Raw genomic sequence first — 112358 nt, forward strand, 5'->3', positions numbered from 1 at the left:
CGTCGCCGCCGTCGTCCGGGCCCTGAGCGGCTACTTCGACTCCGAACTGAAGGAACGCAAGGCCCAGGACCTGCTCAGCACCCTGGAACTTCCGGTCAGCCGTGTCCTGGCCGACATGGAGCTCGCCGGCATCGCGGTGGACATGGCCCGGATGGACGAGCAGCTCTCGGACCTGGCGAAGGTGATTGAGAACGCGCAGGAGCTGGCGTTCGCGGCGATCGGCCACGAGGTCAACCTGGGATCCCCGAAACAGCTCCAGACCGTGCTGTTCGACGAGCTGCAGCTGCCGAAGACCAAGAAAATCAAGTCGGGCTACACCACCGACGCCGCCTCACTCAAGAACCTGCTGGAAAAGACGGGGCACGAATTCCTGGTCCAGCTGATGGCGCACCGCGAATCATCGAAGCTGCGCCAGATGATCGAGTCCTTGAAGAAATCCGTCGCCGACGACGGCCGGATCCACACCACCTACGCGCAAAACGTCGCCGCGACCGGCCGGATCTCATCCAACAACCCGAACCTGCAGAACATCCCCATCCGCAGCGAGGAAGGCCGCCGTGTCCGCGGTATCTTCGTCGTCAGCGAAGGCTACGAATGCCTGCTGTCCGCCGACTACTCGCAGATCGAGATGCGCATCATGGCGCACCTCTCCGGCGACGCAGGGCTGATCCAGGCCTACCGGGACGGCGAGGACCTGCACCGGTTTGTCGGCTCCAACATCTTCCACGTGCCCACCGACCAGGTGACCAGCGCCATGCGCTCGAAGGTCAAGGCCATGTCCTACGGGCTGGCCTACGGGCTGACCTCCTTCGGTCTGTCCAAACAGCTGGAAATTTCCGTTGACGAAGCCCGGACGCTCATGAAGGACTACTTCGACCGGTTCGGCGCGGTCCGCGACTACCTCCGCGGGGTCGTGGACCAGGCCCGGATCGACGGCTACACCGCCACGATCGAAGGCCGCCGCCGGTACCTCCCTGACCTCACCAGCACGGACCGCCAGTTGCGCGAAAACGCGGAGCGGATCGCTTTGAACTCGCCGATCCAGGGGTCCGCGGCCGACATCATCAAACGGGCCATGCTCGGCGTGGCAGGCGCCCTGGCCGAGCAGGGCCTGAAATCACGCATGCTGTTGCAGGTCCACGACGAACTCGTCCTCGAGGTCGCCAAGGGCGAACGCGCCGCCGTCGAAAAGCTGGTGACGGACCAGATGGGTGCTGCGGCGCAGCTTTCGGTCCCGCTGGACGTCCAGATCGGCGTGGGCACCAGCTGGTTCGAGGCCGGACACTAGGCCGGGCCCTGGCCGCCCCCGGAGCGGGCCGGGCCCTGGCCCGGCCGGGCGGGGCCTTGGCCCGGAGAACTTTCGGCTGACGGTGGCGGCCGGGGCAACGGTTGGCTAGGCTCGGATTCGTGGAAAAACCAAGAGTGGACTATGAAATCCGCCGCTTCAGCCCGGCAGCGAAGGACGAACCCGACTACCCGCAGACGGTAGCCTGGATGCGCGCCGTCGCCTTTGGCTTCCACGATGCCCGCCGGAGCCAGACACGCGTGGACAAAGGCATCGAGATGCAGCGCGCGGACCGCCGGGTGCTGACCGGGGCCTACCAGACCGGTCCCGTCGCGGACCACGCGCTCGGCGCCGAGGTTCCGGTCGCGACCTTCGGCACCTTCGACAAGACGCTGAACATCGGCTTCGGCCGGCTGCTGGAGACCCGGCTGGTGACCGCCGTCACCGTCCGCACGTCGCACCGCCGCCGCGGGCTGCTGCGCCGCATGATGTCCGAGGAGCTGGGGCTGGCCCGGCAGCAGGGACTGGCAATGGCAGCGCTGACGGCCTCCGAGGCGTCCATCTACGGACGCTTCGGCTACGGTGTGGCCACTTCCGAACAGTCGCTCAAGGTTGACACCGGTGCCCGGTTTGTCCTGAACCACACCCCGGTCGGCACCGTCGAGGTGGCGGATCCGAAGGTCCTGCTGGAACTTGCCCCGCAGGTCTTCGACCGCCTGCACCGGCTCACGCCGGGATCCATCGGCCGGCACGAGTTCTACCGCCAGTACGCCTCGGGCTCGATCAGCCGCGACGACGACGGCGAAGACCCCAAGGTCAAGGTCGCGCTGCACTACGGCCCCGACGGCGCGGTGGACGGCTACGTCTGCTACAAATTCGGCGGCTGGTCCAGCACCCCCTACACCATGGAGGTGCTGGACCTGGTCGCGGCAACCCGCCCGGCCTACCTGGAATTGTGGCAATTCCTCGGCGCCATTGACCTCGTGGAACGCGTCAGCTGGGAGGAAGCACCCGTGGACGATCCGCTGCCATGGGCGCTGGAGGATCCCCGCTGCGTCGAAGCGTCGGACGGCAGGGACATGCTCTGGCTGCGGATCCTGGACGTCCGGAAGGCATTGACGGCCCGCCACTATCCGGCGGACGGCCGGCTGGTGCTGCAGGTGGCCGACCCGCTCGCCCTGACGGACGGGACCTTCGCCGTGGACGTGAGCGGCGGCGCCGCCACCGTGTCAGACGCAGCCGGCGCCGACGCCGACCTGGAACTCGACGTCTCCGCGCTGTCCTCGATCTATCTCGGGGGAGTGCACCCGGTCACCCTGGCGGCCGCCGGCCGGATCGTCGAAAATACCCCCGGCGCAGCGCTCCGGGCCGCCGCGATGTTCGCCGTCGAACGTCCGGCCCACTGCCTCACCCACTTCTAGCGGGCACCGCCCGACGCCGGTGCCCGCCGCGCCGGCGTGTGCGCGCTTTGACCCGCGTTGACGACTACGACTAGACTAAACGGGCGTGTATTACGTGCGCGCAACCAAATCCACAAAATCAGGATGACCCGGCGGATCATGATCGGTCCGCCGTGCTCTTGTTCCGTGTCGCCGACGCGGGCGGGGCGGTTTGCCTGACCGACTAACTATCCACAACGGAGCCCCTACTACATGACCATCACCTCCACCGAGAAGCCCGGTACCCCCGTAGTCGCGATTAACGACATCGGTACCGCTGAGGACTTCCTCGCAGCAGTTGACGCGACGATCAAGTACTTCAACGACGGAGATCTCGTCGAAGGAACCGTCGTCAAGGTCGACCGCGACGAAGTCCTGCTCGACATCGGTTACAAGACCGAAGGTGTCATCCCCTCCCGCGAGCTTTCCATCAAGCACGATGTTGACCCCGGAGACGTCGTCTCCGTCGGTGATCAGGTCGAAGCCCTGGTGCTCACCAAGGAAGACAAAGAAGGCCGCCTGATCCTCTCCAAGAAGCGCGCTCAGTACGAGCGTGCCTGGGGCGACATCGAGAAGGTCAAGGAAGAAGACGGCGTCGTCACCGGCACCGTCATCGAGGTTGTCAAGGGTGGTCTTATCCTCGACATCGGCCTGCGCGGCTTCCTGCCCGCATCCCTCGTCGAGATGCGCCGTGTGCGCGATCTTGCTCCGTACATCGGTCAGCAGATCGAAGCCAAGATCATCGAGCTGGACAAGAACCGCAACAACGTTGTGCTGTCCCGCCGTGCCTGGCTCGAGCAGACCCAGTCCGAGGTCCGCTCCACGTTCCTCAACAAGCTGGAAAAGGGCCAGGTCCGTCCCGGCGTCGTTTCCTCCATCGTCAACTTCGGTGCGTTCGTGGACCTGGGCGGCGTAGACGGCCTGGTCCACGTTTCCGAGCTGTCCTGGAAGCACATCGACCACCCGTCCGAGGTTGTCGAAGTTGGCCAGGAAGTCACCGTCGAGGTTCTCGAAGTCGACCTGGACCGCGAGCGTGTTTCCCTCTCGCTCAAGGCAACGCAGGAAGATCCGTGGCAGACCTTCGCCCGCACCCACGCCCTCGGCCAGGTTGTTCCGGGTAAGGTCACCAAGCTGGTTCCGTTCGGTGCGTTCGTCCGCGTCGAAGACGGCATCGAAGGCCTGGTCCACATCTCCGAGCTCGCCGTGCGCCACGTGGAGCTGGCCGAGCAGGTTGTCTCCGTGGGCGACGAGCTGTTCGTCAAGGTCATCGACATCGACCTCGAACGCCGCCGCATCTCGCTGTCCCTGAAGCAGGCCAACGAGGGCGTCGACGCCGACAGCACCGAATTCGATCCGGCTCTCTACGGCATGGCCGCCGAGTACGACGAAGAAGGCAACTACAAGTACCCCGAGGGCTTCGATCCGGAGTCCAACGAGTGGCTTGAAGGCTACGAGACGCAGCGCGCCGCCTGGGAGCAGCAGTACGCTGACGCCCAGACCCGCTGGGAAGCCCACAAGAAGCAGGTTGTCCAGCACGCTGCCGATGACGCTGCCGCTGCAACGTCCGGTGACAGCGACTCCGGCACCACCAGCTACTCCTCCGAGCCGGCTGCAGCCGAGTCCAACACCGGTGGCGGCACGCTCGCTTCCGACGAGGCCCTTGCAGCTCTGCGCGAGAAGCTGACCGGCAACTAATTGCCACCGGCCCGGGTTGCTCCGGGCCAGCCACAGCGGGTCCCTGCCACGTGCAGGGGCCCGCTGTGGTTTAAGGGTGGTTTTGGGGGTGTTCAGGGGTGTTCTGGGGTTGGTGAGGGGGACATGCCCAGTCCTACTTCACAGGACCGGACATGCCCATCCCTAGGTCACAGGACCGGACATGCCCAGTCCTAGGTCACAGGACCGGACACGCCCAGTGCGTGGACCGCCGGCAACGGGACATGTCCAGTCCTGGGCGCCAGGAGTGGACATAGCGGGTTGATGTCCATTGGCACGGGCCGGCGCGGGACATGTCCTGCTCGCGACGTCAGGAAGGTGAACCCAGAATCCTCTCCGTGGCTGCGTCCGGAAGCCCGTCGTAGTACTTGTCCAGGACGTGCTGGAAGATTGTCCCGTCGTCTGCCGCCCGAAGAAACAAGGTCGACGACGAGTGCAGTTTGCGTGCGTCGATGCTGCCGAGGATCTGTTCCGCGCTCCGAGCCTCAACATCGAGGACAGTCCGGGTGCAGTCGAGGAGCCGCGGGCCCAGCACCGGGTGCTCCAGATACGCCTTCGCCTCCGCGAGGGAAGAAATGGCGTATTTGCGCGAGGTCGGGCTCATTCCGAGGCCGGCGATTTGCGGAAAGACGAACCACATCCAGTGGCCCCTCTTGGATCCGCTTCGGAGCTCCGAAAGTGCCTGCTGGTAGGTCCCCGCAGACGCCTGGGCTTGGGTGAAACGGGACAGCTCGAAAGGGTCCGCCACGTTAGTGTTCCTGTCTTCGCTCATGTGGTCTCTCTCGCTTCTGTGGTCACGCGTCCGACGTTGCTCCCATCCAATCACTGGCGCAGCCGCCGTGACAGCCTGCGGAGCCGGCCGGCACACCCGTCTCCTTCGCGGGAAGGGGAGAACGAGGAGAAGAGAACCCTCATGTTCCGGCCTAGGCGTGCTTGTTTTATCGGGAGCCGACGTCCACACTGTGTAGGTCCCGGCATGCACACCTGTCACGCGCGCCACATCGCTCGGCCGCGTTGGCCGCTACGAAAGGATTTCGATGGCTTCACTTTCTGGAGAGACCGGCGAGGCGGGTGCAGGCGGGGCGCTCGGTCCTTGGCCGCGGGGAATCGGCGCCATCACCTTGTTCGTCGAGGACCTGGCTGCCAGCAAACGCTTCTACCAGGAGGTCTTTGGCCTGGCTGTGGCCTTCGAGGACGATGCGTCGACGGTGTTCAAATTCGACAACACCATCATCAATCTGCTGAAGACGGAAGCGGCGCCGGAGCTGATTAGCCCCGCGCCGGTCGCATCTCCGGAGGCTGGCGCCCGAGTGCAGTTCTCCATTGAAGTGGACGACGTCGACGCCATGTGTGCAGAGCTCGCATCCCGCGGCGTCGAGCTGCTGAACGGACCCATGGATCGACCGTGGGGGATCCGCACCGCGAGCTTCCGCGATCCGGGCGGCCACATCTGGGAGATCGGCCACTAAACCCGGAAGGAACCGCACGCCGGGGACTCCTGGAATTCCTCGAGTTGAGCGCAGAGGTTCATTGCCTGGCGTGGGCAGAGGGCATGTCCCGCGGGCGGCCGACGCACGAGCGAGCATGTCCATCCGTGGGCGTGAGGGTGGAGCATGTCCCGCGGGCGGCCGACGCAGGACGGAGCATGTCCATGCGTGCGCTCAAGCGGTGGGCACAATGGCACCATGTCCATCCGTCGGTGTGAGGGTGGAGCATGTCCCGCGGGCGGCCCGACGCAGGACGGAGCATGTCCATCCGTGCCCTCAAGCGGTGGGCACAATGGCAGCATGTCCAGCCGTCGGCGCGAGGGCGGAGCATGTCCCGCGGGCGGGGCGGCAGGGCGTGCCCCGCGGCTACCCGAGCCTGATGCGCGCAGTGACGTGCTGGCCGTCCGCTGCGAGCTCGGCGCCCGCCGAGCGGAGCAGTGCCTGCGCGGCGGCGTTGCCTGCGGTGGTCTCCGCCTGCAGCAGGTCGGCGCCGGCCGCGGCGGCCTTGGCCTTGACCAGCCGCAGTGCCTCCAGGCCGATGCCGCGTTCGCGGAAGCCCCGCCCCAGCCAGATCCCCGTCTCGAGCGTGCCGCCACCCAGCGAAGCGGACCCGGCAGCGGACAGCGAAGCTGACCCGGCACCGGAGCCGGCAGCTGACCCGGCACCGGACCCGGGAGCGGAAACGCGCTGCAGCCGGACGGAACCTGCCGGTTCGCCGTCGGCGGTGATCGCCCAGGTCTTCTGCCGGGCCGGGCCGTCCAGCCCGGCCGCGGCGGCGCAGTGGTAGTCGCGGAACCAGCCGATCCGTTCGGTGTTCCAGCCCTCGGCGGTGCCCAGCGGCGGGGCAACTTCGTCGGCATCGGCGTCGTGCAACGCCACCGACAGGAGCCGCTCCAATACCGGCTCCGTGACGTCAACCAGTGCCACCACCGGCGCCGGCTCAGTTGATGGGGACATCGATCCACTCCGTTTCTCCGGGCACCAGGGAGGCGCTTCCGGCCGAGAGCGCGGCGAGGCGCTCGGCCGCCTGCACCAGCCCTGCCGGTTCGTCCGGCAAAGCGAGCCGGAGAACCGTCATTTGCGCATCATAGCTGGGACCGGCCATCACATAGCCCGCGGCCCGCAGGTCGTTCTCCAGGCGGCCGGCAACGGCATGCGGCACCGGCACGGCGCAGATCCGCAGTCGCTGCCGCCGCACAAGTGGCGCCGAATCCAAGGCGGAGGACACGGATTCCGAATAGGCCCGGACCAGGCCGCCGGCGCCGAGCAGGATCCCGCCGAAGTAGCGGACCACGACGGCGGCGACGTCGCTGAGGTCGGTGACACCGGGCGCCGTCTCACGCCGAAGAAGGGCCTCCAGCATCGGGATCCCAGCCGTGCCGGATGGTTCGCCGTCATCGTTGGAGCGCTGCACCCCGCGGTCCGGCCCGAGCACGAAGGCCGAGCAATGGTGTCGGGCATCGTGGAACTCCCGGCGCAGCCCGCTGACCAGCGAACGGGCGCTGTCCTCGTCGGGGGTGCGCTGCAGCACCGTGATGAAGCGGGACCGCTTGATCTCCAACTCGTGCCGGAACCCGCCGCCGGCAGCCATGCTGGTGTAGACGGTGGCCCGGCTCTCGGGAGAATCCGCGTCGTCAGGCACCGCTTCAGTTTAGTCTGGTGGGGTGCTGAAGATCGGTTTGACGGGCGGGATCGCCTCAGGGAAGTCAGTAGTGGCCTCGCGGCTGCGCGAGCTCGGCGCCGTCGTGGTCGACGCCGATGCCCTCGCCCGCGAAGTGGTGGAACCGGGCACTCCCGGACTGGGCCGCGTGGTGCAGGCCTTCAGTTCCGCGATCCTGGCCCCTGATGGAAGCCTTGACCGGGCCCGGCTGGGTGCCGTCGTCTTCGGCAACCCCGAACGCCTCGCCGTGCTCAACGGCATCGTTCATCCCCTCGTCCGGGAACGTGCCGCCGCCCTCGCCGCCGCGGCCCCCCGCGGTGCCGTCCTGGTCCAGGACATTCCGCTCCTCGTCGAAACCGGCCAGGGTGCCGGCTTTCACCTGGTCCTGGTGGTGGACGCCCCGGACGATGTCAGGATCCGCCGGATGGTCGAGCACCGGAAGATGACCGTCGAGGACGCCCGCGCCCGGATGGCTGCCCAGGCCAGCCGAGAGGACCGGCTGGCGGCCGCCGACGTCGTGCTGGACAACTCCGGCAGCAAGGACGAACTGGGCGACGCCGTGGAGCGGCTCTGGCGGGACCGGCTGGCGCCGTTCGCGGAAAATCTGGTCAAGGGCAGGATGGCGGCCCGCAGCGGCGGTCCCGTGCTGAGCGCCGCCGACCCCGCGTGGCCGGCCCAGGCGTCGCGGCTGTCGGCCCGGCTGCTGGCCGCGGCTCCCCAGGACATCCTCGCGGTGGACCACATCGGTTCCACGGCCGTCCCGGGGCTGGACGCCAAGGACGTGCTGGATCTGCAGCTCACGGTCCGGGACCTGGCGACGGCGGACCGGCTGGACCCGTTGCTCGCGGCGGCGGGGTTTCCGCGGTGGCCCGGGATCGGCACGGATAACCCGAAACCGGCGCATCCCGATCCTGCCGATTGGGACAAACGCGTCCACGCCAGCGCTGACCCGGGCCGGCCGGCAAACCTGCACCTCCGGGCCGCAGGGTCCCCGGGCTGGCGGTACGCGCTGTGCTTCCGTGACTGGCTCCGCGCCGACGCTGCCGCCCGCGCGGACTACCTGGCCGAAAAGCAGCGCGCCGCCCGCCGGCACGGCGTGGACAAGTCCACTGCGGCGTACGCGGCGGACAAGGAGGACTGGTTCACGCAGTACGCCGCCCCGCGGATGGACGAGTGGGCCGCGCGTACCGGCTGGCGCCCGCCGTCGTACGCAGCCGGGGCCGAGGGTCCAGCCCAAAGCTGAATCCGGGCCGGCTGTCCGGGCGCGGCGGTAGATTAGTTACATGAGCCTTGCCCAGGAAATCAATCGTGTCGTGGCGCCCTTCGAGGTCATCAGCGAGTTCAAGCCGGCCGGTGACCAGCCCGCCGCGATCGCCGAACTGACCGAACGGATCCAGAACGGTGAAAAGGACGTGGTCCTGCTGGGCGCCACCGGTACCGGCAAGAGCGCGACGACGGCGTGGCTGATCGAACAGGTCCAGCGGCCCACCCTGGTCATGGTGCAGAACAAGACCCTCGCCGCCCAGCTGGCCAACGAATTCCGTGAGCTGCTGCCCAACAACGCGGTCGAGTACTTCGTGTCCTACTACGACTACTACCAGCCGGAAGCGTATGTGGCGCAGACGGACACCTTCATCGAAAAGGATTCGTCCATCAACGAGGAGGTGGAGCGGCTCCGGCACTCCGCCACCAATGCGTTGCTCACCCGGCGCGACGTCATCGTGGTGGCGACGGTGTCGTGCATCTACGGCCTCGGCACCCCGGAAGAGTACATTTCCGGCATGGTGACGCTCCGCAAGGGCGCGCAGATGAACCGCGACGACCTGCTCCGGAAGTTCGTCTCCATGCAATATGCCCGCAACGACATGGACTTCCACCGCGGGACGTTCCGGGTCCGCGGCGACACGGTGGAAATCATCCCGATGTATGAGGAACTCGCCATCCGGATCGAGTTCTTCGGCGATGAGATCGAGAACGTGCAGACCCTGCACCCGCTGACCGGCCAGGTGCTCCGTGAGGAAGAGGAGATGTACGTCTTCCCCGCCTCGCACTACGTGGCCGGGCCGGAGCGGATGGCGCGGGCCATCAAACGGATCGAGGACGAACTCGCCGAGCGCCTGCAGGTGCTGGAAAGCCAGAACAAACTTGTCGAAGCACAGCGGCTCCGGATGCGCACCACCTACGACCTGGAAATGATGCAGCAGATGGGATTCTGCAACGGCATCGAGAACTACTCCTCCCACATCGACGGCCGGGCCCGCGGCACCGCCCCGCACTGCCTGCTGGACTACTTCCCGGACGATTTCCTGCTCGTCATCGACGAATCCCACGTCACCGTGCCGCAGATCGGTGCGATGTACGAAGGCGACATGTCCCGGAAACGGAACCTTGTCGACTTCGGCTTCCGGCTGCCCTCCGCGATGGACAACCGCCCGCTCAAGTGGGACGAATTCCTCGAACGCGTCGGCCAGACCGTCTACCTGTCCGCCACCCCCGGCAAATACGAGCTCGGCAAGTCCGACGGCTTCGTGCAGCAGATTATCCGGCCCACCGGGCTGATCGACCCCGAGGTGGTGGTCAAACCGACCAAGGGCCAGATCGATGACCTGCTCGACGAAATCAGGACCCGTACCGCGAAGGACGAACGCGTCCTGGTCACCACCCTCACCAAGCGGATGGCGGAGGACCTCACCGACTACCTGCTGGGCCATGGGGTCAAGGTCGAGTACCTGCACTCCGACGTCGACACGCTCCGCCGGGTGGAGTTGCTCCGGGAACTCCGGATGGGCGTCTTCGACGTCCTCGTGGGCATCAACCTGCTCCGGGAGGGCCTGGACCTGCCGGAAGTATCCCTGGTGAGCATCCTGGACGCGGACAAGGAAGGCTTCCTCCGCTCGTCCACCTCGCTGATCCAGACCATTGGCCGTGCCGCCCGCAACGTGTCCGGGCAGGTCCACATGTACGCGGACCGGATCACCGACTCGATGGCCCAGGCCATCGACGAGACCAACCGGCGCCGGGCCATCCAGGTGGCCTACAACAAGGAAAAGGGCATTGACCCGCAGCCGCTGCGGAAAAAGATCGCCGATATCACCGACCAGCTGGCCAAGGAGGACGCGGACACCCGCGAACTCCTGGCGACGGCCGGAAAGGTCCGCGGCAAGGCCAAGGGTGGCGCCAAGGTCCGCGCCGACGGACTCGCGGCCGCCCCGGCCGAGGACCTCGTGGCACTGATCGAGCAAATGACCGAGCAGATGCACGCCGCGGCCGCGGAGCTGCAGTTCGAACTGGCCGCCAGAATCCGCGACGAGGTGGGCGATCTGAAGAAGGAGCTGCGCCAGATGCAGGCGGCCGGGCACGCCTAGGGTAAAGTGGGCGCCACGTAGGGGAGTATCCTAGGCGCTACGATCGTCAACACGCACGGCATCGATGCCGGGCCGGGCGTAGCGGGCAACTTAGCCGGAGAGACTTACACCGCTGAGTTGTACCCTGCGAAAGGTATGTTCGTGCCCGAACTTCCCGTCTGGTTTGAGATCGGCTCCTTCGTCGTTCTCGGCATCATCCTGGCCATCGACCTGCTGCTGGTCGTGAAACGGCCGCACGAGCCCTCCATGAAGGAAGCAGGCCTCTGGGTCTCCTTCTACATCGCCCTGGCCCTGGTGTTCGCCGGCGCGATGTTCCTGTTTGCCGGCGCCGAGCACGGCGGCCAGTTCGTCGCCGGCTGGGTCACGGAATACAGCCTCAGCATCGACAACCTGTTTGTCTTCATCATCATCATGGCCCGCTTCTCGGTACCCCGGAAGTACCAGCAGGAAGTCCTCATGGTGGGCATCATCATTGCCCTGTTCCTGCGCGGCATCTTCATCATGCTCGGCGCGATCGTGATCGAACAGTTCAGCTGGGTCTTCTACATCTTCGGTGCCTTCCTGCTGTGGACGGCGTGGAAGCAGGCCCGGGATGAAGGCGAGGAGGAAGAGGACACGGAAAACCCGCTGATCGCCCGGATCCGCAAGATACTGCCGCTCTCGGACAAGTTCGACGGCGGCAAGCTGCGCACCGAGGTCGACGGCAAGAAGGTCTTCACCCCGATGCTGGTCGTCTTCGTGACCATCGGCCTGACCGACCTGCTCTTCGCCGTGGATTCCATCCCGGCCATCTTCGGCCTGACCCAGAGCGCCTTCATCGTCTTCACCGCCAACATCTTCGCGCTGATGGGCCTCCGCCAGCTGTACTTCCTGCTCGGCGGGCTGATGAACCGGCTCATCTACCTCAAGCACGCACTGTCCGTAATCCTCGCCTTCATCGGCGTCAAACTCGTGCTGCATGCCATGCACGTCAACGAACTGCCCTTCATCAACGGCGGACAGCACATTGACTGGGCTCCGGAGATCCCCACCTACGTCTCGCTCGCGGTGATCGTGGGAACCATCATCGTCGCCGTCGTGGCCAGCCTGCTCAGCCCCAAGGCCGCCGCGGCAAAGCTGGATGCGAGGCTGGAGGAAGACGCCCGCAAGAGCCTCAGCGACGCCGAGTAGTACCGCCCCGGGTGCCGGATGCACGGCACGCGGCCTGCCCCGGGACGCACGCCCGGCCGCCCGGGCAGCGGCTAAGCTCGGAGCGTGAAAGTCTCTGAGGCCGCCACCGCGGCCGGTCCGGCGCTGCAGGCGCAGCGGGTGCAGCGCCGGACCGTAGTTGTGCTCAGCGCCGCCCAACTCCTGAGCGGGGTCGGGAATGGTGCCAGCTTGTCCGTCGGCTCATTGCTGGCTGTCGAGCTCTCCGGCTCCAACGCCTGGGCAGGCTCTGTCACCACCACCATGACCCTGGCCGCAGCGCTGACCGCGCTGCCCCTCGCCGGACTTGCCGGCCGGCAAGGGCGCAGGGCGGCACTGGTCACCGGCCTGCTGTCGGCCATGTCGGGGGCCCTGCTGGTGATCCTGGCGACCGTTACCGGCGCCTTTGCCGTGCTGCTGCTGGGCGCCGCCCTGCTGGGCCTGGGAACGGCCGCCAATCTGCAGGCCCGCTTCGCCGCCGTCGACCTCGCCCAGCCGGAACACCGCGGCCGGTCCCTGGCAATTGTGGTGTGGGCGGTGACTGTCGGCGCCGTCGCCGGACCCAACCTGATCCAGCCCGGCGCGCTGGTGGGGCAGGCGCTTGGCCTTCCGCCGGTCTCGGGTCCGTTCGTCTTCTCGACGGCGGGACTTGCCCTCGCCGCGCTGCTGCTCTTCGTCGGATTACGCCCGGACCCGTTGCTGCTCGCCGTCAGGCTCCGCGGCAGCGCCGCTGCTGAACCGGCGAAGGGGACCACGGGTACCCGCGGAAGGCGCGCCCTTCGGGCCGGGCTTCGGGCCATCCGGTCCTCGCCGCGCGCTGGGCTGGCGCTGCTCGCCGTCGTCGCGGCACACGGCTGCATGGCAGCGGTCATGTCGATGACACCGCTGCACCTGCAGCTGCTGACCGAAGGTCCGCTGGCCGGGCATTCCGCGGACCACGCCCATGCCGCCGGGACGGACGTCTTTGTGCTGATTGGCTTCACCATCTCGCTGCACATCGCCGGCATGTACGCGCTCTCACCTGTGATGGGCTGGCTTACGGACCGGGTAGGCCGCCTGCCGGTCATCGTCCTGGGGCACGGGCTGATTCTGCTCGCCGCAGTTGTCGCCGGCTTCGGCCAGGCGCAGCCGGCGCTGGTCACCGCGGGACTGGTGCTGCTGGGTCTTGGCTGGTCGGCGGCAACCATCGCCGGCTCCACGCTGCTCGCCGAGAGTGTCGGAACCGGGGACCGGGTGCTCGTGCAGGGCGTGTCGGACACCCTGATGGGCGTTGCCGGTGCCCTGGGATCCGGCGTCGCCGGTTTACTGCTGAGCGGGATCGGTTACCTCGGGCTGAACCTGGTGGCAGGTGTAGTGGCCGCCGGGGTCCTGGGAGTGGTCATCCCGGCGGCAGCACGCGTGGGCCGAGGCCGGACCGCGGGAACCTGACCGTAGAAGCCCCGGCGAGGGTCCCCGGGAACTCCCGGCCGGGGTCCCAATCGGAACTTCCGGCCGGGAGCTCGCCGCAGGGAAAGCTCAGCCCTGGTCCGCGCGGGTCATGCCCAGCAGCCGGGTGAAGATGGCTTCGCCGTCGTCCGCGATGCCGTCGTGGTGGAAATCGTCCGTTTCCCACACCTGCAGGCCCTGAACGGCCGCGGCGGTCTCCAGCGACAGGTCGCGGTCCACGTAGATGTCGTCCGTGTAGACCGCCGCCGCCACCGGCACCGTGTTGCGGGCCAGCTGTTCAGCGTCGTACAGCGGCCGCCAGTCCTGCTTCTCCGCGAGCAGTTGCGCCACAGTCCGCAGCGGCTGCAGGGCCGGATCCTGCTCAAAGTACCAGGGGTAGACCATCTCGCCGGTCAGCAGCGGGTCCGCGGCGGCGGGCCGGAACTCCGGGAAATCCTGCAGCACGCGCAGCGCGGCCCAATCGGTGGCCTCGCCCTGGCCGTAAATTGACTCATGCAAAAGCGCGTACAGCGGGTTCGAGGCGCGCGAGACCTGGCTGCGGACCTGCTCCAGGAAGCCGTCTAACAGCCGGTCGCCCTCTGGGGTGCCGACAAAAGCATCTTCGAGCAGGTGGTGCAAGCCGTGCACGCGGGTGTTCCCACCGAGGAAGTTGCCCACCATCTGGAAGCGCTCCACGGTCAGCGGGCTGCCGTCCGGCAGGACCTCCTCCACCTCGCGCAGGTGCCGGGAAATCCTGGTCACCAGCTCACGGTCCTGCGGATACCAGCCGAAGTACTCAGCGTTGCGCGCCGCCACCCGGCGGAAGGTCGCCCGGTAGACCCGGTCTGCCGGGCCGGCCAGAGGCGCCAGGCCGCCGGTGATCAGGGCGGCCCGCAGTCCTTCCGGAGCGAAGGACAGGTAGGTCAGGGCGCAGAAGCCGCCGTAGCTTTGGCCATAGATGGTCCAGGGGGCTGCACCCAGGCTGCGCCGGATCGCCTCAGCGTCCGCCACGATGGAGTCCGCCCTGAAATGCTCCAGGTAGGCCGCCTGGTCACGGTCGCTGCCGCGCAGGGGCAGCGTCTTCCGGTCGACGGGGGAGGAGAGCCCGGTGCCCCGTTGGTCCAGCATCAGGATCCTGAAGTCACGCCCGGCGGCTTTGCTCCAGCCGCCCAGCCCCGGAAACCGGTTCCCCCGGCCGCCGGGGCCGCCCTGCAGGTACAGCAGCCACGGCAATTCCGCGGCGGCCTCCTCGGCGTGGTCCGCCGAAACGTACTCGCGGGCGAAGACGGTGATCGTCTCGCCGTCACCGCCAAAGTGGTCCAGCGGTACCTCGAAGTAGTGTTCCACCGTGCGCATGCCGCGGTAGGCGTGGCGGGCCTTGATGACGTGCGGGACAACGCCCGCCGGGAGCTCCGGTAGCACGGCGTGCGTTCCGCTGTCCGTGGCCAGGGACGCGGCGGCCACCTCAGCCACGGGCGCCGGCCGTTTGGGCGCTGCCGAACGCCGTCAGGGCTTCGCCGGTAAGCCGGAAGGTGGACCAGCCGTCCATCGGACCGGCCCCGAGGTTCTTGTAGAAGGCGATCGAGGGCTCGTTCCAGTCGAGCACGCTCCATTCCACCCGTGCGTAGCCGCGCTCGACGGCGGTGGCGGCCAGGTGCTGCAGCAGCGCCTTGCCGTGGCCGGCGCCGCGGGCCTCAGGCAGAACGTAGAGATCCTCGAGGTAGATCCCGTGCACGCCTTCCCAGGTGGAGTAGTTCAGGAACCAGAGCGCGAAGCCCTGCACGTCGCCGGCTTCATTTTCCGCGATCGTCGCGTATACCCGTGGATCCGCGCCGAACAGCACCTCGGTGAGAAGCTCGGGAGTATTGCGGACAGCGTCCGGCTCCTTCTCGTAGCTGGCCAGATCGTGGATCATCCGCAGGATAGCGGGGACGTCGTGGGCGGTGGCGGGGCGGATTAGACTCATGAGGCGAGTTTACTAGCGGCTAGAGCCGGTTCACGTCGGTCAGCCGCACCACGGCGGTTCCGCTGGCGTCCGAGGCCGCCAGATCCACCTCCGCCGAAATGCCCCAGTCGTGGTTGCCCGCCGGGTCGTCGAAAATCTGCCGGACCTTCCACACGCCGGGCTCCTCCGTGATGATCAGCAGGCCGGGTCCGCGTGCGTCCGGGCCGGTCCCGATGTCCGCATGCTCCTCGAAGTAATCGTCCAGCGCGTCCTCCCAGCGCTCCGCGTCCCAGCCCGAGCCGCCGTCGAGCTCGCCGAGCGCGGTGGCAGCCTCGTCGGCGAACAGTTCCACCCGGCGGAACATCTCGTTGCGGACCATCACCCGGAACGCCCGGACATTCGAGGTCAACGACGGCGGCGGGGGCGGCGGCGCATCGTGCGGGGTCGGGGCCGCGCCGGAAGTCAATTCCTCCCATTCGTCGAGCAGACTGGAATCGACCTGCCGGACCAGCTCGCCCAGCCAGGCGATCAGGTCCTCCAGGTCCTCCCGGAGCGCGTCCTGCGGAACCGTCTGCCGGAGGGCCTTGAAGCCGTCGGCCAGGTAGCGCAGCACGATGCCCTCGGACCGGGCCAGGCCGTAGAACTGGACGAATTCGCCAAAGTTCATGGCCCGTTCGTACATGTCGCGGACGATCGATTTCGGTGCCAGCTCGAAGTCCCCGATCCAGGGGGCTGCCTTGCGGTACACGTCGAAGGCTTCGCCCAGGATCTCCGCAAGCGGCTGCGGATAGCTCACCTCGTCGAGCAACACCATCCGCTGGTCGTAGTCGATGCCGTCGGCCTTCATGGCGGCAATCGCCTCGCCACGGGCCTTCTTTTGCTGCGCCGACAGGATCTGCCGGGGCTTCTCCAGCGTTGACTCGATCACCGACACCACGTCCAGGGCGTACGACGGCGATTCCGGATCCAGCAACTCCAGGGCGGCCAGGGCGAACGGGGAGAGCGGCTGGTTCAGGGCGAAGTTGGCCTGCAGGTGCACAGTCAGCCGGACACTGCGTCCGTCCGGGCCCTGTTCCTCCGGCGGGATCCGCTCCACCACCCCGGCGGCCAGCAGCTCCCGGTAGATGCCCAGCGCCCGCTTCATCAGCCGCAGCTGCACGGCACGCGGCTCATGGTTCTCGGTCAGCAGCCGGCGGGCCGCCTGGAACGGGTCGCCGGGCCGTTCCATCAGGTTCATCAGCATGGCGTGCGTGACGGTGAAGCTGGAGGTCAGGGGGTCCGGCACGGAGTCCACCAGCCGCTGGTAGGTGGGTTCACCCCAGGACACAAACCCCTCCGGCGGCTTCTTTTTGACCACCTGGCGCAGCTTCTTCTGGTCGTCGCCGAATTTCGCCGTGGCCTTGGCCATCGCCTTGACATTCTCGATTACGTGCTCGGGCGCCTGGACCACCACGGTCCCCGCCGTGTCATACCCCGCCCGCCCGGCGCGCCCGGCGATCTGGTGGAACTCGCGGGAGTTCAGCAGCCGGGTGCGGACGCCGTCGTACTTGCTGAGAGCTGTCAGCAGGACGGTGCGGATGGGGACATTGATGCCCACCCCCAGGGTGTCCGTACCGCAGATGACCTTGAGCAACCCCGCCTGGGCCAGCTGTTCAACCAGGCGGCGGTACTTCGGCAGCATCCCGGCATGGTGCACGCCGATGCCGTGCCGGACCAGCCGGTTCAGGGTCTTCCCGAAACCGGCGGCAAAACGGAACCCGGCGATCAGCTCGGCAATCTTGTCCTTTTCCTCGCGGGAGCAGACATTGATGCTCATCAGGTTCTGGGCCCGGTCGATTGCCTCCAACTGGCTGAAGTGCACCACATAGACCGGCACCTGCCGGGTGGCGAGGAGTTCCTCGAGCGTCTCGTGGACCGGCGTCTGCTGATAGTAGAAGTGCAGCGGGATGGGACGCTCGGCGGAACTGACGGTCGTCGTCGGGCGTCCGGTCAGGTCGGTGATGCCGGCCTCGAAGCGGCTCACATCGCCCAGCGTCGCGGACATCAGGAGGAACTGCGCCTGCGGCAATTCCAGGAGCGGCACCTGCCACGCCCAGCCGCGCTGCGGGTCCGAATAGAAGTGGAATTCGTCCATGATCACGGCGCCAAGCTCCGCGTCCGGGCCTTCACGCAACGCGATGTTGGCCAGGATTTCGGCGGTGCAACAGATGATCGGAGCGTCCTGGTTCACCCCGGAATCACCGGTGATCATTCCGACGTTATCGGCCCCGAAGATCTCGCACAGCGCGAAGAATTTCTCTGAGACGAGGGCCTTGATCGGCGCGGTGTAATAGCTGCGTGCGCCACGCGCCATCGCCTGAAAATGCGCAGCGATCGCCACGAGCGACTTTCCGGAACCGGTGGGGGTTGCCAGGATGACGTTGGCCCCCGAAGCGAGTTCCATGACGGCCTCGTCCTGCGCCGCGTAGAGCGCCAGCCCCCGGGCCTCCGTCCATTCCACGAACCGGGTGTACAGCTCATCCGGTTCCAACCCGCCCTCGCCGGGGATTCGGGCGGCCGGGGCGGGGAGCTGATCAACGAGTTTCATCGCCTCCAGCTTAGTCGCCGGCGCGGGCCCCCGGGCGCGGGCCCCCGGGCGCGGGTCCCGGCGCGGACGGCGAGGCACCCATGCCGCAGAAATGCTTGTTGTTTCAACTAAACGGGTGTATGTTGATTGTAGCTTCAACTAATAAGCCTTTCTCCAGCAGAAAGAATCTGATGAATCACCTCCTGGCCCGCCTCTTTGGAAAGAAGAACCCCATGACGAACATCACCATCATCGGTAACGGCAACATGGCCCGTGGCATTGCCACCCGCGCACTGGCCGCCGGCCGGACCGTGGAAATCCTCGGTCAGGACGCAGCCAAGGCCCACGCCCTGGCCGGCGAGCTCGGCGCCGGCACCACGTCCGGCACCACGGCCACCGCGCCGCAGGGCGACATTGTGGTCCTGGCCGTCCCCTTCGACGCCGCCAAGTCCGTGGTCACCAGCTATGGCGCGGCCCTTGCCGGCAAAACCATCGTCGACATCACCAACCCCGTGAACTTCGAAACCTTCGACTCGCTCGTGGTCGCCCCCGGGACCTCCGCCGCCGAGGAAATCGCCCAGCTCGCCCCCGCCGGCACCCCCGTGGTGAAGGCCTTCAACACCACCTTCGCCGGCACCCTGGTTGCGGGCGAATCCGGCGGCCAGCCGCTGGACGTCTTCATTGCCGGGGACGACGCCGCGGCGACGAAGGCGGTCAGTGACTTCACCGCCGACGCCGGGCTGCGCCCCCTGGTGGTCGGGCCGCTCAAGCGCTCCCGGGAGCTCGAAGGCTTCCAGTTCGTCCTGATGACCCTGCAGGCGAACCCCGAGTTTGCCGACTTCAGCTGGGACACCGGACTCAAGGTCACCAAGTAGATGTCCCAGACCTACGATGCCCCGGCCGTAGCCACGGCGGGATCGGCCGATCCACAAGCCCCGCTGGTGGTGCTGCTGCACGGCCGGGGATCCCACGAGCGGGAGATCCTCGGCCTCGCCGACAGGCTGCCTGCCGGCGCCGCCTACGCCGCGGTCCGGGCCCCGATTGCAGAGGGCGGCGGCTACGCCTGGTTCGCCAACCGCGGCGTCGGCCGTCCCGTTGCGGATTCGCTGGCCGGGACCATGGGGTGGTTCCGGACCTGGCTGGACTCGGCGGCGCCCACCGGCCGCCCGGTCCTGCTGGTCGGCTTCAGCGGCGGTGCGGCCTTCGCCGGCGGGCTGTTGCTCTCCGATCCGCAGCGCTACGCCGGCGCGGCGATCCTGTACGGCACCCTGCCGTTCGACGCCGGCGTTCCCGTCACGCCTGGGCTGCTGGCCGGCGTGCCGGTCTTCGTTGCCCACGGTGAGCAGGACCGGGTCATTCCGGCGGAGTTGCTGCAACGCACGTGGGAGTACCTGCTCACGGAGTCGGCGGCTTCCGCCACGGGCCGCCGTGATCCTGGCGGCCATGGCATCACCGGCCCCACGCTCGCAGCCCTTGGCGGCTGGATCCAGGAGCGGCTGGCCGAATCCGGCCCGCTGCCGCGCACCTAGCCACCTCCGGGCGCCGCCCGGGTTACGCTTCCGGTGTCGGGCCAGGGGTGAAGCGGAGGACAGCGTGGAATGGGATCCAGCCAAGTACGAAGAGTTCGGAAGCTACCGGGACAGGCCGTTTTTTGACCTGACCGCCCGGGTCCGTGCCGACGCGCCCGGCCATGTCGTGGACCTCGGCTGCGGCCCCGGAAACCTGACCGCCACGCTGGCAGCCCGCTGGCCCGGGGCCGCGGTGGAAGGACTTGATTCCTCTGCAGAGATGCTGTCCCGGACCGGGCAGCTGGCCGCTGCGGCCGGAAACCTCTCGTTTCGCCAGGCGGACATTGCCGCCTGGACGCCGCCGCCGGCTACCGACGTGGTGGTCACCAACGCCGCGCTGCAGTGGGTGCCCGGGCATCAACAGCTGCTGCGCGGCTGGCTGGAGGAGCTGCGCCCGGGCGCCTGGTTCGCCCTGCAGGTTCCCGGCAACTTCATGGCCCCCTCGCACGTCCTGATGCGATCCCTGGCCGCGTCGGGCGAATGGTCGGACCGGCTGGACGGAGTGCTGCGCCACGACGACGCCGTCGCCGAACCTGCCGAGTACCTCGAGCTGATGCTCGATGCCGGGTGCGACGCCGACGCGTGGGAGACCACCTACCAGCAGATCCTGCCCGGAACGGACCCGGTCCTTGAGTGGGTCCGGGGCACCGGGCTCCGGCCGGTCCTCGCCGCGTTGCCGCAGGAGGAGGCCCGAAGGTTCGAGGCGGAATATGCGCGCCAGCTGAACGAGGCCTATCCGCCGGGTCCACACGGGACGGTCTTCCCGTTCCGCCGGATCTTTGCCGTGGCCCGCAAGCGGGCCTAAGCCCCCGGCACCTGCCGGGCCCGCACCGCACTAGAGCTTTTGACGGATGTGACAGGCCATGTGACACAAAGCGGTGTGTGATGGGGGTTAGAATGTCAACGCGGCCGGGGGGCGCCGCCATCCGGTCCGGACCCGAGCCCCGCATTGGCGATGGAGGTTCGGTGCTACTCAGCCTGATGCGGCGCCAACTCGCGGGCCACCGGGGGAGTGTGCTGGCCATCATCGGCCTGCAGGTCGTGCAAACCGCGGCGAACCTGCTGCTGCCCACGCTGAACGCCGCGATCATCGACGACGGCATCGTCGCGGGGAACACGCCCCTGATCCTGCGCCTGGGCGGCTGGATGGCGGCGGTGGCGGTCCTCCAGGCCGGCGCTGCCATCGCCGCCGGCTACCTCGGCGCCGTGGTTGCCATGCAGGTAGGCCGGGAGATACGCGAGGAACTGTTCGCCAAGGTGCAGCAGTTCTCCTCGCAGGAAGTCGGTTTCTTCGGCGCCGCCAGCCTCGTCACCCGGGCAACCAACGACGTCACGCAGATCCAAAACCTCACAGTCCTCGCCTTCACCATGCTCGTGGCAGCGCCGGCCAGCTTCCTCGGCGGTATTGCCCTCGCGGTGCACCAGGACGTCGCACTGTCCGGGATCGTCGTCGCGGTGGTCCCGGTGCTCGCCGGCCTCATGCTGCTGATCGTGCGCCGGCTGATACCGCTGTACCGGCACGGCCAGGAACTGATCGACCGGACCGGGACCCTGCTCCGGGAGCAAATCATCGGAGCCCACGTCATCCGCGGTTTCGTGCGGCAGGGCCATGAGATCGCCCGCTTCGCCGCCGTCAACAAGGACCTGACGAAGAACAACCTGGACTCGGCGCTGCTGCTGGCGAGGATGAACCCGGCCATCATGGTGGTGGTGAACCTCGCCTCGGTAGTCGTTGTCTGGTTCGGCGGCCACCGGATCCAGGCCGGACAGATGCGCCTGGGCGCGCTCACTGCATTCATCGCCTACATCCTGCAAATCCTGATCGCCATCATGATGGCGATGTACGTTTCCACGGCCGCCCCCCGCGCCGCAGCCTGCGCCGAGCGGATTCGGGCCGTCCTCGACGTCGAGCCGGCCGTCGGTGACGGCGCTGCCGCCGAGGGCGACGTGCGGGACGGGACGGTGGAGTTCCGCAACGTGGCCTTCGCGTATCCCGGCGCCGAGGCTCCGGTGCTCTCCGGGGTCACCTTTACTGCCAGCCCGGGCACTACGACGGCGATCATCGGCGCCACCGGGAGCGGCAAGACCACGCTGCTGAACCTGCTCCCGCGGCTCCTTGATCCGACGGCGGGCAGCATCAGCGTCGGAGGCCGCGACGTCCGCTCCCTGCCGCTGGCAGCGCTCCGCGGACTGATGGCCGTGGTGCCGCAGCACTCGCACCTCTTTTCCGGGACGGTAGCCGAAAACCTGCGGATCGGGGGAGCAGCCGCGGGGGAGACGGACATGTGGCGCGCGCTCGACGCCGCGCAGGCGGGGGACTTCGTCCGGAGCCTGCCGGGCGGGCTCGACGCTCCGGTCAGCCAGGGCGGGACCAACTTCTCCGGCGGCCAGCGGCAGCGACTCTGCATCGCACGCGCACTGCTGCGGCCGGCGCAGATCCATATTTTCGACGACAGTTTCTCCGCCCTCGACTACGGCACCGACCAGCGCCTTCGCGCCGCCCTGGAGCCGCTGCTCAGGGCTGCCACGGTGTTGGTCGTCGCCGAACGCATCTCTACCATCAGGGACGCCGCACGGATTCTGGTGCTGGAGGAAGGCCGGCTGGTCGCGCAGGGCACGCACCAGGAACTGCTGGCCTCTTCGCCGGCCTACCGGGAGATCGCCGCCTCGCAACTTGTCCTCGAGGAGTCCCCGTGAAGGCCTCCATCGCGGCGCAGGCGAAAGTTTCCGGCAGACGGCACACCGCCGTGCGCCTGCTGGGGCTGCTGCGGCCGGTCCGGCTCCGGATGGCCGGCGCCGTGGCCGCGACCTGCGGCTTCGCGGCGCTGAACGTGGCGGCCCCCAAGTACCTCGGCGATGCCACCGACGTCGTGGTGGCCGGCGTGGTCAACGGTGCTTTCGACGAGTGGAGGGTCGGCCGCCTGCTCCTCGCGGTCACGCTGATGTACCTCGGTGCCTCACTGTTCAGCTGGGTCCAGGGCGCCTTGACCGCCACCGCCGTGCAGCGGCTCAGTTACGGGCTGCGCGCCTCCGTGGAGCAGAAGCTGCACCGGTTGCCGTCCGGCTACTTCGACGACCAGCACCGCGGCGATGTCCTCAGCCGCGCCACCAACGATGTCGACAACGTCTCCCAGGCGCTCAACCAATTGCTGAACCAGTTGATCATGGCGGTACTGATGCTTTCCGGCGCGCTGGCCATGATGCTGTGGTTGTCCCCGTTGCTGGCGCTGGTCGCGCTGGCCTCGGTCCCCGTCTCCACGGTGATCACCGTGCTGGTGGCGCGGAAGTCACAGACGCACTTCAACGAGCAGTGGAGCAGCACGGGCGAGCTGCACTCAAGGCTCGAGGAGCTTTTCACCGGGCATGAGGTGATCAAGGTATTCGGCCGGCAGGACGCGGCCGCCGCAACGTTTCGGGACAGCAGCGGCCGACTCTGCCGGGCGGCAGCCGGGGCGCAGTACGTGTCCGGCGTCGTGCAGCCCCTGATGATCTTCGTCGCCAACCTGAACTACATCGCAGTCGCCGTGATCGGCGCGCTGCAGGTCGCCGCCGGAAACCTGACGATCGGCGGCATCCAGGCCTTCCTTCAGTTCAGCCGGCTCTTCAGCCAGCCGATGGGCCAGATCGGCGGGATGCTGACACTGCTGCAGTCCTGCCTGGCCTCCGCCGGGCGGGTCTTCACCCTGCTGGACGCGCCGGAAACCTCCGCCGAAGCCGGCACCCGAAGTTCTGGCCGGCCCCACGGCGGGCCCCCCTGGACGCCGGCCGGCCGGGTCAGGTTCGAAGCTGCCGGCTTCGGCTACGGCCCCGACGCCCCCGTGGTGCAGGACCTGTCCTTCACCGTGGAACCCGGACAGACAGTGGCGCTGGTGGGCCACACCGGCGCCGGCAAAACAACCGTGGTGAACCTGCTGATGCGTTTCTACGACCTGGACGCCGGGCGGATCACCATCGACGGCAAAGACATCGCCGATATCCCCCGCGACGAGCTGCGGGCGGCGCTCGGCACAGTACCGCAGGACGCCTGGCTGTTCACCGGCACCATCCGGGACAACATCGAATACGGCCGGCCGGGCGCCAGCGACGCCGAGATCACGGCCGCGGCGCAGGCAAGCCACGTTGACCATTTTGTCCGGGCACTCCCGGCCGGCTACGGGACCATGCTCGGCAACGACGGCGACTCGCTCAGCCGCGGCCAGCGCCAGCTCATCTCGATCGCCAGGGCCCACCTCGCGGGCCGCAGCATCCTCATCCTGGACGAGGCCACGAGCTCGGTGGACAGCCGAACGGAACTGCAGATCCGGCAGGCCATGGCCACGCTGCGGCGCGGCAGGACCAGCTTCGTGATTGCCCACCGCTTGTCCACGGTCCGGGACGCTGATCTAATTCTGGTCATGGAACAGGGACGAATAGTCGAGCAGGGAACGCACCGGGACCTCCTCGCCGGCGGCGGAACGTACACCGGACTGTACCGGGCGCAGTTCGCCGGCCGCGAACAACTGGAGCCCGCACTGGAGCAGGAACTGTGAGCCCGGCAAACGCTGCCGCCGCGGGGTATCCCGGCAGCTGGAAACCCAATACGGGAAGCTCCGTGCCGCTGTTCGAGCAGCTCCGCCTGAACATTATTGAGCGGTCCGGCGACGGGACGCTCGCAGCCGGCACCCGGCTGCCCGCCGTCCGGAGCCTGGCCGCGGAGCTGGGCGTCGCCCCGCACACCGTAGCCCGCGCCTACAAGGAACTCGAGGCCGCCGGCGTCGTCGCGACCCACGGCAGGAAGGGGACCGTGGTCTGCGCCCGGGACGAAGCGTGGGGCTCACTGACCGCCGCCGCTGCCGACTACGCGGCCGCCGCCAGGGCGCAGGGCGCCAGCTTCGCGGAGGCGGTGCAGCTGCTGGCCGCCGCCTACGACCGGCAGTAGTCCAGCCCTTAGCACAACCACGCCCGGAATAGGGATTCGAAGAAGTTTTCGATTAGCATGGTAAGCGTGCCTAAAGCCGTAGCCGAAGAACCTGCCCTCGACGTCCAGCCCGTGGAGCTCGCCGCAGCCCCCGAAATCACCGCCAAGCAACGACCCTCAGGCGGGGTCCTGGCGCAGGGCGAGCAGGTCCGTTCCGACCTGTCCCGCCTGGTCGTCAAGGGCGCGCGCGAACACAATCTGCGCAACGTTGACCTCGACCTGCCCCGCGACGCGATGATCGTCTTCACCGGTCTCTCCGGCTCGGGCAAGTCATCGCTCGCCTTTGACACGATCTTCGCCGAAGGACAACGCCGCTACGTTGAGTCGCTGTCCGCCTACGCCCGCCAGTTCCTAGGCCAGGTGGACAAGCCCGACGTCGACTTCATCGAGGGTCTGTCGCCCGCGGTCTCCATCGACCAGAAGTCAACCAGCAAGAACCCGCGCTCCACCGTGGGCACCATCACCGAGATCTACGACTACATGCGCCTGCTCTGGGCCCGGGTGGGGCGCCCGCACTGCCCGGTCTGCGGCGAGCCGGTCACCAAGCAGACACCCCAGCAAATCGTCGACCAGCTGCTCGAACTGCCTGAGGGCACCCGTTTCCAGGTGCTGGCACCGGTGGTCCGCGGCCGCAAGGGCGAGTTCGTCGAACTCTTCAAAGAACTCACCGCCAAGGGCTACTCGCGGGCCCGGGTGGACGACAAACTGATCCAGCTCAGCGATCCCCCCAAGCTGGGCAAACAGTTCAAGCACACCATCGAAGTGGTCGTGGACCGGCTGGTCGCGAAGGACGGCATCAGCCAGCGTCTGACCGACTCGGTGGAAACCGCGCTCGGCCTGGCCGAGGGACGGGTACTGGCCGAATTCGTCGAGCTCGAGGCAGACGACCCGGAACGGATCCGGGCCTTCTCCGAACACCTCGCCTGCCCCAACGAGCACCCCCTCGCCATCGACGAAATCGAGCCGCGCTCATTTTCCTTCAACAACCCGTTCGGCGCCTGCGCCGCGTGCAGCGGCATCGGCACCAAGCTTGAGGTCGACGAAGAACTCCTGATCCCCAACCCGGACCTTTCCCTCGCCGAGGGCGCCATCGCCCCCTGGTCGCTGGGTTCGGCGACGACCGAATACTGGAACCGGCTGCTCGCCGGGTTGGCCGAGGAACTGAACTTTTCGATGACCACGCCGTGGAAGAAGCTGTCCGCCGAGGCCCGGCAGACCGTGCTGCACGGCAAGGACCACAAGGTGGTGGTGCAGTACCGGAACCGCTTCGGCCGGGAACGCAAGTACAGCACCGGCTTCGAAGGCGTGGTCCAGTACGTGCATCGCAAGCACACCGAAACGGAATCCGATTCGGCCCGGGACCGCTACGAGGAGTACATGCGGCAGGTCCCGTGCCCGGCCTGCAACGGCGCCCGGCTGAACCCGGCGTCGCTGTCCGTCCTGATCAACGGCAAGTCCATCGCCGAAGTGGCCGCGCTGCCGATGCGCGAATGCGCGAACTTCCTGGACACCCTGGTGCTGACCGGCCGCGAGGCGCAGATCGCCCACCAGGTCCTGATTGAGATCCAGGCCCGGCTGAAATTCCTCCTCGACGTCGGCCTCGAGTACCTGAACCTGGAACGGCCTTCCGGCACGCTCTCCGGCGGCGAGGCACAGCGCATCCGCCTGGCCACCCAGATCGGTTCCGGCCTGGTCGGCGTGCTGTACGTCCTCGACGAGCCGTCCATCGGACTGCACCAGCGCGACAACCGCCGCCTGATCGAAACCCTCACCAGGCTCAGGGACCTCGGCAACACCCTGATCGTGGTGGAGCACGACGAGGACACCATCCAGGAAGCGGACTGGGTGGTGGACATCGGACCGGGCGCCGGCGAGCACGGGGGCACCGTGGTGCACTCCGGGTCCTACCAGGACCTGCTGGCGAACACCGAGTCCCTGACCGGCGACTACCTCTCCGGGCGGAAGTTCATCGAGGTGCCGAAGAAGCGCCGCAAATACGACAAGAAGCGCGAGCTGAAGGTTGTCGGCGCCAAGGAAAACAACCTGCTCAACGTCGACGCCGCCTTCCCGCTGGGACTGTTTACCGCGGTCACCGGCGTCAGCGGCTCCGGGAAGTCCACCCTGGTCAACGAAATCCTGTACAAGGTGCTCGCCAACAAACTCAACGGCGCCAAGCAGGTCGCCGGGCGGCACAAGTCCGTCCAGGGCCTCGAACACCTGGACAAGGTGGTCCACGTCGACCAGAGCCCGATCGGCCGCACCCCGCGCTCCAACCCGGCCACCTACACCGGTGTCTTCGACCACATCCGGAAGCTCTTCGCCGAGACCACCGAGGCCAAGGTCCGCGGCTACCAGCCCGGCCGGTTCTCCTTCAACGTCAAGGGCGGCCGCTGCGAGGCCTGCGCCGGTGACGGCACGCTGAAGATCGAGATGAACTTCCTGCCGGACGTCTACGTCCCCTGCGAGGTCTGCCACGGCGCGCGCTACAACCGGGAAACCCTCGAGGTGCACTACAAGGGCAAGACCATCGCCGATGTGCTGCACATGCCGATCGAGGAGGGCGCGGAATTCTTCGCGGCCTTCTCCCCGATCGCCCGGCACCTCAAGACCCTCGTCGACGTCGGCCTCGGCTACGTCCGGCTTGGCCAGCCGGCCACCACCCTCTCCGGCGGGGAAGCGCAGCGGGTGAAGCTCGCGGCCGAGTTGCAGAAACGCTCCAACGGCCGCAGCATCTACGTCCTGGACGAGCCCACCACCGGGCTGCACTTCGAGGACATCCGGAAGCTGCTGCTGGTCCTGCAGGGACTGGTCGAAAAGGGCAACACCGTCATCACGATCGAACACAACCTGGACGTGATCAAGAGCGCCGACTGGATCGTGGACCTTGGCCCGGACGGGGGATCCGGCGGCGGCCGGATCGTGGCCTCCGGTACTCCCGAGCAGGTGGCCAAGTCCAAGGAGAGCCACACGGCGGCGTTCCTCGCCGAGATTCTCGGCTGACCTCGAAGGCCCGACATATTCCCTGGCGGGAATGCGATTGTCGGGCTTTCCCGGGATCGTGAGAAACTACTCCGGTGACCCATACGCCAGGATGCTCCCGGAGACGCTGCGCCGCAGCCAGCCGCCCCCTGCCAGAAAACCCGTGTCAGGGTGGATCCGCGCGGGGCCTCGCCCCGTCCACCGACTCCCCGCAGCTGAATGAGGTGCCCGCCCTTGGCCATGTTTGATGTGATCCGCTGGACTACCCGCGGAATTATTTCCACGTCCTGCCGGCCCACCGTGATCGGGCTTGAGAATGTCCCCACCGAGGGGCCCTTCATCGTGGCGCCCAACCACCTGTCCTTCCTGGACAGCGTGATCGTCCAGGCCCTGATGCCGCGGCCGGTGGCCTTTTTTGCCAAGGCCGAATACTTCACCACGGGCGGCGCCAAGGGCCGCGTGATGAAGTCATTCTTCGAGGCCGTCGGCTCCATCCCGGTGGAACGCGGTGAGCAGGCAGCCAGCGTGCAGGCGTTGAAGACCCTGCTGGATATCCTCGACTCCGGCAAGGGCGTCGGCATCTACCCGGAGGGCACCCGGTCCCGCGACGGGATCCTCTACCGGGGCCGGACCGGCGTCGGCTGGCTGGCCCTGACCACCGGTGCGCCGGTGATCCCGGTAGGCCTGATCGGCACCGAGAACCTGCAGCCCGCGGACAGCAAGAAGGTAAGGCCGCAGCACTTCATCATGAAGGTCGGAGAACCGCTGTACTTCGACAAGACCGGTCCCGACCACTCGCTGCCGGCCCGCCGGCAGGTAACGGACCGCATCATGGACGCCATCGCCGGGCTCACCGGCCAGCAGCGCGCCACCACCTACAACCAGAGCAAGAGCGTCGACTGACGCCGCGCCAGGACGCCCGGAAGGGGCCGCCCGGTCGGAACTGTGGCCGCGGCTCAGTAGAATGGGCTAGTGGCAAATCCAGCTAGTTACCGGCCCCGGACGGGGGAGATTCCGACCAATCCCGGCGTGTACCGCTTCCGCGACCCGCATGGCCGGGTCATCTACGTTGGCAAGGCCAAGAACCTCCGCTCCCGGCTGAACTCCTACTTCGCCAATCCTGCCGGCCTGCTGCCGAAGACCTATGCGATGGTGCACACCGCGAGCAGCGTCGAGTGGACCGTGGTGGGCAGTGAGTTGGAGTCCCTGCAGCTCGAGTACACCTGGATCAAGGAATTCAAGCCGCGGTTCAACGTCATGTTCCGCGACGACAAGAGCTACCCCTACCTGGCCGTCACGATGGCGGAGAAGTACCCCCGGGTGCAGGTCATGCGCGGCGAACGGCGCAAGGGAACCCGGTATTTCGGGCCGTACACGGCCGGCGCCATCCGGGACACCATGGACACCCTGCTCCGGGTCTTCCCGGTCCGCAGTTGCAGCGCCGGCGTGTTCAAACGAGCCCACGCCAGCGGCCGGCCGTGCCTGCTCGGCTACATCGACAAGTGTGCGGCGCCGTGCGTGGGCCGCATTTCGGCCGAGGACCACCGTGCTTTGGCTGAGGACTTCTGCGCCTTCATGGGCGGCGAAGCGAAACCCTTCGTGGCACGGCTGGAAAAGGACATGGCTGCGGCCGTGGCCGAACTCGACTACGAGCGTGCGGCGCGGGTGCGGGACGACATCGTCGCGCTCAAGAAGGTCTTCGAACGCAACGCAGTGGTCCTCGGCGAGGACACCGACGCCGATGTCTTCGCGCTGCACGAGGACGAACTGGAGGCGGCCGTGCAGGTCTTCCACGTCCGCGGCGGCCGGATCCGGGGCCAGCGCGGCTGGGTGGTGGAGAAGGTGGAGGATTCCAGCACCCCGGACCTCGTCGAGCACCTGCTCCAGCAGGTCTACGGCGAGGAAGGGGAGATCCAGGGCCGGATGCCGAGGGAGGTCCTGGTGCCCGCCGAGCCCAGCAACGCCGCCGAGCTGGGCCAGTGGCTCAGCGGGCTGCGGGGAGCCCGGGTGGACATCCGGGTGCCGCAGCGCGGCGACAAAGCCGCCCTGCTTGGCACGGTCCGGGACAACGCGGAGCACGCCCTGAAGCTGCACAAGTCCCGGCGCGCGGGGGACCTGACCGTGCGCTCCCAGGCGCTGCAGGAACTCCAGGAGGCCCTGGAGCTGCCGGTCGCCCTGCTCCGGATCGAGTGCTACGACATCTCCCACGTGCAGGGAACCAACGTGGTGGGTTCCATGGTGGTGGTCGAGGACGGGCTGCCCAAGAAGTCCGACTACCGGAAGTTTGCCGTGACCGGCGCCGCGGCCACCGACGATACCGCCGCCATGCACGATGTGCTGACCCGCCGTTTCCGGCACTACCTGGACGACCAGGCGGCGCTGGCCGAAGCCGCCGCGAAACCGGCCCACCAGGCCGCCCTCGACGCCGCGGCAGCCGCCGTCGTCGCGGACACCACGACGCCGGCACCCAGGGCGAAGTTCGCCTATCCGCCAAACCTCGTCGTCGTCGACGGCGGCAAGCCGCAAGTCAACGCGGCCGCCAGGGCCCTCGCCGAACTGGGCATTGATGACGTGTACGTCGTGGGCCTGGCCAAACGGCTCGAAGAGGTCTGGCTGCCGGACAGCGACTTCCCGGTGATCCTGCCGCGCGCCTCCGCCGGCCTGTACCTGCTGCAGCGGATCCGGGACGAAGCCCACCGCTTCGCCATCTCGTTCCACCGGCAAAAGCGCGGCAAGGCCATGACGGTCTCCGCCCTGGACGCGGTGCCGGGCCTGGGTGACTCCAAGCGCAAGGCACTCCTGAACCAGTTCGGGTCGGTGAAGAGCATCAAGGCCGCCAGTGTCGAGGAACTCACGGCCGCCAAGGGAATTGGACCCGCCCTGGCCGGGGCCATCGTCCGCCATTTCAGCGCCGAAGCCGGCTCCGACGGCCCGGCAGCCCCCGCCGTGAACATGACGACCGGCGAAATCCTTGAAACTTAGCTAGCCCCGGCAATCTTGGCTAGGGTTAGGAGCTGAGGCACGGCGGGAGGCAGGCAACTGCCCCGCTTCGTACGGCACAGCAGGCAGCAGACAGCAGAGATGGGGCACGATCGATGGCAGAGTCAACGGCCGAATCCGGCGCGACGGCGGACGGACTGACCCCCGTCAAGCCGGCAGAGGCGGAGCTGCTGGTGGTCACCGGCATGTCCGGGGCGGGCCGGAGCACCGCCTCCGACGCCCTCGAGGACCACGGGTGGTATGTCGTGGATAACCTGCCCCCGCAGATGCTGGGCACCCTCGCGGAACTCGTCTCGCACGCCCCGGGTTCGATCTCCAAGCTCGCCGTCGTCGTCGACGTCCGCAGCAAGGACCTCTTCGCCGACATCCGCGCCGCGCTGCGCAACCTTGAGGCCAGCGGTGTCACGTTCCGCGTGCTGTTCCTGGATGCCAGCGACGACGTCCTGGTGCGCCGCTTCGAACAGGGCCGGCGGCCGCACCCGTTGCAGGGCGGCGGACGGATCCTCGACGGCATCGCGGCCGAACGCGAGCTCCTGACCGAACTGCGCGAATCCTCCGACATTGTGCTGGACACGTCGCCGCTGAACGTCCACGGCCTGGCCACCGCCATCACCGAACTGTTCAGCGAAACGGGGCCGGTGGCGCTGCGCCTGAACGTCATGAGCTTCGGCTTCAAGTACGGTCTCCCGGTGGATGCCAACTTCGTCGCCGACGCCCGTTTCATCCCCAACCCGCACTGGGTTCCACAGCTGAGGCCGCACACCGGACTGGACCAGGACGTCAGCGACTACGTGCTCGAGGCCGAGGGCGTGGGCAACTTCGTGGAACGCTACGTCCTCGCGCTCGAACCGGTGCTGGAAGGTTACCGGCGCGAGAACAAGCACTACGCCACGATCGCCGTGGGTTGCACCGGTGGCAAGCACCGCTCGGTGGCGGTCGCCGTCGAACTGTCCCGCCGGCTGGCGCAGTACCCGCGCGTCACCGTCACCACGACCCACCGGGATCTGGGCCGCGAGTAATGGCACTCCTGACCGGGCCCCTGCCCCTGGTACCGCCCGCCACCGCGGCGGTCGCCGGCCAGCAGGACAAAGGCCCCTCGGTGGTCGCCCTGGGCGGCGGCCACGGACTGTCCGCCTCGCTCTCCGCCCTGCGGTTGCTGACCTCGGAACTCACCGCGATCGTGACCGTCGCGGACGACGGCGGCTCCTCCGGCCGGCTGCGCGAAGAATACGGCGTCCTGCCGCCGGGCGACCTCCGGATGGCGCTCTCCGCGCTGTGCGACGACACCGACTGGGGCCGGACCTGGCGTGACGTCATGCAGCACCGTTTCAAACCCGGGAAGGGCCGCGGCGGCTCGCTCGACGAACACGCGATGGGCAACCTGCTCATCGTCACGCTCTGGGAACTCCTCGGAGACACGGTGGCGGGGCTGCAGTGGGCCGGGGCGCTGCTGGGCGCACGCGGCCAGGTCCTGCCCATGTCCGCGATCCCGCTCACCATCGAGGGTGAGGCCCGGGTCGAGCGCGCCGACGGCACCTCGGTGCTGGAGACCGTCCGCGGCCAGGCCAAATGCGCCGTCGCCGGGTCCCTGGAAACGGTCCGGCTGCTGCCCGAAGAGGCCCCCGCCTGCGTCGAGGCCCTGACCGCGATCGAGCTCGCCGACTGGGTCGTCATCGGCCCGGGATCGTGGTATACCTCGGTCCTGCCGCACCTGCTGCTGCCGGAGATGCGGGACGCGCTGTGCAACACCGAGGCGCGGCGCTGCCTCACCATGAACCTTGCGGTGGACACCAAGGAAACGCACGGCATGTCCGCCGCCGACCACCTGCGGGTCCTGCACCACTACGCCCCGGACTTCAGCGTCGACGTCGTCCTCGCGGACCCCGCCTCCGTGCCGGACCGCGCCGAGTTTGAGCAGGCCGCCGGAATGCTCGGCGCTGAGCTTGTCTTCGGTAAAGTGGGGGCGTCGAGCCGCCGGCCGATCCACGACCCGCTGCGCCTGGCAACGGCGTACCACGACATTTTCGGGAACAGGTAGGAAAGGTGCCATGGCACTGACAGCATCGGTCAAGGAAGAACTTTCCCGGCTGGACATCAAGAAATCATCCGTGCGCAAGGCGGAGGTTTCCACCATGCTCCGCTTCGCCGGCGGCCTGCACATCATTTCGGGCCGGATCGTGATCGAGGCCGAGGTCGACCTCGCCTCGACCGCGCGCCGGCTCCGCGCCGCCGTCGCCGAAGTTTACGGCCACCAGAGCGAGATCATCGTCGTCTCCGGCGGCGGACTGCGCCGCGGCAGCCGGTACGTGGTCCGGGTGGTGCGCGACGGCGAGGCACTCGCCCGGCAAACCGGGCTGCTGGACGCCCGCGGCCGGCCGGTCCGCGGCCTGCCGTCGGTGGTGGTGAACGGGTCCGCCGCGGACGCCGAGGCGGTGTGGCGCGGCGCGTTCCTGGCGCACGGCTCCCTGACCGAGCCGGGCCGGTCCTCCGCGATGGAAGTGACCTGCCCCGGTCCCGAATCGGCCCTCGCCCTGGTGGGCGCCGCCCGCCGGCTCGGCATTCAGGCCAAGGCCCGCGAAGTCAGGGGAGTGGACCGGGTCGTGATCCGCGACGGCGACACCATCGCGGCGCTGCTGACCCGGATGGGCGCCCACGACGCGCTGATGGTGTGGGAGGAACGGCGGATGCGCAAGGAGGTGCGGGCCACCGCGAACCGGCTCGCCAACTTCGACGACGCAAACCTGCGCCGCTCCGCCCAGGCCGCGGTCGCCGCCGGCGCCCGGGTGGACCGCGCACTGGAAATCCTCGGCGACGACGTCCCGGACCACCTCAAGTACGCCGGCGAACTGCGGGTCGCACACAAACAGGCCAGCCTGGACGAGCTGGGACGGCTGGCCGATCCGGTGATGACCAAGGACGCCATCGCCGGGCGGATCCGGCGCCTGCTGGCCATGGCGGACAAGCGGGCACAGGACCTCGGCATCCCCGGCACGGAAGCGAATGTGACGGCGGAAATGCTGGACGAGTAGCCGCCGCCGGGCCGCGGGGGCAGAATCGGAGCCAGCGGCCGGGAATTTCCTGGCCGGCCCGGAGGCTATGCCCACTGGAGCCACATCCACGAAACTTCCGGGTGTTCAACCATCCGGATGCACAATCCGAGTTAGCAAAACCGGACGGACCCCGTCCACGACATTGGAGGATTTTGTGACCGAGTACGTACTGCCAGACCTGGACTACGACTACGCAGCGCTGGAGCCGCACATCTCCGCGAGGATCATGGAGCTGCACCACAGCAAGCACCACGCCACCTACGTCGCCGGCGCCAACAACGCCCTGGCCCAGCTGGCCGAGGCGCGCGAGAAGGGCGACTTCGCCAACATCAACCGCCTCTCCAAGGACCTCGCGTTCCACACCGGCGGCCACATCAACCACTCCGTGTTCTGGAAGAACCTGTCCCCGGACGGCGGCGACAAGCCCGAGGGCGAGCTCGCGGCCGCGATCGACGACGCGTTCGGCTCCTTCGACGCCTTCCGCGCCCAGTTCACCGCCGCGGCCCTCGGCCTGCAGGGCTCCGGCTGGGGCTTCCTGGCCTACGAGCCGATCGGCGGCAACCTCGTCATCGAACAGCTCTACGACCAGCAGGGCAACGTCGCGCTGGGCACCACCCCGCTGCTGATGCTGGACATGTGGGAGCACGCGTTCTACCTGGATTACGTCAACGTCAAGGCTGACTACGTCAAGGCGTTCTGGAACATCGTGAACTGGGCCGACGTCGCCCGGCGCTTCGATGCCGCCCGCAGCAACGCCACCGGCCTGATCACCCTCTAGTCCGGACGGATCGTGTACGGCCCGCCCCCGCACTTGCGGGGGCGGGCCCAGTTAAACGTAAGATGGATCACGGAAGGCGGTCAGCCTTCAGCAACGTGGCTGCTCGCCCTCCGATCTGGTAATCATCTCTGCCCAATGGCGTGCGGGATCTGTTAGTCGGCTTGAACGCCTACTGAACTACTCGTGCTTGATAGAGCACCAAGGAGACTGAAAACGTGACGACACGTATTGGTATCAACGGCTTCGGCCGCATCGGCCGCAACTACTTCCGCGCCGCCCTTGCCCAGGGCGCAGACCTCGAGGTTGTCGCGGTCAATGACCTCACCAGCCCGGAAGCCCTTGCCCATCTCTTCAAGTACGACTCCGTGGGCGGCCGCCTGGCCGAAACCATTGAGGTTCAGGACGGCAACATCGTCGTCGACGGCAAGACCGTCAAGGTCCTCGCCGAGCGCGATCCGGCCAATCTGCCCTGGGGTGAACTCGGCGTCGACATCGTGATCGAGTCGACCGGGTTCTTCACCAAGGCCGCCGACGCGCAGAAGCACATCGACGCCGGCGCCAAGAAGGTCCTGATCTCCGCCCCGGCCTCCGGGGAGGACATCACGATCGTGATGGGCGTCAACGAGGGCCTCTACGACAACGCCGCGCACCACATCATCTCCAACGCCTCCTGCACCACCAACTGCCTCGGCCCGCTGGCCAAGGTCGTCAACGACTCCTTCGGCATCGAACGCGGCCTGATGACCACCATTCACGCCTACACCGCGGACCAGAACCTGCAGGACGGCCCGCACAAGGACCTCCGCCGCGCCCGCGCCGCCGCGATCAACATGGTCCCCACCTCCACCGGTGCGGCCAAGGCGATCGGCCTGGTCCTGCCGGAACTCAAGGGCAAGCTCGACGGCTACGCCATCCGCGTGCCGGTGCCCACGGGTTCCGCGACCGACCTGACCGTGACCGTCTCACGCGAGACCACCGTCGAAGAAGTCAACGCAGCGCTCAAGGCCGCGTCCGAGTCGGAGGAGCTCAAGGGCCTGCTGACCTACACCGACGAGCCGATCGTGTCCTCGGACATTGTGGGGGACCCAGCATCGTCCATTTTCGACTCCGGCCTGACCAAGGTGATCGGCAACCAGGTCAAGGTCGTCTCCTGGTACGACAACGAATGGGGCTACTCCAACCGCCTCGTGGACCTCACGGAGCTCGTTGCCGCGAAGCTGGGCTAGGGTAGGACCCATGACATTCCACACCCTCAACGAACTGATCGCTGATGGTGTCCGCGGGCGGTACATTTTGGTCAGAAGTGACCTGAATGTGCCGCTCGACGGCTCTACAGTGACTGACGACGGCCGGCTCAAGGCCTCCCTGCCGGTGCTGGCAAAGCTGACGGACGCCGGTGCCCGCGTGCTGGTCACGGCACACCTGGGACGCCCCAAGGGCGCGCCGGACGACAGATACTCACTCAAACCGGCCGTCAGCCGGCTCGCCGAGCTTGCCTCCTTCAAGGTGACCCTCGCGGCGGACACGGTGGGCGATTCGGCGAAGGCGGCCGCCGCCGCGCTGCAGGACGGCGAAGCCCTGGTCCTGGAAAACGTCCGCTTCGACCCCCGGGAAACGGCCAAGGACGACGCCGATCGCGGCGCCTTCGCGGATGAGCTGGTCGCCCTCACCGGCGGCAACGGCGCCTTCGTCGATGACGCTTTCGGGGCCGTGCACCGCAAGCACGCCAGCGTGTACGACGTCGCCACCCGGTTGCCCTCCTACCAGGGCGACCTGGTCCGCACCGAGGTGGAGGTGCTGCGAAAACTCACCACCGACACCCAGCGGCCCTACGCCGTGGTCCTCGGCGGCTCGAAAGTCTCCGACAAGCTCGCCGTCATCGACAACCTGATCGGCAAGGCGGACACCATCCTGGTGGGCGGGGGCATGTTGTTCACCTTCCTCGCCGCGGCCGGCCACAAGGTCGGCGGCAGCCTGCTCGAAGAGGATCAGATCCCGGTCGTGCAGGCCTACCTCAAGCGCGCCGCCGACGCCGGCACCGAATTCGTGATCCCCACCGATGTCGTGGTGGCCGCCAAGTTCGCGGCCGACGCCGACCACGAGACCGTGTCCGCGGACGCCATCGAGTCCAGCCGCTTCGGCGGCTCGGGCATCGGCCTGGACATCGGCCCGGCGTCCGCTGCGGCCTTCGCGGAACGGATCAAGGGCGCCAAGACGGTGTTCTGGAACGGGCCGATGGGCGTGTTCGAGTTCCCGGCGTTTGCCGCCGGCACCCGGGCCGTGGCCAAGGCGCTGACCGAGACCGCGGCGTTCACCGTCGTGGGCGGCGGCGACTCCGCCGCGGCGGTCCGCACCCTCGGGTTCGCGGACGACCAGTTCGGCCATATCTCCACCGGCGGCGGTGCCAGCCTGGAGTACCTCGAAGGCAAGGACCTCCCCGGACTGAGCGTACTGGACCGCTAGCTGCTCCCGCCGGCAGGGCGCCGGCCGGTACGCCGGCGCGCTGCCGGCTCCTTCACTGCTACGAATCTTTTGGAGACCACGTGACGACGTCAACCAATGGCAAGTTCGACCGGAAGCCTTTCATCGCCGGCAACTGGAAGATGAACATGGACCACGTGCAGGGGATTACCCTGCTGCAGAAGCTGGCCTGGACCCTGTCCGACGCCAAGCACGACTACGACCGCGTGGAAGTCGCCGTCTTCCCGCCGTTCACGGATCTCCGCGGCGTCCAGACCCTGGTCCAGGGCGACGAACTGGAGGTCGTCTACGGCGGCCAGGACCTCTCACAGTTCGACGCCGGCGCGTACACGGGGGATATCTCCGGCCAGTTCCTCGCCCGGCTCGGCTGCCGCTACGTCCTGGTCGGCCACAGCGAACGCCGCACCATCCACCAGGAGTCGGACGACGTCCTCAACGCCAAGACCAAGGCCGCTTTCCGGCACGGCCTCACCCCGGTGCTCTGCGTAGGCGAAGGCCTCGAGGTCCGCCAGGCCGGCTCGCACGTCGAGCATACGCTGGCCCAGCTCCGGGCCGGCGTCCAGGGCCTGAGCGCCGAGCAGGCCGCGGAGCTGGTTGTCGCCTACGAGCCCGTCTGGGCCATCGGCACCGGTGAGGTCGCCGGCCCCGACGACGCCCAGGAGATGTGCGCCGCCATCCGGTCCGAGCTTGGCCAGCTGTTCGACGCGCCCGTCGCCGCCGCGGCCCGGCTGCTGTACGGCGGCTCGGTGAAGGCCAACAACGCCGCCTCAATCCTGAGGGAACGCGACGTGGACGGACTGTTGGTCGGTGGCGCCAGCCTGGACCCGGCCGAGTTTGCTAATATTGTCAGGTTCGAGAGTCACTTGCTGACGGAGTAGTCCGGACAGCCGTGGCCCCCGCAATTCCCTCTTCTGAAAGGCCGTCGTGGACGTTCTTCATGTCATCCTGCAGGTCCTGTTGGGCATCACCAGCCTGCTGCTGACCTTGCTCATCCTGCTCCATAAGGGTCGCGGCGGCGGTCTGTCCGACATGTTCGGCGGCGGCATGACGTCCGGGCTGAGCTCCTCGGGGGTGGCCGAACGGAACCTCAACCGCTTCACGATCATCCTGGGCGTCACCTGGGGCGCCGTCATCATCGCCCTCGGCCTGCTGATGCGCTTCAGCACCGGCGCCGACTCCTAACCGGGGGTCCGTCCACAATTTCATCCGGGCCTTGCGGCCCTCCCGGCATCGGGGACTCCCGGATTACACTGTCGCTGGCAAGCCCATCGACCAGTCACGTAGCCAGGAGTTCCCGATGCTGCATTCCGCTTCCGGTTTCAGAGGCATCCGCGTAGGTGCCGTTGCCGGCGCCCCGGTCCGTCACGAGCCGCTGGGCGGCGGTTCCGGGCAGCCCCGGCTCCGGGTGTCCTACCGGTGCGCGAAGGGCCACGACACGGACGTGGTTTTTGCCAAGCTCCCGGAAGAGCAGCTCCCGGGCACGTGGGACTGCCGCCACTGCGGCGCCCCGGCCAGCCGGGACGAGTCGCGCTTCGCGCTGGAGAACGAGCCCGCCGAGGGCTTCAAGAGCCACCTCGAATACGTCAAGGAACGCCGCTCCAGCCAGGACGCCGAGGACGTGCTGGCCGGAGCGCTGGAGCGGCTACGCGCCCGACGGGCTCTTACGGACAAGCTGCTCGGGGACGTGTGAGGCCGCTTCCTCGTCGATCAGCCACAGCGTCTGGAACCGCCCGCGCGGACCGGCTGCCGGTACCTGCACCGGATTGGCCCCGGCGAGGGCCAGGCCGACGGCCCCGGCCTTGTCGTCCCCAGCCACCACCATCCACACCTCATCGGCGGTGTTGATGGTCGGCAACGTCAGGGAGATCCGCTCCGGCGGCGGCTTGGGTGAGTTGCGGACGCCAACCACCGGCAGCGACTTCTCGCGGATGCCAGCCTGCTCGGGGAAGAGCGAGGCCACATGCGCGTCCGGGCCGACGCCCAGCAGCACGATGTCCAGCCGGGGCAACCGGGCCGGTTCGTCGGGCCGGTCATCGGACATGTCCGCCGCGTGCTCGGCCGCAGCGGCCTCGGCAAGCCTGCGGGCGTAGTCCGCGGCAGCGTCCTCGGGCGACTCGAAGTCCTCCGTCGCACCGGGCACGTGGACGCGCGCCGGATCGACAGTGATCCGGGAGAGCAGCGCTTCCTCCGCCTGGCGGGCGTTGCGTTCGGCGTCGTCCCGGCCGACAAAGCGCTCGTCGCCCCACCAGAAGTTCACCTTGGACCAGTCCACCGCGGACGCTGCGGGCGACTCTGCCACGGCCTTGAGCGAGCCGATGCCCATGCTGCCGCCGGTCAGGACCACCGTCGCCTCGCCGTGTTTGTCCTGCAGATCGACGAGCTTGGTGATCAGCCGGGCCGCGATGGCGGCCATCAGGACGGCCGAGTCGGGATGGATGCTTACTCTTGGCTCAGCGCTCACTGGGACGGACACTCCTTGGGTTGGTACGGGGCAGTCCAATGGTAATGACTTCACCAAAGACTTCGTCCGGGTCCAGCCGGCGCAGCTCCTCAGCCAGGCAGTCCTCCAGGCTCCGGCGCGGCAGGGAGATCCGTTGGACCGGCTGCCCCGGCTGGGTCAGCTCGGCAACGGTCAGCCCGGGCCGGTACAGCTGCACGTCGCCGCCGGGCCGGGTGAGGCGGACCCTGCGGATCCCCGTTCCGGCCGGGTCCGCCACGATCGTCACCGCCGAATCGAGCGCCAGCGTAAGCCAGGCTGCCAGCAACAGGGTGCTGGGGGAGTCCGAGGCACCCTCAACGGTGACCCCGGTCACCGGCGAGGGGTCCACCTGGTCAAGGACCGCCGCGAGCTGGATCCGCCAGTTCGTCAGCCGGGTCCAGGCCAGGTCCGTGTCGCCGGCCTTGTAGGTCCGGCGGATGTTGTCGAGGGCGGCCTGCGGATCCGGTTCATTCGACGAATCCGTGATCCGGCGGTGTGCGATCCGGCCGATCGAGGTCTCGCAGGCGTTGTTCGGGGCCCCGTGCGGCCACCAGGCCACAATCGGGGCGTCCGGCAGGAGCAGCGCCGCCACCAGGGACTCGCTTTCCTCGGCGAGCTCGCCATAGCCCCGCAGCAGGATCACCTCGGACGCGCCGGCGTCCCCGCCGACGCGGATCTGGGCGTCCAGTCTCGTCGGTTCCGAGGCGCCGGCGTCGGCCAGCACGATGATCCGGCAGGGGTGCTCCCGGCTGGCTTCGTTGGCCGCTTCGATGGCTTCCTCTTCGAGGCCGGACTTGGTCACCACGACCAGAGTGAGGACCCGCCCGAGGGCGATCACGCCGCCCTGCTCCCGCAGGGCCATCAGCTTCTTGGAGACCTTCGAGGTCGTGGTGTCAGGAAGATTTACAATCATGGCCTTCTCCAGGTCCGTCCGTCACGGGCGAGCAGTTCGTCGGCTGACGCCGGACCCCAGCTACCGGGGGCGTACGGCTCGGGCTGCCGGTTCAGGCCGGCCCAGTACTCCTCGAAGGGGTCCAGGATCTTCCAGGACAGTTCCACCTCCTGGTGCCGCGGGAACAGCGGCGGTTCGCCGAGCAGCACGTCCAGGATCAGCCGCTCATAGGCTTCGGGACTGGATTCGGTGAAGGAATGGCCGTAGCCAAAGTCCATGGTGACGTCCCGGACTTCCATCTGCGTCCCCGGGACCTTGGAACCGAAGCGGATGGTGGCGCCCTCATCGGGCTGCACCCGGATGACGACGGCGTTCTGGCCGAAATCGTCCTCGCCGTGATCGGTGAACAGCAGGTTGGGTGCGCGTTTGAAGACGACGGCGATTTCGGTCACCCGCCGGCCCAGCCGCTTACCGGCCCGCAGGTAGAACGGCGCACCGCTCCAGCGCCGGGTGTTGATGTCGAGCCGGATGGCGGCGAACGTTTCGGTGGTGGAGTCGGGCGGGATGCCGTCCTCCTCCAGATAGCCCTGGACCAGTTCGCCGCCCTGCCATCCACCGGTGAACTGCCCGCGCGCCGAGTGCGTGGACAGGTCCTCCGGCAACCGGACGGCGGCAAGGACTTTCTCCTTCTCGGCCCGCAGATCTTCGGCGTTGAACGAGATGGGTTCCTCCATGGCGGTCAGCGCCAGCAGCTGCAGGAGGTGGTTCTGGATGACGTCACGGGCCGCGCCCACGCCGTCGTAATAGCCGGCGCGCCCGCCGGTGCCGATGTCCTCGGCCATGGTGATCTGGACATGGTCGACATAGTTGGCGTTCCACAGCGGTTCGAACAGCTGGTTGGCGAACCGCAAGGCCAGGATGTTCTGGACGGTTTCCTTGCCGAGGTAATGGTCGATCCGGAACACCGCGTCGGGCGGGAAGACCGATTCCACGATGTCGTTCAACTGCCGGGCGGACTCAAGGTCATGGCCGAACGGTTTTTCGATCACCACCCGCCGCCACTTCTCGCCGTCGGCCTGCGCGAGGCCGTGCTTGGAAAGCTGACGGCAGACCAGCTCGAAGGCCTTGGGCGGGATGGACAGGTAAAACGCGTGGTTCCCGCGGGTGCCGCGCTGTTCGTCGAGTTCATCGAGCGTCGTGCTGAGGCGCTCGAAGGCGTCGTCGTCGTCGAACTCGCCCTGCACGAAACGGATGCCGTCGGCGAGCTGGTTCCAGACCGTCTCGTTGAACGGGGTCCGTGCGTAGGCCTTGACCGACTCCTTGACCTCCGCGGCGAAGTCCTCCTTCTCCCATTGCCGGCGGGCGAACCCCACCAGCGCGAAACTCGGCGGGAGCAGTCCGCGGTTGGCGAGGTCATAGACCGCAGGCATCAGCTTCTTGCGGGCCAGGTCCCCGGTGACGCCGAAAAGGACCAGCGAGGAGGGTCCGGCGATCCGGTTCAGGCGCCGGTCGCGCGGGTCGCGGAGCGGGTTGTGCCCCCGGCCCGCGGTCCGGGGGCCGCCGTTGTGCTTAAGTGGCATGGTTTCTCGGGTGCCTTAGTTGGTGGTGGAAGGCGCGGGGCGGCCGGCAGCTGGCGCCCCGGCCAGTGCGGTGACGAGCTGCTGCAGCTGGCGCACGCCAGCCGCACGGTCCGTCAGGTGCAGCCGGAGGACGGGCCGGCCGTGGTCGCCGAGCACCTGGGCGTCGCCCGCGGCCTGGGCCGCGATCAGTTCGCCAAAGCTGAACGGCCGGTCCGGGATGGGCAGGTCGGTCGCGGAGGCCGCGGTGACCTGGAGGAAGACGCCGATCGCCGGGCCGCCCTTGTGGAACTGTCCGGTGGAATGCAGGAACCGGGGGCCCCACCCAAAAGTGACGGGCCGGCCGCTGAGCGCGGCGAGCTCATCCCGGATGCCTGCGAGCGGGGCGTAGCTGATCCGGTCGAAGTAGGCCTGGACACTGAGGTAGCCGTCCGTGCCGAGCTGGCCGAGCAGGGCACTGATTGCCTCCGCCGCGGTGCCGGCCCCGGCGAGCCATGGGCCGCCGCGGACTTCGATGGAACCGTCCGTGAAATTGGCCGGCGTCGGTTCGGGCTGCGCATCCAGCAGCCCCCGGGCGGCCGACTTGGCCGCTTCGACGTCGGGCTGGTCGAACGGGTTGATGCCCAGCAGCCGGCCCGCTACGGCGGTGGCGAACTCCCAGGTCATCATCTGGGCGGCCAGGCCGCCGGCGATCGCCGCCTCGTTGGCGCCGAGCTCGACGTCGGCGTCGGCCGCCACGAGGCGGATGACCAGGACGTCCGGTGCGCCGCCGGTCACCTCGGGCGCGTCCGGCCCGGCGACGACGGGCAGTACGCCGGTGCCGAGCTTGCCGGTGGATTCGGCGATCAGTTGTTCGGCCCAGTCGGCGAAGCCGGTGATCCCGGATCCGTCTTCGGCGATGACGATCTTGTCCCGCAGCGGATTGGTGCCGCCGAGGGCGGCCCCAAGGGCCAGGCCGATGTTCTCTGCGCTGTCGTCGTTGAGGATTTCGGCGGTCTCCTCGGCTTCGTCCAGGAAGGCCTGGATGTCCACCCCGGCCAGCCCGGAGGGCACCAGTCCGAAGGCCGTCAGCGCCGAGTACCGCCCGCCGACGTGGGGGTCGGCGTTGAACACGGCCCGGTACCCGGCCTCCCGCGCGGACTTGTCCAGCGGCGAGCCGGGATCCGTGACGATGATGATCCGGCTCTTCGCGTCGATGCCGGCCTCGGTGAAGGCATGCTCGAAGGCACGCCGCTGCGAGTCGGTCTCCAGGGTGGAGCCGGACTTCGAGGAGACGACGATGGCGGTCTCCGTGAGGCGGTCGGCAAGGGCCGCTGCCACCTGCTCCGGGTCGGTGCTGTCCAGCACCGTCAGCTCGACACCGGCGGTCCCGGCGATGACCTCGGGGGCCAGGGAGGAACCGCCCATCCCGCACAGCACGATCCGGCTGACGCCCTCGGCGCGGAGCGCGTCGCGGAGTTTCAGGATATCCGCCACCAGCGGCTGTGACACCGACGGGGCCTCCACCCAGCCGAGCCGCACCGCGGCTTCGGCCTCGGCGTCGTGGCCCCACAGGGTGGCGTCCTTGGCGAAAATCCGGCTGGCGACCCGGTCCTCCAGGAGGGCCGGCAGGTGCTGTTCGTGGGCCTGGCGGGGGGCGCCCGCGGCGTCGTAGCTGAGAGTAGTCATAGCGGGCTATGCGTCCTTCCGTGCAGCGGCGAGGGCGCCCTCGACGCCGGCGAGCAGTTCCTTCCAGCTTGCCACAAACTTGTCCAGGCCCTCGGCTTCCAGCACCGCGACGACGTCGTTATAGGAGATGCCCAGCGCGTCCAGCGAGTTCAGCGTCGCGTTCGCGTCGTCGTAGCTGCGGGTGACCGTGTCGCCGGTGATGGTGCCGTGGTCGAAGGTGGCATTGAGGGTCTTCTCCGGCATGGTGTTCACGACGCCGGGCGCGACCAGGCCGGTCACGTACATGGTGTCAGGGTACGCCGGGTCCTTGACGCCGGTGGAGGCCCACAGCGGGCGCTGCGGGCGGGCTCCGGCGTCGGCCAGCAGGTTCCAGCGTTCGGTGGCGAAGAGCTCTTCATAGACCTGGTAGGCCAGCCGCGCGTTGGCGAGCCCGGCCTTGCCCTTCAACGCCTGGGCTTCGGGGGTGCCGATCGCGTTCAGGCGCTTGTCAATTTCCGTGTCCACCCGGGAGACGAAGAACGACGCCACGGAGTGGATCTTGGACAGGTCGTGGCCATTTTCCTTGGCCTGCTCCAGTCCGCTTTGGAAGGCGTTGACCACGGCACGGTAGCGTTCGAGCGAGAAGATCAGCGTGACGTTGACGCTGATCCCGCTGGCAAGGGTCGCCGTGATCGCCTCGAGCCCTTCAAGGGTGGCGGGGATCTTGATGAAGACGTTTTCCTTGTTGACCCTGCCGTGGAGCTCCTTGGCTTCGGTGATGGTGGCGGAAGTGTCCCAGGCGAGCCGCGGGTCCACTTCGATCGACACCCGGCCGTCCACGCCGTTGGTCGCGGCGGCGACTGGGGCGAAGAGGTCGCAGGCGTCGGCGACGTCGGTGGTGGTGATCGCGAACACGGTCTCTTCAGCGCTGGCGCCGGCGGCGGCCAGCTCCTTGATCTTCGCATCGTAGTCGTGCGCGACCGCAATTGCGGCCTGGAAGATGCTGGGGTTGGTGGTGACGCCGACGACGTTTTTCTCTTCGATCAGCTTGCGCAGCGAGCCTGAGGTCAGGCGGCCGCGGGAGAGATCGTCGAGCCAGATGGAGACCCCGGCGTCAGAGAGCTGCTGGGTCGGGGTGGTGCTGGGGGTGCTGTTCATGAGTAACTCCTGAAGTTTGGGGCCGCCGCCGGTGGGAGGGCGGCGGCCCGGCAAGTGTGAGTTGGGTCAGGCCGGAAGGCCGGCGAGCGATTCCTTGGCGGCCGCAGCGACGGCTTCGGCGGTGATGCCGAATTCCTGGAACAGCCGCTTGTAGTCGGCGGAGGCACCGAAGTGCTCGAGGCTGATGGAGCGGCCGGCGTCGCCGACGAACTCCTTCCAGCCCAGGGCAAGGCCGGCTTCGACCGAGACGCGTGCCTTGACGGCGGCGGGGAGCACGGACTCGCGGTAGGCGGCATCCTGCTTGTTGAACCATTCAACGCACGGCATGGAGACCACCCGGGTGGGGATGCCTTCGGCCTGCAACGCTTCGCGGGCAGCGACGGCCAGCTGGACTTCGGAACCGGTGCCGATCAGGATCACCTGCGGTGCGGCCGTCCGGCCCTCCGTGGAGGCCTCGGCCAGCACGTAGCCGCCCTTGGCCACGCCGGCGGCGGAGCCGAACGTGTCGCCGTCGGCGTCGCCGCTGCCACGCTCCCAGGTGGGAATGTTCTGCCGGGTCAGGACCAGGCCGGCCGGGTTCTGATGGTTTTCGAGCACCACCTTCCACGCCGCGGCGACCTCGTTCGCGTCGCCGGGCCGGACGACGTCCAGGCCGGGGATGGCACGGAGTGAGGCCAGCTGCTCAACGGGCTGGTGGGTGGGGCCGTCTTCGCCCAGGCCGATCGAGTCGTGCGTCCAGACGTAGACCGATGGTGCGCCCATCAGGGCTCCGAGCCGGATCGCGGGCCGCTGGTAATCGGAGAAGATCAGGAAGGTGCCGGAGAAGGCGCGGGTGGCGCCGGCCAGGCTGATGCCGTTCACGATCGCGGCCGCCGCGTGTTCCCGGATGCCGAAGTGCAGCACCCGGCCGTAGGGGTTGCCCTTCCAGGCCTTCGTCTGCCGCGACGCGGGGATGAACGACGGAGAGTCCTCAAGCGTGGTGTTGTTCGACTCGGCCAGGTCGGCAGACCCGCCCCAGAGTTCGGGCATGACCGGACCAATGGCGTTCAGGACCTTGCCGGACGCCGCACGCGTGGACACGTCCTTGCCGGCTTCGAAGACCGGCAGCGCGGCGTCGAGCTCGGCCGGAAGTTTCCGGGCCTCCATCCGCTCCAGCAGCGCTGCGCCTTCCGGGTTCCGGGACTGCCAGGCCTCGAAGGAGGCCTGCCAGTCGGAGCGGGCCGCGGCGCCGCGTTCCTGGACCTGGCGGGTGTGCGCCAGGACCTCGTCGGCGACCTGGAAGGAGCGTTCCGGGGCGAAGCCGAGGACCTCCTTCAGGGCCGCGACCTCCTCGGCGCCCAGGGCCGAACCGTGGATTTTGCCGGTGTTCTGCTTCTTCGGCGCGGGCCAGCCGATGATGGTGCGCAGCGAAATGATGGATGGCCGGCCCGTTTCCGCCTTGGCCGCCAGCAGCGCGGCGTAGAGCTCGGCGACGTCCTCCTTGTAATCGCCGTTGCGGGTCCAGTCGACGCGCTGGGTGTGCCAGCCGTAGGAGGCGTAGCGTCCCAGCACGTCTTCGGTGAAGGCGACGTTCGTGTCGTCCTCGATGCTGATGTGGTTGTCGTCATAGATCACCACGAGGTTGCCGAGTTCCTGGACCCCGGCAAGGGACGACGCCTCGGACGTGACGCCTTCCTGCAGGTCGCCGTCGGAGGCGATCACCCAGATGTTGTGGTCGAACGGGCTGCTGCCGGCGGGAGCATCGGCGTCGAAGAGCCCGCGCATGCGGCGCTGCGAGTAGGCGAAGCCGACCGCGGAGGCGAGGCCCTGGCCCAGCGGGCCGGTGGTGATCTCCACACCGGCCGTGTGCTTGTACTCGGGGTGCCCTGGGGTCAGCGAGCCCCAGGTCCGCAGCGCCTCCAGGTCCTTCAGCTCCAGCCCGTAGCCGGAGAGGAAAAGCTGGATGTACAGAGTCAGCGAGGTGTGGCCGGGGGACAGCACGAAGCGGTCGCGGCCCAGCCATCCCGGGTTGGCCGGATCATGGCGCATCAGCCTTTGGAACAGCAGATAGGCGGCGGGGGCGAGGCTCATCGCCGTGCCGGGGTGGCCGTTGCCGACCTTCTCCACGGCATCGGCCGCGAGTACCCGGATGGTATCCACGGCACGCTTGTCCAGATCAGTCCATGACAGTTCTTGCTCTTCCAAATGTGGCACGAAAACCGGGCCCCTCTCTGTGCTGACAGCGGGTGGTACGGTTCATACCCTTGGGGGCCTCCGCCAGGGCACCGTTCGGTGCCCGCTGCGGTTCGTACCAGCCATTCACCATCGAAACGTTGATCTATTTTTCAGTCTCACGCGCGCGGTGCGGAACGCAGTGTTGGGGCGGCCGCGCATGCGTGCTGATCTGTCAGCCAGCTTAGCCCCATTTCACTTTCCGGTCAGTGCACATCTCACGAATTGGACGCGTAGCCAGCCGCCCCGCAGCGCCGGGAAGCGCTGCTCCCCGGCCGCTCCGGACCGGGCGGATGCTCCGCTTCGCCCCGGTCCGGGCTGCCGTGGTCCCGGCCGGTCCCTCGGGCGTGGCGCCGACAGCTCCACGGTATGATGGTGGGTGGCCGCCACAAGCGGATGGGACGCCCGCGCCCCGCGCGTGGTCCCTGCCGCTGCAGCACCCGCCCGGAGCGGAGACCGCGGCGGCAAGGCCGGGCCGAAGCCAGACAGAACCGTCAGACATACCGTCAGATAGAACAGAGTGACTGCCACCGTGAGCACAACACAGACGCCGTTAAACCTTTCCCCGGCACCGGGCCGCATCGGCTTCGCCCGGAAGGCCAAGGCTTATCTGGCGCTCACCAAACCGCGGGTGATCGAACTCCTGCTGGTCAGCACCCTGCCCACCATGATCTACGCGGAACGCGGATTCCCGCCCCTTGGCCTGATCCTCGCCACGCTGGTCGGCGGCGCCTTCGCGGCCGGGAGCGCCGGCGCCTTCAACTGCTATCTCGACCGCGACATCGACAAGCTGATGCACCGGACCGAGAACCGCCCGCTGGTGACGGGAGAAGTTTCGCCGCGGGAAGCGTTGGTGTTCTCCTGGCTCCTCGGCGCGGCGGCCATCGCGGTGCTGTGGTTCGGCGCGAACCCGCTCTCGGCCTGGCTGGGGGTGGGAGCGATCGTGTTCTACGTGGTGATTTACACGATGATCCTCAAACGCCGCACGGCGCAAAACATCGTCTGGGGCGGCGCCGCGGGCTGCTTCCCCGTGCTGATCGGGTGGGCCGCCGTGACCAACACCGTTGAGTGGCCCGCGCTGGTGCTGTTCATGGTGATCTTCCTGTGGACCCCGCCGCATTACTGGCCGCTGTCCATGCGCTACGGCGAGGACTACCGGAACGCGAACGTGCCGATGCTCGGGGCGATCGCGGGAGCGAAGGTCGTGTCCGTCCAGGTGGTGCTCTACGCGTGGGCCATGGTGGCGTGCTCGCTGCTGCTGATCCCGGTCGGCGGCGCCGGCTGGGTCTACACCGTCACCGCCGTCGCCGCCGGTGGCTGGTTCCTGTACCAATCGCACGCCCTTTACAACCGCGCGCAGGGCGGCGAGGTGTCGAACAAGGGCGCCATGAAGGTGTTCCACGGCTCCATCAGCTACCTCACCCTGCTCTTCCTGGCGCTGGCCGTCGACCCGTTCGTCGGGTCCGCGATCGTCGGCGGCTAGCAGCCCCGGCCCCGGCCCCGGCCGGCGCCGTCGGCTCCGGTCCGTCAGTCCCCGGCGGGCGCCGTCGGCTCGGTCCGTTCCGCCGGTTCGCGGCGCTCCGCGCGGCCGCGGCGGATGCGCCAGATGACCACCGCGAGCAGGCCGATGACCAGGACGGCTGCCGTGACGTCACGGCCGGCGACCTTCGCCACGGCCTCGTAGGAGTTGCCGGCGAAAAAGCCCAACAGCACGAAGCCGGTACCCCACACCGCCCCGCCGGCGGCGTTGAAGGCCACGAAGCGCGGATAGTGCATCCGGGAGCTTCCGGCCAGGGCCGGCATGACCGCCCGGAAGAACGCCACGAAGCGTCCCAGGAAGACGGCCCAGCCGCCGCGCCGCCGCAAAAAGTCCTGGGCCCTGGCCAGGGCCGCACGCCGGTGCCGCATCGCCCGGGCGTCCAGCAGCCGGGGGCCGAGGTGCTTGCCGACCTCATAGCCCACGGTGTCGCCTGCCACCGCGGCCAGGACGACCACCGCCACCATGCCCCACAGCGGCACGCTGCCGCGGCTGGCGAGGACGCCGCCAAGCACCGCGGCGGTCTCGCCCGGGATCACGAAACCGATGAATATCGCGTCCTCGGCGAATACCAGGCAGCCCACCAGGATGAATGCCAGGGCGGGGCTGAGGTTCAGGAGGCTTTCGACGAATCCGTTCACTGCGGTGCCCTTCTCTTGTACAGAGTCAGGCTACACAGCAGCGCTACTTAATCGGGCTGCTGTGCGCGATATCCGCGGCGTTTGTGGACGCACTCATGAGCAGGGCCGCGCCCAGCATGTGCGCGGCGACGAGCAGCGCGGGGATCCCGTTGTAGTACTGGCTGAAGCCGATCACGGCCTGCAGCACGGTGACGCCCAGGAGCAGCAGCACGGCCGTCCGGAAGGGTCCGGCGATCCGGCCGCGGAACACCAGGTAAAGGCCCACCAGGGCGGCCGCCGTAACGAGGTAGGCGGGAACGGCGTGGATGTGCGAAAAGAGGTCCCAGTCCAGGTTGTTGCGGGGGGCGTCGGCGTCGCCGGCGTGCGGTCCGGCGCCGGTCACCACCACGCCAAGGCACACGGCCACTGCGGAAAACACGGCGGCGGCGGTCATCACCGGCCGTGCGGCTCCGGGCAGCGCGGCCAGCTCCCGGGTCCGTGCCTTCCCGGTGCGGCCGTAGGCCCGGTTCACGAGCAGCGTCGCGAGGACCACCAGGGCCATCGAGACCAGGAAATGCAGGCCCACCACCCAGGGATTCAGCTGGGTGAGGACGGTGATGCCGCCAATCACCGCCTGCGCCGGGATGCTGGCCAGCAGGCCGGCGGCCAGCAGGAAGAGGTCGCGGCGTTCCTTGCGGAGGTTCCACAAGTACACCAGCATCAGCACGGCGACGGCGGCCAGCGCAAAGGTCAGGAGCCGGTTGCCGAACTCGATGAAGCCGTGCACCCCCATTTCCGGGGTGTTGACCAGCGAATTGTCGGTGCAGCGCGGCCAGGTGGGGCAGCCCAGCCCGGAGGCGGTGAGGCGGACTGCCCCGCCGGTGACCACCAGCACGGTCTGGCCGACCAGGGACAGCACCGAAAGCCGGCGGACTGTCTTGTCGACCGTGACGGGCAGCCGGGAGGCGATCCGGGACAAGTTCCGGGGAGGGCGGGATACCGTACTCACAGTTTTCTCAATTCCATTTGAACCAACGGGCAGCCGCGAGGCCGGCGATGGCCGTCCACAACAGCAGGACAAACACGGCGGCAGGATTGACCTCGCCGTGCAGGAGGGCATCGCGGAGCGCCTGGCCCAGCGCGCCGGAGGGCAGGAAATGGACGACGGCCTGGGCCAGGCCCGGCAGCCGCTCGGCCGGGATGACAATGCCGCCCAAGGCGCCAAGCAGGATCCAGAGCAGGTTGGTGATCGCCAGGGTGGCCTCCGGCCGCACCGTGCCGGCCACCAGCAGCCCCAGTGCGGTAAACGCCGCAGCACCCAGCACCAGCAGCAGCAGTCCCGGCAGCAGTCCCGGCAGCGAGGGCCGCCAGCCCAGCGGGAGGGCGACGGCGGCGACCACCAGGACCTGGATCAGCAGGACGGCCAGCACGGCGAGGACCTTGCCCAGGATCAGCCCGGCACGGCCCAGCGGAGTGGTGGAGAGGAAGCGCAGCACCCCGTACCGGCGGTCGAAGCCGGTGGAGATCCCCTGGCCGGTAAAAGCGGTGGACATGGCGCACAGTGCCAGGATTCCGGGTACCGCGATGTTGACCCGGCTCGGTCCCAGCCCGTCCAGCAGCGGCGTGACCGTGAGCCCCACCAGGGCCAGCAGCGGCAGGATGACCGCGAGGATCAGCTGTTCGCCGTTGCGGAGCATGGTGATCGTCTCGTAGCGGCCCTGCAGCAGGATTCTGCCCAGCAGGGGAGCGGGGGCGCTGCCCAGCGGGGACTCGGCAGTTGTTCCTGTGTGCGCGGAGCTCATCGGGTTTCCCTTCCGGAGATGTCGAGGAAAACGTCTTCGAGGCTGCGCGCAGCCAGGCTCATGGAGGCGGGCATAATGCCGCGGGCCGCCCACCAGCCTGCCACCGCTGCGAGGTCAGCGGGGGTCAGCGCCCCGGTAGCGCTGTAGCTGCCGGCCCGGGTTTCCCGGACCTCGACGTCGGGCGGGAACACCCCGGCCAGGTCAAGACCCGGTTCCGCTTCAAACAACAAGGTCCGGACCCGCTGGCCTGCGTCGCCCGGCAGCAACTCGTGGCGGAGCAGTTGCGCGACGGTGCCTTCGGCGACATTTCGGCCGGCGTCGATGATGTAGACATAGTCGGCCAGGCGCTGGGCGTCGTCCATCAGGTGCGTTGTCAGGATGATGCCCATGCCCCGGTCCCGCAGTTCACCGATCAGCTCGAAGACCAGCTGCCGGGACTGCGGGTCCAGGCCGGCGCTCGGCTCGTCGAGAAAAAGCACCTCCGGCCGGCCCGCCAGGGCCGCGGCAAGGGCAAGCCGCTGCTTCTGGCCGCCGGAGAGCCGCCGCACCGTGGTCCGGCTGAAACCGTCGATGCCGAGGCGCCGGACCAGGTCGTCCACCGGCCAGGGGTCCTGGTACATGCCGGCGATGTGCCGCAGCAGCGGGATGGGCCGGGCCGACGGCGGCAGCCCGCCGTCCTGCAGCATGACGCCGACGCGGGCCCGCAGCTCTGCGCCGGCCGTGTCCGGATCCTGGCCCAGCAGGCTGATGCTTCCGCCCGTACGCCGCTGCAGCCCCTGCGCACATTCGATCGTGGTGGTTTTGCCGGCGCCGTTGGCACCAAGCAGGGCGGTGACCTGCCCGCGCTCGGCCACGAGGGACAGCCCGCTGACGACCCGCAGCATCTTGCCGTCAAGGCTGGGCACGGGACCAACATCCTTGATGAGCCCGCTGATTGTCAGGGCGGGGGATTCGGGAGATCGCACCCAAGCATTCTACGCGATGTAGTAGCCCGTGCGGCGGTCCGCGGCGGCGCCGAGGAAAGCCACGCCTTACTGGCCCGCGGGACTAAATTACGACATGATTGTGTTGTGTATTCCATGAGCCAATCTACTTCTGCCATGCCTGCCGCGTGCGCGGAGTCGGCCGCGGCCGAAACCGTCCCGGTGGTGCACCCCGGCGACGCCGAGGAGCGCACCCGGGACCGTGTCCTGAGCGCCGTGCTGGAACACGGGCCGATCAGCGCCGCGGAACTCGGCGAGCTGCTGGGCTTCACCCCCGCAGCCGTCCGCCGCCACCTGGACCAGCTCTCACGCCACGGCGTGATCGAGGTCAAACGGGCCGCCCGGGCCGGTGCCGGAGCCGGCCGGCCCGCGCGGCGCTACGTGCTCAGCTCGCAGGGACAGTCCAGCCTCGGCAACGACTACCTCGACATCGCGGCGCTTGCCCTCCAGCGGCTCGGCGAAATGGCCGGCGTTGAAGCGGTACGCGAGTTCGCCGTCGAACGTTTCGGCGAGATGGAACGCCGCTACGCGCCGGAAATCGAGCGGGCCGGCACGGACATCACGGCCCGCGCCCGTGCCCTGTCCGACGCGCTGAGCCGCGACGGCTTCGTCGCGTCGGCGCAGTCCATCGAGGCGAAAGCGCCGCTGCCCGCGGCGCTTTCCAGCGTGCAGTTGTGCCAGGGCCACTGTCCCATCCAGCAGCTCGCCGCACAGTTCCCGGTGTTTTGCGACGTGGAAACCGAAGTCTTTTCCCGGCTGGTCGGCGTCGACGTGCGCCGGCTCTCCACCTTGGCCCGCGGCGGCCACGTCTGCACCACCCACATACCTACGGGCCGTCCGGCCGCCGTCGGGGCTTCCAGCCCCGCGGCTCCGGGCCACCCGGACGAAGTATCCAACCATCTGCAAGAAAGGCCGTGATGACGGACCAACTATCAGAGAAGAAGGTTGCTGAATCCACTGTGATTTCGGAGATTCTCGAGAAGAATCCCGAGCTGCACGGAATCGGCACCTACGAGTACGGCTGGGCCGACAAGAACGACGTCGGCGCCAACGCCCGCCGTGGCATCAACGAGGACGTTGTCCGTGACATCTCGGCCAAGAAAAACGAGCCGGAGTGGATGCTGGACCTGCGCCTGAAGGGCCTGAAGTACTTCGACCGCAAGCCCATGCCCACGTGGGGCGCGGACCTGTCCGGGATCGACTTCGACAACATCAAATACTTTGTGCGTTCCACCGAGAAGCAGGCCGCCAGCTGGGAGGACCTGCCGGAGGACATCCGGAACACCTACGAAAAGCTGGGCATCCCGGAAGCCGAACGCAGCCGCCTCGTCTCCGGCGTCGCCGCCCAGTACGAGTCCGAGGTGGTGTACCACCAGATCCGCGAGGACCTGGAGGCCCAGGGCGTGATCTTCCTGGACACCGACACCGCGCTGCGGGAGCACCCGGAGATCTTCCAGGAGTACTTCGGCACCATCATCCCGGTCGGCGATAACAAGTTCGCGTCGCTGAACACCGCTGTCTGGTCCGGCGGTTCCTTTGTGTACGTGCCCAAGGGCGTCCACGTGGACATCCCGCTGCAGGCCTACTTCCGGATCAACACCGAGAACATGGGCCAGTTCGAGCGCACCCTGATCATCGCGGACGAGGATTCCTACGTCCACTACATCGAGGGCTGCACCGCGCCGATCTACACCTCCGACTCGCTGCACTCCGCCGTCGTGGAGATCATCGTGAAGAAGGGCGCCCGGGTCCGCTACACGACCATCCAGAACTGGTCCACCAACGTGTACAACCTGGTCACCAAGCGCGCCGTCTGCGAAGAAGGCGCCACGATGGAATGGATCGACGGCAACATCGGCTCGAAGGTCACCATGAAGTACCCGGCCGTTTACCTCGTCGGTGACGGCGCCAAGGGCGAGACCCTGTCCATCGCGTTTGCCGGCGAAGGCCAGCACCAGGACACCGGTTCGAAGATGGTGCACATCGCGCCGAACACGAAGAGCTCGATCATCTCCAAGTCCGTGGCACGCGGCGGCGGCCGGGCAGCGTACCGCGGCCTGGTCCAGGTCCGCGAGGGCGCCAAGCACTCGGCCAACACGGTGCGGTGTGACGCGCTCCTGGTGGACACCATCAGCCGTTCGGACACCTACCCCTACATCGACATCCGCGAGGACGACGTCACGATGGGCCACGAGGCCACGGTCTCGCGGGTCAGCGAAGAGCAGCTGTTCTACCTGATGTCACGCGGCATGCGCGAAGACGAGGCCATGGCCATGATCGTCCGCGGCTTCATCGAGCCGATCGCCCGTGAGCTGCCGATGGAATACGCGCTTGAGCTGAACCGCCTGATTGAACTGCAGATGGAAGGATCGGTCGGTTAATGACTGACATCACTACTGAAAAGGCGCGCCTCGGCGCGCCGTCATCCCAGCCGTTCATCGACGGTTTCACCGAGGAAGGCGAGAAGCTCTCGCCGCTGAACTCCGCCGAGTCGAAGTCCCCGCTGGCCGGTGACGCCGTCAAGGCGCACTCGCACGGCGGCGGCGTCGGGATCCCGGACAGCTCACGCGCCGGCCGGCTCACCTCCTACCAGCTGGCGGACTTCAAGCCGCTGACCGGCATGGAGGAGGACTGGCGGTTCACGCCGCTCAAGCGCCTCCGCGGCCTGCATACCGATGTGCTCGACGGTGCTGCTCCTGCCGTGGCCGTCACCGGCCCGGACAGCGTCCGGGTCGAGACGGTGGGCCGGGACGATGCCCGGATCGGTTCCGCCGGCATCCCCGAGGACCGGGTCTCCGCCAACGCGTGGGAGAACTTCAGCGACGCCACCGTCATCACGGTTCCGGCCGAGGTGCAGGCCGAGGGCGAGGTCAGCGTGGTGCTGACCGGCCAGGGCGGCGGGGCTTCGGCCCAGCATGTCGTAATCATCGCGGAGAAGTTCTCCAAGGCCGTCGTCGTTCTGGACCACGAGGGCAGCGCCGTCGTCGCGGAAAACATCGAAATCCTGGTGGAGGACGGCGCGCAGCTGACCGTCATCTCGCTCCAGGAATGGAACGACGACGCCGTGCACGCCTCCTCCCAGCAGGCGAAGCTCGGCCGCGACGCCAAGTTCAAGCACATCGTCGTCAGCCTGGGCGGCGACCTGGTCCGCGTCACGCCGTCGACCCGTTTCACCGCCCCCGGCGCCGAAGCGGAAATGTTCGGACTGTACTTCGCGGACGCCGGGCAGCACCTTGAACAGCGTTTGTTCGTGGACCACGCGGTCGCCAACTGCAAGTCCAATGTGCTGTACAAGGGCGCGCTCCAGGGCCGCGACGCACACACCGTCTGGGTCGGCGATGTGCTGATCCGCAAGGAAGCCGAAGGCACCGACACGTACGAGGCCAACCGCAACCTGGTCCTCACCGACGGTGCGCGCGCGGACTCGGTTCCGAACCTGGAAATCGAGACCGGCCTGATCGCCGGCGCCGGACACGCCAGCGCCACCGGCCGGTTCGACGACGAGCACCTGTTCTACCTGATGGCCCGCGGCATTTCGGAAAAGGTGGCCCGCCGGCTGGTGGTGCGCGGCTTCCTGAACGAGATCATCCAGCAGATCAGGGTGCCCGCCATCGAAGAACGCCTCACGGCCGCCGTCGAGCGCGAGCTCGCCGCCACGGACAACTAGAGCGCAGCACGAGAGAAGACGGACAAGGACTATGACGGAACAGCCGAAGGGCGAACTGGTCTGCAGCGCCAGCGAAATCGCAGTCAAGCAGGCGCTGCGGATCCTGATCGACGACTACCCGGTAGCCGTCGTGAAGGACTCCATGGGTGGCATCCACGCCATCGGTGACACCTGCTCGCACGCGGAGATTTCGCTCTCCGAAGGCGAGGTGGAAGGGTGCGCCATCGAGTGCTGGGGCCACGGCTCACAATTCGACCTGCGCACCGGCCAGCCGCTCCAGCTGCCGGCCTACGATCCGGTTCCGGTCTTCGCCGTCACCATCCAGGATGACAACGTCTACGTGGATGTGAGCACCGTGCTGAACGGCGCCGCGGCACCCAACCCCAGCTGACGGCGGGAGGGCAGCGCGCCCTCCCGCCGGTCCGGCACCCAGCAACACCCAAAAACTTATCGTCGAGAACCGCACCACAGCCAATGGCACGGTGCAGAGGAGAACAAGACACATGTCTACTCTTGAAGTCAAGGACCTGCACGTCAGCATTGACACCGAGCAGGGCACCAAGGAAATCCTGAAGGGCGTCAGCCTGACCATCAAAACCGGTGAGACCCACGCCATCATGGGCCCGAACGGTTCCGGCAAGTCCACCCTGGCCTCCACCATTGCCGGCCACCCGCGCTACAACGTCACCAGCGGTTCCATCACGCTCGACGGCGAGGACGTCCTGGCGATGAGCGTTGACGAGCGGGCCCGCGCCGGCCTCTTCCTGGCCATGCAGTACCCGGTCGAAGTTCCGGGCGTGTCCATGACAAACTTCCTGCGCACCGCCAAGACCGCGATCGACGGCGAAGCCCCCAAGCTCCGCACCTGGACCAAGGACGTCAAGAGCGCGATGGAGAAGCTGCGGATCGACGCCGACTTCACCCAGCGCAACGTCAACGAGGGCTTCTCCGGCGGCGAGAAGAAGCGCGTGGAGATCCTCCAGCTGGAGCTCTTCAAGCCGAAGTTTGCCGTTCTCGACGAGACCGACTCCGGCCTCGACGTCGACGCGCTGAAGGTCGTCTCCGAGGGTGTCAACCGCGCCCAGTCCGAGGGCAACATGGGTACCCTGCTGATCACCCACTACACTCGCATCCTGCGCTACATCAAGCCGCAGTTCGTGCACGTGTTCGTTGACGGCCAGGTCGTCGAGGAAGGCGGTCCGGAGCTGGCCGACCGCCTCGAAGAAGAAGGCTACGACCGCTACCTCCAGGGCGCCGGAGCCGCCACCATCGCTGCGGCCGACGCCGCCGCACAGGCCTAGTTAGGACTACGCCATGACCGAAATCAATATGGCCCGGACGGGCCTCGAGGACGTCGAAGAGGCGCTCAAGGATGTGATCGACCCCGAGCTGGGCGTGAACATCGTTGACCTGGGCCTGCTCTACGGCCTGAAGTACTCGGACGACGACGGCGCGCTGCTGATCGACATGACGCTGACCACCGCCGCGTGCCCGCTCACCGACGTGATCGAGGAGCAGGTCGGCAAGGCCCTGGACGGCATCGTGGACGACTGGCGTCTCAACTGGGTGTGGATGCCGCCCTGGGGTCCGGAACGGATCACCGAAGACGGCCGCGACCAGATGCGGGCCCTCGGATTCAACATCTGAGTCTCCACCGCCTTGCCTGCAGGAAATGACGGCGGGCCCACCTCCCAGAGGCGGGCCCGCCGTCGTCGTTCCATCGATTGCTCCACAACGGCCCTTTAGACAGGCCATTAGGGCAGTTGCGGAGCAGCGGATGAGCTTGTGGCGCTACGGGGTAGCGACCTTGAAGGTGTCGCACTGGTTGATGTCGCCGGTCTTGTAGCCCTGGTAGAACCATTTCTGGCGCTGGGCGCTGGAGCCGTGGGTCCACGACTCGGGCGAAACCCTGCCGGTCGCGGCCTTCTGGATCCGGTCATCGCCCACGGCGGAGGCGGCTGACAGGGCGTCCTGCAGGTCCTGGTCCTTCAGCGGCGCGAGGAACGGCTGCCCGGACGCCGGGTCTTTCGTGGTGGTGGCATACCGCACCCAGAGACCCGCGTAGCAGTCAGCCTGCAGCTCCACCCGCACCCCGCCGGACTCGGGGCCCTGCGGATCCTGCTGGGCCCGGTCGATGGTGCCGAGCAGGTTCTGGATGTGGTGGCCGAACTCATGCGCCACCACGTACTCCTGCGCCAGCGGGCCGCCGGAAGACCCGAACCGGTCCACGAGCTCCTGGAAGAAGCCGGGGTCAAAGTAGGCCGTCTGGTCCACCGGGCAGTAGAACGGCCCAACCGCCGACGTCGCGGCGCCGCACCCCGTGCTGGTCGAATTGCTGAAAGTCACCGTCTCGGGCCGCGGATACTGCTTGCCGTACTTGGCCAGGTAAGCCGGCCAAAAGGCATTGAGGCTGTTCACGGTGCCGTTGATCCGGCAGTCGAGGCGCGTGTTGGCATCGGCTCCGGTCCTGCACGCCGGCGCTGTTCCCTGGCTCTGCGACTGGTCCGGGGCGCTTCCCGCCAGGCCCTCCAGCAGGCTGGGATTGATCCCGAACAGTGCCGCCAGCAGCAGGACGATGCCGCCGCCGATTCCGCCACCGATCTTCGTCCCGCGGCCCATGCCGCGGCGGTCCTGGACCTGCGAAGGGTCCAGCTCCACGTTGTCGTTAAAACTCATGCTGAAACAATATCCCCTGCCGCCCGCGAGGCGGCGGCCGTCCCGGTAAAGTTGGGCCGATGCCTTTTCTAGATCGACTCCAGCGCTGGGCCGCAGAGCGCCCCGACGGTCCCGCCGTCGTCGTCTCCGGGGAACGCCTGAGCTGGGCGGAACTGCGCGACGCGGCAGCCGGGCTCGTGCCCGCGGCCCCGGACGTCACCGTGCTGGCGGAACCGAACTCCACCCACTTCGCGGCCGCCTTCGCCGCCGCCGTGGCGGGGACCCGCCGGTGTGCCGTGCTGGACCCGACCTGGCCGCAGCAGCTGCGGGACCGCCTCACCGCGCAGATCGCTGCCGCGGTCCCGGCCGGCCGGCCGCGGCCCGCACCGGACAGCGAGGCCACCTTGGCCCCCGGGTCCGAGCCGGCAGCCGGTTTGGAGCCGGGCCCCGGGTCCGAGCTGGCAGATGGGCCGCTGGACGCTCCGTTCCTGATCGGGCTGACCTCCGGGACGACGGCGCTGCCCAAGGCCTTTACCCGCTCGCGGCGCTCCTGGCGGGCCTCCTTTAACTCCTCTGTCGAGTTTTTCGGCCTGGCCCCGGATGACCGGACGCTGGCGCCCGGACCGCTGGCGGCAAGCCTGAACCTTTATGCCCTGGCCGAGTGCCTGTACGCGGGCTCGGCCTTCCACACCCTGGAACACTTCGACGTCGGCGACGCGCACGCGGCGGTTGCTCACGACGGCATCACCCGGCTGGTGCTGGTGCCCACCATGCTCCGCCTGCTCAGCGAACGCGGCCTGGCCGGCGGCGTGGACGGCTCCGGGCTGCGCAGCATCGTCTGCGCCGGTTCCAAGCTCGATGCCCGGACGCTGGAGGCCGCGCGCCGCTGGGCGCCGAATGCCACCATCTTCGAGTACTACGGCGCCGCGGAGCTCAGTTTCGTCGCCGGTTCCGGGCTGTTGCCGGGTTGCGTGCCGGCGGCGGGCGCCGAGCTGGACACCGGGATCGGCCGGCCCTTCCCGGGGGTGCAGATCCGTATCCTCGATGCCGCCGGACTCCCGGTTCCGGACGGGACGGACGGCAATGTCTGTGTCCGCAGCGGCATGGTCAGCGACGGCTACCTCTGGGGCAACGACGGCGAAGCGCTGCAGTGCTTTGACGGCTGGTACACCGTGGGGGACCAGGGCCACCTCTCCGAAGGGATCCTGCACCTGCTGGGCCGCCGGTCGGACATGATCCTCTCCGCCGGTGCCAACGTATACCCGCACGAAGTGGAGCTGGCCCTCGGCTCCGTGCCCGGGGTGGCCGCTGCGCTGGCGGCAGGCGCCCCCGACGAGCTGCGCGGCCAGCGCCTGGTGGCGGCGGTCCTGCCCTCCCACGGCGGCGTGAGCGGCACCCAGCTCCGGTCCGCGGTCTCGGACATCCTGCCCCGAACCAAGCGGCCGCTGGACTACTACCTGCTGACCGAACTGCCCCTCACCGACCGCGGCAAACCCAGCCGGCCGCTCCTGCTCGAATGGATCAGGCGCAACGACCCGCGGGTGCGGCGGCTTGGCTGAGCTGCCCGCGGACCGCCAGCCGGTCATCATCGCCGCGCTCCGCACCCCGATCCGCCGCGCGCACGGTGCCCTCGGCTCCGCGTCCGCGCAGGAGCTCCTGGCACCGGTGCTCCGCAGCCTGCTCGCCGCCGCGGCTGTGGCGCCCGAACTGGTGGCGGACGTCGTCGTCGGGAACGCGGTGGGCGGTGGCGGCAACGTTGCCCGGCTGGCTGCCCTGGAAGCCGGCCTGCCCGTGGAGGTTCCGGCGCTGACGGTCGACCGGCAATGCGGTTCCGGCCTGGACGCCATCGTGCTGGCCTCCCGTTTGGTGGCTTCCGGCGTCGACGCCGGGAGAGGCCGCATCTACCTCGCCGGCGGCGTGGAAAGCATCAGCACGGCACCGCTCCGGGCCCGGCCCGGACCGGACGGGGAGCCGCAGTTCTTCGGCCGCGCGCAGTTTGCCCCCGCGAGCTACGGCGATCCGGAGATGGGAGTGGCCGCGGAAAATGTGGCGGCGCGCTACGGCATCTCCCGGCGGCGGCAGGATGACTTTGCCCTGCGCAGCCACCGGCTGGCCCTCGAAGCCGCAAACTCGGGGGCGTTCGACGCCGAAATCGTGCCGTTGCCCGGAGCCGACGGACCGGTGGGTTCCGACGACGGACCGCGCCGGTCCCTGACACCCGCCGTGCTGGCCCGTTTCCCGGCGGCATTCGTCCCCGGCGGGACCGTCACCGCCGGCAACTCCTGCTTCGACGCGGACGGGGCTGCCGCCGTCGTCCTGACGTCGCTCGCCCGGGCCCTGGAGCTGGGAGCCCGTGACGGCCTGCTGGTCCTTGGCACGGACACGGCCGGCGTCGAACCCGCCCTGCCGGGGATGGGGGCGGCCGCCGCCGCGGAACGCCTGCTGGCCGAGGCCGGCGTGGCAGCGGCACAGCTCGGACTGATCGAGTTCAATGAAGCGTTCGCTGCCCAGGCGCTGGCGTGCTTCGACCGGCTGGGCATCGACCCGGCGCTGGTCAACCTCGACGGCGGTGCCCTGGCCCTGGGCCACGCCTATGGCGCGTCCGGTGCCGTGCTGGTCACCAGGATCCTGGCCCAGGCCCGCCGAAACCCGGTGGACCGCGCGCTGGCGCTGGCCATGATCAGCATCGCCGGCGGCATGGGCACGGCCGCGCTGTTCGAGTACCGCTCGCTTCGCTAGTCCGGCGTTAGTCCGGCCCGCCGCGCCACCCACGCCGGACATGCCCATTCTTCGGACCCCGGGCCGGACATGCCCATTCTTTGCGGACCCCACGTGCGGACATGTCCGGCCGTGGGAAGGGGAAATGGGCACAACGGGGTTATGTCCAACGGTGGCCGCGGCCGTCGGACATGCCCACGCTCCGGCGTTGGCCTGAGCCCGGCATGAACATTATTGGATCCCAGGCGACCGGACATGCCCATTCTTTGCGGACCCCGGACCGGGCATGCCCATTCTTTGCGGACCCCACGTGCGGACATGTCCGGCCGCGGGAAAGGGGAATGGGCGTAGCGGGGTCATATCCAACGGTGGCCGCGGACGTCGGACATGCCCACGCTCCGGCGTTGGCCTGAGCCCGACATGTGAGGCGGGGCGGACGCGCCACCGCGCTTTGCGGAGGCGTGCGCCCGCCGCCCCATCCGTGCCCCCGCCGCCCCCCAACCGTGCCGCCGCCGGCCGACCGGACGTCCGTCAGTGTGCCCGGCCGGCCCTTGCCATGCCGGCCGCGCGGTGCAAGGCTGTGGCCACCGGCCGAAGGGGCATCAGGGGTGCCGCGCGTGCCCGCCGACCGGTCCGAGCGACGACGCCGAGTTCGAGGAGTTGCAATGATGCTGGATTCAATGGTCAAGGCCATCGAACGGTTCGATTCCCTGGACGGGTTCGCCTCCTCGCTGGCGGACGTCGTCGCGAAGGCTGTCGCCGCGCGGCCGGTGCGGAACGTGTTGAGCGGGACCTACATCGGGCACCCGCTGCACCCGGTCCTGACCGACCTGCCCATCGGTGCCTGGACCATGGCGGCCCTGCTGGATGTCACCGGCGGGCGTGCTTCGGAACCCGCGGCGGATGCCCTGGTGGCGGTCGGCATTGCCGCCGCCGTCCCGACGGCCGCCGCCGGCCTCAATGACTGGTCCGATACCGAGGGCGCGTCCCGGCGGACCGGGCTGGTTCATGCCTTGGCGAACAGCACGGCACTGGGACTGTACGTCGGTTCGCTTGCGGCCCGCAGGGGCGGACGCCGGGGTCTTGGAAAGGCCCTGGGACTTGCCGGGCTGGGGCTGGTGAGTTTCGGCGGCTTCCTCGGCGGCCATCTGACGTACGCCGACGCCGTGAACGTCAACAAGACCGCCGACCGGAGAGGCCCCGCCAAATGGACCTCGGTCCTTGCCGAATCCGACCTGGCCGACGGTGAGAGCCGGGCCGTTGACGTTCGGGGTGTGTCGGTGCTCCTGCACCGCTCCGGGGACCGGATTCAGGGCCTCGACGCCGTCTGCAGCCACATGGGCGGCCCGCTGGCGGAAGGAAAGATCGAGGACGGCTGCGTCGTCTGCCCCTGGCACGGCAGCACCTTCAGGCTCGAGGACGGGACCATCGTCCGGGGCCCGGCGACCAGACCCCAGCCCGCCTACGAAGTGCGGACCAGTGAGGGCCAGCTCCAGGTCCGCCGGGCCGGCTGAGCCCGGCCCACGGAGCGGGCCGGCTGAGCCCGGCCCACGAAGCCCGGGCGGAGCGGAGCCCGGCCCAGCCGGCCCACCCCACTCCGGCCCGCGGAGCCGGCCCCGGCCGACGGAGCCGTTCAGTCCTCCGGCGCCTCCGGCGCGGCCGGCTCGCCCAAGCCACGGGCCGCGAGCGCCTCACCCGTCTGCCGGGCGAACGCCACCGTGGTGATGAAGACGGGCAGCACCAGGGCCCTGGGGTTCCGGTCCAGGCCCCGGGCGCGGGCGGAGTCCCGCACGTCGGCGTAGGCGCCTGCAATGAAGGGAATGCTGCGCAGCATCACGGCGATGGTCAACGCGAAGCGTTCGGGGTCGGCACCCAGCCGGCGGAACGGTTTGGCCAGCGCGGCAACGCCGTCCAGCAGCGCCTGCACCGGCGTCGTCGCAGTCAGGACGGACGCCGCAACGACGCAGACCAGAATATTGAGCACGATCCGCGCCGCGGCCGGCCCGCCAAGCTGCCACCACTGGAACAGGCCCAGCACGGCGAGCACAGGCAAGACCGGCCGGACGGCGCGGAACAGCCTCCGGGGGCCGGCCCCGCTGGCCAGGTACAACCCGCAGAGCAGGACCAGCCCCGCGGCCGGCACCGTCCAGCCGGGAACCAGGAACGACGCCAGTCCGCACGCGACCACGAGCAGGAATTTCAGCCAGAGTGGTGCGCGGTGCACCGCCGAGTCCCCGGGCGCGTAACCGGCCAGCAGGAAGCCGTGCCCCCTCATGGTGTTGCCGGCTTACCGGCACCGGGCGGCAGGGGAGCGGGATCCGCCGCGCACAGCGCCCGGTAGTGCTCGACGGCGGCCGGCGCGCCGCCGTCGAACACGATCCTGCCCGAGTCCACCACCAGTACCCGCTCCAGGTCGAGGGCCAGTTCGAGGTCGTGCGTGGACAGGATGACCTGCTGTTCCAGTCCGGCCAGGGTCCGGCGCAGCAACTCCCGGTTGCGCAGGTCCAGCAGGGTGGACGGCTCATCGAGGACCAAGACATCCGGGTTGACGGCCAGCACGGCGGCGAGGGCGACGAGTTGCCGTTCACCGCCGGACAGCTCGTACACGCTCTGGTCCGCCAGCGCCAGCAGGCCAAACCTGTCGAGCGACTGCTCCGCCGCGGTGCGGCGCTCCCGCGGATTCCGGACCGCGCGGCGCAGCGACAGTTCCACGTCCTCGCGGCCGGTCGGCATCACCAGCTGGGAGAGCGGGTCGGTGAAGACGAAGCCCACCCTCCGCCGGACCGCGCGGACGTCCCGGACGGTGTCAGCCCCGGACACCGTAACGGTTCCGGAACTTGGCACGACCAGGCCGTTGAGCATCCGCAGCAGGGTGGACTTGCCCGATCCGTTGGCCCCAATGACACCGATCCGGCGCTCGGAGAGGGTCAGCGACAGCGGGTGGAGCAGGGTCTTGGGCACCGTCCGGCCATCGACCGGAACCCGCACGGCCGCCTGCTCAAAAACGATGCTCATCCGCGGCCGGCAGCCACCCGGGCGTTCGCCCCGCGGCCGGGACGGACGCGGCGGAGCAGCAGGTCCGGAAACGCCTTGTGCAGCGCCAGGGCGATGCTGACGGCCACGACGTTCTTGACCACATCGCCGGGGTAGAACACGAGGTCGGCAAGAAACGCCTTGGACCAGTCCAGTTTTGCGTTCAGCACCAGACCGACAATGCCCAGCGTGTGGACAACGATGATACTGCCGGCCATGGCCGCGGCGAACAGCGCCAGCGCCCGGAACCGGACGGCCGTCCGGTGCAGGACGACGGCGGCCAGCCAGCCCACGGCGGCGGCAGCCAGCGGGAACGCCACGACGTAGCCGGCGGACGGTCCGGCCAGCACCGCCAGCCCGCCGCGGCCACCGCTGAAGATCGGCAACCCGGCCAGCCCGAGCAGCACGTACAGGCCCACGGCCGCAAACGCCCTGCCGGAACCGAGCGCCAGGCCGGTGAGGATGACGGCGAGGGTCTGGACCGTGACGGGCACGCCGAGGCCACCCACCGGAATCGCGGGCACCACGGCGGAGACTGCCACCAGCGCGGCAAACACCGCGATGAGGCCGAGGTCGGTGCCGTCCCACCGACGGCGCCGCGCCGCATGTTCCGCCGCCGGGCCGGTAGGGGCCGGCTCAGGTCCGGGGCCGGCGGTCGCGGCTGCGGTGGCCGGCGTGCTGTTGTGCTCAGTTGTGCTCATGGTGGTCCTGTCCGGAGTGGCTGCGGGGAGGTGCGCGGGTCTTGTTTCCGACGATACGTCTGCAGCCGGGGCGCCATTTTGTAGGCACCCCACTAGGGCGCGGCGCCCGTGCTGGGCGATACCGCCAAAAGGCATCCCGCCAAAGGCTGTGCAGCGGCGGACGACGGCGGCTGGTGCCGCCCGCCGTCGTCCGCGGCGGTCCGGGTTGTCGGCGGACCGAAGCGCTGCCGGTAGACTGGTAGCGACCGTCCTCTCGGCCACACTGCCCCGGCCCCGTTCAGACTTCATCCGTTGTGCCGCGGCGTTCCCTGTTGTGAAAGGCCTTAGCTGCATTGATTACCGTCCAGGATCTCGAACTGCGCGCCGGCGCCCGGCTGCTGATGGACCAGGTGAGCTTCCGGATCGACAAGGGAGACAAGATCGGCCTGGTGGGCCGCAACGGCGCCGGTAAAACCACCTTGACCCGGGTGCTGGCCGGCGAGGGGCTGCCCGCCGGCGGGAAGGTTACGCGCAGCGGCGAGATCGGCTACCTGCCGCAGGACCCCCGCACCCCGGACATGGAGCAGCTGGCCCGGGACCGGATTCTTTCCGTCCGCGGGCTCGACGTCGCCGTCGGCCAGCTCAGGACCGCGCACGAAGAGATGGCCAGTGAGGACCCCGCCATCCAGCGCAAGGCCATGAACCGTTACGACCGGCTGGAATCCGAGTTCCTGGCTGCCGGCGGTTACGCCGCCGAGGCCGAGGCCGCCGCGATCTGCTCCAACCTCGCACTGCCGGACCGGCTGCTGAACCAGCCGCTGAAAACCCTGTCCGGTGGCCAGCGCCGCCGCGTGGAACTCGCCCGGATCCTGTACTCGGACGCCGAGACCATGCTGCTCGACGAACCGACCAACCACCTCGACGCCGATTCCATCGCCTGGCTCAGGGACTTCCTGAAGAACCACCAGGGCGGCCTGATCGTGATCAGCCACGACACCGAGCTGCTCCAGGCCACGGTTAACAAGGTCTTCCTGCTCGACGCCAACCGCGCCCAAATCGACATCTACAACATGGACTGGAAGCGCTACCAGCTCCAGCGCGAGACGGACGAACGGGCCCGCAAGCGCGAACGCGCGAACGCCGAAAAGAAGGCCCAGGTCCTGATGGACCAGGCCAACAAGATGCGCGCCAAGGCCACCAAGGCAGTCGCCGCGCAGAACATGGCAAAACGCGCCGAGCGGCTGCTCGGCGGCCTCGAGGCGGTCCGCGAGAACGACCGGGTGGCCGCGCTGCGCTTCCCGGACCCGTCGCCCTGCGGCAAGACCCCGCTGACCGCCGACGGCCTGAGCAAGTCCTACGGCTCCCTTGAGATCTTCACGGACGTCGACCTGGCCATCGACCGCGGGTCCAAGGTGGTGATCCTGGGCCTCAACGGTGCGGGCAAAACCACCCTGCTGCGGATGCTGGCCGGCGTGGACAAACCGGACACCGGCAAGGTCATCCCGGGCCACGGCCTGAAGGTCGGCTACTACGCGCAGGAACACGAAACCCTGGATGTGGACCGGACGGTGCTGCAGAACATGCGTTCGTCCGCGCCGGACATGAATGACGCCGAGGTCCGCGGCATCCTGGGCTCGTTCCTGTTCTCCGGGGACGACGTCGACAAGCCGGCAGGCGTGCTCTCCGGTGGCGAGAAGACCCGGCTGGCCCTGGCGACCATCGTGGCGTCCAGCGCCAACGTGCTGCTGCTGGACGAGCCCACCAACAACCTCGACCCCGCCAGCCGCGCCGAGATCCTGGGCGCCCTGCGCAACTACACCGGCGCCGTCGTGCTGGTCAGCCACGATGAGGGTGCCGTCGAGGCGCTGAACCCCGAGCGCGTCGTGTTGCTGCCCGACGGCGTCGAGGACCTCTGGAACGAGGACTACCTGGACCTGATCACGCTGGCGTAGGCCCCTTCGAGCCGGCTGCTCTGGTTGCCTCCGCGCCCCGGCTCGCTTCTTCTAGCGGACCGGCATCTCTTCGGCGTTCGTGATGCGGTGGAGGTCCTGGTAGGTGATCGAGAACATCGAGTGGTGGTCTCCGGCTCCTGCCCAGAGGACGGGGTGGGCTGCCAGGGATTCGTCCAGCAGGGTGCGGATTTTCTGCGGGTGGCCCAGCGGGGCGACGCCGCCTACGCGTTGACCCGTTTGGTGCAGCACGAAGTCGGGGGCGGCGCGCCGGATCTTGCCCGCCCCGAGCTGTTCGGCCACTTTGCCGACGTTGACCCTGGCGGCGCCGCTGGCCAGGATCAGCAGGGGAGCGCCGTCGAGGTCGAAGACGAGGCTGTTGGTGATCGCCGCGACCTCGCAGCCGAGCGCGGCGGCCGCTGCTGCCGCCGTCGGAACTGCGGATTCGAAGACGGCCACGGTGTCCACGGCACCGGCAGCGACAAGGGCGCGGCGGACGGTTGCTACGGCGTCGGTATCCATGCTGCGCTCCGTCAGAATCCCTGCGCGTCGAGGATTGCGTCTTCCTCGTCCTCGGCGCTGGCATTCTTCCGCTTGCGGGGGGCCGGACGACGGCGGACGGCGACGTGGTTGGCGTGCAGGTAGTTGCCCTCGCCAAACTCCTCGGCGTCCTCCGCGTCGATCGCGGCGTTCCGGGCCTGCTGCCGCGCCGCGTAGCCGAAGCCGACAAACATCAGCACACCAAAGGCGAACCACTGCAGCGAATAGGACAGGTGCGTCCCCTCCTCGGTGGAGGGCTTCGGAAAGGCGACGGGCATGTCCGCCACCGACGGGGTTTCGCTGGCCAGCTGTCCGTAGGCGCCGGTGAGCACCGGATAGCCGAGCTCTGCGGAGTAGGCGGGCAGGTCAATGGAGGCCAGCTGGCCGTCCGGCGCGCCGCGCTGGAGCTCAGGCTCGGAGTGCTTCAGGCGCGCCACCACCGTGACCGTTCCGGACGGCGGGGCCGGGACCGAGTCGGGGCTGCCGGGGGTCTTGTTACCGATCGGCAGCCAGCCCCGGTCGATCACCACGGTTTCGCCGGATTGGAGCTTGAAGGGGACCACCACCTCGTATCCGGGCTGGCCGTTCAGCGGGCGGTTCCGCACGATGCGCTGCCCGGCGGGGTCGTAGCGGCCGTGCAGTTCCACCTGCGTCCACTCCCGGTCTGCGTCGAGCCGGACGAACTGGTCGCGGGCATCGGCAAAGGAAAGCGGGGCGGCTGAGTAGTTCGAAACCACCCGGTTGATCCCGGCGAGGGTTTCCGCCCTGCGGTCCATCTGCCAGCGTCCCAGGAACACGCAGGCGGTCGCGAAGATGGCGGCGAGGAGCAAGTAGCCCAGCCATTTGCTGGAGAAAAGAAAGCGGTACATTCAGCCGGCCCTGACCGGGCCGCTGCCCGTTGCGCCGGCGTCGCTTCCTGCCGGGGCGGCGTCCAGCGGCAGCGTTTCCTTCCACAGCCCCCGGGTCTGCAGGTAGTCCTCCAGCCAGCCGCGATGGTCCGGGCAGGCGAGCCAGATTTTACGCCGGTCCGGGGTGTGGATTTTGGGGTTGTTCCACAGCAGCTGCCACTGGGCCTCGGCGCGGCAGGCTTTCCGCGAGCACAGGGCAACTGCAGGCGCGGCCGTGGAACCGGCCAGATCGAAGATGTTCATGAAGCGGCCTGTCCCTGGTCCTCGTCGTCGTCAATAAGTTCGCCCTGCAAGGTGGTGGGGGCGTCGTCCGCCACCGGATGCGCCGGGCCGCCATCCCTGGTGGCGGGCGCTTCAACCCGGGATTCCTCGCCGCCGGGCGCATCAAGTTCGGCCAGCGGGGCGTAGTCAAGCAGCGAGTCGCTGTGGACTTCGGCGTGGTCGCCGCCGTTGGCGATCACCACCGCGAACCACGGCAGGAACACCGCGCCAATGACGGGCAGGACCTTGAACCAGCCGTCAACGACGAACACGAGGATGAGGCAGACCATGCGGATCCCCATGGCCACCGCATACTTGATCATCCGCTGGCGCATCTCTTCAGAGTGCGCGGCGGCGGCGTCGGTAATGCTGTGGACCTCGGTGTCTCCGGCGTACTCTCCGGATGACCGCTCGCCGCGTCGGTTCCTGTTTGTCACAACTGTCAGATCACGCTCCATAGGCTTCCTCCAATTCTCTCACTATCGGCGGAGGCGCCCAAACGGCAGCCGCCGCATGAACCGGGCAAAGCCGCGCCGGACGCTAAGATCGGAGGCAGCAAAACCAGCCCCCAGCGCGGCGCCTCGAGCCGCAGAATTCCGGAGCACACTATGTCTGAAGCAACCTCCACCGGCCGCAGCGTCCTCATCACCGGCGGCAACCGAGGCATCGGCCTGGCCATTGCCCGCTCGTTCCTCGCCAACGGCGACAAGGTGGCGGTCACCTACCGCAGCGAGGCGGCACTGCCGGAAGGGATCCTGGGGGTCAAGGCCGACGTCACCGACGAAGCCTCCGTGGACGCGGCGTTCAGCGAGGTTGAGGCCGCGCACGGCCCGGTGGAGGTCCTGGTCGCCAACGCCGGCATCACCAAGGACACGCTCCTGCTGCGGATGAGCGAGGACGACTTCACCTCCGTGATCGACACCAACCTCACCGGGGCCTTCCGCGTCATCAAGCGCGCGTCCAAAGGCATGATCCGGGCACGCAAGGGACGGGTTGTCCTTATTTCCTCGGTCACGGGCCTTTACGGCGCCCCCGGCCAGATCAACTACTCAGCCTCCAAGGCGGGCCTGGTCGGCATTGCCCGCTCACTCACCAGGGAACTCGGGGGCCGGGGGATTACGGCCAACGTCGTGGCGCCCGGTTTCATCAACACGGACATGACGGCCGAGCTGCCGGAAGCCACGCAAAAGGACTACCTGTCCAAGGTCCCGGCAGGCCGATTCGCCGAGGCATCCGAGGTCGCCGACGTCGTCCGCTGGGTCGCCAGCGACGAGGCCGCGTACATCTCGGGCGCCGTAATCCCGGTCGACGGCGGACTGGGCATGGGCCACTAGCGCGGGCACCCCGAGGGCCCCGCGAGGCCTTTGGCCCTTGGCGGGGCCGCGCGCAGGGCATCTAATGGAGTGACAGCCCCTGTCCGCGTCGAGGCCAGGGGCGCGGACCCAGGAGGAATTATGGCTGATCTCAGCAAGTGGGCGCCCTCGGAAATGTTGGAGCCTGTCCGCCGTTTTCTCGACGGCGACCTGATCATGGCGCCGTCCATCAAGGTCGAGCAGTTCCAGGACGGCAATACCCTCGTGGTCAGGGCGGAAGTTCCCGGCATCGATCCCGACCGTGACGTCGACGTCTCGATCAGCGACGGCATGCTGCACCTCAAGGTCGAGCGGCAGGAGAAGTCCGAGCACAAGGGAAAGACCGGCTACCGCTCGGAGTTCCGTTACGGTTCCTTCCAGCGCAGCGTCGCCCTTCCGGCGGGCGCTAAGGAAGAGGACATCACCGCCAGCTACAGGGACGGTGTGCTGGAAGTGCGCGCGCCCGCCCCGGTAACGGCGCCGCCCGGCGAAGCCCCGAAGAAGATCCGGGTGGACCGGGGCTGACCCGGGCGGCCCGGCACCCCGGCCGGCGCGGGCGATGTCGCCGCCCGGCTCCGACCCCCGCGCGGGAGGCCGGGCCGGGCGCCCGCACCGCACCGAAACTAGGCCCCGGCCGCTTCTTTGTGGACCACGGACAACTTATCTGGTGCTGCTCGCTGGCATGATGGACAGCGGACCCACAGTATTTGGACGTTTTGAAACACAAGGAGCACGCATGGGACTACTCGAAAACAAGACCGCCATCGTTACCGGTTCATCCCGCGGAATCGGCGCGGAAGTCGCCAAATTCCTGGCCGCCGAGGGTGCCGCCGTCGTGGTGAACTACCGGCAGAAGGCACCCCGCGCCAACAAGGTGGTCGCGGACATCGAGGCGGCCGGCGGCCGGGCCGCGGCAGTTGGCGCGGACCTGACCACCCAGGAAGGCGTCCAGGCCCTGGCCAGCGCGGCCATGGAGAACTTCGGCTCCCTGGACCTGCTGGTCCTCAATGCCTCGGGCGGCATGGAATCCGGCATGGAGGAGGGGTACGCCCTCAAGCTCAACCGCGACGCCCAGGTGAACATGCTCAATGCCGCTGTTCCGCTGATGCCGGAAGGTTCCCGCGTCGTCTTCGTGACCAGCCACCAGGCCCACTTCATCGAGTCGGTTCCCACCATGCCCGAGTATGAGCCGGTGGCCCGCAGCAAGCGTGCCGGCGAGGACGCGCTGCGCGAACTCCTGCCCAGTCTTGCCGACAAGGGTATTTCGCTGGTGGTCGTGTCCGGCGACATGATCGAAGGCACCGTTACTGCCACGCTGCTGGACCGCTCCAACCCCGGCGCCATCGAGGCCCGGCGCGCCGAGGCCGGCAAGCTGTACTCGGTCAGCGAATTCGGGGCCGAGGTCGCGAAGATGGCGACCGCCGACGTCCAGTCCGGCCACACCGAGTATGTCGGCGGGGCCGACTACTTCGACAAGGCTGCCGGACCCGGCTCCAACTAGCGGCGCAGCCCCCGGCCCGCCCGAGATGACACATCGCGGCAGTGTTTTGCGCAAACACTGCCGCGATGTGTCGTCTCGCGGTTAGCGCCTCAGACCCCGGCGATGTGCCGTACCGCGTCCAGGTATGGCATGTTCACGGCGGCGTCCGCCACCGCCCGGACCGCGGGTTTGGCATTGAACGCCACACCGATCCCGGCGGCTCCCAGCATGTCCAGGTCGTTCGCGCCGTCGCCCACGGCAATGGTGTGCTCCAGGGGGATCCCTTCCGCGGCGGCCCACTCGCGCAGGTACTTTTCCTTGGCGGCCCGGTCGACGACGTCGCCCACCACCTTCCCGGTCAGGGCGCCGCCGGCAATTTCCAGCTCGTTGGCGATCCAGTAGTCAAGGCCCAGGCGTTCCGCGAGCGGGCGCAGGATCTGGTTGAAACCGCCGGAGACGGCCGCCACAGCGTGCCCGGCGGCCTTGAAAGCAGCCACCAGGTCCGCGGCCCCGGCACTCAGGGTGACTTCGGCGCAGACCGATTCGATGACGTCCTCCGGAAGCCCGGCCAGGACCGCCACCCGGGCATGCAGGCTCTGCGCAAAGTCCAGCTCGCCCCGCATCGCAGCCTCGGTTACCGCGGCCACCTCGTCGCGTTTGCCGGCGTAGGCGGCCAGGAGTTCGATCACCTCCTGGCGGATCAGCGTGGAGTCGACGTCCATGATCAGCAGCTTCCGCGGAGCCCGGCGCAGGGAGGCCGGGACGAGGGCCGTGTCGATGCCGTCGACGGGCGACGCCGAAAGGGTGCGGCGGAGCGCGGCAAGGCCGGCCGCGGTAGGTGATTCCAGCCACTCACACTCGGCGGAATAGACCGAATAACGCCCGTCGCCGGCCGTGCTCTCAGCGTCGATGCGCAGTCCGGCGCCGGTCAGGGCAGCCCGCAGCGCCGGCACCTGGGAAGGGGACAGTTTGACGCCGTAGCTGACCGCGGTCACGTTCGAACTCATGGCCCAATCCTAGCGAGCGCCCGGGAACCGAACGGAATCCGGTGCGCCCAGGTGACACCGGCCAGCCGGCCCCGCCATCCGCCCCGCAGCGGGCCCTGTGGCCGGACCGGCACCCGGTTAGCAGTCGTCCGCTTTTTTGTCCTAGTGTCTACTCCTATGAGTGATGTTCTTGAATTGGCCGCCGTCAGCGTTGTGCGCGGGGCGAAGACGCTCCTGGACAAGGTTGACTGGCAGGTCAAGGAGGGCGAACGCTGGGTGGTTCTGGGCCCCAACGGCGCCGGCAAAACCACTCTGCTTCAGGTTGCCGCGGCCCGGTTGCACCCCACCAGCGGCATGGCCGGAATCCTTGAAGAGATCCTCGGCGCCGTCGACGTCTTCGAACTCCGGCCCCGGATCGGTCTGTCCTCCGCCGCCCTGGCCAACCAGATCCCGGGCCACGAAAAGGTGCTGAACGTCGTCGTGACTGCCGCCTACGGGGTCACAGGCCGCTGGCGCGAAGGCTACGAAAAGGACGACGAGCGGCGCGCCTTCGCGCTGCTCAACGATTGGGGGATGGGTCCGCTCCTGAACCGCCCGTTCGCCTCGCTTTCCGAGGGCGAACGCAAGCGCGTACAAATTGCCCGCGCCCTGATGACGGACCCGGAACTGCTCCTGCTCGACGAGCCCGGTGCCGGCCTGGACCTGGCCGGCCGCGAGGACCTGGTCCACCGGCTCAGTGAACTGGCCAGTGACGAGGCAGCCCCCGCCGTGGTGCTCGTCACCCACCACCTGGAGGAAGTCCCGCCAGGGTTCACCCACGCGCTGCTGCTGCGCGAGGGCGGCGTGGTGGCCTCCGGCCCGCTGGGCGAGGTGCTCACCGCGGAGAACCTGAGTGCGACGTTCGGCGTGGACCTGGACGTGAACGTGGCCGGGGGACGCTACACCGCCACGGCCCGCCGCTAGGGGAGTCGCTGCAGCGCGTGGAGTTACTCAGCAGCTTCTTAATATTCTTTGCCGGGCTCTGGGCCGGAACGATCAACAGCGTGGTGGGCTCCGGGACGCTGGTGACCTTTCCCGTGCTGATCGCTCTGGGCTTCGCGCCGGTGACGGCATCCATCAGCAACGCCACGGGCCTGGTGGCCGGCAGCGCCGCGGGTGCCTGGGGTTACCGCAAGGAACTCGCCGGCCGCCGAAACCAGTTGCTTCGGCTGCTGCCTGCCTCGCTGCTCGGCGGGATCACCGGAGCGTACCTGCTGTTGCACCTGCCGGAGGTGGTCTTCCAGTACGTGGCGCCGGTCCTGATCGTCGTGGCCCTGCTGATGGTGGTGTTCCAGCCCCGGCTGCAGCGCTGGGTACAAAACCGGGAGGCGGACCCGGAACAGGCCGTGCGGGACAAAAGGCACGGCATTCTGCTGGTAGTACTGGTGTACCTGGCGGGTGTGTACGGCGGCTACTTCGTGGCGGCGCAGGGAATCCTGCTGGTCGGCATCCTCGGCGTGTTCATGGCCGGCACCATGCAGAACGCGAACGCGATGAAGAACGTCCTGGTCCTGGGCGTCAACGTTGTGGCCGCGGCGTCCTATCTGCTGTTCGCCTTCAACCGGATCAGCTGGACCGCCGTCGGCCTGATCGCCGTCAGTTCCCTGATCGGCGGCCTGATCGGGTCCAAGGTGGGTCGCCGGCTGTCGCCGCCCGTGCTGCGCGGTGTCATCTTCGCGCTCGGCACCGTGGCTCTGGGGTTCATGATCGCCAAGCTGCTGAACTGACCCGCCGATGAGCTTCCACTACCTCGAATCCGCCGACGACCCGCGCGTCGCCGACTACACGCAACTGACCGACGTGCACCTGCGCAAGCTCCGGGAGCCTGCCGAAGGCATGTACATTGCTGAATCCTCGCGGGTGCTGCGCCGCGCCCTTGCGGCCGGGCACCGGCCCCGCTCGTTCTTCCTGGCCGAAAAATGGCTGCCGGACCTCGCCGATGTTTTCGAGCAATATCCGGAGGTGCCGGCCTACATCGGCTCGGCCGCGCTGCTCGAAGAGATCACCGGCTTCCACCTGCACCGCGGCGCGATGGCAGCCATGCACCGCCCGGCCCCCGTGCCGCTGCCCGACCTGCTTGCCGGAGCACGGCGGATTGCCGTGCTGGAGGACATCGTCGATCACACGAACGTCGGGGCAATCTTCCGTTCCGCGGCCGCGCTCGGCATCGACGCCGTGCTGGTCTCGCCGCGCTGCGGTGATCCGCTGTACCGACGGAGCGTGCGCGTGAGCATGGGCACCGTCTTCCAGGTTCCGTGGGCGCGGCTCGAGGACTGGCCGGAGGCCGTGCCGGTGCTGCAGCAGCATGGCTTCCTCGTGGCCGCCCTGGAGCTGACCGGGGACGCGGTCGACGTCGACGCCCTCGCCGCCCGCGCCCCCGAACGGCTCGCACTGGTGCTGGGCACCGAAGGCGCCGGCATGAGCCCGGCCACCCTCGCCGCCGTCGACCTCGCCGTGAAGATCCCGATGCGCGCCGGGGTCGACTCGCTGAACGTCGCTGCCGCCTCGGCGGTGGCGTTCTGGGAGCTCCGGCCCCGGGCCTGAGCTCCGCGCGGCGGTTCGTGCGCCCCTCCGGTCTGCGCTATGATGGGTAGCTGGCCGTACTGCGCTTATCAGCGCCGGGCGGCCATCCCACTCATACCTGGCAGCTGGCAAAATCCAGTTGCGCGAACAAAGGTCCAATTATGCAGTCTGATATCCACCCGAAGTACGAAGCTGTTGTTTTCAACGACCTGGCTTCCGGCGTCAAGTTCCTGACCAAGTCCACCGTGTCTTCCTCGAAGACCATCGAGTGGGAAGACGGAAACACCTACCCGGTCATCGACGTCGAAATCTCCTCCGAGTCCCACCCGTTCTACACGGGCAAGCAGCGCATCATGGACTCCGCTGGCCGTGTCGAGCGCTTCAACGCTCGCTTCAAGGGCTTCGGCGGCAAGAAGTAACCTTCTGCTCCCAAGGTCTTTTGGAAAAGCCCGCACCGGTGACGGTGCGGGCTTTTCGCGTCCCGGCCACCTGCCGCCGCCGGCTGCAGGGTAGGCGCCGCTTCGGTTTTAGCCGGGAAAAGGGGCAGGATTGGGCTATGACTTCCTTCCCATTTTCCGCGTCCTCGCCGGGGCCCACAGCCATCCCCCCTACCGAGGACGACGGCGGACGCCGGCACGGCGAGTACAAGGTTCCCGGCGGCAAACTGGTGGTGGCCGATCTCGAAGTCGCCGACGGCGCACTCAGCCGTGTTTCGATCAGCGGGGACTTCTTCCTGGAACCCGACGAAGCGCTCCTGGACATCAACCACAGCCTCACCGGCCTGCCCGCGGACGCCGGTGCCGCCGACCTCGCCGCGGCCGTCACGGCAGCACTCCCGGCGGACGCCGTACTCTTCGGCTTCTCCGCCGAGGCGGTCGCCATCAGCGTGCGCCGCGCCCTGGCCAAAGCCACCGGCTGGCGGGACCACCACTGGAACATCATCCCGCCCTCGGTGCTCCCCACCCAGGTCAACGTGGCACTGGACGAAGTCCTCACCGAAGAGGTTGGTGCGGGCCGGCGCAACCCGACGCTGCGTTTCTGGGACTGGGAGGAGCCCTCGGTCGTGATCGGGAGCTTCCAGTCCGTCCGCAACGAGGTCCACCCCGAAGGGGTCAGCCGGCACGGCATCAACGTGGTCCGCCGGATCAGCGGCGGGGGAGCGATGTTCATGGAGGCGGGCAACTGCATCACCTACTCGCTGTACCTGCCGCAGACCCTGGTCGACGGCATCAGTTTCGCCGACTCCTACGCGTTCCTCGACGCCTGGGTGATGGCGGCCCTGCAGAAAGTGGGCATCAGCGCGTTCTACGTGCCGCTCAACGACATCGCCACAGACCAGGGCAAGATCGGCGGCGCCGCGCAGAAACGGCTCGCCAACGGCGGCATGCTGCACCACGTCACGATGAGCTACGACATCGACGCGGACAAGATGGTCGAGGTGCTGCGGATCGGCAAGGAGAAACTGTCGGACAAGGGCACCACCAGCGCCAAGAAGCGCGTCGACCCGCTGCGCCGGCAGACCGGCCTGGCCCGCGCCGAGATCCTCGCCGCCATGATGGAAGTCTTCACCGACCGGTACGGAGCCACGCCCTCGGAACTGACCGACGCCGAACTCGCCACCGCCAGGCAGCGGGTGGAGTCCAAGTTCGGCACCACGGAGTGGCTGCACCGGGTCCCGTAGCCGAAGCCGACCGGGACGTCAGCCGGCTGCCTGCGCCGTGAGGGCACGCAGCAGGTGGCTGCGCTGTTCGATGACGATCCGGCGCAGCGCCTGCGGGGCATCCGGGTGCGCTGCGAGCCAGGCATCGGACCGGACGACCACCGGGTGCTCCGAGGGAGCGCCGCCCCGTTGCACGAGATCCTGGCCGGAAGGGTACAGGCCGCGGACAATCCGGCTCGCGATCTCGATGCTGCGCTCCGCCCAGACCCGTTCCAGGGATTCAAAGTACGGCTCCACGTAGCCGGCCAGCAGCTCCGCCGGGGCCGTGGTGAAACCCGCGATGGTCGCACTGAGCAGCTGGTTGGACAGCGCGGTACCGTGCACGGCGGCGTCCCAGGCGGCCGCCTTCACCTCCGGGTCCGGCCGGGCCGCCAGGGCGGTGGCGTGGCCGGACTTGCCGGCGGCGGTGTTGTCACGGGCCAGCTCCGCATCCAGCTGCGCCTGGCTGGCCCGGCCGTGCGCCGCCAGCGCCTGCCAGAAGTTCCAGCGGAGTTCGGCGTCGACGGAGAGTCCCTGCACCACGGCGCTGCCGTCCAGGAGGGCTGCCAGGAAATCCAGCCGGCCGGCGTCGAACCGGCTGGTGGCGGCCACCGTGCGCGCCCAGGCCAGTTGCTGGTCGGAGCCGGGCGCCGCCCGCTCCAGCTCGGTGCCGGCGGCGCTGAGGAAGGCGCTGCGGACAGCACCCCGGTGCTCCGCCGGCAGATAGCGTTCGATGGCGGTCTGGGCGTTGCCGAGGATGTTCAGGAGCACCCCGATGCCGGTTTCGGCCGGAGCGAACCGCTGAACCGCGTCGACATAGCGGGCCGCGGGCGTGACGGCGTCCCGGGCCGAGTCCCACAGGGCGGTCCAGCAGAGGGCCCTGGCCATCGGGTCGCTGATCGTTCCCAGCGAGCTGCGCACGGTGGCCTCGGAGTGCGGATCCAGCCGGACCTTGGCGTAGCTGAGGTCCTCGTCGTTGACCAGCAGCAGGGCCGGCCGGTCCTTGCCGGCCAGGCCCGCAACCACGGTGCGTTCGCCGTCGACGTCGGTTTCCACACTGTCCGTGCGCACCAGCGCCCCGGACCCGTCCGGGTTGTACAGCCCGATCCGGAGCCGGTGCGGACGCGGTTCCTGGCGGCCGGTGCCGGGGTCCTCGGCGTGCTGGTGCAGCGTGACCGAGGCCAGGACGCCGTCGTGCTCCTCCAGTTCGGTGCTGAGCGTGGAAATGCCGGAGGTCTGCAGCCACTGCCGGGCCCAGGCGGCGAGGTCGCGGCCGGACGCGGCGCTGAGCGCCGCCAGCAGGTCCGACAGGGTCGTGTTGCCATAGGCGTGGTCCCTGAAGTACCGGCGGGACCCGGCGACGAACGCTTCGAACCCGACGTAGGCGACCAGCTGTTTGAGCACCGAGGCGCCCTTGGCGTAGGTGATGCCGTCGAAGTTCTGCTTGGCCGCCTCAAGGTCCGGGATGTCCGCGACAATCGGGTGGGTCGTGGGCAGCTGGTCCTGCACGTAGGCCCACGCCTTGCGGTTGTTGGCGAAGTTCACCCAGGCGGTGTCCCAGCCGGTGGTGCGGTCCACGCCCAGGGTGCCCATGTAGTCCGCGAAGGACTCCTTGAGCCACAGATCATCCCACCACCGCATCGTGACCAGGTCGCCGAACCACATGTGTGCCATCTCGTGCAGCAACGTGTTGGCCCGGGCCTGGTATTGCGAGTCGGCGGCGCGGGAGCTGAAAACGTAGCTCTCGGTGAACGTCACGAGGCCAGGGTTCTCCATGGCGCCGAGGTTGTATTCGGGGACGAACGCCTGCTCGTACTTGCCCCAGGGGTACGGGTAGTCGAAGAGGTCGTTGAAGAAGGCCAGGCCGTCCTTGGTGAGCCTGAACAGTTCGGCCGCATCAAAGGACGGTGCCATCGAGGCGCGGCAGTACAGTGCCAGCGGCACGTCCAGTGCGGTGCCGTCCGCGAGGGTGCCGTGCCAGCTGTCTTCGGCCTTGAAGTAGGGCCCGGCCAGTACGGTGGTGATGTAGGTGGACATCCGGCGGGTCGGGGCAAAGTCCCACCGGCTCACGGCCGGGTCGCCGGCCAGCGGCGTACAGGCCGTCTCGGTACCGTTTGAGGAGACCTGCCAGCCGGACGGGGCGGTCACGTGGAAGGTGAACTCCGCCTTCAGGTCCGGCTGTTCAAAGTTGGCGAAGACCCGGCGCGCGTCGGCGGGTTCGTACTGGGTGTACAGGTAGCACTGCCCGTCGGCGGGGTCGAAGAACCGGTGCATTCCCTCGCCCGAGGTGCTGAACAGGGCCGTGCCGGTCACCGTGACCCGGTTCTCGGCCTGCAGCCCATCCAGCCGGATCCGGGACCCCTCCACCACCTCCGGGATGGACAGGCCGGTGCCGTTGAGGACCACGCTGTGCACGGACCCGGCAATGAAGTCCAGGAACGTGGAGGCTCCCGGCTCACTCGCGGAAAACGTGATGTCGCTGCGGCTGGTGTAGCCGGCGACGGCAGGATCCGGCGCGTCGCGGACGTCCAGGGATACGTCGTAGCTGTGGGTGCTGATCAGGGCTGAGCGGGCCGCCGCTTCGTCACGGCGCAGGTTCTGGTTCGACACCCCGCTATCTAATCACGACGGCGGACCTCAGCCGGCGGGGATGAGCACGACGGCGGCGCCCAGGCCCAGGGCGGCGATCAGCAGCCAGGCCGCGAGCGCCGCCAGCAGCGCCGGCGTCCCGGTGCGCAGCAGTTCCCGTACCCGGACTGCGGCGCCGAGGCCGAACAATGCCATCCCCAGCAGCAGGTCCTGCAGCACGGCGGCGGCGTCCAGCAGCGCGGGCGCCATCCACCCGGTTGAGCGGAGGGCCGCCAGGACAACGAACCCGACGACGAACAGCGGCACGACGGGCGGGCGCCTGCCGCCCGCGGTTGACCCGGCCCGGTGGTGGATCCCCGCGGCGGCGACCATCGGGGCGAGCAGCAGGACACGGGTGAGTTTGACGATGACCGCGACCGCCAGCGCCGAGGCTCCCGCGGTCTGCGCAGTGGCGACCACCTGGCCGACGTCGTGCACCGAGGCGCCGGTCCACGCTCCGAAGGTCTCCGGGCCCAAGCGCAGCACACCCGCCAGGAGCGGCAGGACGCCGATGGCCAGCGTGCCGCAGAGTGTCACCAGGGCAATCGGCAGCACGGTGTCCTGTTGCCGGATGCGGCGGACCGCCGCCATCGCGCCGATCGCGGAGGCGCCGCAGATGGAGAACCCGGTGGCGAGCAGCAAGGCGACCGGTGGCGTCAGGCGGAACAGCCGGCCGATGCCGTAAGTGCCGGCGAACGCTGCCAGGACCACGCCGACGATCAGCAGCAGGGCGGGCCAGCCGAGCCCCAGCACGTCCACCACGCTGACCTTCAGGCCGAGCACGACGATGCCGCTGCGCATCAGGTGCTTGCCGGCGAAGCCCAGACCGGGCGAGCCGGTTCCGGCAGCCCAGCCGGCCACGCCCGGCAGGTTCGCCGCCAGGAGGCCCAGCACGACGGCCGCCGTCATGGCCGGCAGCGCGGGGAACGCCGCGTGCACGGCAAGGGCAATTCCGACGGCGGCGGCGCAGGCCAGCAGGCCCGGCACCAGCGGCCGCAGTTCTGCGCGGCGGGACCGGAAAGCGCGGTTGGTTGCGGGCATCCTTCAACAATGCCGCACGCGGACGCCAAAACACCCCGCCGCCACCCCGGGGATGTGAGCAGCAACACGCCCCGGGCCGTGCTCCGTTATGAATTCGGCCCGCAGAAGTGGTTGGCTAGTGGACATGTCTGACCTTTTCCAGGATTACTCAGAGGCCGCCGGTCGCAGCGGTGCCTACGACGAGATGTTCGCCCAGGGACAGCTGGCCCGCCGCTCCTACGGCCAGGTCGCCGAAGCGCTGAGCGAGCTGTCCCTCGCCGACGTCACCGCCCGTGCCGACTCAATGGCCCGGACCTTCCTGGACCGCGGGGTTACCTTCGACTATGCGGGGGAGGAGCGGCCCTTTCCGCTGGACATCGTGCCCCGCGTCATCCCTGCCGACGAGTGGGCGGTGCTCGAACGGGGCGTGGCGCAACGCGTCCGGGCCCTCGAGGCCTTCCTCAACGACGTGTACGGCAAGATGGCGGTCGTGGCCGACGGCGTCGTCCCCCGGCAGCTTGTCACCACCAGCGCGCATTTCCACCGCCAGGTCCACGGCTTCGAGCCCGCCGGCGGCGTCCGGGTCCACGTCTCCGGGATCGACGTGGTCCGCGACGCGGCCGGCACGTTCCGGGTCCTGGAGGACAACGTGCGGGTACCCTCCGGGGTCAGCTACGTCCTGGAGAACCGCCGCGCCATGGCCAAGGGCCTGCCGGAGGCCTTCGGCCAGCAGCTGATCCGCCCGGTGGAGGAGTATCCACGCCGGCTGCTGTCCGCGCTGCGCAAGACGGCGCCGTCCGGTGTCGACGATCCCACCGTGGTGGTCCTGACCCCCGGGGTCTTCAACAGCGCGTACTTTGAGCACACCCTGCTGGCCGGCCTGATGGGCGTGGAACTGGTCGAGGGCCGGGACCTGATCTGCCGCGGCAACCGGGTGTACATGCGCACCACCGCCGGGGAGCAGCGCGTTGACGTCATCTACAAACGGATCGACGACGAGTTCCTGGACCCGCTGCAGTTCCGCTCCGACTCCATGCTGGGCTGCCCCGGGCTGGTCAATGCGGCGCGGGCCGGCGGCGTGACGATCGCCAACGCCGTGGGCAACGGCGTCGCCGACGACAAGCTGGTCTACAGCTACGTGCCGGACCTGATCCGCTACTACCTGGGCGAAGAGCCGGTCATCGCCAACGTGGACACCTTCCGGCTGGAGGAAAAGGAAGCCCGCGAGCACGTGCTGGACCGGCTGGCGGACCTGGTGGTCAAGCCGGTGGACGGCTCCGGCGGCAAGGGCCTGGTCATCGGCCCGGACGCGTCCAAGGACGAACTGGAGGCGCTGCGCCGGCGGATCATCGCCGATCCCCGCGGCTGGATCGCGCAGCCGGTGCTGCAGCTCTCCACCGTGCCCACGCTCAGCGGCGATAAGTTTGGCCCCCGTCACGTGGACTTGCGGCCCTTCGCCGTGAACGACGGCGACGACGTCTGGGTGCTGCCCGGCGGCCTGACCCGGGTGGCGCTCAAGGAAGGCTCCCTGATCGTGAACTCCAGCCAGGGCGGCGGCTCCAAGGACACGTGGGTGCTCGCGGACTCCGCCCGGGTCCCGGTCGAGGCCGTCCCGCGGCCCGCCATCGCCGTCCGGGAGCGGGTGTCGGTGTGGCCGGTGGAGAGCAACTGGCAGGACAACCAGAAGGAACAGCAACAGCAGCAGCAGTCCCACGCGCAGGAGGTAGCCGCGAATGCTTAGCCGAATTGCCGAGTCACTGTTCTGGATCGGCCGCTACGTGGAGCGTGCGGACGGGACAGCCCGGATCCTGGACGTCCACCTGGAACGGCTCAACCATTTGCCGATGGAGGAGCAGCGCAGCGTCGCGCGGGAGCTCCTGGCCGTCATGGGGGCACGGCCGCAGTCCGACGAGTTCGGCCTCGACGAGCTGCTGCACGCCCTGGCCTACGACAAGCACAGCGCCACCTCGATCGCAGGCTCGCTCGGTGCCGCGAGGGAGAACGCCCGGCGGGCCCGGGAAACCGTGTCCTCGGGCCTCTGGGAAAGCCTGAACACCACCTATTACGGGCTCAGCCAGCACCGCAAGGACGTGGTGGGAACCTACCGGTTCTGCAACTGGGTGCTTGAACGCACCGCCATGGTCAGCGGGCTGGCGGACACCACGGTCAGCCACGACGAAAGCTGGCTGTTCCTGGTCCTGGGCCGGTCACTGGAACGCGCCGATATGACGGCGCGGATGCTCTCCACCCGGGATGTCCTGTCGGCGGGCATGTCCTGGGTGAACATGCTCCGCTGCGCCGGCGCGTACGAGTCGTTCCTGCGGACCCGCCGGGCCGCGTTCGGCGACGAGTACGCGGCTGAGTTCCTGCTGCTGGACCGGCTGTTCCCGCGATCCATCGTCTACGCCCTGCGTGACGCCGACGAGTGCCTGGCCAAACTGGACCCGTCGGCACAGCGCGTCGGTTTCATCAACGACGCCCGCCGCATTGTCGGCCAGGCCCGCACCTTCCTGGAGTTTCACCGCACCGACGATCTGATGGCCGAGCTGCCGGAACACATGGAGCGGGTCCAAAAGGCCGTGTCGCAGGCCTCGGACGCAATTTCCCGTAAGTACTTCAATCAGGCAAACGAACTGGCCTGGGTGGGAGAAGTTTCATGACCCGGCTCAGCATCACGCACCGCACCGCGTACCAGTACAACAAACGCGTCACCCTTTCCTACAACGAGGCCCGGATGACCCCGCTGACGGATCCGCAGCAGGTGGTGCTGGAAACCTCGATGAAGGTTTCGCCCGCCCAGGCCGCGGTCAGCAGCTACCGGGACTACTGGGGAACCCGGGTCACCGCTTTTGACATGCAGATGCCGCACGAGCATCTCGAGGTCCTGGCCACGACGACGGTTGAGGTGCACCGGGCGGAGCGGATCCCGGCCGAGGCGGACATCGTCGGCTGGTCGGAACTGACCACGCCGGAGACCCTGAACCAGTTCAGCGACTGGATTCCGCAGTCGCAGCTGACCGGCCCCGGGGAAGAAGTGCTCGCGATCCTGCCCGGCGTCGTCGCCGGCCGCAACCCGTACGAAGCGGCGATGGCCGTGTTCGACTGGATGCGCGGGGAAATGCGTTACATGAAGGGATCCACCGGCGTCACCACCAACGCCGAGGAGGCCTGGCACCAGCGCCAGGGCGTCTGCCAGGACCTCGCCCACCTTGCCATCGGCGCCCTGCGCAGCTGCGGCATCCCGGCCCGGTACGTGTCCGGTTACCTGCACCCGCGGTCGACGGCGGACCTTGGCGAAGCGGTTGCCGGCCAGTCCCACGCCTGGCTGGAATGGTGGGACGGGCAGTGGCGCAGCTGGGACCCGACGAACCATAAACCGGCCGGCGACTTCCACGTCACCGTGGCCCGGGGCCGCGACTACCGCGACGTGCCGCCGCTGAAGGGCATTTTGTCCGGCGGTGGAGGCTCCACGCTGTCCGTGACGGTGGAAATCACCCGGCTCGCCTGAGCCTACTCGGGTCTGGCGCGGGTGGCGTCGTCAAGCGGCGTCCACCAGGTCAGCGGCGGCACGATCTTGAAACGGCGGCCGGTGATGGAGTCCGGAGTGATCCGCACGAAGTGCTCCTTCTTGCCGCCCTGCCAGGGGAACAGCAGCAGGCCCACCGTGTCCATGAGCTCTTCCGGATTCTTCACCGATGTGGCCTGGCCCTTGAGGACGACGCTCCAGGCGATGCCGGTGTCCGAGTCGACGCCGTCGGCCTCGACCGCCACCGGGGTGTCTCCGGTGGCCGCCTGCAGCTTGGTGCCCTCGGCGGTGCGGAACACCAAGGTCCCGTGGTCCACCTTGTAGTTAACCGGAAAGATGTCCGGATGGTCGTCCACCCACACCGCCAGGCGCCCCACGGTGACGGTGCGCAACAAGCCCCAGCACTCGTGGCTTTCCAGGATCTCAACGGCAGGCTGCTGGCTGCCGGCCGGTTTCGGGTCATGGCTCATGCCGCCGAGTCTAGGGGAACTGACGTGCTCCGGGCTAGGGCAACACGGCACGGCAGGCCAAGAATGCAGCGGGCCTACCGGCGCCCACACACAGTGTTGGGGGTAGTCTTGCTACACGTCATCGGCGCGGATGACGTGGTCGGAATTGGGGACATCACGATGAACTCAGCTGGTAGCGGTCCGGGGATGGCCACGTCCGGTAGTCCACGGATCGAGGACTTGCTCAAGGACTTCGTGTCCCGTGCCGGCGAACTGCTGCAGTCGCAGGAACGAATGGCAGGCCTGCTCGAAGCCGTGGTTGCCGTCGCGGAGGACCTCAGCCTGGATGCCGTGCTCGAACGCGTGGTGCAGTCGGCGTGCCACCTGCTGCATGCACGTTACGGCGCCCTGGGCGTGATCGGCAGCGACCGTGCGCTGAGCCATTTCGTCAGCATCGGAATCGACGCTGAACTGGCCCGGAAAATCGGGCCGATGCCCACCGGCCACGGCGTGCTGGGACTGTTGATCAGCGACCCCCGTCCCTTGCGGCTGCATGACCTGCGCAAGCACCCCGAGGCTTACGGCTTTCCCGCCCACCACCCGGCGATGCATTCCTTCCTTGGCGTGCCGGTCCGGGTCCGGGACACCGTCTTCGGCAATCTTTACCTGACCGAAAAGGAGGGCGGCGGTGATTTCACCGAGGAGGACGAGAGCCTTGCCGTCGCATTGGCCGCCGCCGCGGGCGTCGCCATCGAAAACGCCAAGTTGTACGACGATTCCCGCCGCCGCGCCCGCTGGCTGGAAGCCTGCATGGACGTTTCCGGCCTGATGCTCAGCGCGGACCGGGACTACACCGCCGGCGGCCTGGACCCCATCGCCGCCCGGGCGCTTCAGGAGTCGGAATCGCAGCTCGCCCTGATTGTGGCGCCCGCCGCGGCCGGGGAAGGGTACAGCGTCGCCGGAGCCGCGGGGGAGCAGGCCAGGGAATTCACCGGCACCACCCTCAGCCTTGATGCCCCGGAGCTGCAGGAGGTTTTGGCCGGCGGCGAGCCGGTGATCGTAGAGAACGCAGCGGCGGTGCTGGGCCACGCCGGCAGTGGCATGGGCACCGTCCTGGCTGTTGCCTTGAGCACGCAGGGCTCGCATCACGGCCTGCTGCTGCTGGCCCGGCACCTGGATGCCCTCCGCTACGCCCGCACCGACGTGGAGATGGGCGCCGTCTTTGGCTCGCACGTGGCCCTGGCACTGGAACTTGCCCGCGTCCACCGGCTCCGGGAGGAACTGCTGGTCTTCACGGACCGGGACCGGATTGCCCGTGACCTGCACGACCTGGTGATCCAACGGCTCTTCGCCGCTGGCCTCAGTGTCCAAAGCCTGACCCGGTTCACCAAGGACGAACTGGCCACCGAGCGGATCCGCACCATCACCGGCGAACTCGACGAGGCGATCCGGAGCCTGCGGGACACCATTTACTCGCTGCGGAGCGGCAGCGCCGAGACCGAACTCCTCAGCGGCCGGATCCGCCGTGTCGCCCGAAGCTCCGCCAAGTCCATGCCGTTCACGCCGCGCCTGACGCTCACCGGACCGGTCGATGCCGTCACCCCGGACCGGGCAGACAACGTGGTGGCGGTGGTCTCAGAAGGGCTGAGCAACGCGATCCGGCATTCCGGTGCGGATGCGATCTCAGTCTCTGTCGCGGTCGTGAAGGGGCGGGTGACGGTAGTTATCACGGATAACGGCTCCGGATTTACTGCCACCGCAGAACGCAACGGCCTCGCCAACCTCGAAGCCCGCGCCCGGATGCTGGACGGCGAGTGCGTGATCACGTCCGTCCGTGACCAAGGCACCAACGTGGAGTGGTCCGTCCCGCTCTGAGCAGGCTGCCCTGAGGGTGGCTGCCCTGCGGGAGGCTGCACTGCGGGAGGCTGCCGACCTAGCGGGGGTTGCGCTGCCGGCCGGTATCGGACGCGGCACCGGCCGCGGCGGACAGAACGCCCTGGCCGGCCGGGCCGGCGATGAAAACGGCCGCCTGGGTCCGGCGTTCGAAACCCAGTTTGGCAAGCAGTGACGAAACATAGTTCTTGATCGTCTTTTCCGCCAAAAACATCTCCGCCGCGATCTGCCGGTTGGTCAGGCCGCCGCCGACCAGCTCCAGCACCCTGCGCTCCTGCGGGGTCAGGGCAGCCGTCCGCGGGTCGAGGTGCTCGGCCTCGACCACGCTCTCCACAATGCCGGCTGCGACGCCTTCCTCGAACAGGGTTTCACCCGCCGCGGCCCGGCGCAGCGCGCCAATCAGGTCGGTGCCGCCGATCTCCTTCAGGATGTAACCGGACGCGCCGGCCAGGACCGCGCCCCGGAGGGCCTGGTCGTCGTCGTAGCTGGTGAGGATGATGCAATTCAGGGAGGGGTCCACGGACCGCACGTCGCGGCAGACTTCAATTCCGGTGCCGTCGGGCAGGCGGGCGTCCAGGACGCAGACATCGGGATGCAGGGCCGGGATCCGGCGTGTCGCTTCCACCGCAGACCCTGAACTGCCCACCACCTGGAAGCCCTCACCCTCGAGCAGTTCCTGGAGGCCGCGGCGGACCAGCTCGTGGTCGTCGAGGATGAACACGCGGAGCTCCGCGGGGCGCTTCTCTGCCGTGGTACCGGCATCCGACCAGGCAATCATGACTCTCCCGCTCATGGTAGGTCGCTCACGTGCTGTGCAGTATAAGGGTCACTGCGGTTCATTCCCATTGTGCTGCGTCAATCCCCAAATGGGGAACGGGGCGGCAATATTTCTTCGCACGCCCTGCCAGCCTCGTTCCGGCGCTGCGCCCGGACTCCCGGCAGCGCCGAACGGGCGGCCGGCTCATTCGAAGGACTCCCGGCGCGGGTCCGCCAGCCTGGTCCGCCACAGATCCGGGCTGGTGACCCTGAATCGGCGCCCGGTCAGGGCTTTGGGAGCCAGCCGGACGTAGTAGTTCTTCTCGCCGGGCTGCCACGGTTCCAGCAGGAGCGCATCGACGGCATCCTTGTCCGCCTGCTCCTCGAGCAGTTCCGCTTCGCCGCGGGCCACGACGCTCCACGCCGCCTCCTCGTGGGCGTCATAGCCGTCGATCTCGAAGGCCACCGGTTTGGCTGTCATGGCGCCCCACAGCTTGGTGCCGCCTGCGGTCCGGAACACCACGGAGCGGCGGAGCAGCACGAAGTTCACCGGGAACACCTCGGGGTGGCCGTCCACGATCAGGGCAACCCGGCCCACGACCTCGCTCTCGAGCAGGGACCAGCACTGGTCGATGGACAGCTGGAAATTTGGCGGGGGTGTCGTCGTCGTGTTCACAGCTCCACGTTACGGACAGCAGCCGGGCCCGATCAGGGCCGTTCGGCCGGTGGTGCGCCGGCGCCGTTCCTGCTAGTGGCGCACGAGTGCCCGTGGTCCGGGGTCACCAGGGGCTGGGCTTGTAGTCCTTCAGGAAGACGCCGTACTGGTCCTCGCCGGCCTCACCCATGACGATCGGGTCGTAGACCCGGGCGGCGCCGTCCACCAGGTCCAGCGGGGCGTGGAATCCCTCCTCCATCAGCCGCACCTTCGTGTAGTGCGGGCGTTCGTCAGTGATCCAGCCGGTGTCGACGGCGGTCATCAGAATGCCGTCGGCGTCGAGCATTTCCTTGGCGCTGGTGCGGGTCATCATGTTCAGTGCGGCCTTGGCCATGTTGGTGTGCGGGTGGCCGGGGCCCTTGTAGGCGCGGGAGAACTGGCCCTCCATGGCGCTGACGTTGACGATGTACTTGCGCCGGGCGGTGGAACGTCGCATCGCCGGGCGCAGGCGGCTGACCAGCAGGAACGGTGCGGTGACGTTGCACAGCTGGACCTCGAGCATCTCCAGCGGGTCCACCTCGTCCACCACCTGGGTCCAGCTGTTGATGCTGGCGAGGTCGGGGACCAGGCCGCCGGCGTCGATGGCCGTGCCGGCGGCGATCCGTTCCAGCGACGCGGACCCGGTGGAAAGGGCCAGCGAGGTGACAGCATCGCCGGCAAGGACAGGATGGTCCAGGACGGAACTGGCCAGCGCCAGCGGGTGCTTGTCGTGGGCGTGTCCGAACGTCACCAGTTCCGGGCCGCCGTTGGCGGGCTGCAGCGCGGCCGGCAGCGGCTCGTCCTCGGCCTCGACCAGGGGCTGGTAGGCGTTGCCGGAGCGGCGGACCGTCTGGGCGGCGTTATTGATGATGATGTCCAGCGGGCCCGCGGCGTTCAGGGAGTCCGTCAAGGCCATCACCTGCGAGGGGTCCCGCAGGTCGATGCCGACGATCCGCAGCCGGTGCAGCCAGTCGCCGCTGTCCTCCATGGCGGCGAACCGGCGCGCGGCGTCCTTGGGGAAACGGGTGGTAATGGTGGTGTGCGCACCGTCGCGGAGCAGCCGCAGCGCAATGTACATCCCGATCTTGGCCCGGCCGCCGGTCAGCAGCGCGCGCCGGCCGGTCAGGTCGGTCCGTGCGTCGCGCTTGCTGTGGCTGAAGGCCGCGCACTCCGGGCAAAGCTGATGGTAGAAGGCATCCACCTGGGTGTAGTGCTGCTTGCAGATGTAGCAGGGCCGGGACCTGATCAGGTGCCCGGCGACCTCACCCGTGGCGGAGGGAGCCAGCTTGTTTCCCCGGGTTTCGTCGTCGATGCGGTCCGGCGCGGCCGTGGCAGTCTGCGCGATCACGGCCCGGTCCGCCTCCGCGATCAGGTCCCGCTTGGTGGTCCGCCGGTGCCGCTTGACCGCCTTGAACATTTTCCCGGTGGCGCGGCGGATGGCGATGTAGTCCGGGTGCTCCTCGTCGTAGACGTGGATGGTGTTGAGCACCTTGAGGCAGGAGGCGATGTCCGCCGGCGTGAGCCCGGCCGCTGCGCCTTCGTCAGGGTCCGGTGCGGCGGCGGTGGGTGCGGAGGTCAGATCGGGGGTGCTCATTGACCCAATTTTACAGCCCGCCCGGGCCGCGGGCGCCCGCGGCCCGGGACGGCGGGCGCCGCGCGGCGGCGCCGGCTTCCGGTTCCCGGAGCGGCGGCTCCAGGGACCTGCACCGGTCAGCGCGAGGTGGAGGGCTTCCCGGGAGGGGCGACGCCGACGGCGGCGGCCTGCACCTCGGCGACCTTGTCCACGGATTCCCGGAGGGCCTCCCACTTTTCCGTGGCGGCCCGGACCGCGTCCGGCACCACGATGAGGTTGGCTGCCGAAAGGGCACGTTCGTCCTCGCCGGGTTCCGGCACCTCCTGGCCCTTGGACAAAACGGTGATGCCGGATTCGGTGACCTTGAAGCCGCGCGCCCGGTCCAGCTCGGGGTCCAGGCCGATGGCGGCGCCGGCCGGGATCCGCACGTTCTTGTCGATGATGGCGCGCTTGACCACGGCGCCTTCGCCGACAACGACATAGTCCATCAGCACTGAGTCCAACACCCGGCTGGACGTGCTGACGTAGACGTCGTGGGACAGCACCGAACCCTCCACGATGCCGCCGGAAATCACGGTGCCGCCGGCCACGATTGAATCCAGGGCCGAACCGACGGTGTTGTGTTTGCCGCGGACAAATTTGGCCGGGGGGGAGATGTTCTGCCGGGTGTAGATCGGCCACGCCGAGTTATACAGGTTGAACACCGGAACCGGTGAGATCAGGTCCATGTGGGCGTCGTAGAACGAGTCGATGGTACCGACGTCGCGCCAGTAGGTGCGGTCCCGTTCGGTGGACCCGGGGATCTCGTTCAGGGTGAAGTCGTAGACCCCGGCCTCTCCCTGGCCGACGAAGTAGGGGATGATGTCCCCGCCCATGTCGTGCTTGGTGTCGAGGCGTTCCGCGTCGACGTGCAGCGCCGCGACGAGCGCGTCGGCGTCGAACACGTAGTTTCCCATGGAGGCCAGGAACTGGGTGGGGTCGGCGGCCAGACCCGGAGTGGAGGACGGCTTCTCGACGAAGGCGGCGATCTTCTGCGGATCGTCCGGGGCAACCTCGATCACGCCGAACTGGTCCGCCATGTGCAGCGGCTGGCGCACCGCGGCAACCGTGGCCTTGGCACCGCTGGCGACATGCTGGTCGACCATCTGGGCGAAGTCCATCCGGTAAACGTGGTCGGCGCCCACCACCACGACGATGTCCGGCTTGGCGTCGTGGATCAGGTTCAGTGACTGGTAAATGGCGTTCGCGCTGCCCAGGAACCAGCTCTTCCCGACCCGCTGCTGGGCCGGGACGGAGGCGACGTAATTGCCCAACTGGGTGGACATCCGCCAGGTTTCGGAAATGTGGCGGTCAAGGCTGTGGGACTTGTATTGCGTCAGGACGACGATCTGCAAATACCGCGAATTGACCAGATTGGAAAGCGCGAAATCAATGAGCCGATAACTGCCGGCAAATGGCACCGCGGGTTTGGCCCGGTCGGCGGTCAGCGGCATCAGCCGGTTGCCCTCGCCGCCTGCAAGGACAATGGCCAGGACTTTCTTTTGCTGCGGCATGGTGATCGCTCCTGAACGCCTTCGTTGCTCCCCAATATGATCCGGTACGCCCGGACGTCTTCACACTAGAACAGATCAGCCCGAACGACTACCTTGGGGTTTGTGCGAATAGACATAGTGACCAAGGAATTCCCGCCCGAAATCTATGGGGGCGCCGGCGTCCACGTGGCCGAACTGAGCCGGGTGCTGGCCGCCAAGGTGGAGCTGCATGTCAGGGCCTTCGGTGCCCCGCGTCCGGCCGACTACCACGGGGCCGCCGTGACGTCCTACGCCGTCCCGGCGGATCTGTCCGGCACCAACGCCGCGGTGCAGACGCTTGGGGTTGACCTCCGGATCGTTCCGGACGTCGCCGGCGCGGACCTCGTGCATTCGCACACCTGGTACGCGAACATGGCCGGTCACATCGCCTCGCTGCTGCACGGCATCCCGCATGTGCTCAGTGCCCACAGCCTGGAGCCGTTGCGGCCGTGGAAAGCCGAGCAGCTCGGCGGCGGCTACGCGCTCTCCTCCTGGGTGGAGAAGACCGCCTACGAGTCCGCGGCTGCCATCATCGCGGTGTCGGACGGCATGCGCCAGGACATCCTGCGCAGCTACCCCGACGTGGACCCGGAGAAAGTGCGCGTGGTCCACAACGGCATCGACGTCAGCCTCTGGACCCGTGACGAGGGCGAGGACGCGATCCGGGCCCTCGGAATCGATCCCGCCCGGCCGAGCGTGGTCTTCGTGGGCCGCAACACGCGGCAGAAGGGCGTCCCCTACCTGTTGCGGGCCGCCGCCAAACTCCCTGCGGACGTGCAGCTGGTGCTGTGCCTCGGCGCCGCGGATACGCCCGAGCTTGCGGCCGAGACGGCCCGGCTGATCGAGGACCTGCAGCGGGAGCGCAGCGGTGTGGTCCTGGTGGAGCGGATGCTCCCGCGCCACGAGCTGATCCAGGTCCTCAGCCACGCCACCGCGTTCGCCTGCCCGTCCATCTACGAACCGCTCGGCATCGTGAACCTGGAGGCCATGGCCTGCGGGGCAGCCGTGGTGGCCAGCGCCACCGGGGGCATCCCGGAGGTGGTCCAGCACGGTGAGACCGGTCTCCTGGTCCCGCTGGAGCAGGTCACGGACGGCACCGGCACCCCGCTGGACCCGGAGAAGTTCGTCACCGAGTTTGCCGCGGCCCTCACCGAGGTGGTGTCTGATCCGGAACGGGCCCGCGCCATGGGCCGCGCCGGCCGCCGCCGGGCGGAGGAGCACTTCTCCTGGGAGTCGATCACCGAGACCACGCTCGAGGTCTACCGCTCGGTCCTGCCGCACTAGCTGAGCCCGCTGAACGCCGTCGTCGTGCGGTGCTGGTAATCAGCCTCGCTGTTTCCTTCCTGACTGGGCCGTGCGGGCCAGCAGGTGCTTTTCATCCAGCGGCGCGGTACCGCTGGCGCGCTGGACCCGGAAGTACTCCCGCGCCTCGTCCTGGCGGTCCTTCTCCGCACCGGTGGCGATCGCGGCGCGGAGGTGCTCCGGGCCGTAACCGAACGCGTCCACCAGATCCAGCGCGTGTGGACGGATCTTCACAAGCAGCCGGTTGATGTATTCCCCGACCGTGCGGGCGCGCTGCATCGAGAGGCGGCCGTTCATCAGGTACCAGGACAGGTTCTTCTCGATCAGTGACAGGCCGAACAGGTCACGCAGCCAAGTCAGGACGGTTTTCGTGCCGGGGTCCGTGACGTTGCCCAGTGCGTCGGTGAACGCCTCCCACTGGAGCAGCTCGGCGTGCGCCTGTGCCGCTTCGATCAGCTCGTTCTGGTGGCTGTTAAACAGCGCGGCCGCCTGCTGCTGCGGCAGCTTGTTGGCGCCCTTGAGGGCTGCGCCGACCTCCGCCACCATGGCCTGGACGCGTTCGGTCAGCAGCGCCCGCTGGCCGGCCTCGTCCTTGATGGCGCTGGCAGCCTTGTGCACCGAGCCGGAGTCGGCCACGAACTGGGCGACGCCGCGCAGGCCGGTCCGGTGGATCGCGGCGCCGGTGGCCTGCCCGACCACGTAGCGCGCCAGCACGCCGAAGTCGACGTTGCGGAACTCCTTGGCGTAGTCCGCCAGCAAACGCTTCGCGACCAGCTGCAGCAGCACGGTGTTGTCACCTTCGAAGGTGGCATAGACGTCCAGGTCGGCCCGCAGCGACGCGAAGCGGTTCTCGATCAGGTACCCGGCGCCGCCGCAAGCCTCACGGCACTCCTGCAGGGTATCGAGCGCATGCCAGGTGCTCAGCGCCTTGAAGGCCGCCGCCAGGGTTTCGAGGTCCTGCCGGTCCTGGTCCGTGTCGGTCCGGCCGGAGAAGACGTCGTCGAACTTCTGCAGGAGCTGTTCGCTGGCGAAGCTCGCGGCGTAGGTGGTGGCGAGCCGCGTGAACAGCCGCCGCTGGTGCCGCTGATAGTCCAGCAGCACCTCCTCCTCGGTGTGCGAGGAGGCGTTGAACTGGCGGCGCTCGGCGGCGTACTGGATGGCCGTCTTGAGGGCCAGTTTCGAGGCCGTGACGGCTGCCCCGTCGAGCGAGACCCGGCCCTGGACCAGGGTGCCCAGCATCGTGAAGAAGCGGCGCCCCGGGCTGGCGATCGGGGAACTGTAGGTGCCGTCGGCGTCGACGTTGCCGTAGCGGTTCAAAAGGTTGGTCCGCGGGATCCGCACGTTGGTGAAGTGCAGCCGGCCGTTGTCGATGCCGTTCAGCCCGCCCTTGACGCCGTCGTCTTCGCCGCCGATGCCGGGCAGGAATTCCTTGGTGGCCGGATCGCGCAGCTCCATGTAGAACGCGTGGACGCCGTGGTTGACCCCGTTGGTGATCAGCTGGGCAAACACGACGGCGGCGAGGCCGTCGAGGGCAGCGTTCCCGATGTAGTCCTTCCAGGCCGCACGGAACGGGGTGTGGACCACGAATTCCCCGGTAGCGGCGTCGTAGGTGGCGGTGGTGGCGATGCTGGCGACGTCGGAGCCGTGGCCGGTCTCGGTCATGGCGAAGCAGCCCGGGATCTCCAGGCTCATGATGCCGGGCAGCCATTTTTTGTGGTGCTCTTCGGTGCCGAGATGGTTCACGGCGGAGCCGAAGAGGCCCCATTGGACGCCGGCCTTGATCTGCAGCGACGGGTCGGCGATGACGAGCTCCTGGAAGCCCGCCACGTTGGCGCCGTGTTCGTCCCCGCCGCCGACGGCTGCCGGAAACGCGCGGTGCACCGCGCCGTGATCCACCAGGATCTTGAGCTGTTCGAAAACGCGTTGCCGGTGTTCGGTGTGGGTCAGCCCCTCGGTCTTGTGGAGTTCCGGCCGGCCGGCCAGTTCCCGGGCCTGCCGGCGTACACCGGCCCACCGGCCCAGCAGTTGCTCGCCGAGCGCGGCGACGTCGACGCTCGGGGAGCCTGCCTGGCCCGTCGTCGCTGCAGGGGCGTCCGTGGTCGTGGTGGCCGGGGCGGGGGAGGCGGCCCGTTCCGCGGCGCGGTCGGCTAGTTCGGTCATGTCGATTCCTTCGTTGGCTCTGACGCTGTGCTCTGGGGTCGGGTGGAGGCTGGTAGGTCCTGTTTCAGGGGCCGGCTGCGGGGACCGGCGCGCGGACCGGCGTGGCCTGGAGTTCGGCTGCGACGCCGAAGCAGAGCCAGTCGGTGATCTGCCGCGCCATCGCTTCCTGGCCGGGCTTGGCGGGGGAGTCCGGGCTCGCCAGCCACTGCTCGCCGGCGTTGCGGACCAGTCCGATCGCGGCGTTGGGCCAAAAGCCGATGGTGGCGTCCTTGCCGGGAACCGCACGCAGTTGGCTGCGCATGGGCGCCGCAATCATCTCGCTGATCGCCGCGAAGAAGTGGCCTAGTGCTCCGCCGGCGGCGATCGAGCCGGCTTGGCTGCCGGCGTCGCCGGGCGGGTACCGGGTGACGAAGGTGTAGACGTTCGGGCTGGTCTCCGCCATCTGCAGGTAGGCCGAGACCATGGCGTAGAGCCCTTCACGCGGGGTCTGGGCGCTCTGCGCGGCTTCCTGGATCCGGCGCTGCATCTGGTTCAGGACCACCTCGCCCACGGCCTGCTGAAGACCGGCTTTGTCACCGAAGTAGCGGTAGAAGACGGACTTTGAGGTTCCCGCAGCCGCTGCGATGTCCTCCATGGAGGCCTCGCTGCCCAGTGCGTGCACCGCCCGGCGCGCTGACTTGATCAGCTCCCGGCGGCGTTCCTCGCGGTGCGACTGCCAGCGGGAGGCGCGTCCGTCGACGGACGCAGCGTCGGCCGCAGCGCCGGCCGCGCCCCCGTCAGGCTCTGCTCGCAGGTTGTTCACGATACCCAGCGTATCAGGTACGCTGGGTATCAGTAACCCGCTTCGACTGAAGGAGACAGCCCATGCCTGCCAATGGAACGCCCATGCCGGGACCCAACAAGGCCGCACCTGCGCCCGCGAAGGCCACCGGGCCCGGCGCGGCCCGCCCGGTCCGTCCCGCGGTCATTGTGGGCGGCAACCGGCTCCCCTTTGCCCGCACCGGCGGCGCCTACGCGAAGTCCTCCAACCAAGACATGCTCACCGCGGCGCTCGACGGGCTGATCGCCCGCTTCGGCCTGCAGGATGAGCGGATCGGCGAAGTAGCCGCAGGCGCCGTCCTTAAGCACTCCCGTGATTTCAACCTGACCCGCGAGGCGGTGCTGGGCTCTGCACTTTCCGCCGAAACCCCGGTCTACGACCTGCAGCAGGCCTGCGCTACCGGCCTTGAAACCGTGCTGGGCCTGGCCAACAAGATCAAGCTGGGCCAGATCGATTCGGCCATCGCCGGCGGCGTCGATTCCGCCTCCGATGCACCGATCGCCGTCAGCGAGGGCCTGCGCGAGATCCTGCTGGACCTGAACCGCGCCAAGACGCTGCCGCAGCGGCTCCAGATCCTGAGCCGGATCCGGCCCAAAGACCTTGCCCCGGACGCGCCCAACACCGCGGAGCCCCGCACCGGCCTGTCGATGGGCGAACACCAGGCCCTGACCACCGCACAGTGGAAGATCAGCCGCGAAGCCCAGGACGAGCTGGCCTACAACAGCCACCGCAACCTGGACGCCGCCTATGACGCCGGCTTCTTCGATGACCTGCTCACCCCGTACCGCGGGCTCAGCAAAGACTCGAACCTCCGCCCTGACACGACGCCGGAGAAGCTTGCCGGGCTGAAGCCCGTCTTCGGCAAGAACCTCGGGGCCGCCGCCACGATGACGGCCGGCAACTCCACCCCGCTGACCGACGGCGCCGCCACCGTGCTGCTCGCTTCCGAAGAATGGGCCGATGCCCACGACCTGCCCAAGCTGGCCACCGTACTGGACGGCGAAGCCGCCGCCGTCGACTTCGTGCACGGCAAGGACGGCCTGCTGATGGCCCCTGCCTTCGCCGTCCCGCGCCTGCTGGCCCGGCACGGGCTGGGCTTCGAAGACATCGACTTCTTCGAAATTCACGAAGCGTTCGCGGGCACCGTCCTGAGCACCCTCGCCGCATGGGAGGACGAGGACTTCTGCCGCGCCCGCCTCGGCCTGGACGGGGCACTCGGCACCGTGGACCGCGCCAAGCTCAACGTCAACGGCTCCTCGCTGGCGGCCGGCCATCCGTTCGCCGCGACGGGAGGCCGGATCGTGGCCACCCTGGCGAAGATGCTGCACGCCAAGGGACAGGTGGACGGGCGCCCCGCGCGCGGCCTCATCTCGGTGTGCGCCGCCGGCGGCCAGGGCGTCGTCGCGATCCTTGAAGCCCACCAGGGGGACCGGTGACCGACAAGTACACCCAGCTCGTCAGCAAAGGCATCGGCAGGGACATCGCCCGGAAGCTCGGGCTGCCGCAGCCCGTCGCGCTTCGCCGCTACCGGCCCGGCCAGCCGCTGGTCCCCGGGCCGGTCCTGATCCAGGGATCAGGCAACGGGGCCAACGACCTCGCTGCTGCGCTGCTGTCCTGGGACCTGGACGTCCGCCGCCACGCCGTGCCGCGCGAGAAGCTTGGCGCGATCATCCTGGTGCTGGATGAGGCGGCACGGCCGGAGGATCTTGAGCAGCCCGTGCTCGGCGCCGCGGCCTCGCTGCGCGACCTCAACCCCAACGCCCGGGTGGTGACCATCTCCCGAAGCGCCGCCGAGGCCAGCGATCCCGCAGCTGCCGCGGCCCGGCAGGGCATCGACGGGATGCTGCGCTCCTTGGCGAAGGAACTGCGCGCCGGCGCCACCGGCAACGGCATCGTGCTGGCCAACGGCGCGTTGACCACGAGCCCCAGCACGCTCGGCGCGCTCGGGTTCCTGCTGTCCGGCCGGTCCGCCTTCGTGGACGGACAGTTCCTGGCCGTCTCGTCGACCGCCGGACGGTTGCCGGCCGACGCGGACAAACCGCTGGCCGGGAAAGTCGCGGTCGTGACCGGGGCGGCGCGCGGGATCGGTGCAGCCATCGCCAGGACGCTGCACCGAGACGGCGCCACGATCGTCGTCGTGGACATCCCCGCGGCCGGGGACCAGCTCGCCCGCGTCGCGAACGACGTCCGCGGCACCGCGCTGCAGCTTGACATCAGCCGGGAGGACGCCGGTGCCCGGATCATCAGCCACGCCGTCGAGCGCCACGGCCGGCTGGACATCGTGGTGCACAACGCGGGCATCACCCGTGACAAGCTGCTGGCCAACATGGACCAGGCCCGCTGGAACTCCGTGATCGGGGTGAACCTTGCGGCGCAGTTGCGGATCAACGAGGCGCTGCTGGCCTCCGATCACTTCCGCGACGCACCCCGGATCGTCTCCGTCGCCTCGACCAGCGGCATCGCCGGCAACCGCGGCCAAACCAACTACGCCGCTTCCAAGGCCGGCGTCATGGGGATGGTCCGCGCCACCGCGCCGCTGCTGGCGGCCCACGGCGGCTCCATCAACGCGGTCGCACCGGGCTTCATCGAGACCGAAATGACAGCCCGGATTCCCTTCGCAACCCGCGAAGTGGCACGCCGGCTCAACTCGCTGCAGCAGGGCGGCCAGCCCGCCGACGTGGCGGAGGCGATCGCGTTCCTCGCCAGCGACGCCGCCGGCGGGATCACCGGTGAGGTCCTGCGCGTGTGCGGCCAGAATCTGGTCGGCGCATGAGCGCGCCCCAGACGGTGGTGCTGGGCGAAATGCCGTCGCTTTCAAAGCTTTACGTCAATGCCGCCGCCACCGCGGCCCGGCGCCGGCTGCTCGGGGCCCACGCCGGCACGGAATTGCCCGGCTGCGGCCACGAGGTCCGCGGCGTGAGCGCCGCGGTGGCCAACCTGACCGCGTACCAGCACCTGATCGGCGAAACGGCGAGCGACGTCCTGCCCGCCGGCTTCATCCATGCCCTCGCGTTCCCGCTGGCCATGTCCGTGATGAACCGCGACGATTTTCCGCTGCCGCTGCTGGGGATGATCCACCTGGGCAACGAGGTGGTGCAGTCCGCACCGGTGCTCTTTACCGAGGCGCTGGACATCCGGGCCTGGGCCGAGAACCTGCGCGGCCACCGCTCCGGGACCCAGCTGGACCTGGTGGCCGAGGTCCGCGGAGCCGGCGAGGCGTCCGTGCGGTGGCGCGGCGTGTCCACCTACCTGGCCAAGGGTGTCTTCCTGCCGGGCATCGACAAACCGTCAGCGGTGGCCGCCCCGGCCGGGTTCAACGCCCCGGACCCCACGGCGCTCTGGCAGCTGGGCGTGGATACTGGCCGCGCCTACGCGTCGGTGTCGGGCGACTTCAACCCCATCCACCTCAGCGTGCTCAGCGCCAGGGCGTTGGGGATGCGGCGCTCGATCGCCCACGGCATGTACCTGGCCTCCCGGGCCCTGGCCGACGTCGGTGCGGCCAAGGGTGAGGCGTTCCGCTGGACCGTCGCGTTCGAGGCGCCGGTATTCCTGCCGGCCCGGGTGGCACTGGATATCAGTACCGTGCAGGATGGCGGCGGCGCCTGGTCGCGCTCGGAGTACGTGGCGTGGAGTCCGCATTCGGGCCGGAAGCATTTCAGCGGGACGGTCGCCGCGCTCCCGCAGGACACCGTGCAGGCGTAGCGTAACGCCGGGACCCCGCGGCCGTTCCCGAACTCCGGGGTCGGCCGCCGGGCCGTCGCTGCAGGCTGCGGTTCCCGCCCGGTCAGCCGGGCCCGGCAATGGAGGCGTCCGGTTCCCGGTTGCCATCACCGGTGTTGAGCACGCGCAGCATTCGGTGCAGGCTCAGCAGGACCGACTCGACGGCGCTCGGGGCGCCGCTGGAGTTGCCCTCCCCGGCCAGCCGGAGGGACAGCGCCCGGACCGACTCCTCGGCCTCCGCCACCAGCTCATTTTGCCGCTCGAAGTCCTCCTCCTCGGCGGCGCGAAGCACATCGCCCACCTGGGTCATGGCCTCGGCCAGCGGGGCGGCATAGCCGTCCGGAATGACGAACGGGGAGTCGGCCCAGATGACGTCCGAAAGCACCTGGGTCACGTCCTGGATGTGGAACGTCAGCCGCTCCAGGTTCCGCAGGTCCCGGTAGTCCTCGTCCACGTCGCGGGGGTGCAACCGGCGGCGCGGATTGGCTTGCCGGCTGGCGTCGGCCTTTTGGACGGCGGCCCGCACCGAGCGGGCACGGTCCGCGAGCGCGTCGGAGCGACGTGACCAGTCCTCGTGCTCGGGTGGCCAGTTTTCCTGAAGCGCCTTGCCCATGTCCCAAAGCTGCCGGGCGAGGGCCAGCCGCAGCTCGGCGAGGCTGAGCGCGGCCGCCTTGAAATGCAGCGGCGGGAAGACCAACAGGTTCACCGCGATGCCAACGGTGACACCGACGCCCATCTGTACCAGGTAGCCGAAGGAAAACTCGTCCGGATTGTGGCCGCCCACCAGCAGCACCAGCAGGGCCGCCGTCGGAATCCAATCGCTGCCGGAGCCGATCCGGGGCAGGCCCGCGAGGATGACGCCGAGCCCCATGACCACCGCCACCGTCAGCGGCGTCGGCGTGCCAAGGCTGAAGAGCACGAACGCCAGGCCGATGCCGATGGCCAGGCCGGCGAGTGTCTGGAACCCCTGCCGCATCGAGCCGGACACGTTTTCGTACATCGCAACGAGCGCACCCAGCGGCGCGTAGTAGGGGTAGTTCGCGGCGGACCCGGGCATGAACGGGGCCAGGTAGAACGCGAGGCCCGCCGCGATGGCTGCCTTGGTGGCGAGCTGCAGCCGGGGCCACAGCAGGGCCGTGGACACGCTCCGGGCCACGGTGCGCCACAGCCGGTGCGTGCGGGACGGGCCGCTGCCGGCGTCGGAGTCCTTGTCGTGTTCCATCCCGGCTACCCTAGGGGCCGCGGCCGGCTGCGACAACTGGACGAACCCGGCGGCGGCCCCGGTCCGGCACCCAGGCCGGCCGCGGGTGCTAGCCCGCGCCGTGTCCGGGCGCCACTTCCTCGCCCGGCCTGACCGGCCCGGGCGGGGTTCCGTTGCCGAATGGGCGGCCGCCGAGCGCTTCCCGCCCATGCCGGGAAAGCCAGTTCCGGAGGTCCGGGCCCTTGGGGACGATCCCGGTCGGGTTGATGTCCTCGTGGACGATGTAATAGTGCTGCTTGATCTGGACGAAATCGATGGTGTCGCCGAACCCAGGCGTCTGGAACAGGTCCCGGGCGTAGGCCCACAACACCGGCATCTCGCTGAGTTTTTGCCGGTTGCACTTGAAGTGCCCGTGGTAGACGGCATCGAACCGTGCCAGCGTGGTGAACAGGCGGACATCCGCTTCGGTAATCGTCTCGCCCACCAGGTACCGCTGGCCGGCGAGGCGCTCCTCCAGCCAGTCCAGGGCCGTCCAGAGCCGGTCGTAGGCGGCGTCGTAGGCCTCCTGCGAGCCGGCGAAACCGCAGCGGTAGACACCGTTGTTGACCTCGGTGAAGACGCGCTTGTTGACCGCGTCGATTTCCTCCCGCAGGTCCGCGGGGTACAGCTCGGGGGCGCCGTCCCGGTGGTATTCGGTCCACTCGGTCGAGAAGTCAAGGGTGATCTGCGGGAAGTCGTTGGTGACGACCTTGCCGCTGGGCACGTCGACGATCGCCGGGACGGTGATGCCCCGCGGGTAGTCCGGGAAGCGCCGGAAATACGCGTCCTGGATCCGTTCGATCCCGAGGACCGGATCCTTGCCCTCCGGGTCCAGGTCGAAGGTCCAGGAACGGGCGTCATGGGTGGGTCCCGGCTGGCCCAGGGAGATCACGTCTTCCAGGCCGAGGAGCCGCCGTACGATCACGGTCCGGTTGGCCCAGGGGCAGGCCCGGGCCGCCACCAACCGGTAACGGCCGGGTTCCACCGGCCAGCCGGGCTCGCCGTGGGCGCCGGGGGCAGCGTCCCGGGTGATCCGGTCCTCGATGTAGTTGGTGTCCCGGTTGAACTCCGCGCCTCCGGTGACGTAGGCGCCGCGGGTGCTGAAGGACCCGTCATGGTCGGTGGTTGTGTGGCTCATAGCCCAAGCCTATGCGCGGTGTGGCGCCCGGCGCTGACGTCTTAGCCAAAAAGCCCGGCCAGCACGGGTGAAATCTGCTGCCAGGCCAGCCACCAGGCCGCGGCCACGAGCACGGCGAAAACGCCGATCCAGAGCACCGCGGGAAGCCCGGTGGCCCGGGCGAGGAGATAGGCGTCCGACGTCGACAGCCGGGACCGGTGCCGGACATGCACGGCAGCCAGTTTCCCCAGGTCCCGCACCGCTGCCACCAGCAGCGCCAGCCCCAGCCCGATCATCACATGGCCGATGAACGGGGCGGGGACAAACAGGACCAGCAGCACCGCGGCCAGCACGGCCGCGGCGGTGATCAGCACACCAACACCGTTGCGCAAGAAGAGAAAGGACGCCAGCAGCAGGAGGGTGCCGGCCGACATCGCCGCCGGTCCCCAGCCGTGGAAGCCGCACCACACCATGGCGGCGCCGACGACGGCGGGCACCGGGTAACCCCAAAAGGTGGACCAGACCGCGGCCAGCGGGCGCCGGCTGTAGCTCGTGGTGGTACCCGAATGGTCCAGGCTGAGCCGGATCCCGCCGAGCCGCTGGCCCGTCGTGAGTGCGGCGAACGCGTGGCCCAGTTCATGCGTCACGGTGGCGAGCAGGCCGAAGTACCGCCAGCTGACCCGCGGCACACAGAGTGCGACGGCCAGGCCGATCACCAGCAGAAGCTCGGTCCCGGACACCGCCGGGGCGGGGGCCAGACTGAAACCGTGGACAAGCCGGTCCCACCAGGTAGTTGCGAGGTCAAGCCCGGCAAGATCGGAGGACCCGGGGACACCCGGGATGGTCATGCCTTCCATGGTGGGCTGTCCCGATCGGGCCTGCCCTTGGTGTGCCGGATGCAGTAAGGCGTCCACGGCCGGGCCTCAAGCCGCCCTTCGGCAATCGGTTCGCCGCACACCTCGCAGATGCCGTAGCTGCCGGCGTCGATCCGGGCAAGCGCCGCCTCGATCTGCGCCAGCCCCGCGCTGCTCTGTGCCAGCAGCGCGGAAGCCTGGGACAGCTCAAAGGCGATCGTGGCACCCTCGGGGTCGTGCTCGTCGTCGACGTTCGAGTCCTGCCGGGCAGCGTTCACCGAGGAAATGTCCCGGCGCAGGGCGGGCAGCAGGGCAAGCTTCCGTTCCCGCTCCTGGCTGAGGAGGAGCCGGAACCGTTCGACGTCGACCATAGGAGGCAAGGCTAGCGTGGCCGTCCCGCTGCCGTGAAACCCGCCCCCGTACAGTGGGAGCAGCAGCCGGCGAGCGAGGAGACGCGATGGACAGGGAAGTACCTGGAAACAGCACGGACGGGAGCGCCGAGCCCGTCGACGCCGGCGACCTGCTGCTGCGCGAACTGGCCTCCGTGCACGGGGTCGGCACCTCCTACCGGGGCTGGGACGGACGGGAGCGACCGGTGGCGGCCGCGACCCTGCGCGAAGTGCTCACCGCCCTTGGCGTGGCCTGCCATGACCCGGAGCAGATCCGTGACGCGCTGGCGGAGGCGCGGCTGGCTCCCTGGCGCCGGCGCCTGCCGCCGGTGGTGGTAGCCCGGCAGGGAGCCGCGGCGTCGTTCGACGTCCACGTACCCGAGGGCAGCCCGGTCAGCGTGTGGATCGTGGCGGAAGACGGTGACCGGCACGAGGCGCAGCAGCTGGAGAACTGGGACGCCCCGGTGGACGTCGACGGCGTCCTGACCGGCCGCGCGAGCTTCCGCGCGCCGGACGGGCTGGGCCTGGGCTGGCACACGATCGTGGCCGACGCGCCCGGCGGGCTGGCGGAATGCCCGCTGGTGGTTACGCCGCAGCGGCTGGACCCGCCCCGCGCGCTGGAGGGGCGGCGCAGTTGGGGACTCATGGCGCAGCTCTATTCGGTGCGCTCCGGACGGTCCTGGGGGATCGGCGACTTCACTGACCTGGGCGACCTGGCCGCGGTAGCCGCAGCCGAAGGCGCCGGCTTCGTCCTGGTCAATCCGCTGCACGCTGCCGAGCCGCAGCCGCCGGTGGGAGATTCGCCGTACCTCCCCACCACCCGCAGGTTCTTCAACCCGCTGTACATCCGGGTGGAAGACATCCCGGAGTTCGCCTACCTCGAACGCTCCGCGCGGACTGCCGCGCAGGACCATGCCGCCCGCCTGCATGCAGCCAACCGGGAGTCGCGGCTGTTGGACCGGGACGCCAGCTACGAAGCCAAGCTCGAAGTCCTGGACCAGGTGTTCCAGGTTCCGCGGGGACCGGCCCGGGCCGGCCAATTCAGGGACTTCTGCCACAGCCACGGCCAGGGCCTTGAAGACTTCGCCCTGTGGTGTGCCCTGACCGAATTCCTCGGGCCCGACGCTCCGGAGTGGGAGGGGGACGCGGCGGACCCCTCCACCGCCTATTGCGCGGCGCAACGGACAGCGCTCGCGGACCGGATCGAGTTTTACCGCTGGCTGCAGTGGGTCTGCGACCAGCAGCTGGAATCGGCCCAGGAAGCAGCGCGGCGGGCCGGCATGGCGCTCGGTGTGATGCACGACCTTGCCGTTGGGGTGCAGACCGGCGGCGCGGACGCCTGGGCGCTCGCGGACGTCCTGGTGCCCGGGGTGACGGTGGGCGCGCCGCCGGACATGTTCAACCAGCAGGGCCAGAACTGGACCCAGCCGCCGTGGCACCCGGGCCGGCTGGCCGAGGCCGGGTATGCCCCCTACCGCGACATGCTGCGCACCGTACTGCGGCACGCTGGCGGGATCCGCGTGGACCACGTGCTGGGACTGTTCCGGCTTTGGTGGATTCCCGCGGGCGGGGAACCGGGCGACGGCACCTACGTGTACTACGACCACGAGGCACTGATCGGGATCCTGGCGCTGGAGGCCCAGCGGGCCGGCGCGCTTGTCGTCGGCGAGGACCTCGGCGTGTTCGAGCCCTGGGTCCGTGACTACCTGGCCGAGCGCGGAATTTTCGGCACCTCGATCCTGTGGTTCGAGCACGACGACGCCGGGCCGCTCGAGCCCGAGCGCTACCGGCAGCAGTGCCTCACCAGCATCAACACGCACGATTTGCCGCCCACCGCCGGCTACCTGGCCGGAGAACACGTCACCCTCCGGGAGTCGCTGGGGCTGCTGCGCCGCCCGGTCGCCGAAGAACGGGCTGCCGACGAGGCCGAACAACAGGCGGTCCTGGCGCTCGTCCGGGACCGGGGGCTCCTGCCCGCCGGGCCGGAGGCCGGTCCGGCGGGAGTCCAGGCCACTGTTGAGGCGCTCTACGAATTCACCGCGCTGACGCCGTCGTCCTTGCTGGGCGTCGCGCTGGTCGATGCGGTAGGGGAGACCCGGACCCAAAATCAACCGGGCACCGGCAGTGAATACCCGAACTGGTGCATCCCGCTCGCCGGGCCGGACGGCGTCGTACTCATCGAGGAACTGGCAGGCAACATGCGGTTCCGCTCACTGCTCGGCGCGGTCCGGAACGGCCTGCATGGCGGCACCCGGTAGGCTCACCGGGTGAGCATTCCACGACCCCCGGACCTTGACGTCTTTCCCCGAAGAGGGTCCACCGGAGGCGCGCCCCTCGAGCGGGGGCGGGTAGCGTGAGGATCGCGTTGTATGTCCTCTGGGCATTGGCGGTCGTCGCGGCCATCGTCGCCTTTACCCAGACCATGCGGAAGACCAGGGCACAGGAAAGGCTGATCGCGAGTTGGCCGAAGGCCCAGGCGACGGTCACCGGCAGCCGTCAAGGGTGGAGCAAATCCCGAGACCAGCACGTCCGGTTCTGGCCTACCTACCAGTTCACGGACCCCCGGGGTGTCTTGTTTCTTGGCGAGTCGGAAGTCTCCTACCGCAATCGCCCAACGCCCGGGGACCCCCTGGAAGTGGCCTACAACCCTGCCAACCCGCAACAGTCGTTTCAGGTGGACTCGCCGTCCAAACTCATCCTCGGCTGCGTTGTCCCGACGTTCGGGCTGATCTTCTTGGCAGCTTTTTCAGTCATCGGGGCCATCCCTCTGGGGTGAGCCCGCCGTCCAGACCCAAACGGGCGTCGCTAGCCGCCCACATCCATCCCTTGAAAGGCACCATGCGCCACTCTGTCAGGCACTCTCTCACCGCCACTGCTGCCGTCGCGGCCGCGTTCATCCTCGGGGGTTGCACCGCGGCCACGCCGGCCGCGGCACCCGAACCCAGCACAGCAACCCCGGCGCCCTCGTCGGTTGCTCCATCGCCTGCCGGGGCGGACCCGGCCGGTGCAGACCTGGCCGGTGCAGTGACCGGGTGCGGGCTTGACGGGGCTGACGGAGTGGAACTGGCGGCCGGCGACACGAAACTCTCTATCGACACCAAGGGGCCGCGGGAAGCCTCCGGCGCGGCAATGACGGACGTGCAGTGTGTCCTCGACGCGCTCGCGGTTCCGAAAGACATCCAATCGCAGATGAAGCTCACCACCTCCACGGCAGAACCTACCTCGGCCGAGTGGCGGAATCTTGGGCTGGCTTGGAACTACACCCCGGAAACCCACTTCCGGCTCGCTATCGTCCAGGTCTGATCCGGCGGGCCCGGTTGCTGACCGGCCTATTTGCCGGCCAGGAGGCGTTGGACGCGCGGTTTGACCTCGGTGGCGAGCAGCGTAAGGGACTCGAGGAAGTGCTCCTGGGGCAGCCCACCGACGTCCATCTGGAGGAAGTGGCGCATGTGCCCCATATGGCGGTGCAGGTCCACGATGCGTTCGGCGATTTCGTCGGGGTCTCCAACGTAGTATGCGCCGGGGAAATCGGCCTGGGCCAGGAATTGACGTTGGTCGGGTGCGGGCCAGCCTCGGAGCTTGCCCATTTCGATGTTGAGGTTGTACCAGCCGGGGTAGAAGCGTTCCAGCGCTTCCTTTTTCGTCGGCGCGATGAGTCCGAGGGCCGCGACGGAAACCTTGATGTTCTCCTCCGTGTGGCCGGCCTGGGCTGCGGTCCGCCGGTACAGTTCCGCCAGCGGAGCGAACCGCGCCGGGGCGCCCCCGATGATGCCGTAGGAGACGGGCAGCCCGAGCTTCCCGGCCCGGACCGAGGACGGGGCGCTTCCGCCGGTGGCCAGCCAGAGGGGCAGCGTGCCGCTGACGGGCCGGGGCACGACGGCCAGGTCGTGCAGGGACGGCCGGACCGTCCCGGACCAGCTGATGTTTTCGGTCTTGCTGTTGTTGATGGTCATCAGCAGGTCGAGCTTTTCAGCGTAGAGGCGGTCGTAGTCGTTCAGGTCGTAGCCGAAGAGCGGAAACGTCTCCACCGAGGATCCGCGCCCGGCGGTGATTTCCACCCGGCCCCCGCCGGAGACCGCGTCGGCAATGGCAAACTGCTGGAACACCCGCACCGGATCATCGGTGCTGATGATGCTCGCTCCGCTGCCGAGCTTGATCCGCTCGGTCGCAGCCGCCGCAGCGGCGATCACCGCACCCGGAGAGGATGCCGGCATGTCCAAGGTGTGGTGCTCGCCGATCCCGAAGTAGTCCAGGCCGGACTGATCGGCGAGGACGATGGCTTCGTGGAGGTTGCGAATGGCCTCGGCCGTCGGGCGCAGTGTTCCGTCGGGCTTGCGCTGGGTGTCACCGAAGCTGTAGGCGCCGATTTCCATGATGTTCTCCTGATTGCAGTGCGGTGAGTAGTTGAACGCTGGCTCAGGTGCGGGCCGGCTCGCGGGACGCGGCCAGGATGAAGCGCAACTGGTCAGCGGAGTGGCTGCCATTGAAAATGCCGGTGCCGGGCTGGAATGCCCGCCCGGCTTCCAGCGGACCCGCGTCTACCGGGTCATAGCCGAGGCGATTTAGGAAGTCCGCCACAAGAGCCTTCGCGCCATCACGGTCGCCGGCCAGCGCCAGTGCCCTCCGGCCCTCGGATCCGGGCGCCTTGCCGTCCACTTCGAGGTCGCGGTAACCGATGTGATTGAGCGTCTTCACGACGTCGGACCCGGCCAGGAAGTCCTGGATGACTTCGCTGCTCGTCCGCTCATCCTTCTCGAAATCGTCCAAGTCCCCGTCAACCGGTGCCCAGTAATTCATCGCGTCGATGACAGTCCTTCCGGCCAGAAGGCCGGGGTCGAGGGTGCGGTACTTGTGCAGCGGAACCGCCACAACGACGATGTCGGCCCCGGCCGCTTCGGCGGCCGTGACAGCGACTGCGCCCGGAGTGATGATCTCCACCAACAAGGCGATCTCCTCAACCGGCTTTGCAGTGGCTATCCGGACGTCGTAGCCGGCCTTGAGAGCCTGCCGCGCGACGGCGGTTCCGACCCTGCCGGCCCCGAGAACCCCAATGGTCCGGACCTCTGCCGGTTGGCCTTGCGGAAAACTCATGATCTTCGACCTCACTGCCAATATATGTTGTAGTTGAGACTATATTGCCAACAGAACATCTGGGCAAATTCATATTTGGCGGTATGATGGGGTCATGACCGAAAGTACTCAGACGCTCCCCGGCTCCCCAATGGCGGTTGTCCCTGGCGACCTGGGGTGGCACTTGGCTATGGTGCTGCGCGGCTACCAGGCCCGGTTCGAAGCCGCCGTTGCCGAGATGCCGGGGGGCATCCGAGGTTTCCAGGTGCTCTCCGCCGTCGTGCACAAGGATCCGCCAAACCAGCAGGCGCTCGGGATGCACCTTGCCATCGACAGGACCGTCCTGACGTACCTGCTCGACACCTTGGTAGGTGCCGGCGTGGTCGAACGCGTCCCCGATCCGACTGACCGCAGGGCCCGGAAGATTATTGCCACCGAAAGCGGGCGCCGGATGCTGGTCACCTACGAGGACCGCGTCGCGGCGGCCGAATCTGACCTGATGGCCGGACTGAACGAACAAGACGCCCAGACCCTCGGCGTCCTGATCGGCCGCCTGGCAAAAAACGTCCACCGCACCCAGCCCGGTGCCAACCCCTGCGAAGCCATGGACAACCTCTAAGAAGTCGGCACCGCCGCTGACGCCGCCCAACACGGCCCACGTCACCGGCGGGGGAGCGCCCCCTCCTTAACCCACCGTCTGGGCCGTGCGGACTGCGAGGGAGCCTGCCAGGTGCGTCGGGCCCGGGCCGGCCACGGACCTGTAATCTGGGTCCGAGACCACTACCTCTGGGGGAGCTTTGACCGAGAACGTCCCGCCGGTGCCGCCGGCACCGCACTATCCGAACGCAGACTGGCAGCAGCCGGGCCAGGGCAGCTACCCCTCCCACGGCCCGAACTCCCACTTGCCGGGCAATGAGCCGCAGTACGGGCCCCCACAGCCGTTTCCGGCGCCCCCGGCGCCCTACGGCCAGCAACCGTACCCACAGGCCCAGTACGCCCCGTACCCGCCCCAGTACTACGCGCCCCCGCAGTGGGGTCAGGCAATGCGACAGAAGCCCAAGGCGTCGGGTTACCGGATCGCGTCCGGCATCGTCGGGATCGTGCTCGGCTTCTGGCTCTTCATCCCCTCCATCGCCGGCTTCGACCACGACAGCGGCACGGTGTTCCTGGCGTTCCTCATCTTGATCGCTGCGCTGGGCAACATCACGGCTGGGATCGTACTCCTGGCCTACCAGCGCGGCCGTAGCCAAGGTGCGCCGATCACCTCACTGAGCTTCGCCGGTTTCGCCCTGCTGCTCGGCTTCATAGGCCTGGCCGTGCCTTACTTCGGTGCCGCGCTGTTCGTAACCACCCTCATTCTGGCGGCTCCCGTCCTCATCGTCATGGGGCTTGGCTTGGCAAAGGAACGACGCACGGTTTGAGGACAGGGTGAGCGTTGGCGCGCCCGACCGGTTCGACGCCATGACTCCCGTCGGACACCAGCCCTCCTGAAGGACATAAGGCAACGAGACCCCTTAGTGTCTTTGCCATGAACGCAAGCACCGATAACCTTCCGGCCCGATCCGTCCAGCGCGTCATTATCGTCCACGGGTACGAATCTTCGCCCGACGCAAACTGGTTCCCCTGGCTTCAACGGGTCCTCGAAGCTGAAGGCACCGCAGTCACAGTCGTTCCTCTCCCGGCCCCGGACGCTCCTGACACGACAGCATGGGAGGACGCCGTCAGTGCGGCACTGGGAGTGCCCGATGCGACCACGGTAGTTGTGGCACACTCCCTCGGTGCAGTCACTGCCCTGCGAGTACTCGCGGCGCTTCCGGAGCCTTGGGAGCTCGGCGGTCTGGTGTTGGTGGCTGGCTTCACGGAACCGCTGGCTGCACTGCCGGAGCTCAATGGCTTCCTCGCACCGGACGTCGACGTTGAACGGGTAGCAACGGGCATCCGGGAACGAACAGTACTCCGCTCCGCCACGGATCCCTTCGTTCCGCCGGAAGCATCCGATGACCTCGCCAGGCGCCTGGGCGCACGGCTGCAGGTCCACCCCGGGGCAGGCCACTTCATGGCAGAGGACGGCGTCACCAGGCTGCCGGCTCTGCTTGAACTGCTGCGGTGACCTCAGGGACGGCATCGTAGTGGGCCCGAACCCGGCTGCCCACGGTTCGATCAACCGACCGGTTGGTGACAACTCCCCGATGGGGGGCTCGCTGTCCCTGCCAGCGGCGTCCTCCCACTTCCGTTGAGCCTGCGGGCAGGATGGTGAGCGTCGGCAGAAACAGAAAAAACCCCTGGAATCCTTGGATTCCAGGGGTTTTCCCTTGTGCGCGGAGGGGGACTTGAACCCCCACCCCCTTTCGAGGACTAGCACCTCAAGCTAGCGCGTCTGCCATTCCGCCACCCGCGCAGGTGGTATTTCCAGGAACAATTTCGCGTTTCAGCGTTTTGCTTTTCCCGGAAGCAGCGAGAAAGACTCTAGCACGAACAATCGGGAAACAAATAATCGAGCCAATGGGTAGGCTGAAGCCACCACCAAGCCACCGCCACGAGGAGCGAAATGACTGAAACCCGGCCCGAAGACGAGGTCGTCCGGATCTGCCAGGAACTGATCCGGATCGACACCTCCAATTACGGCGACGGTTCCGGGCCGGGGGAGCGCGCAGCCGCCGAGTACACCGCCGGACTCATTACGGAGGTCGGGCTGGACGCCGAAATCTTCGAATCCGCGCCGGGCCGGGCCAGCGTGGTCACCCGGCTGGCGGGCGAGGATCCGTCCGCCAGCGCCTTGGTGGTCCACGGCCACCTCGACGTCGTTCCGGCCTTGCGTGAACAGTGGTCAGTGGACCCTTTCGGCGCGGAACTCAAGGACGGCATGATCTGGGGCCGCGGCGCCGTGGACATGAAGGACATGGACGCCATGATCCTCTCGGTCATGCGCGACTTCGCCCGTACCGGCCGCAAACCCAAGCGCGACCTGATCTTCGCGTTCTTCGCTGACGAGGAGGCCGGCGGCAAGTACGGCGCCAGCTACGCCGTCGACCACCGGCCGGAACTGTTTGAAGGCGCCACCGAAGCGATCTCCGAGGTCGGCGGCTTCTCCGCCACCATCGGCGGCCAGCGCACCTACCTGCTGCAGACCGCCGAGAAGGGCCTTTCCTGGCTGCGGCTCGTGGCCCACGGGCGCGCCGGCCACGGCTCGCAGATCAACACGGACAACGCCGTGACCCGGCTCGCCAGCGCCGTCTCGCGGATCGGCGAATACCGCTGGCCGGTGGAGCTGACGCCGACCACCCGGCAGTTCCTCGACGGCGTGACCGAGCTCACCGGCGTCGAATTCGATCCCGATGACCCGGACAAGATCCTCAAGGAACTTGGAACGGTGGCCCGCTTTGTCGGCGCCACGCTGCAAAACACCACCAATCCCACCCTGCTTAAGGGCGGTTACAAGCACAACGTGATCCCGGAGTCGGCCGAGGCCCTCGTGGACTGCCGGACACTTCCCGGCCAGCAGGAGCAGGTGCTCGAAATCGTCCGGGAACTGGCAGGCAGCGGAGTCGACGTCAGCTATGTCCACCAGGATGTCTCCCTCGAAGTTCCGTTCGCGGGCAACCTGGTCGATTCCATGATCGACGCCCTGCACTCCGAGGATCCAGGCGCGAAGGTCCTCCCGTACACGCTCTCCGGCGGCACGGACAACAAGTCCCTGAGCCGGCTCGGGATCACCGGCTACGGCTTTGCGCCGCTGATGCTGCCGGACGAGCTGGACTTCACCGGCATGTTCCACGGCGTGGACGAGCGGGTCCCCGCGGACTCCCTGAAGTTCGGCGCCCGCGTGCTCAACACGCTGCTGACCAACTACTAGGCACCACCGAAATGGCGACGACGGATATGACCATCGAAGACATCCTGCCCGAAGCACTGCTGGAACGGATCCGAAGCCGGGCCGCCGGCTACGACCGGGACAACGTTTTCTTCGCCGAGGATCTCCAGGACCTCGCCGCGGCGGGCTACTTGAAGATTTTCGTCCCGGAGTCCGACGGCGGCCTGGGCCTCGGCCTGGCAGCGGCGGCGCAGCTGCAGCGCCGGCTGGCAACGGCGGCCCCCGCCAGCGCCCTGGCGATCAACATGCACCTGGTCTGGACCGGCGTCGCGCACGTGCTGGCGGCACGGGGCGACAGCTCGCTTGACTTTGTCCTGCAGGAGGCTGCCGAAGGTGAAATTTTTGCGTTCGGCAACTCCGAGGCGGGCAACGACTCGGTGCTTTTCGACTCGCGCACCGAAGCCACGCCGCTGCCGGACGGAAGTTACGGTTTCACCGGGCGGAAGATCTTCACCAGCCTCTCGCCGGCGTGGACCAGGCTGGGAATCTTCGGGAAGGACGCGTCGGCCCGCAACGGCGACGGTGAACTCGTCCACGGCTTTATCACCAGGGACACCCCGGGCTACGAGATCCTAGACGACTGGGACACGCTGGGCATGCGCGCCAGCCAGTCCAACACCACACTCCTTGAAGGCGCCGTGGTGCCGGCGGACCGGATCTTCCGCAAGCTCCCCGTCGGCCCTAACGCTGACCCGCTCATCTTCGCCATCTTTGCCTGCTTCGAAACGTTGCTGGCCGCGGTCTACACGGGGATCGGGGAGCGGGCGCTGCAGCTCGGCGTGGACGCTGTCAAGTGGCGCACCTCGTTCAAGAACGGCGGCCGCAGCTACGCCCAGGACCCGGACATCCGCTGGAAGGTCGCGGAAGCGGCGATGGCGATGGATGCGCTCTACCCGCAACTCGCCAGCGTGGCGGCCGACGTCGATGCCCTCGCCGAGCACGGCGGGCAGTGGTTCCCGAAGCTTGTCGGCGTCAAGGTCCGGGCCACCGAAACGGCCCGTACCGTGGTGGACCTGGCCATCAGGGTCTCCGGCGGATCCAGTTACTTCAGGGGTACGGAACTCGAACGCCTCTACCGGGACGTGCTGGCCGGCATGTTCCACCCGTCCGACGACGAATCGGCGCACAGCACGGTGGCGAGCGCGTGGCTGGGGCCGCTGGATTCCTGACCCGAGAGGGTGCCGGGGTATTAGACGGTCCGCTGGACCTGGAAGACCCGACGCCGCAACCAGAAGCGCCGGCCGCCGCCGACATACAGGACACTTCGTTCCAGTTCCCACTTGCCGTACTCCGAATGTGCAGCCAGCAGGCGACGCGCCTCGGGCAGCGAATCCTCAGGGCTGACCGTCAGTACGAGGTACTCGTACTGACGCGCATAGTCCCGTTCCCGGCGGACCGAACTGCTCAGAAAATGTTCCTTCATCGC

At 68.5% G+C, this 112358-nt stretch carries 102 protein-coding genes and 1 tRNA gene (1 of these 103 only partly in view); 61 read left to right on the forward strand and 42 right to left on the reverse strand.

Going from position 1 to position 112358, the window contains the following annotated elements:
- The 3 genes from polA to rpsA form a co-directional block, all read left to right on the forward strand.
- A protein-coding gene (polA, locus tag AC3ANP_RS13515; RefSeq protein ID WP_488333057.1) for a DNA polymerase I crosses the window boundary here: on the forward strand, positions 1-1288 show its end. Its footprint begins 1352 nt before the window's first position; the window shows 1288 of its 2640 coding nt (coding positions 1353-2640); its start codon lies off the left edge, out of view; the stop codon is at positions 1286-1288.
- 119 nt (positions 1289-1407) lie between these two features.
- A complete protein-coding gene (locus AC3ANP_RS13520) occupies positions 1408-2706 on the forward strand; it encodes a GNAT family N-acetyltransferase (protein ID WP_488330673.1) in 1299 nt (432 codons plus the stop codon).
- A gap of 231 nt (positions 2707-2937) precedes the next feature.
- On the forward strand, positions 2938-4419 hold the full coding sequence (rpsA, locus tag AC3ANP_RS13525; protein WP_488330674.1) for a 30S ribosomal protein S1: 1482 nt from the start codon (positions 2938-2940) through the stop codon (positions 4417-4419).
- 328 nt (positions 4420-4747) lie between these two features.
- Here the strand turns inward: rpsA and AC3ANP_RS13530 are convergent, their stop codons facing one another.
- On the reverse strand, positions 4748-5209 hold the full coding sequence (locus tag AC3ANP_RS13530) for a DUF1810 domain-containing protein (protein WP_488330675.1): 462 nt from the start codon (positions 5207-5209) through the stop codon (positions 4748-4750).
- A gap of 265 nt (positions 5210-5474) precedes the next feature.
- On the opposite strand from AC3ANP_RS13530, the gene AC3ANP_RS13535 reads away from it, so the two are divergent.
- Positions 5475-5906, forward strand: a complete 432-nt coding sequence (locus AC3ANP_RS13535; RefSeq protein ID WP_488330676.1) for a VOC family protein — start codon at positions 5475-5477, stop codon at positions 5904-5906.
- Between the two features lie 384 nt (positions 5907-6290).
- On the opposite strand, the gene AC3ANP_RS13540 is transcribed toward AC3ANP_RS13535, so the two are convergent.
- Both AC3ANP_RS13540 and AC3ANP_RS13545 read right to left on the reverse strand, forming a co-directional pair.
- Positions 6291-6881, reverse strand: a complete 591-nt coding sequence (locus AC3ANP_RS13540; RefSeq protein ID WP_488330677.1) for a GNAT family N-acetyltransferase — start codon at positions 6879-6881, stop codon at positions 6291-6293.
- Positions 6865-7515, reverse strand: coding sequence for an IMPACT family protein (locus AC3ANP_RS13545; protein WP_488333058.1), 651 nt, complete (start codon positions 7513-7515; stop codon positions 6865-6867). Before AC3ANP_RS13545 ends, AC3ANP_RS13540 begins: the two co-directional genes overlap by 17 nt.
- Positions 7516-7588: 73 nt before the next feature.
- Between AC3ANP_RS13545 and coaE the strand changes: the two genes are divergently transcribed.
- From coaE to AC3ANP_RS13565, 4 genes are all read left to right on the forward strand, one after another.
- Positions 7589-8827, forward strand: a complete 1239-nt coding sequence (gene coaE / locus AC3ANP_RS13550; RefSeq protein WP_488330678.1) for a dephospho-CoA kinase — start codon at positions 7589-7591, stop codon at positions 8825-8827.
- 40 nt (positions 8828-8867) lie between these two features.
- The gene (gene uvrB / locus AC3ANP_RS13555) at positions 8868-10949 is read left to right on the forward strand and encodes an excinuclease ABC subunit UvrB (RefSeq protein WP_488330679.1); all 2082 of its coding nucleotides are present in this window, start codon (positions 8868-8870) and stop codon (positions 10947-10949) included.
- A gap of 135 nt (positions 10950-11084) precedes the next feature.
- The gene (locus tag AC3ANP_RS13560) at positions 11085-12119 is read left to right on the forward strand and encodes a TerC family protein (protein ID WP_488333059.1); all 1035 of its coding nucleotides are present in this window, start codon (positions 11085-11087) and stop codon (positions 12117-12119) included.
- Positions 12120-12203: 84 nt separating this feature from the next.
- Positions 12204-13562: an MFS transporter gene (locus tag AC3ANP_RS13565; protein WP_488330680.1), complete on the forward strand. Its 1359-nt coding sequence runs from the start codon at positions 12204-12206 to the stop codon at positions 13560-13562.
- Between the two features lie 87 nt (positions 13563-13649).
- Here AC3ANP_RS13565 and AC3ANP_RS13570 read toward each other — a convergent pair whose 3' ends face one another.
- From AC3ANP_RS13570 to AC3ANP_RS13580, 3 genes are all read right to left on the reverse strand, one after another.
- Complete coding sequence (locus AC3ANP_RS13570; protein ID WP_488333060.1) at positions 13650-14915, reverse strand: alpha/beta fold hydrolase; 1266 nt, start codon at positions 14913-14915, stop codon at positions 13650-13652.
- Positions 14916-15024: 109 nt separating this feature from the next.
- The gene (locus AC3ANP_RS13575; protein ID WP_488330681.1) at positions 15025-15525 is read right to left on the reverse strand and encodes a GNAT family N-acetyltransferase; all 501 of its coding nucleotides are present in this window, start codon (positions 15523-15525) and stop codon (positions 15025-15027) included.
- 19 nt (positions 15526-15544) lie between these two features.
- Positions 15545-18091: a DEAD/DEAH box helicase gene (locus AC3ANP_RS13580; protein WP_488330682.1), complete on the reverse strand. Its 2547-nt coding sequence runs from the start codon at positions 18089-18091 to the stop codon at positions 15545-15547.
- Positions 18092-18303: 212 nt separating this feature from the next.
- Here AC3ANP_RS13580 and AC3ANP_RS13585 point away from each other — a divergent pair, with 212 nt between their 5' ends.
- From AC3ANP_RS13585 to AC3ANP_RS13670, 18 genes are all read left to right on the forward strand, one after another.
- Positions 18304-18945: an NADPH-dependent F420 reductase gene (locus AC3ANP_RS13585; protein WP_488330683.1), complete on the forward strand. Its 642-nt coding sequence runs from the start codon at positions 18304-18306 to the stop codon at positions 18943-18945.
- Complete coding sequence (locus tag AC3ANP_RS13590) at positions 18946-19599, forward strand: alpha/beta hydrolase (RefSeq protein WP_488330684.1); 654 nt, start codon at positions 18946-18948, stop codon at positions 19597-19599.
- Positions 19600-19663: 64 nt separating this feature from the next.
- A complete protein-coding gene (locus AC3ANP_RS13595; protein WP_488330685.1) occupies positions 19664-20443 on the forward strand; it encodes a trans-aconitate 2-methyltransferase in 780 nt (259 codons plus the stop codon).
- Positions 20444-20619: 176 nt separating this feature from the next.
- Entirely contained in the window at positions 20620-22335 is a 1716-nt protein-coding gene (locus AC3ANP_RS13600; RefSeq protein ID WP_488333061.1) for an ABC transporter ATP-binding protein, read from the forward strand.
- Positions 22336-22424: 89 nt separating this feature from the next.
- The gene (locus AC3ANP_RS13605) at positions 22425-24167 is read left to right on the forward strand and encodes an ABC transporter ATP-binding protein (protein WP_488333062.1); all 1743 of its coding nucleotides are present in this window, start codon (positions 22425-22427) and stop codon (positions 24165-24167) included.
- Entirely contained in the window at positions 24164-24556 is a 393-nt protein-coding gene (locus AC3ANP_RS13610) for a GntR family transcriptional regulator (RefSeq protein ID WP_488330686.1), read from the forward strand. Before AC3ANP_RS13605 ends, AC3ANP_RS13610 begins: the two co-directional genes overlap by 4 nt.
- Before the next feature lie 66 nt (positions 24557-24622).
- Positions 24623-27595, forward strand: coding sequence for an excinuclease ABC subunit UvrA (gene uvrA, locus AC3ANP_RS13615; RefSeq protein WP_488330687.1), 2973 nt, complete (start codon positions 24623-24625; stop codon positions 27593-27595).
- A gap of 213 nt (positions 27596-27808) precedes the next feature.
- Positions 27809-28477: a lysophospholipid acyltransferase family protein gene (locus tag AC3ANP_RS13620; RefSeq protein ID WP_488330688.1), complete on the forward strand. Its 669-nt coding sequence runs from the start codon at positions 27809-27811 to the stop codon at positions 28475-28477.
- Positions 28478-28546: 69 nt separating this feature from the next.
- Positions 28547-30556: an excinuclease ABC subunit UvrC gene (gene uvrC, locus AC3ANP_RS13625; protein ID WP_488330689.1), complete on the forward strand. Its 2010-nt coding sequence runs from the start codon at positions 28547-28549 to the stop codon at positions 30554-30556.
- A gap of 113 nt (positions 30557-30669) precedes the next feature.
- Positions 30670-31593, forward strand: a complete 924-nt coding sequence (rapZ, locus tag AC3ANP_RS13630; protein ID WP_488330690.1) for an RNase adapter RapZ — start codon at positions 30670-30672, stop codon at positions 31591-31593.
- Positions 31593-32612 carry a gluconeogenesis factor YvcK family protein gene (locus tag AC3ANP_RS13635; protein WP_488330691.1) on the forward strand — a complete coding sequence of 340 codons (1020 nt, stop codon included), beginning with the start codon at positions 31593-31595 and terminating at the stop codon, positions 32610-32612. The genes rapZ and AC3ANP_RS13635 overlap by 1 nt, the downstream gene beginning before the upstream one ends.
- A 10-nt stretch (positions 32613-32622) precedes the next feature.
- Positions 32623-33603, forward strand: a complete 981-nt coding sequence (gene whiA, locus AC3ANP_RS13640; RefSeq protein WP_488330692.1) for a DNA-binding protein WhiA — start codon at positions 32623-32625, stop codon at positions 33601-33603.
- A gap of 175 nt (positions 33604-33778) precedes the next feature.
- Positions 33779-34402 (forward strand): superoxide dismutase, encoded by a 624-nt coding sequence (locus AC3ANP_RS13645; protein WP_488330693.1) that lies wholly within the window; start codon positions 33779-33781, stop codon positions 34400-34402.
- Between the two features lie 215 nt (positions 34403-34617).
- On the forward strand, positions 34618-35628 hold the full coding sequence (gap, locus tag AC3ANP_RS13650; protein ID WP_488330694.1) for a type I glyceraldehyde-3-phosphate dehydrogenase: 1011 nt from the start codon (positions 34618-34620) through the stop codon (positions 35626-35628).
- Positions 35629-35638: 10 nt separating this feature from the next.
- A complete protein-coding gene (locus AC3ANP_RS13655) occupies positions 35639-36865 on the forward strand; it encodes a phosphoglycerate kinase (RefSeq protein WP_488330695.1) in 1227 nt (408 codons plus the stop codon).
- 80 nt (positions 36866-36945) lie between these two features.
- On the forward strand, positions 36946-37761 hold the full coding sequence (gene tpiA, locus AC3ANP_RS13660; RefSeq protein WP_488330696.1) for a triose-phosphate isomerase: 816 nt from the start codon (positions 36946-36948) through the stop codon (positions 37759-37761).
- A 46-nt stretch (positions 37762-37807) separates the two neighbouring features.
- A complete protein-coding gene (gene secG / locus AC3ANP_RS13665) occupies positions 37808-38065 on the forward strand; it encodes a preprotein translocase subunit SecG (RefSeq protein ID WP_488330697.1) in 258 nt (85 codons plus the stop codon).
- A gap of 115 nt (positions 38066-38180) precedes the next feature.
- Positions 38181-38573, forward strand: a complete 393-nt coding sequence (locus AC3ANP_RS13670) for an RNA polymerase-binding protein RbpA (RefSeq protein WP_488330698.1) — start codon at positions 38181-38183, stop codon at positions 38571-38573.
- Here AC3ANP_RS13670 and pgl read toward each other — a convergent pair.
- From pgl to tkt, 6 genes are all read right to left on the reverse strand, one after another.
- Complete coding sequence (gene pgl / locus AC3ANP_RS13675; protein ID WP_488330699.1) at positions 38526-39344, reverse strand: 6-phosphogluconolactonase; 819 nt, start codon at positions 39342-39344, stop codon at positions 38526-38528. The genes AC3ANP_RS13670 and pgl overlap by 48 nt on opposite strands.
- On the reverse strand, positions 39334-40275 hold the full coding sequence (locus AC3ANP_RS13680) for a glucose-6-phosphate dehydrogenase assembly protein OpcA (protein WP_488330700.1): 942 nt from the start codon (positions 40273-40275) through the stop codon (positions 39334-39336). The genes pgl and AC3ANP_RS13680 overlap by 11 nt, the downstream gene beginning before the upstream one ends.
- On the reverse strand, positions 40272-41834 hold the full coding sequence (zwf, locus tag AC3ANP_RS13685; protein WP_488330701.1) for a glucose-6-phosphate dehydrogenase: 1563 nt from the start codon (positions 41832-41834) through the stop codon (positions 40272-40274). The genes AC3ANP_RS13680 and zwf overlap by 4 nt, the downstream gene beginning before the upstream one ends.
- Positions 41835-41849: 15 nt before the next feature.
- Complete coding sequence (locus AC3ANP_RS13690; protein ID WP_488330702.1) at positions 41850-43499, reverse strand: glucose-6-phosphate isomerase; 1650 nt, start codon at positions 43497-43499, stop codon at positions 41850-41852.
- 6 nt (positions 43500-43505) lie between these two features.
- Complete coding sequence (gene tal / locus AC3ANP_RS13695) at positions 43506-44636, reverse strand: transaldolase (RefSeq protein WP_488330703.1); 1131 nt, start codon at positions 44634-44636, stop codon at positions 43506-43508.
- A 66-nt stretch (positions 44637-44702) separates the two neighbouring features.
- The gene (tkt, locus tag AC3ANP_RS13700; RefSeq protein WP_488333063.1) at positions 44703-46820 is read right to left on the reverse strand and encodes a transketolase; all 2118 of its coding nucleotides are present in this window, start codon (positions 46818-46820) and stop codon (positions 44703-44705) included.
- A 547-nt stretch (positions 46821-47367) separates the two neighbouring features.
- Between tkt and AC3ANP_RS13705 the strand changes: the two genes are divergently transcribed.
- Positions 47368-48330 (forward strand): heme o synthase, encoded by a 963-nt coding sequence (locus AC3ANP_RS13705; protein WP_488330704.1) that lies wholly within the window; start codon positions 47368-47370, stop codon positions 48328-48330.
- A gap of 44 nt (positions 48331-48374) precedes the next feature.
- Here AC3ANP_RS13705 and AC3ANP_RS13710 read toward each other — a convergent pair whose 3' ends face one another.
- From AC3ANP_RS13710 to AC3ANP_RS13725, 4 genes are read right to left on the reverse strand one after another with little or no spacing between them, the layout of a single operon-like run.
- A complete protein-coding gene (locus AC3ANP_RS13710; RefSeq protein ID WP_488330705.1) occupies positions 48375-49025 on the reverse strand; it encodes a DedA family protein in 651 nt (216 codons plus the stop codon).
- Between the two features lie 43 nt (positions 49026-49068).
- Positions 49069-50013 carry a COX15/CtaA family protein gene (locus AC3ANP_RS13715; RefSeq protein ID WP_488330706.1) on the reverse strand — a complete coding sequence of 315 codons (945 nt, stop codon included), beginning with the start codon at positions 50011-50013 and terminating at the stop codon, positions 49069-49071.
- Positions 50014-50020: 7 nt separating this feature from the next.
- Positions 50021-50806, reverse strand: coding sequence for an ABC transporter permease (locus AC3ANP_RS13720; protein ID WP_488330707.1), 786 nt, complete (start codon positions 50804-50806; stop codon positions 50021-50023).
- Positions 50803-51771, reverse strand: coding sequence for an ABC transporter ATP-binding protein (locus AC3ANP_RS13725; RefSeq protein ID WP_488330708.1), 969 nt, complete (start codon positions 51769-51771; stop codon positions 50803-50805). The genes AC3ANP_RS13720 and AC3ANP_RS13725 overlap by 4 nt, the downstream gene beginning before the upstream one ends.
- Before the next feature lie 135 nt (positions 51772-51906).
- Between AC3ANP_RS13725 and AC3ANP_RS13730 the strand changes: the two genes are divergently transcribed.
- The 6 genes from AC3ANP_RS13730 (at position 51907) to AC3ANP_RS13755 (ending at position 57103) form a co-directional block, all read left to right on the forward strand.
- Positions 51907-52707, forward strand: a complete 801-nt coding sequence (locus AC3ANP_RS13730; protein WP_488333064.1) for a helix-turn-helix transcriptional regulator — start codon at positions 51907-51909, stop codon at positions 52705-52707.
- Positions 52707-54170 (forward strand): Fe-S cluster assembly protein SufB, encoded by a 1464-nt coding sequence (gene sufB / locus AC3ANP_RS13735; RefSeq protein ID WP_488330709.1) that lies wholly within the window; start codon positions 52707-52709, stop codon positions 54168-54170. The genes AC3ANP_RS13730 and sufB overlap by 1 nt, the downstream gene beginning before the upstream one ends.
- The gene (sufD, locus tag AC3ANP_RS13740; RefSeq protein ID WP_488330710.1) at positions 54170-55456 is read left to right on the forward strand and encodes a Fe-S cluster assembly protein SufD; all 1287 of its coding nucleotides are present in this window, start codon (positions 54170-54172) and stop codon (positions 55454-55456) included. Before sufB ends, sufD begins: the two co-directional genes overlap by 1 nt.
- Positions 55457-55487: 31 nt before the next feature.
- Complete coding sequence (locus AC3ANP_RS13745) at positions 55488-55847, forward strand: non-heme iron oxygenase ferredoxin subunit (RefSeq protein WP_488330711.1); 360 nt, start codon at positions 55488-55490, stop codon at positions 55845-55847.
- 112 nt (positions 55848-55959) lie between these two features.
- Positions 55960-56757 (forward strand): Fe-S cluster assembly ATPase SufC, encoded by a 798-nt coding sequence (gene sufC / locus AC3ANP_RS13750; RefSeq protein WP_488330712.1) that lies wholly within the window; start codon positions 55960-55962, stop codon positions 56755-56757.
- A gap of 13 nt (positions 56758-56770) precedes the next feature.
- Positions 56771-57103 carry a metal-sulfur cluster assembly factor gene (locus AC3ANP_RS13755; RefSeq protein ID WP_138769377.1) on the forward strand — a complete coding sequence of 111 codons (333 nt, stop codon included), beginning with the start codon at positions 56771-56773 and terminating at the stop codon, positions 57101-57103.
- Positions 57104-57247: 144 nt separating this feature from the next.
- Here the strand turns inward: AC3ANP_RS13755 and ypfJ are convergent, their stop codons facing one another.
- The gene (gene ypfJ / locus AC3ANP_RS13760; protein WP_488330713.1) at positions 57248-58132 is read right to left on the reverse strand and encodes a KPN_02809 family neutral zinc metallopeptidase; all 885 of its coding nucleotides are present in this window, start codon (positions 58130-58132) and stop codon (positions 57248-57250) included.
- A gap of 59 nt (positions 58133-58191) precedes the next feature.
- Between ypfJ and AC3ANP_RS13765 the strand changes: the two genes are divergently transcribed.
- The 3 genes from AC3ANP_RS13765 (at position 58192) to AC3ANP_RS13775 (ending at position 62343) form a co-directional block, all read left to right on the forward strand.
- Complete coding sequence (locus AC3ANP_RS13765; RefSeq protein ID WP_488330714.1) at positions 58192-59670, forward strand: class I adenylate-forming enzyme family protein; 1479 nt, start codon at positions 58192-58194, stop codon at positions 59668-59670.
- Entirely contained in the window at positions 59663-60850 is a 1188-nt protein-coding gene (locus AC3ANP_RS13770) for a thiolase family protein (protein WP_488330715.1), read from the forward strand. Before AC3ANP_RS13765 ends, AC3ANP_RS13770 begins: the two co-directional genes overlap by 8 nt.
- Before the next feature lie 644 nt (positions 60851-61494).
- Positions 61495-62343 carry a Rieske (2Fe-2S) protein gene (locus tag AC3ANP_RS13775; protein WP_488330716.1) on the forward strand — a complete coding sequence of 283 codons (849 nt, stop codon included), beginning with the start codon at positions 61495-61497 and terminating at the stop codon, positions 62341-62343.
- Between the two features lie 119 nt (positions 62344-62462).
- On the opposite strand, the gene AC3ANP_RS13780 is transcribed toward AC3ANP_RS13775, so the two are convergent.
- Genes AC3ANP_RS13780 through AC3ANP_RS13790 form a run of 3 tightly spaced genes read right to left on the reverse strand, consistent with a single transcriptional unit; the run spans position 62463 to position 64563 of the window.
- On the reverse strand, positions 62463-63104 hold the full coding sequence (locus AC3ANP_RS13780) for an energy-coupling factor transporter transmembrane component T family protein (RefSeq protein ID WP_488330717.1): 642 nt from the start codon (positions 63102-63104) through the stop codon (positions 62463-62465).
- Entirely contained in the window at positions 63101-63844 is a 744-nt protein-coding gene (locus AC3ANP_RS13785; protein WP_488330718.1) for an energy-coupling factor ABC transporter ATP-binding protein, read from the reverse strand. Before AC3ANP_RS13785 ends, AC3ANP_RS13780 begins: the two co-directional genes overlap by 4 nt.
- Positions 63841-64563, reverse strand: a complete 723-nt coding sequence (locus AC3ANP_RS13790) for a biotin transporter BioY (protein ID WP_488330719.1) — start codon at positions 64561-64563, stop codon at positions 63841-63843. The genes AC3ANP_RS13785 and AC3ANP_RS13790 overlap by 4 nt, the downstream gene beginning before the upstream one ends.
- A gap of 332 nt (positions 64564-64895) precedes the next feature.
- Here AC3ANP_RS13790 and AC3ANP_RS13795 point away from each other — a divergent pair, with 332 nt between their 5' ends.
- Positions 64896-66494 (forward strand): ABC-F family ATP-binding cassette domain-containing protein, encoded by a 1599-nt coding sequence (locus AC3ANP_RS13795; protein WP_488330720.1) that lies wholly within the window; start codon positions 64896-64898, stop codon positions 66492-66494.
- 51 nt (positions 66495-66545) lie between these two features.
- Here AC3ANP_RS13795 and AC3ANP_RS13800 read toward each other — a convergent pair whose 3' ends face one another.
- Genes AC3ANP_RS13800 through AC3ANP_RS13815 form a run of 4 tightly spaced genes read right to left on the reverse strand, consistent with a single transcriptional unit; the run spans position 66546 to position 68658 of the window.
- Positions 66546-67013, reverse strand: a complete 468-nt coding sequence (locus tag AC3ANP_RS13800) for a YbaK/EbsC family protein (protein ID WP_488330721.1) — start codon at positions 67011-67013, stop codon at positions 66546-66548.
- Positions 67014-67024: 11 nt separating this feature from the next.
- Positions 67025-67900, reverse strand: coding sequence for an SURF1 family cytochrome oxidase biogenesis protein (locus AC3ANP_RS13805; RefSeq protein WP_488330722.1), 876 nt, complete (start codon positions 67898-67900; stop codon positions 67025-67027).
- The gene (locus tag AC3ANP_RS13810; protein ID WP_488330723.1) at positions 67901-68182 is read right to left on the reverse strand and encodes a hypothetical protein; all 282 of its coding nucleotides are present in this window, start codon (positions 68180-68182) and stop codon (positions 67901-67903) included.
- Positions 68179-68658, reverse strand: coding sequence for a DUF3099 domain-containing protein (locus tag AC3ANP_RS13815; protein ID WP_488330724.1), 480 nt, complete (start codon positions 68656-68658; stop codon positions 68179-68181). The genes AC3ANP_RS13810 and AC3ANP_RS13815 overlap by 4 nt, the downstream gene beginning before the upstream one ends.
- A 150-nt stretch (positions 68659-68808) precedes the next feature.
- Here AC3ANP_RS13815 and fabG point away from each other — a divergent pair, with 150 nt between their 5' ends.
- The 3 genes from fabG (at position 68809) to AC3ANP_RS13830 (ending at position 71053) form a co-directional block, all read left to right on the forward strand.
- On the forward strand, positions 68809-69534 hold the full coding sequence (gene fabG, locus AC3ANP_RS13820) for a 3-oxoacyl-ACP reductase FabG (RefSeq protein WP_488330725.1): 726 nt from the start codon (positions 68809-68811) through the stop codon (positions 69532-69534).
- 120 nt (positions 69535-69654) lie between these two features.
- Positions 69655-70077, forward strand: a complete 423-nt coding sequence (locus tag AC3ANP_RS13825; protein ID WP_488330726.1) for an Hsp20/alpha crystallin family protein — start codon at positions 69655-69657, stop codon at positions 70075-70077.
- A 211-nt stretch (positions 70078-70288) separates the two neighbouring features.
- Positions 70289-71053: an SDR family oxidoreductase gene (locus AC3ANP_RS13830; protein WP_488330727.1), complete on the forward strand. Its 765-nt coding sequence runs from the start codon at positions 70289-70291 to the stop codon at positions 71051-71053.
- 89 nt (positions 71054-71142) lie between these two features.
- On the opposite strand, the gene serB is transcribed toward AC3ANP_RS13830, so the two are convergent.
- Positions 71143-72039, reverse strand: coding sequence for a phosphoserine phosphatase SerB (gene serB, locus AC3ANP_RS13835; protein ID WP_488330728.1), 897 nt, complete (start codon positions 72037-72039; stop codon positions 71143-71145).
- Between the two features lie 156 nt (positions 72040-72195).
- Here serB and AC3ANP_RS13840 point away from each other — a divergent pair, with 156 nt between their 5' ends.
- From AC3ANP_RS13840 to lplAB, 5 genes are all read left to right on the forward strand, one after another.
- Complete coding sequence (locus AC3ANP_RS13840) at positions 72196-72981, forward strand: ABC transporter ATP-binding protein (RefSeq protein ID WP_488330729.1); 786 nt, start codon at positions 72196-72198, stop codon at positions 72979-72981.
- A 17-nt stretch (positions 72982-72998) separates the two neighbouring features.
- Positions 72999-73784, forward strand: coding sequence for a sulfite exporter TauE/SafE family protein (locus AC3ANP_RS13845; RefSeq protein ID WP_488330730.1), 786 nt, complete (start codon positions 72999-73001; stop codon positions 73782-73784).
- Positions 73785-73791: 7 nt separating this feature from the next.
- Complete coding sequence (locus tag AC3ANP_RS13850) at positions 73792-74601, forward strand: TrmH family RNA methyltransferase (protein ID WP_488330731.1); 810 nt, start codon at positions 73792-73794, stop codon at positions 74599-74601.
- 140 nt (positions 74602-74741) lie between these two features.
- Complete coding sequence (locus AC3ANP_RS13855; protein ID WP_056739465.1) at positions 74742-74999, forward strand: type B 50S ribosomal protein L31; 258 nt, start codon at positions 74742-74744, stop codon at positions 74997-74999.
- Positions 75000-75136: 137 nt separating this feature from the next.
- A complete protein-coding gene (lplAB, locus tag AC3ANP_RS13860; RefSeq protein WP_488330732.1) occupies positions 75137-76261 on the forward strand; it encodes a lipoate-protein ligase LplAB in 1125 nt (374 codons plus the stop codon).
- A gap of 18 nt (positions 76262-76279) precedes the next feature.
- Here the strand turns inward: lplAB and pepN are convergent, their stop codons facing one another.
- Positions 76280-78889 (reverse strand): aminopeptidase N, encoded by a 2610-nt coding sequence (pepN, locus tag AC3ANP_RS13865; RefSeq protein WP_488330733.1) that lies wholly within the window; start codon positions 78887-78889, stop codon positions 76280-76282.
- Between the two features lie 27 nt (positions 78890-78916).
- Positions 78917-79948 carry a YeiH family protein gene (locus AC3ANP_RS13870; protein WP_488330734.1) on the reverse strand — a complete coding sequence of 344 codons (1032 nt, stop codon included), beginning with the start codon at positions 79946-79948 and terminating at the stop codon, positions 78917-78919.
- 124 nt (positions 79949-80072) lie between these two features.
- Between AC3ANP_RS13870 and AC3ANP_RS13875 the strand changes: the two genes are divergently transcribed.
- Genes AC3ANP_RS13875 through AC3ANP_RS13885 form a run of 3 tightly spaced genes read left to right on the forward strand, consistent with a single transcriptional unit; the run spans position 80073 to position 83435 of the window.
- Complete coding sequence (locus AC3ANP_RS13875; protein WP_488330735.1) at positions 80073-81668, forward strand: circularly permuted type 2 ATP-grasp protein; 1596 nt, start codon at positions 80073-80075, stop codon at positions 81666-81668.
- A complete protein-coding gene (locus AC3ANP_RS13880) occupies positions 81661-82587 on the forward strand; it encodes an alpha-E domain-containing protein (protein WP_488330736.1) in 927 nt (308 codons plus the stop codon). Before AC3ANP_RS13875 ends, AC3ANP_RS13880 begins: the two co-directional genes overlap by 8 nt.
- Complete coding sequence (locus AC3ANP_RS13885) at positions 82584-83435, forward strand: transglutaminase family protein (RefSeq protein WP_488330737.1); 852 nt, start codon at positions 82584-82586, stop codon at positions 83433-83435. The genes AC3ANP_RS13880 and AC3ANP_RS13885 overlap by 4 nt, the downstream gene beginning before the upstream one ends.
- Positions 83436-83437: 2 nt before the next feature.
- Here the strand turns inward: AC3ANP_RS13885 and AC3ANP_RS13890 are convergent, their stop codons facing one another.
- Positions 83438-83923: a pyridoxamine 5'-phosphate oxidase family protein gene (locus AC3ANP_RS13890; RefSeq protein WP_488330738.1), complete on the reverse strand. Its 486-nt coding sequence runs from the start codon at positions 83921-83923 to the stop codon at positions 83438-83440.
- A gap of 186 nt (positions 83924-84109) precedes the next feature.
- On the opposite strand from AC3ANP_RS13890, the gene AC3ANP_RS13895 reads away from it, so the two are divergent.
- The gene (locus AC3ANP_RS13895) at positions 84110-85777 is read left to right on the forward strand and encodes a GAF domain-containing sensor histidine kinase (RefSeq protein WP_488330739.1); all 1668 of its coding nucleotides are present in this window, start codon (positions 84110-84112) and stop codon (positions 85775-85777) included.
- A 58-nt stretch (positions 85778-85835) separates the two neighbouring features.
- Here the strand turns inward: AC3ANP_RS13895 and AC3ANP_RS13900 are convergent, their stop codons facing one another.
- The 4 genes from AC3ANP_RS13900 to glgC form a co-directional block, all read right to left on the reverse strand.
- Positions 85836-86573, reverse strand: coding sequence for a response regulator (locus AC3ANP_RS13900; protein ID WP_488333065.1), 738 nt, complete (start codon positions 86571-86573; stop codon positions 85836-85838).
- 183 nt (positions 86574-86756) lie between these two features.
- On the reverse strand, positions 86757-87227 hold the full coding sequence (locus tag AC3ANP_RS13905) for a pyridoxamine 5'-phosphate oxidase family protein (RefSeq protein WP_488330740.1): 471 nt from the start codon (positions 87225-87227) through the stop codon (positions 86757-86759).
- Between the two features lie 103 nt (positions 87228-87330).
- Positions 87331-88839 (reverse strand): SDR family NAD(P)-dependent oxidoreductase, encoded by a 1509-nt coding sequence (locus tag AC3ANP_RS13910; protein WP_488330741.1) that lies wholly within the window; start codon positions 88837-88839, stop codon positions 87331-87333.
- Between the two features lie 116 nt (positions 88840-88955).
- Positions 88956-90371 carry a glucose-1-phosphate adenylyltransferase gene (glgC, locus tag AC3ANP_RS13915; protein ID WP_488330742.1) on the reverse strand — a complete coding sequence of 472 codons (1416 nt, stop codon included), beginning with the start codon at positions 90369-90371 and terminating at the stop codon, positions 88956-88958.
- Between the two features lie 102 nt (positions 90372-90473).
- Between glgC and glgA the strand changes: the two genes are divergently transcribed.
- Positions 90474-91673, forward strand: a complete 1200-nt coding sequence (gene glgA, locus AC3ANP_RS13920) for a glycogen synthase (protein ID WP_488330743.1) — start codon at positions 90474-90476, stop codon at positions 91671-91673.
- 39 nt (positions 91674-91712) lie between these two features.
- Here the strand turns inward: glgA and AC3ANP_RS13925 are convergent, their stop codons facing one another.
- Together AC3ANP_RS13925 and AC3ANP_RS13930 are read right to left on the reverse strand one after the other, a co-directional pair.
- On the reverse strand, positions 91713-93851 hold the full coding sequence (locus tag AC3ANP_RS13925) for an acyl-CoA dehydrogenase family protein (RefSeq protein WP_488330744.1): 2139 nt from the start codon (positions 93849-93851) through the stop codon (positions 91713-91715).
- Between the two features lie 64 nt (positions 93852-93915).
- Complete coding sequence (locus tag AC3ANP_RS13930; protein WP_488333066.1) at positions 93916-94656, reverse strand: TetR family transcriptional regulator; 741 nt, start codon at positions 94654-94656, stop codon at positions 93916-93918.
- Positions 94657-94715: 59 nt separating this feature from the next.
- Here AC3ANP_RS13930 and AC3ANP_RS13935 point away from each other — a divergent pair, with 59 nt between their 5' ends.
- From AC3ANP_RS13935 to AC3ANP_RS13945, 3 genes are read left to right on the forward strand one after another with little or no spacing between them, the layout of a single operon-like run.
- Positions 94716-96107, forward strand: coding sequence for an acetyl-CoA C-acetyltransferase (locus tag AC3ANP_RS13935; protein ID WP_488330745.1), 1392 nt, complete (start codon positions 94716-94718; stop codon positions 96105-96107).
- Entirely contained in the window at positions 96104-97444 is a 1341-nt protein-coding gene (locus AC3ANP_RS13940) for a 3-oxoacyl-ACP reductase (protein ID WP_488330746.1), read from the forward strand. The genes AC3ANP_RS13935 and AC3ANP_RS13940 overlap by 4 nt, the downstream gene beginning before the upstream one ends.
- The gene (locus AC3ANP_RS13945; RefSeq protein ID WP_488330747.1) at positions 97441-98373 is read left to right on the forward strand and encodes a MaoC family dehydratase; all 933 of its coding nucleotides are present in this window, start codon (positions 97441-97443) and stop codon (positions 98371-98373) included. The genes AC3ANP_RS13940 and AC3ANP_RS13945 overlap by 4 nt, the downstream gene beginning before the upstream one ends.
- An 82-nt stretch (positions 98374-98455) precedes the next feature.
- On the opposite strand, the gene AC3ANP_RS13950 is transcribed toward AC3ANP_RS13945, so the two are convergent.
- The 4 genes from AC3ANP_RS13950 to AC3ANP_RS13965 form a co-directional block, all read right to left on the reverse strand.
- The gene (locus tag AC3ANP_RS13950) at positions 98456-99613 is read right to left on the reverse strand and encodes an FUSC family protein (RefSeq protein ID WP_488330748.1); all 1158 of its coding nucleotides are present in this window, start codon (positions 99611-99613) and stop codon (positions 98456-98458) included.
- An 88-nt stretch (positions 99614-99701) separates the two neighbouring features.
- The gene (locus tag AC3ANP_RS13955) at positions 99702-100769 is read right to left on the reverse strand and encodes a glutathione S-transferase family protein (protein ID WP_488330749.1); all 1068 of its coding nucleotides are present in this window, start codon (positions 100767-100769) and stop codon (positions 99702-99704) included.
- Between the two features lie 41 nt (positions 100770-100810).
- Positions 100811-101596: a M50 family metallopeptidase gene (locus tag AC3ANP_RS13960; protein WP_488330750.1), complete on the reverse strand. Its 786-nt coding sequence runs from the start codon at positions 101594-101596 to the stop codon at positions 100811-100813.
- Entirely contained in the window at positions 101593-101973 is a 381-nt protein-coding gene (locus tag AC3ANP_RS13965; RefSeq protein WP_488330751.1) for a TraR/DksA family transcriptional regulator, read from the reverse strand. Before AC3ANP_RS13965 ends, AC3ANP_RS13960 begins: the two co-directional genes overlap by 4 nt.
- 86 nt (positions 101974-102059) lie before the next feature.
- Between AC3ANP_RS13965 and malQ the strand changes: the two genes are divergently transcribed.
- The 3 genes from malQ to AC3ANP_RS13980 all read left to right on the forward strand — a co-directional run bounded on the left by malQ (position 102060) and on the right by AC3ANP_RS13980 (position 105294).
- Positions 102060-104249 (forward strand): 4-alpha-glucanotransferase, encoded by a 2190-nt coding sequence (malQ, locus tag AC3ANP_RS13970; RefSeq protein WP_488330752.1) that lies wholly within the window; start codon positions 102060-102062, stop codon positions 104247-104249.
- Positions 104250-104344: 95 nt separating this feature from the next.
- Entirely contained in the window at positions 104345-104767 is a 423-nt protein-coding gene (locus AC3ANP_RS13975) for a DUF3592 domain-containing protein (RefSeq protein WP_488330753.1), read from the forward strand.
- Between the two features lie 62 nt (positions 104768-104829).
- Positions 104830-105294: a hypothetical protein gene (locus AC3ANP_RS13980; protein WP_488330754.1), complete on the forward strand. Its 465-nt coding sequence runs from the start codon at positions 104830-104832 to the stop codon at positions 105292-105294.
- Positions 105295-105320: 26 nt separating this feature from the next.
- Here AC3ANP_RS13980 and AC3ANP_RS13985 read toward each other — a convergent pair whose 3' ends face one another.
- Positions 105321-106364, reverse strand: a complete 1044-nt coding sequence (locus AC3ANP_RS13985) for an LLM class flavin-dependent oxidoreductase (protein ID WP_488330755.1) — start codon at positions 106362-106364, stop codon at positions 105321-105323.
- Positions 106365-106407: 43 nt separating this feature from the next.
- On the reverse strand, positions 106408-107082 hold the full coding sequence (locus AC3ANP_RS13990) for an NADPH-dependent F420 reductase (protein ID WP_488330756.1): 675 nt from the start codon (positions 107080-107082) through the stop codon (positions 106408-106410).
- Positions 107083-107176: 94 nt separating this feature from the next.
- On the opposite strand from AC3ANP_RS13990, the gene AC3ANP_RS13995 reads away from it, so the two are divergent.
- The 3 genes from AC3ANP_RS13995 to AC3ANP_RS14005 all read left to right on the forward strand — a co-directional run bounded on the left by AC3ANP_RS13995 (position 107177) and on the right by AC3ANP_RS14005 (position 109171).
- Positions 107177-107680 carry a MarR family winged helix-turn-helix transcriptional regulator gene (locus tag AC3ANP_RS13995; protein WP_488330757.1) on the forward strand — a complete coding sequence of 168 codons (504 nt, stop codon included), beginning with the start codon at positions 107177-107179 and terminating at the stop codon, positions 107678-107680.
- A 424-nt stretch (positions 107681-108104) separates the two neighbouring features.
- Positions 108105-108482 (forward strand): hypothetical protein, encoded by a 378-nt coding sequence (locus AC3ANP_RS14000; protein WP_488330758.1) that lies wholly within the window; start codon positions 108105-108107, stop codon positions 108480-108482.
- Between the two features lie 107 nt (positions 108483-108589).
- Entirely contained in the window at positions 108590-109171 is a 582-nt protein-coding gene (locus AC3ANP_RS14005; RefSeq protein WP_488330759.1) for an RBBP9/YdeN family alpha/beta hydrolase, read from the forward strand.
- 205 nt (positions 109172-109376) lie between these two features.
- On the opposite strand, the gene AC3ANP_RS14010 is transcribed toward AC3ANP_RS14005, so the two are convergent.
- A tRNA-Leu gene (locus tag AC3ANP_RS14010) sits at positions 109377-109459 on the reverse strand.
- A gap of 150 nt (positions 109460-109609) precedes the next feature.
- On the opposite strand from AC3ANP_RS14010, the gene AC3ANP_RS14015 reads away from it, so the two are divergent.
- Together AC3ANP_RS14015 and AC3ANP_RS14020 are read left to right on the forward strand one after the other, a co-directional pair.
- Positions 109610-110914, forward strand: coding sequence for a M20/M25/M40 family metallo-hydrolase (locus AC3ANP_RS14015; protein WP_488330760.1), 1305 nt, complete (start codon positions 109610-109612; stop codon positions 110912-110914).
- Positions 110915-110940: 26 nt separating this feature from the next.
- Positions 110941-112101 carry an acyl-CoA dehydrogenase family protein gene (locus AC3ANP_RS14020; RefSeq protein ID WP_488333067.1) on the forward strand — a complete coding sequence of 387 codons (1161 nt, stop codon included), beginning with the start codon at positions 110941-110943 and terminating at the stop codon, positions 112099-112101.
- Between the two features lie 20 nt (positions 112102-112121).
- Here the strand turns inward: AC3ANP_RS14020 and AC3ANP_RS14025 are convergent, their stop codons facing one another.
- Entirely contained in the window at positions 112122-112355 is a 234-nt protein-coding gene (locus AC3ANP_RS14025; protein ID WP_488330761.1) for a DUF5703 family protein, read from the reverse strand.
- Between the last annotated feature and the right edge of the window lie 3 nt (positions 112356-112358).

It is taken from the genome of Arthrobacter sp. JB02-1C, from assembly GCF_057748045.1.

What these genes read in the sequence shown, in the direction of transcription:
- tal (WP_488330703.1), bottom strand. Translation starts at nt 44,636, where the DNA reads ATGAACAGCACCCCCAGCACCACCCCGACCCAGCAGCTCTCTGACGCC.
- AC3ANP_RS13720 (WP_488330707.1), bottom strand. Translation starts at nt 50,806, where the DNA reads ATGAGCTCCGCGCACACAGGAACAACTGCCGAGTCCCCGCTGGGCAGC.
- AC3ANP_RS13805 (WP_488330722.1), bottom strand. Translation starts at nt 67,900, where the DNA reads ATGTACCGCTTTCTTTTCTCCAGCAAATGGCTGGGCTACTTGCTCCTC.
- AC3ANP_RS13870 (WP_488330734.1), bottom strand. Translation starts at nt 79,948, where the DNA reads ATGCCCGCAACCAACCGCGCTTTCCGGTCCCGCCGCGCAGAACTGCGG.
- AC3ANP_RS13655 (WP_488330695.1), top strand. Translation starts at nt 35,639, where the DNA reads ATGACATTCCACACCCTCAACGAACTGATCGCTGATGGTGTCCGCGGG.
- AC3ANP_RS13810 (WP_488330723.1), bottom strand. Translation starts at nt 68,182, where the DNA reads ATGAACATCTTCGATCTGGCCGGTTCCACGGCCGCGCCTGCAGTTGCC.
- AC3ANP_RS14000 (WP_488330758.1), top strand. Translation starts at nt 108,105, where the DNA reads ATGCGACAGAAGCCCAAGGCGTCGGGTTACCGGATCGCGTCCGGCATC.
- AC3ANP_RS13935 (WP_488330745.1), top strand. Translation starts at nt 94,716, where the DNA reads ATGCCTGCCAATGGAACGCCCATGCCGGGACCCAACAAGGCCGCACCT.
- fabG (WP_488330725.1), top strand. Translation starts at nt 68,809, where the DNA reads ATGTCTGAAGCAACCTCCACCGGCCGCAGCGTCCTCATCACCGGCGGC.
- AC3ANP_RS13900 (WP_488333065.1), bottom strand. Translation starts at nt 86,573, where the DNA reads ATGATTGCCTGGTCGGATGCCGGTACCACGGCAGAGAAGCGCCCCGCG.
- AC3ANP_RS13925 (WP_488330744.1), bottom strand. Translation starts at nt 93,851, where the DNA reads ATGACCGAACTAGCCGACCGCGCCGCGGAACGGGCCGCCTCCCCCGCC.
- AC3ANP_RS13560 (WP_488333059.1), top strand. Translation starts at nt 11,085, where the DNA reads ATGTTCGTGCCCGAACTTCCCGTCTGGTTTGAGATCGGCTCCTTCGTC.
- AC3ANP_RS13815 (WP_488330724.1), bottom strand. Translation starts at nt 68,658, where the DNA reads ATGGAGCGTGATCTGACAGTTGTGACAAACAGGAACCGACGCGGCGAG.
- AC3ANP_RS13910 (WP_488330741.1), bottom strand. Translation starts at nt 88,839, where the DNA reads ATGAGCACCCCCGATCTGACCTCCGCACCCACCGCCGCCGCACCGGAC.
- AC3ANP_RS13880 (WP_488330736.1), top strand. Translation starts at nt 81,661, where the DNA reads ATGCTTAGCCGAATTGCCGAGTCACTGTTCTGGATCGGCCGCTACGTG.
- sufD (WP_488330710.1), top strand. Translation starts at nt 54,170, where the DNA reads ATGACTGACATCACTACTGAAAAGGCGCGCCTCGGCGCGCCGTCATCC.
- uvrB (WP_488330679.1), top strand. Translation starts at nt 8,868, where the DNA reads ATGAGCCTTGCCCAGGAAATCAATCGTGTCGTGGCGCCCTTCGAGGTC.
- AC3ANP_RS13690 (WP_488330702.1), bottom strand. Translation starts at nt 43,499, where the DNA reads ATGACTACTCTCAGCTACGACGCCGCGGGCGCCCCCCGCCAGGCCCAC.
- rpsA (WP_488330674.1), top strand. Translation starts at nt 2,938, where the DNA reads ATGACCATCACCTCCACCGAGAAGCCCGGTACCCCCGTAGTCGCGATT.
- AC3ANP_RS13945 (WP_488330747.1), top strand. Translation starts at nt 97,441, where the DNA reads ATGAGCGCGCCCCAGACGGTGGTGCTGGGCGAAATGCCGTCGCTTTCA.
- AC3ANP_RS13840 (WP_488330729.1), top strand. Translation starts at nt 72,196, where the DNA reads ATGAGTGATGTTCTTGAATTGGCCGCCGTCAGCGTTGTGCGCGGGGCG.
- AC3ANP_RS13745 (WP_488330711.1), top strand. Translation starts at nt 55,488, where the DNA reads ATGACGGAACAGCCGAAGGGCGAACTGGTCTGCAGCGCCAGCGAAATC.
- AC3ANP_RS13830 (WP_488330727.1), top strand. Translation starts at nt 70,289, where the DNA reads ATGGGACTACTCGAAAACAAGACCGCCATCGTTACCGGTTCATCCCGC.
- zwf (WP_488330701.1), bottom strand. Translation starts at nt 41,834, where the DNA reads ATGCCACTTAAGCACAACGGCGGCCCCCGGACCGCGGGCCGGGGGCAC.
- AC3ANP_RS13965 (WP_488330751.1), bottom strand. Translation starts at nt 101,973, where the DNA reads ATGGTCGACGTCGAACGGTTCCGGCTCCTCCTCAGCCAGGAGCGGGAA.
- AC3ANP_RS13850 (WP_488330731.1), top strand. Translation starts at nt 73,792, where the DNA reads ATGAGCTTCCACTACCTCGAATCCGCCGACGACCCGCGCGTCGCCGAC.
- AC3ANP_RS13875 (WP_488330735.1), top strand. Translation starts at nt 80,073, where the DNA reads ATGTCTGACCTTTTCCAGGATTACTCAGAGGCCGCCGGTCGCAGCGGT.
- AC3ANP_RS13890 (WP_488330738.1), bottom strand. Translation starts at nt 83,923, where the DNA reads ATGAGCCATGACCCGAAACCGGCCGGCAGCCAGCAGCCTGCCGTTGAG.
- AC3ANP_RS13580 (WP_488330682.1), bottom strand. Translation starts at nt 18,091, where the DNA reads ATGAAACTCGTTGATCAGCTCCCCGCCCCGGCCGCCCGAATCCCCGGC.
- AC3ANP_RS13670 (WP_488330698.1), top strand. Translation starts at nt 38,181, where the DNA reads ATGCTGCATTCCGCTTCCGGTTTCAGAGGCATCCGCGTAGGTGCCGTT.
- AC3ANP_RS13985 (WP_488330755.1), bottom strand. Translation starts at nt 106,364, where the DNA reads ATGGAAATCGGCGCCTACAGCTTCGGTGACACCCAGCGCAAGCCCGAC.
- AC3ANP_RS13590 (WP_488330684.1), top strand. Translation starts at nt 18,946, where the DNA reads ATGTCCCAGACCTACGATGCCCCGGCCGTAGCCACGGCGGGATCGGCC.
- AC3ANP_RS13885 (WP_488330737.1), top strand. Translation starts at nt 82,584, where the DNA reads ATGACCCGGCTCAGCATCACGCACCGCACCGCGTACCAGTACAACAAA.
- AC3ANP_RS13600 (WP_488333061.1), top strand. Translation starts at nt 20,620, where the DNA reads ATGCGGCGCCAACTCGCGGGCCACCGGGGGAGTGTGCTGGCCATCATC.
- AC3ANP_RS14025 (WP_488330761.1), bottom strand. Translation starts at nt 112,355, where the DNA reads ATGAAGGAACATTTTCTGAGCAGTTCGGTCCGCCGGGAACGGGACTAT.
- lplAB (WP_488330732.1), top strand. Translation starts at nt 75,137, where the DNA reads ATGACTTCCTTCCCATTTTCCGCGTCCTCGCCGGGGCCCACAGCCATC.
- AC3ANP_RS13765 (WP_488330714.1), top strand. Translation starts at nt 58,192, where the DNA reads ATGCCTTTTCTAGATCGACTCCAGCGCTGGGCCGCAGAGCGCCCCGAC.
- whiA (WP_488330692.1), top strand. Translation starts at nt 32,623, where the DNA reads ATGGCACTGACAGCATCGGTCAAGGAAGAACTTTCCCGGCTGGACATC.
- AC3ANP_RS13825 (WP_488330726.1), top strand. Translation starts at nt 69,655, where the DNA reads ATGGCTGATCTCAGCAAGTGGGCGCCCTCGGAAATGTTGGAGCCTGTC.
- AC3ANP_RS14015 (WP_488330760.1), top strand. Translation starts at nt 109,610, where the DNA reads ATGACTGAAACCCGGCCCGAAGACGAGGTCGTCCGGATCTGCCAGGAA.
- sufB (WP_488330709.1), top strand. Translation starts at nt 52,707, where the DNA reads ATGACGGACCAACTATCAGAGAAGAAGGTTGCTGAATCCACTGTGATT.
- AC3ANP_RS13530 (WP_488330675.1), bottom strand. Translation starts at nt 5,209, where the DNA reads ATGAGCGAAGACAGGAACACTAACGTGGCGGACCCTTTCGAGCTGTCC.
- malQ (WP_488330752.1), top strand. Translation starts at nt 102,060, where the DNA reads ATGGACAGGGAAGTACCTGGAAACAGCACGGACGGGAGCGCCGAGCCC.
- AC3ANP_RS13895 (WP_488330739.1), top strand. Translation starts at nt 84,110, where the DNA reads ATGGCCACGTCCGGTAGTCCACGGATCGAGGACTTGCTCAAGGACTTC.
- rapZ (WP_488330690.1), top strand. Translation starts at nt 30,670, where the DNA reads ATGGCAGAGTCAACGGCCGAATCCGGCGCGACGGCGGACGGACTGACC.
- AC3ANP_RS13960 (WP_488330750.1), bottom strand. Translation starts at nt 101,596, where the DNA reads ATGACCATCCCGGGTGTCCCCGGGTCCTCCGATCTTGCCGGGCTTGAC.
- AC3ANP_RS13730 (WP_488333064.1), top strand. Translation starts at nt 51,907, where the DNA reads ATGCCTGCCGCGTGCGCGGAGTCGGCCGCGGCCGAAACCGTCCCGGTG.
- AC3ANP_RS13535 (WP_488330676.1), top strand. Translation starts at nt 5,475, where the DNA reads ATGGCTTCACTTTCTGGAGAGACCGGCGAGGCGGGTGCAGGCGGGGCG.
- AC3ANP_RS13800 (WP_488330721.1), bottom strand. Translation starts at nt 67,013, where the DNA reads ATGGATACCGACGCCGTAGCAACCGTCCGCCGCGCCCTTGTCGCTGCC.
- sufC (WP_488330712.1), top strand. Translation starts at nt 55,960, where the DNA reads ATGTCTACTCTTGAAGTCAAGGACCTGCACGTCAGCATTGACACCGAG.
- AC3ANP_RS13635 (WP_488330691.1), top strand. Translation starts at nt 31,593, where the DNA reads ATGGCACTCCTGACCGGGCCCCTGCCCCTGGTACCGCCCGCCACCGCG.
- AC3ANP_RS13540 (WP_488330677.1), bottom strand. Translation starts at nt 6,881, where the DNA reads ATGTCCCCATCAACTGAGCCGGCGCCGGTGGTGGCACTGGTTGACGTC.
- AC3ANP_RS13680 (WP_488330700.1), bottom strand. Translation starts at nt 40,275, where the DNA reads ATGATTGTAAATCTTCCTGACACCACGACCTCGAAGGTCTCCAAGAAG.
- glgC (WP_488330742.1), bottom strand. Translation starts at nt 90,371, where the DNA reads ATGCCGCAGCAAAAGAAAGTCCTGGCCATTGTCCTTGCAGGCGGCGAG.
- AC3ANP_RS13790 (WP_488330719.1), bottom strand. Translation starts at nt 64,563, where the DNA reads ATGAGCACAACTGAGCACAACAGCACGCCGGCCACCGCAGCCGCGACC.
- AC3ANP_RS13570 (WP_488333060.1), bottom strand. Translation starts at nt 14,915, where the DNA reads ATGCGCACGGTGGAACACTACTTCGAGGTACCGCTGGACCACTTTGGC.
- AC3ANP_RS13950 (WP_488330748.1), bottom strand. Translation starts at nt 99,613, where the DNA reads ATGGAACACGACAAGGACTCCGACGCCGGCAGCGGCCCGTCCCGCACG.
- AC3ANP_RS13855 (WP_056739465.1), top strand. Translation starts at nt 74,742, where the DNA reads ATGCAGTCTGATATCCACCCGAAGTACGAAGCTGTTGTTTTCAACGAC.
- AC3ANP_RS13605 (WP_488333062.1), top strand. Translation starts at nt 22,425, where the DNA reads ATGGCCGGCGCCGTGGCCGCGACCTGCGGCTTCGCGGCGCTGAACGTG.
- ypfJ (WP_488330713.1), bottom strand. Translation starts at nt 58,132, where the DNA reads ATGAGTTTTAACGACAACGTGGAGCTGGACCCTTCGCAGGTCCAGGAC.
- AC3ANP_RS13585 (WP_488330683.1), top strand. Translation starts at nt 18,304, where the DNA reads ATGACGAACATCACCATCATCGGTAACGGCAACATGGCCCGTGGCATT.
- AC3ANP_RS14020 (WP_488333067.1), top strand. Translation starts at nt 110,941, where the DNA reads ATGACCATCGAAGACATCCTGCCCGAAGCACTGCTGGAACGGATCCGA.
- AC3ANP_RS13775 (WP_488330716.1), top strand. Translation starts at nt 61,495, where the DNA reads ATGATGCTGGATTCAATGGTCAAGGCCATCGAACGGTTCGATTCCCTG.
- AC3ANP_RS13780 (WP_488330717.1), bottom strand. Translation starts at nt 63,104, where the DNA reads ATGAGGGGGCACGGCTTCCTGCTGGCCGGTTACGCGCCCGGGGACTCG.
- AC3ANP_RS13575 (WP_488330681.1), bottom strand. Translation starts at nt 15,525, where the DNA reads ATGAGTCTAATCCGCCCCGCCACCGCCCACGACGTCCCCGCTATCCTG.
- AC3ANP_RS13545 (WP_488333058.1), bottom strand. Translation starts at nt 7,515, where the DNA reads ATGGCTGCCGGCGGCGGGTTCCGGCACGAGTTGGAGATCAAGCGGTCC.
- serB (WP_488330728.1), bottom strand. Translation starts at nt 72,039, where the DNA reads ATGAGTTCGAACGTGACCGCGGTCAGCTACGGCGTCAAACTGTCCCCT.
- AC3ANP_RS14005 (WP_488330759.1), top strand. Translation starts at nt 108,590, where the DNA reads ATGAACGCAAGCACCGATAACCTTCCGGCCCGATCCGTCCAGCGCGTC.
- AC3ANP_RS13995 (WP_488330757.1), top strand. Translation starts at nt 107,177, where the DNA reads ATGACCGAAAGTACTCAGACGCTCCCCGGCTCCCCAATGGCGGTTGTC.
- AC3ANP_RS13990 (WP_488330756.1), bottom strand. Translation starts at nt 107,082, where the DNA reads ATGAGTTTTCCGCAAGGCCAACCGGCAGAGGTCCGGACCATTGGGGTT.
- AC3ANP_RS13785 (WP_488330718.1), bottom strand. Translation starts at nt 63,844, where the DNA reads ATGAGCATCGTTTTTGAGCAGGCGGCCGTGCGGGTTCCGGTCGATGGC.
- AC3ANP_RS13980 (WP_488330754.1), top strand. Translation starts at nt 104,830, where the DNA reads ATGCGCCACTCTGTCAGGCACTCTCTCACCGCCACTGCTGCCGTCGCG.
- AC3ANP_RS13955 (WP_488330749.1), bottom strand. Translation starts at nt 100,769, where the DNA reads ATGAGCCACACAACCACCGACCATGACGGGTCCTTCAGCACCCGCGGC.
- AC3ANP_RS13755 (WP_138769377.1), top strand. Translation starts at nt 56,771, where the DNA reads ATGACCGAAATCAATATGGCCCGGACGGGCCTCGAGGACGTCGAAGAG.